The sequence below is a fragment of the Saccharicrinis aurantiacus genome, assembly GCF_001660705.2.
GTDB lineage: Bacteria > Bacteroidota > Bacteroidia > Bacteroidales > Marinilabiliaceae > Saccharicrinis > Saccharicrinis aurantiacus.
Map to the genome: position 1 here is coordinate 173,014 of NZ_LYBV02000031.1, position 115,343 is coordinate 288,356.

Sequence of the window (115,343 nt, forward strand, 5' to 3'; positions counted from 1 at the left end):
TTCTTCACCTTTTTCTGGGTTTTCTATGTAGTATAATAGCTTCTCCGTAAGGTCAGAATAGTCATCCTTTATTAATATATAATGATAGTCAGGAATTAATTGTCCCTCCATAAACCAAGTTTCAAATTTTGGTTTAGGCATTACTGCAATCGATTTTGAAGACATGATCCACTTCAAGTTTGTAGCAACATCATTTCCTTCTATTGATAATATAAATTTATAGGCTAATTGCTCCTCAATAGTTAATTTTTCAACTTTCCATTCAGTATCAATATCAGCGTCATTTGTATGCCCAATATTACAAAACGGATTATTGAAGTGCTTTTTTAGTACTTCTACCCTCTGCGGTTGGTGTGACCATATATTACCTCTCCAAATAATCTTATTTATTTTATCAAAGAATTTTTTATTGTCTTTAACATATATGAAATGCCTAACCTTATTAAGGTTTAATAAAACTGAGTTGGCATTGTTATCACTAATCGGTCTACTTTTCACAATGCTAGGAAGCTGTGGTATTTCTGTGATATCACCAAACTCATATTTTAATCTATAGCTAGGGTCAAAATAGTGAACATATTTCCACATATCTAAGTAATATGTCTCCATATTATGATCATGGATAAATTCTTTCACACTTTGAGAAGAGTTAGGCAGCTTAGTAATAGTATTTACCTTATTATAATAGTTAACCCTATTATTTATATATTCTTCATCAAATCTATTAAGCGCATTTAGGGTACGCTCTAATTCATGAGGAGCATATGATTTAGAAATCTTGATTCTTATAAAATTCTTAAAATAATACCAAGCTTTTATGTTTTTATGTCTAACGTTTTTTATGGCAGAATATTTCTTCTTTATAGTATCTACTATGGTATAAGGTGCATAACTTTTTTCTTGCAATACCAATTCTTGAAAATAACTATTTACGCTATCAACAGATTGAGATAAGGTAAAGTTATTGTTTACAAATTCTTTGGCTGCACTAGTCATTTGTTTAGCTGCCTCAGGGTTTTCAAATAATTGGTTAAGTTGTTCGTAAATTGATTTTGGATTCTTTGTTTCTATGTATAGCCCTGTTTTATTATTGGCAACAAGTTCCGCAGCTCCATTTACAGGAGTTGTTATTACAGGAACTCCATCAAGCATCGCCTCAAGCAATACATTTGGCATTCCTTCATATAATGAAGCTAATACAAATACATCTGCTTGCTTGAAGAGTGGATATATATTCTTTTGAAAACCTAACAAGAAAACATGATTCTCTAAACCGTTTGAGCGAATGATTCTTTCAAGTTTATGTTGATCTTTACCTGAACCAGCAATAAAAAACTTCCAATCTTTATTATTGATTTTAGCAAATTGAGCTGCTAAGATAAAATATGGGAATCCTTTTTGATCGTCAAGTCTTCCTGCGCTTAATATAATTTTTGTGTTTTCCGATATAGGAGTGATCTTGTTGTAATCAAAAACTGAAGTATCTTCATTTATTTTAATACCATTATAAATTACTCTAACGTAATCCTTATCCCACCAACCATAACTATCGTATATGGTTTTAAGAGATTTTGAATTGGTTAAAATACCATCTGCCAAATGACTAAATGTAACCTTGTATTTCCATTTGTTTTTGATTAGCTGAACACCTTGTCGACCGACTACCATTGGTCTGTTAAAAAGTAGTTTATTGGCTATACCAACAATTCTAATATCCCTGTTAAGGCTGCAAATTGCAATATCAGTTTTGTTGTGTCGAAAATAACTTCTAAGGGTACTAATTGCTTTTATGTCGAAATCAGTATTATAGGATATAGGCATGGTTTCTAAACCAAGTTCTTCCGCTTTTTGTTGGAGAACAGAGTTTTTCCTAACAGCTATTTTTACTTGATGTCCAATGTCAAGTAGCCCTTTTGCTGTTTGAATCATCCATTTTTCACCACCTCCCCATTTGTTTTTACCTATAGAGTTAACAAATAGAATATTTAGTCTCATGTAGTTTGTTTGTTTGATCATCTTATTATTGAGAGCTTTTGGGGTGGTATTATATCCTTAACGAATATTGTGCTCAAAATGAGCAGCAATTTCTTTTATTACTTTTTTAGGTTTGATATCTATCAAACACTTCTTTATTTCTTTAATCTTGCAGTTGGTACTACCATCTTTACTACAAGGTTTACACGTAAGTTCTATTTCAAAAACTTTCATGTTTCTTCCCGATGGGTATCCGAATGCAGAAGGGCCAATTAGTGCAATGCCATGCTTATTAAATAAATCTGCTGCATGCAAAAATCCGGTATCACCACTCAAAACATAATTTGCTTTTGAAGTTATATAAAAACTCTCGTGTAGGGTAGTTTTTCCTGTAAGGTTTAAAACCCTATTTGGGGCTACACTTCTAATGTCCTCACAAAAATGATCATCAGGACCTCCTAGTATGATGAACTTTTTATCGGAGAGTTGCGTAATTACTTCTTGCCAATATTTAACAGGCCATTTTTTTAAGTCGTGTGCAGCAGAAGGAACAAGTGTTACTGTGTTTTGAGTATAACCATTTATTAGTTTTGAGCACTTATTCTCAATTTCATCGGGAAATACCCAATTAGAATCGGGGGTTTCAAAATTATTGATATCCCATTTTCTGATGGGCGACCTAAACGATTCAAAAGCTCTAAATGGGTTGGGAAGTTTGTTGATACCAAATTTAAAAAGTAAGATTCTTTTAATTCGATGCTTGCGTCTGGTTATTAGTTTGGAAGAACTAAGGTTTAAAGGATTTAGAATAGTTTTTACGATGTTAGAGCGGATATTACTATGCGCATCGTAGATATGAGAGTAACCTTCTTTTTTTAGTTGAAAGGCAAGTTTCAGGAGTCCAAGCATTCCTAGCTCTCTGTCAAATTCCCATATTTTATCAATGCGAGGATCAATTTTTATTAACGAAGCTAAATCTTTTCGAACTACCCAATGCAATTCCGTTTTTGGGTGATGGTTTTTAAAGCCTCCTGTAACTGCCATGCATTGGATAATATCTCCAATAGAACTAAATCTGATAATTAAAATCTTTTTCACAATGATGATATTGAAAAACACAAGCCATTATCGAAAGGATAATGGCTTGCAATATAGTTGCGTTATATTTTTTACTTTTTTAATATAGCATCCATTATAATGGTTGCTTTATTGTTTCTGCACTCAAAAATGCCACTTGTGCATTCAAAAAAATGTTCTTTCCCATTTTTACCAATTACTCTGATTGTGCCTTTCTCAAGGTTTGATACTATTGGAGCATGGTTTTTAAGAACTGTAAAGCTACCATTTATTCCCGGAAGTTGAACTAATCCAACATCATTGGAATAAATAATTTTCTCGGGTGTTATAATTTCTAGATTTAAATCCATATTATTTCGCTTCAGCTAATAACTTTTCTCCTTTTGCAATAGCTTCGTCTATAGTTCCCACAAGGTTAAATGCCGCTTCTGGGTATTTATCAACTTCACCATCAATAATCATATTGAAACCTTTAATGGTATCTTCAATACTAACCAAACAACCTTTTAAACCTGTAAATTGCTCAGCAACATGGAATGGCTGCGATAAGAATCGTTGAACTCTACGTGCTCGGTGTACAATTAATTTATCTTCTTCAGATAATTCTTCCATACCTAAAATGGCAATAATATCTTGAAGTTCTTTATAGCGTTGTAAAATTTCTTTTACTCGTTGAGCCGTGTTATAATGCTTATCTCCTACAATATCAGGACTTAGAATACGTGAAGTAGAATCTAATGGATCTACTGCAGGATAAATACCAAGCTCTGAAATTTTACGACTTAAAACTGTTGTAGCATCAAGGTGAGAGAATGTTGTTGCCGGAGCTGGATCCGTTAAATCATCCGCAGGAACATAAACTGCTTGTACCGATGTAATAGAGCCATTCTTAGTTGAGGTGATACGCTCTTGCAATGCGCCCATCTCAGAAGCTAATGTTGGCTGATAACCTACGGCAGAAGGCATACGTCCTAAGAGCGCAGATACCTCAGACCCTGCTTGGGTGAAACGGAAAATATTATCAACAAATAGTAGAATATCCTTTCCAGAACCTTCACCATCTCCATCTCTAAAACTTTCTGCAATACTTAAGCCTGACAGTGCAACTCTAGCACGTGCGCCAGGGGGTTCGTTCATTTGTCCGAAAACCATGGTAACTTTTGAGTCATCTAATGCCTTTTCATCAACTTTAGAAAGATCCCAGCCACCTTGTTCCATATCTTTTTGGAATTCCTCACCGTAATCAACAATTCCAGATTCAATCATTTCTCTTAGTAGGTCATTTCCCTCGCGAGTTCTTTCACCTACACCTGCAAATACAGAAAGACCATCGTACCCTTTGGCAATGTTATTAATCAGTTCTTGAATAAGTACTGTTTTACCTACACCAGCACCTCCGAATAAACCAATTTTACCACCTTTTGAATAAGGCTCGATAAGATCGATTACTTTAATTCCAGTAAATAAAATTTCTGCTTCGGTTGATAAGTCTTCAAATTTAGGAGGATCTTTATGAATTGGGGTACCGCCCTCTTTATCAATATTACCGATCCCATCAATTGGGGTTCCGGTTACATTTAGTAAGCGTCCTTTAACTTTATCTGCTGGAGGCATTAAAATAGGTTGACCTGTTGCAACTACTTTCATACCTCTGGTTAAACCATCAGTTGCATCCATAGAAATACATCTGATTGCGCTTTCTCCAATATGTTGTTGGCACTCAATGGTAATTTTTTCACCATTGTCTCGTACTATTTCAAGTGCATCTAATATTTTAGGAAGTTCACTGTCGTTAAGTTCAAAGCTAACGTCAATAACAGGACCTACAATCTGAATTATTTTACCTTCTACTTGCTTCATATAATGTTATTATTAGCTATCCATCGATTTTTGTGATAGAATATCCGATAGATTAAGGAATAGAACCGCTTTTTGTTTAGCCGATCAAAATAGAAAAAATATTGCAAAACCTTGCAAAAAATAATAGGGTTCTAATTACTTCTGTGCATTAAATTTTTAGCAAAAGAAATTAACTCTTGCTTAGCATTATTATGGATATCTATATTGCTTAAACTATCCATTGCTTTTGAATAATACTCTTCCATTTTTTGTTTAGAAAGCTCATCTACTTTTAATTTCGTATAGAGGTTTTTAACAGCCGTTATTTTTTTATCAGCATCAAATTCTTCTGCTGAAATCCATTTGTTTAACTCTTGGGTTTCGTCTTTATCAGCTTTAGCCCATGCGCTTAATAATAGAAATGTTTTTTTGTTTGCAATAATATCTCCTCCAATTTTTTTGCCAAAGGTTTTAATATCACCAAAACAATCTAAGTAATCATCTTGCAGCTGGAAGGCTAAACCAATGTTTAATCCAAAATTATAAATATTGTTAGCATCTTCTTTTGGAGCGTTGGCTAATATTGCACCTACCTTAAGGCTTCCCGCTAATAGAATGGCTGTTTTTAAACGAATCATTTCAAGGTATTCGTTTGTAGTAACATCCCTTCTGATTTCAAAATCCATGTCGTATTGCTGGCCTTCGCAAACGCCAATGGCCAATTCGTTAAACAGTGCAAATATTTCAGGTAATACTGAATCTTCACAATCACTCAAAAACTGGTAGGCTTTAATCAGCATTGCATCTCCCGAAAGGATAGCTGTATTGGCATTCCATTTTTTATGAACCGCAGGTTGGTTGCGTCTTACATCTGCATTATCCATGATGTCATCATGTAGCAAAGTGAAATTATGAAACACTTCAAGGGCTAATGCGGGTGGCAAACTATTTTTTACATCTCCATTGAAAAGTTGAGTAGCCATTAAACACAAAATAGGTCGAATGCGCTTTCCTCCCATATCGAGAGAATATTTAATGGGCTCGTAAAGTTTAACAGGTTCTTGATCAAAAGAAATCTCCTTTAACTCTGCATTAACAAAGTTTAGTAATTCATTAATATTTAGCATTCTTAAGCGTCTTTTGTGTTCTTCTTTATTCTTAACTCTTCAAGTTCAATGTCTTCATCTTCATCATAAATATGAAGTAATGGTTCTTTGAAGGATTTTGTTGTGATGTATTTTTCTAAGGTTAAGAGGAGCGAAGGTAATAAAATTAAATTTGAGAAAAGTGCAATGAGCAATGTTACAGCAACTAAAATACCTAAAGCTACAGTTCCGCCAAACTCTGAAAAACCAAATATTCCAAAACCAAAGAATAAAATAATTGATGTATAAATCATACTTACTCCTGTTTCTTTTAATGCAAGTACAACTGCGGCTCTAATACTCCAGTTGGTTTCAGTTAGCTCTTGTCGATATTTAGCCAAATAATGGATTGTATCATCAACAGAAATTCCGAACGCAATACTAAATACTAATATTGTTGAAGGTTTTATTGGGATGCCAAAATAACCCATTAATGCCGCAGTCATGATCAGCGGAATTAAATTGGGAATTAAAGAAACAATAACCATTCGTTTTGATGAAAACATCCATGCCATAAATGAGGCTATAAGAATTACCGCGAGAAATAAACTGACAAATAAATTCTTAATTAAATATTGCGTTCCCTTAAAAAATACTACGCTGGCTCCTGTAACAGAGGTGTCAAATTTTGCACTCGGAAATATTTCTTCAATTTCTTTAATGATTTCTTTGTTGATAATCTCCATACGGTTGGTACCGATGTCTTTCATTCTAAAACTCATCCTAGCTTTCTGGCTAAGAGAATCTACAAATGTTTCTATGAGCTCGGTCCCACTTTCCTCATTTTTGGATATGTATGACAGTATGAAGTTACGTTCTTGGTTACTTTTCGGAACGCCATAGTATTTTTCGTTACCATTATAAAAACTTTGGCGCGCAAATTTTACTGCCTGAGTAAGTGAAAGTGCCTTTGAAATATCAGGATGTTGTGCCAATTTGGTTTCTAGCTTATCCATCTTCATTAATGAACTACTCTTTAATACACCTTTAGCTTTTTTTGTATCCACTACAATTTCTAAAGGCATTAAACCATCAAAGTTTTTTTCAAAGAATTTAAGATCAACATAAAGAGGATCATCATGAGGGATATCATCAAGCATATACCCCGTTGTTTTTATTTGAAATATACCAATAACCCCTAAAAACAAAACTACACCTGTAACAGAATAAACCGTAGTTCGATTATTTAAAGCGATATGAACAAACTTATTTACTATTTTATTGACAGCCGTGTTATTTAGGTGGTTAAGGTGTCTTTCTTTTGGTTCGGCTACAAAACTAAATATTATAGGAATTAGTAATAATGATAATAAAAAGACTACCAATATATTGATAGCTGCAATTATACCAAACTCAATAAGTATGCGGCTGCTGGTAAAAACAAAAGTTGCAAAACCAGATGCTGTTGTTAAATTGGTTAAGAAGGTTGCATTACCAATCTTTCGTATAACTCTTTGAAGTGCTTTTATTCTATTACCATGCTGTTTGAATTCTTGATGGTACTTGTTGAGCAGAAATACCGAATTAGGTATGCCAATCACAATAATTAGTGGAGGTATCATACCTGTTAATATGGTTATTTTAAATCCAAGAAGAGCTTGGGTCCCAAGCGCCCAAACCACCGCGATAATAACTACAAGCATTGAGTATATCACAACCTTGAATGATCGGAAGAATAAGAATATGATGAGTGCTGTAATTCCAAGAGCCATAAATATGAACATATTAAGCTCTTTCTTAATCATTTCTGCCGTAATTACCCTAATGTACGGTAACCCAGAATAGTGAATGGAAACGTCTGTTTTGTTAGTGTATTCTGTTCCAGCTTCAACAATTCTATTGATTAGTTCTACCCTAGCCTCGCTTTGAAGAATCTCAGGTTCTAGAGTTATAGCCATTAAGTAGCTGTCAGTTTCTTTGTTATGCAAAACTCCTTCGTAAAAAGGTAGATTTGTATATACTCTTTGCAGTGAGTCTAAAGTGTATTGGCTGTCAATTTCATTATTGAATATTTGAACAGTTTCAAAACGTTTTTTTTCTTTATTTTTAATTAAGTTGTAAGATTCACTAGCTGAGAAGACCGTGCTTACACCATCAATTTCTTGAAGTGACTTAGTTAGATTCTGCCAATTTTTAAAGTTGTCAAGTTCAAAAAAATCTCGGTCCTGAACGCCCAAAACCATTAAGTTACCGTCGTTGCCAAATTGGGCAGTAAATTCTTGTTGTTCAATATATGCCGGATCATCTTTTGGTAAGAGAGGTGCATATTCATATGACATTTGAACATCACCTGCTTTGAACCCCATAAACAGGGTAAGAATAAATATGAGGCTAAGAAAGAATAGTCTATTTCTTAAAATTGTGCGTGCAATAACTGTCCACATTGTATTTTTGCTCTAAAGTGTTATGTTGAGATTTGTAATCCCTTCTATTTGTATTAATTGATTTTTGTGGGCTGAATTGGCACACATGATAGTAAATGGCACAAAAGGTAATGCTTCAGTAATATATTTACTCACAAAATCAAAGTCATTTTCTTCTGTTACTATAACCCGCAAGAATAGCAGGTCTTTTTCAGATAATTCCTTTTTTTGCAAATGAGGATTTAAATTAGCCTGAAGACTCTTTATTTCTTTAATAATATTGAGGATAGTGTTTGTGGTTTGTTGTTTGAGATCTCCTTTGGGGCTTTGATGAATCGTATTTATTTGTGGAGAGGAATTATTAATTATAATACTATTTTTTATTCTCTTGAATGCAGTATTCTCATCGCCGTAGGCTAAAGCACAAATGTCAACAGATAAAATATCGTGATTTGAACCAATATTGATATTTAAGGGTAAACCATTCTTAAATTGAGCACCACCATAATAGAAATCTTTAATCTCATTAAATTCTTTAAGACTATCTTCTGACAATGCACCAATATAATTATTTTGTTTATAGAGGTGCTCAAAGGTCATTTCTTCTGCATCAAGAATCTGCTCTGCAAAATCGAGTGTTTTCTGAATGTTATATACTTTGCTTGTCTCGTTAAAAGAAATTGATCCGGAGAAAAGTTCGGTAGAATTATGATTTTCAACAACTGTGTAATGATGATCAAATAATTGTTTAAACTTTACAACTCCTTCTTTTTTGTTATGCAAAGTTGATTCAATAAGAAAAGGAATGTTTCTGTGTAAAGATATTGGGACTATGGATAACCCAGGGATTTTATCCTTAAAAAACGCTTTGCAATTCTGAAGAGCAGAATCGCTTTCTTTAAAAAAACTGTCCCTTGTTTCTGAGTTGATATAAATGGTGACTTTAATAGTGAAATAATCAGCGTTTTCTTTTTGGAGTGTATCCAAAATAGAAATTAGATTTTCGTTAAAATTATCCCCCTCCTTAGCACTATGTTGTTTTACTAATCGAATCATTCCTAAATATAAATAGAAAAGGCAAATTTATGAGTTTTATCGGTTCATTTGGCAAAACAGTGTAAAAATTATAGGTCTTCTCTTTTTTTAACAAAAAATGTTTGTAATAAGTAACCTAATTGTAACAGCTGCCGTAATACCCTTAGAAAAAACGTAGAACTAATTGTAATTGTTTATGAAAAAAATGGGTGTATTCCTATTTTTCCTTGTTCTTATTCCAAGCCTTAGTTTTGGACAAGTTGAGAAATATAAAGCTGTATTTACATTAAACTTTGTGAGATACATAGGATGGCCAGAAGCAGCTAAAGATGGGGATTTTGTGATTGGTGTGATAAAGGATAGTAGGGTAGCCAGTTGGTTAACAAAGCAGTCTGTAGGTAAGAAATTTGGTTACCAAAATGTAGTTGTTAAGGAGTTTAAATCTATTGATGAATTATCAGCCTGTCAGGTTGTGTTTGTATCTTCATCGCTTAATTATTCAAAGCATGCTGCAACTATAAAAAGTGTAATCGGAAAAAATTCACTCATTATAACAGAGGCTGAAGGGGCAACCAAGCATGGTTCTGTAATTAATTTTGTTGTTAGAGATAATAATTTAAAATTTGAAATTAGTGGTAATAATGCACAAGCTCTCGGACTAAGCATTAGCTCTAAGCTTGAGAATATGGCTGCTGCTATTAAAATGTAGTATTACTTTAATAAATTATTGTATGAAAATTAAACTTAATATAGCTCAGAAATTGATTATTGGTTTTGGGTTAATTTTAGTCGCAATACTAATTAATGGGGTTTCAACTTCTGTTACGCTAAATAATAGTAGAACATTAAGTGAGGAGATTACTAAAATATACAGCCCTTCAGAGAAGTTAATTAGTCAATATCATGATATGTTGGTTAGTTCAAAATCACTTATAAAAAGTTGGGTGTTTATTGATAGGCAGCCTGGGACTTCAGATAAGCAGTCACTTGAGGAGTTGCATTCGAAAAATTATCCTGAGTTATTAAAAAGCTTAGAGTCAATTAAATCAGAATGGAGTGTTGAGAATCAGTTGTTATTTGATTCTTTAAAATTTCAAACAGACGACTTGTTTTTAAAACAGAAATATGTCATGTCGAGCTTAAGTTCGTTTGAGTCGTATGATGATGTTATGGTGATATTTGAAGTGGAGCCAATGGTGCAGGAAGACGGAGAAATCATTATGTTGTGTGATGAATTGACCGTGAGGTTGGAAACCTTAGGGGATGAGTTTGCTACACTTAATGCTAAGGCATTAGAAGATATGGATGCTTCGTTTGGGTGGTTTAATGGTTTTGTAATCATTATGTTGATTGTGCTCGTTTTGGTATCAACTTCTATCGCATACATATTGTATAATAGTGTTGTTAAGCCTTTAAATAAGGGAGTTGCTTTTGCTCAAACTATTGGTGAAGGAGATTTAACAGCGAAGTTAGATATACAACAGGATGACGAGATTGGGCTGTTAGCTGAAGCGCTGAAGACAATGGCGACTAATCTGAAGAGTATTGTTGTTTCGATTAAAGAGAATGCGAATGATTTGGTAACAAACGGCCAAACATTAAAAGATAGTTCAGTGCAATTGTCTAAAGGATCAGCAGATCAGGCTGCTTCAGCGGAAGAGGTTTCTACATCTATTGAGGAGATGGTTGCTAATATCGATCAGAATACAGAGAATGCGGTTGAAACGGAGAAGATTACTGTAGAGACAGCTAGTGATGTTAATGTTGCCGACGGATTATCATCCAAGGCTGCTAATTCAATGCAACTCGTTTCTGAAAAGATTACGATAATTGGCGATATTGCTTTTCAAACAAATATCTTAGCTTTAAATGCAGCAGTTGAAGCTGCAAGGGCAGGAGAGCACGGAAGAGGATTTTCTGTTGTTGCTGCCGAAGTTAGAAAGTTGGCTGAAAGGAGTAAAGTTGCAGCAGATGAAATTCATAGCTTAGTAACTGACGGATTAAAGGTATCTAAAGAGGCCGGAGAAAAATCACGTTTACTTGTTCCCGATATTGAAAAGACAACACAATTAATAAAAGAAATATCAGCAGCTAGTATAGAGCAAAAAACGGGAGCTGAGCAGATAAATATGGCAATGCAACAATTGAACTTAATTACTCAAGAAAATGCTTCGTCTTCCGATGAATTAACGCAAAGCTCTGAGCAATTATCTGTTCTTGCTGATCGTCTTAAGGATGCTGTTGGCTTCTTTACAATTGATGATTCAGATGTGAAAGTTAAATCAGCAGAACCAAAATCTACGGATAGTATTATTCCTAATAAACAAGATAGAGTGCAAGAACGGGAACTTATTAAGCCATCTGCAAGTGGTGAAATAATAAATCTGGATAAGGACTTCAATCTAGATAATTACGAGAAATTTTAATCACAAACTCTATATCAATGGATGCACCATTTAAAATTGATGTTAATAAATCTGATACAGAAACCAATATTGCAGTTTCAGGGGATCTGATAATTAACCATATTGAGAAAATTAAAGAGGTATTTGATAGTTCTATTGATTTTTCTAAGAACTTAATTATAGATTTGAATGGAATTAATAGTATTGATATAACTTTTATTCAATTAATTATTTCACTGAAGAAGTCATTTCAAAGTAGTGATAACCAAATAGTGTTTAAGAATAACTTTAATGATGAGGTTAAAATATTGCTTCAAAATGCAGGTTTTAACAATTTACTTTAAACAATAGATATAAAAACAAATATAAAATTATGGGTAAAACAGTTCTTATTGTTGATGACTCTGAAAGTATTAGAGAAGTTGTAAACTTTACTTTAGAAAATGAAGGTTATGATGTCTTAGTAGGAATTGATGGAGAAGATGCTCTGCAATTTTTAGATGGAAGACATATTGATATTATCATTACCGATTTACACATGCCTAACCTTGATGGTTTAGGGTTAATACGTAAAGTTCGTGAAATAGAGACCTATAAGCATATTCCAATTCTATTCTTAACTACAGAATCTCAAGCATCAAAAAAGATGGAAGCCAAACAGGCTGGAGCAACAGGTTGGATTATTAAACCATTTGTACCTGCAAAGCTTTTAAGTGCTATTTCACGAGTGTTGAGGTAGTTTGTAAACCCTAAGAAACTCATCCTTAATTGGTCTGAGTAGTTAAGAAATGAAAATCAAGAACAAGCATGATTGATAAGTTTAGAGCTAAATTTGTAGAAGAGTCCCTCGATAATGTTCAGGACCTAGAAGAATCTCTGCTGTTATTAGAGAATGATAGGGCTGACAAAGAAATAATTGAGCGTATATTTAGGGCCATGCACTCACTGAAAGGTGGTGGCGCTATGTTTGGGTTTACAGATTTAAGTGAGTTTACTCACCATCTTGAAACTGTTTTTGATTGGGTTAGAAATGGCAAATTAGCAATCTCAGACGACCTAATTTCTCTAACTTTTGAAGCTATTGACCAAATTAAACACTACTTAAGTGTTGGTGATTTAGAGGATGAGGATGAAAAAAAACAAGCCAATGCCCTAACAAATAAGGTAAAACGCTTTGTTTCAAATCCATCAGAGCACGATGAGGTTGAGTTGACTGAGAATGTACAATCAGTTGAAGAGGAGGAGGATGGTTCTAAGTCTTACTTTATTAAATTTGTACCGCATACAGATATTCTCCGTAATGGAACAAACCCTCTTTTCTTATTAGATGATCTTCATGATCTTGGAACGGCACATGTTATCTATAACGATACCAAGGCGCCTCTATACGATGCCTTCGATCCAGTAAGTTGTTATGTTTCTTGGATTATTATTTTAAACACTGAAGAAGCAATAAATGAAATTCAAGATGTGTTCATTTTTGTTGAAGATGAATGTGATCTTGAAATAACAGAGGTTTTTGAGGGTAATATTTTAGAGCAAAAGGATTTTCAAGACTTATTAGAAAGTTGTAAGGAGTCTGGAGAGACAATAAGTTCTGAAATATTAAAAAATGTACAACCTGCAACTGCCAAAGAAGAACCCAAGGAAGCAAACAAGAAAAAGGGAGTTCAGCTCAAAGAAACCAAGATATCAAGCATTCGCGTTGCCTCAAATAAGATTGATGAACTTGTTAATTTAGTAAGTGAATTAGTTACCATACAAGCGCAGTTAAATTTATATGCAGAAAAAGATGGTCAGCCAGGGATAATTGCTTTATCTGAGAATATTCAAAAATTGACTAGGCAGTTGCGCGATAATGCCTTTGAAATTAGTTTGATACCTCTTCAAAACGATTTAATGAGATTTCAGCGTTTGGTTCGTGATTTATCAAAAGAACTGAATAAGGAGATTGACTTTATTATTGAAGGAGGAGATATTGAGTTAGATAAAAATATTATTGAGCACCTCACCGATCCTTTACTTCATATGATACGTAATTGTATCGATCATGGTATTGAAATGCCAGACGAACGTATCACCAAAGGAAAGTCACCAAAGGGAACAATTATATTTAGGGCTTATTACGAAGGAGCTAGCGTTATAATCAAAGTTATAGATGATGGTAAGGGTATAGATCCTAACTTTATTCTTAAAAAGGCGATTAGTAAAGGTTTAGTTACTGAGGATGTTGAGTTAACTAGAAAAGAGATTTTCGATTTAGTTTTTATGAGCGGCTTTTCTACACGAGAAAACGTGTCTGATCTTTCAGGGCGTGGAGTAGGAATGGACGTTGTGAAAAGAAAAATTGGAGCCATACGAGGTGAAGTTTCTATAGACTCAGAGGTTGATAAAGGAACTACAATTACACTTGAATTACCATTAACATTATCTATTATTGATGGCCTTTTAGTGGAAGTTGCCAAAAAACAATATGTTATTCCTATTTCTTCTATCGAGAAATTATACCCTCTACCAGAAGCTGATCGAAATAAAATATTTAATGAAGTAATATCTCTTGGTGAGGAGCAGTTTCCGGTTATTGATTTGCAAAAAGTGTTTAAAACACCATCAACAAATGAGAAACAGCATATTGTTCAGGTTAAATACGAGAACAAAAAGATTGGTTTAATTGTAGATGATGTTATTGGAGAGTACCAAACGGTTGTTAAGCCTTTGGGCAAGCTATTAAAAAGTCAAGAAATTATTTCTGGGGCATCAATTATGGGAGATGGATCAATCTCAATGGTAATTGATACTAATAGATTAATTCATAATAATTGGATCCAAAAATTGAATAAATAATTCGTTATGGAGGGTTTACCAACTACCAAAATATCTTTCAAATTACAAAATCAAACCTATGCTATTGATAGCTTAAAGGTTAGGAATATATTGCCATTTGAGGATAATATTACATCGGTACCAAATACTGAAACATATGTTTTAGGTGTAATTAACCTTCATGGTAATATCTTACCAGTAGTTGATATGCGTATGGTTCTAGGTATAGATGAAGAAGAAATCACTAGAGATACTTCTATTGTTATAGTTTCACCAGAAGATAAAATAGAAACCCAATTTGGGATAATGGTTGATTTGGTACATGAGGTGTTCGAGATTGAGGAAGATAAAGTTAAGCCAAGCCCTTTCACAAAAGGTATGGGTATGATTCAACATTTTGAAGGTACAATTCAACAAAAAGATCAGTTTATTCACCTAATGGATATAATGCATCTCAATAGTCAACTTGAAAGTAAAGTAATTAAGTAATGGAAGAAATAACAAACTCATATTTATCTTTCTCAGTGGGCGATCAATCCTTTGCTATTCATGTTAGTAAGGTAAACGAAATAAGGGAGTACGAAGAGCCGAGAAATATGCCTGAAGCAATCTCCTTTATGAAGGGAGTAATTGATTTTAGGGATGAAGTAATACCTGTTATTGACACGGCGGTTAAGTTTGGTATGAAGGCTTCAGAATTTACAACACAAACCTGTATTGTAATTATTGATATTACAAAAAAAGAAGAAGGTAAAGTATTTCGTTTAGGTATTATTGCTGATGCAGTATCAGATGTTTTTGAGGCCGAACAAGAGAACTTTAAAGCTATTGAGAATGATTATAGCCCTAATTACATTGAGGCAAACTATAATACCAATGACAAGCATTATTTAATATTAAATGCTGATGAAGTGTTTAGCACAAAAGATATTATCGATTTACAACAAATTATAGAACAATAAATTAATTGGTACACGAAAACAAAACATATATAAAAGAGTTGGATTGTTTTAAGGCAGAATTGTCAGAGAAGGATTTTAAAGCATTTAGCAGTTTTATTTATACTGAGTTTGGTATAAAAATGCCTGCAGTAAAGCGTATTATGCTTCAAGGTCGTTTGCTAAAACGTATCCGTTCTCTTAATATGAATTCGTATACCGAGTATAAAGATTATCTGTTTAGTGCCGAAGGTCACAAGGAAGAGATTTTTAATTTTCTGAATGTAGTCACTACCAATAAAACAGATTTTTTTAGGGAACCTGTTCACTTCGATTTTCTTAATAGTACAGTTTTACCTAATCATATAAATGGTAATCAGTCGAGAGAAGCGTTTAAAATTTGGAGTGCAGGATGTTCTAGTGGTGAGGAATTGTACACTATTTCTATGATTCTTAATGAATTTAAAAGAAGTAATGTAAGTTTCAATTACTCAATGTTAGGTACAGATATCTCAAAAAATGTATTGAGTAAAGCAGCTAGAGGAGTATACCCTTTCAATAAGGTTGATATAGTACCTCTCGATTTAAAAAGGAAGTATTTTTTAAAAAGTAAAGATAAAGAGAATCCAACAGTTAAGGTTCAGTCTGAATTACAACGTAATTTAAATCTGAAATTTTTAAATCTAATGGATTCAAGTTATTCAAATATTACAGAAAAATTCGATGTGATTTTTTGCAGAAATGTACTCATCTATTTTGATAGAGCTACACAAGAAGCGGTAATAAATAAATTAAGTATGCACCTAAAAGTGGGCGGTTTTTTCTTTATAGGACATTCTGAGTCACTAACAGGTATGGATGTACCCTTAGAGCATATTAAACCAACCATTTTTAGAAAAAAATAAAGCAGAAATAAGCCATGAGTACTAATTTAACAGACAGGCAGTTACTTAAGGAATTAAGACTGAGACTAGAAGAAGGTAAAAAAAGTCAGAAAGAAATAACAGACCTTACCCTTGATTTACAAAGTGTTTCAAAAAAGTTTAAAGACTCAGAAGCTCTTAAGAGTCATTTTATTTCTAATATTTCAAATGAGATTGTAAATCCATTTACGTCTATACTAGGATTATCAAAAGCCATACTATCCGTTGAAAAACAAGATTGGAAAAAGGTAGTATCAATGGTTGCATTAATCCACTCAGAGGCTTTTAACCTTGACTTTCAACTTAAAAATATTTTTGTAGCTGCAAAAATTGAAGCAGGAGAAATTGCTCCTAATATTGCGAAAGTTAATATTCGAAGTTTACTACAAACAGTTGTAGATTCTTTCAATATCATTTCACGTAAGATGGGAATTTCATTCGATATTCAATTTAATATTGAACATGGTTTCGGAAAGAATTTCTATTTTAAAACAGATTCTGAAAAGTTAAAGTTAATACTTAGTAACTTAATTAATAATGCATTAAAGTATAGCTATAAAGATAGCAAAGTAGTTGTTTCTGTATGGCTTGATGATGAAGATGTATTAAAAATAGGCGTACAAGATTTCGGAACTGGAATTACAGAAAAAAATCAAAAAACCATTTTCGAACGTTTCAAACGTTTGGATACTGGTATTAATTCTATTAATCGTGGTCACGGTTTAGGGTTATCCATTACTAAAGCTTTACTTGATGTTTTAAGTGGAAACATTGAGATAGATAGTAAAAAAGGGGAAGGCTCAACATTTACAATAAGTGTGCCTGAGGCTAAAAATATTGTCGATGGATTTAGTGGAGATGGTAACGATATTTTCTTCGATGATGAAGACGAGATCTTTTAAGGGATATTAGATGACTCAATATTTACAACATTTTTTATACCCTTCTTCGCTATTTGTAAGTAAGGAGCCTTATCTGGTAAAAACCATTCTGGGCTCTTGCGTAGCAATATGTCTTTGGGATTCGAGACTTCGGATAGGAGGTATTAATCATTACATGCTTCCTACTTGGAATGGTAATGATTTAGCTTCACCCAAATACGGCAATGTCGCTACAGATAAACTTATTGATCGATTGGTTTTTCATGGATCGAGAATTCAGGACCTTCAGGCCAAAATATTTGGTGGTGGTGAAATGATGGAATCCAATACAAAAACCTTAATTGGTGAAAGAAATATTAGATTAGCACGTATTATACTTGAAGAGCGTGGCATACCTATTGTTGCCTCGAGTACAGGTGGAAAACGAGGTCGTAAGATTATATTTTTCACAGATACAGGCGAAGTGAGGCATAAATTATTAGAAAAGAAAACGCTTTAAATTATATAAAACATTAATTTGTTGAGTGTTTAATAAAGTGGGTGATTTTTAACAGCATATTTTATGGATAAAATAAAAGTTTTAATAGTAGATGATTCTGCAGTAGTTCGACAAAGTTTATCATCAATATTGAGTTCCGATTCAGATATTGAGGTAATTGGTACTGCAGCGGACCCTATTATTGCCGTTAAAAAGATCATGAAAGAAGTGCCTGACGTGATTACCTTGGATATAGAGATGCCTAGGATGGATGGACTAACCTTTTTAAGAAAGATTATGTCTCAACACCCAATTCCTGTAGTGGTTATTTCTTCTCTTACCAATGAGGGAACTGAAGTTGCAATGAAAGCACTTGAATATGGTGCCGCAGAAATTATTGGTAAACCAGCTATGAATGCTGGTAAATTTATTAACGAGTCAAAAATTACAATTTGTGATGCTGTAAAGGCTGCTTCGCACGTTAAGATGTTACGAAGGAAAGCAGCACCTACCTCAACATCAAAAACGGTTTCAAAACCCCGTATAAAACCTAAAACTATTGAAGTAAGTCCTAGATATTCTGCTGATGTAATTCTCGAAAAGGGTTCTGCAGCGAATAGAATTACAAAGACAGATGATGTTATAGTTCTAGGAGCTTCAACTGGAGGTACAGAAGCCATTCGAACTTTACTAAAAAGCTTGCCTCAAAAAATGCCTGGTATTGCTATTGTTCAGCATATGCCAGAGGGTTTTACAAAGTCGTTTGCCAATAGTTTAAATAATATTTGTGAGCTTGAGGTTAAGGAGGCAGAAAATGGAGATAAATTGTATCAAGGCAGAGTCTTAATAGCCCCAGGGAATCACCACATGCTTTTAAAACGCGTTGGTAAAGAATATTTTGTTGAGGTTAAAGAGGGGCCTCTAGTAAATAGACACCGTCCATCCGTCGACGTATTATTCCGTAGTGCTTCTCGTTATGCAGGGAAAAATTGTACAGGAGTATTACTTACAGGAATGGGGAATGATGGGGCCAAAGGCTTGCTAGAGTTAAAGGAGTCTGGAGGAGAAACAATAGCTCAAGATGAACATAGTTCTATTGTATACGGGATGCCTAAAGAAGCTGCCAAGTTGGGTGCAGCAAATCATATTAAAGCATTAAAAGATATTGCCCCATTTTTAATAAAGTAATTGGTTTATTTAAAATTGGGATGTACTTTCAGCTTTCTATTTGTAAGCTAAGTATTATTAGATTTATAAAGTATTTTGATAAATAAAAGTATTAAACGTGAAGAAGCTAGACTTAACTCGCATCATTAAAAGATTTACATTAGGAGGGGTGCTACTAGGAATTATTATTCTTGTATTAGTTTACCTATTCAATTTAAACTCAGGTGTATTTCAACAATCCAATAGAACAATCGCAGATATGTTCTATTTCTTTCCAGGTATGTGGGTTGTATTTTTATTGCCATTTTTATCGGGTAGCATCGGTTATTTTTATGCAAAAGTATTTGTCAAAAATATTAGTAAGCAAAATGAATATATAGATGCTGAATCTAAGAAATCTGAAATTGTCTTAGATTTCGTGAATAACCTACGTCAAGGTAATTTGAAGAACACTGATTTACAGACGGCAAAAAAAGATAAGCTTACAAAATCATTATTGAAACTGCGCGATTACTTGGTACAAAGTAAACAAGAGCAAGAGCAAGGTAGAATAGAGGAAGAGCAACGTACTTGGGTAACCAATGGTTTAGCTCAGTTTGCTGAGATTTTGCGTCGAAATAATGATAATATTGAAGAACTGTCGTACAATATTATTTCCTATTTGGTTAATTACATGAAGATTAATCAAGGCGGTTTTTACTTACTCACAAAAAATGAAAAAGGAGAAAAAGTATTTGAACTTAGTTCATGCATTGCCTTTGATAGAAAGAAGTTTGCAGATAAAACAATTCAGTGGGAAGAGGGACTTATTGGACGTTGTGGGTTAGAGAAAGAAACAATTTACATTACCGACGTTCCAAATAATTACATAAATATTACTTCAGGCCTAGGAGAAAGTAATCCTAGCGCAATACTCCTTGTGCCACTAAAGGCAAACGATGAAATTTATGGAGTTATTGAGTTAGCATCATTTAGACCATTTGAATCTTTTGAAATTGAATTTGTTGAGCGTTCCGCAGAAAGTATTGCTTCTACTATTTCAACAGTACAAATTAATATTCAAACTACAAAGTTACTCCACGAAACTCAGATTCAAGCTGAGAAGATGGCGCAACAAGAAGAGGAATTACGTCAGAACTTAGAGGAAATGCAAGCGACACAAGAGGAATCTGATCGTCGCGAAGTTGAAATGAAAGGTATACTCGAAGCGATTGACAACTCTGCCATTAGTTGCGAGTTTGAAACGGATGGGACTTTAATTTCTGTAAATCAATTGTTTCTGCAAACTTTCAAATATTTGCCTGAGGAAGTAGAGGATCAGAATCTTAAAATTTTCTTCTTTCATGATGATGTTGAGGAATTGTCTAAAATACTAACTGATTTACGAAATGGTCATAATTTTAAAGGTCGTGTTAAACGTAGAACAAAATTAGGGGAAGAAATATTCTTATTAACAACATACACTCCTGTAGTTGATAATGCAGGTGAAATTGTTAAGATTTTAAGTCTTGAGAATGACGTAACAGAGCAAGTTTATATGGAAGAGCAAATGAAGCGCTCTAAAGATGAACTTGGCTTAATGTTAGAGCAGGCTCGCGATGAAATGAAAGAGCAGTTTAAAGAAATTGAAGCTGTAAAAGTTAGAAATGAAAAAACACTCGAAGGCGCATTAGATGCTATTGTAACTATAAACAAAGAAGGTATCCTAGAATTCTTCAATGAGGCCGCAGAAAAGTTGTGGGGCTATGAGCGCAATGATGTTTTAGGTCAGCATGTATCAATGCTTTTTGCAGATGATAAAGCTAAAAATGATGCATTTATTAATGCATACGTAACTACAGAAGCGCAAAAAGTTATTGGAGAGCGTAAAGAGGTGCCTATTAAAACTAAGTTTGGAGAAGAGGTTTACGTATTGTTTTTATTATCTGATGCACAAACTGGCGAAGACCACTCTTTTACAGCGTTTATTCAAAACGTTGAGGTGGAATTGTTTTAATATTTAAAAGAATAGTGGAGAAACTTAACTTTAAAACATACCTCGAGGAATTAAAAAAATATTCAAGATATAACTTTTGTGGATATTCAGAGAATTCGATTTATCGTAGACTTGAAAAGGTATTAACAGATAAACGAATTTCTTTAGAAGAACTACTTGATATTACTAAAAAGGATCAAAAGTTTGTTGATAACTTAGTTGACGAAATAACGGTAAACACTACAGATCTATTTAGAGATCCTGACACCTGGGTTTATCTTTATAATCATTTATATAAGAAGCTAATAAGCAAGGATACTATTAATGTATGGCATGCTGGCTGCTCAACAGGACAAGAAGTCTATTCTAGTCTAATTTTATTTAATGAATTAGGAGTACTCGATAAAGTAAATGTAATTGCCACCGATTTAAACTCTAAGGTTTTAAAAGCGGCTCAAAATGGTGAGTACAGTTACAAAATTAATAAGCTTTATAGCAAATCATATAAAGATTTATTTGATAGGATAAATCCTGATGGGAACGATTTTAGTCATTATTTTGATGTGGATATCGATAATGATCTTATAAAGGTAAAGGACTTTTTAAGAAAGGTTCCTAAGTATAAGCGTCATGATTTAGTGGAAGAAGATATCCCATTTTATCAGAAATTTGATGTGATCTTTTGTCGCAATGTGATGATTTATTTCGATGGAGATCTTCAACTTAATGTGGTCAGAAAATTCTTTGATAAAATGAATGGTGGAGCATCCTTAATTCTTGGTTCTCATGAATCTCTGCATGGCTTTTTTAAAACTCGATTTACTAAAAAGGGTTTAGTTTATACTAAAACAAATACGTTTCATTATAAATATAAATAAGATGGCTTATATACCAACTATAAATGATATTAGGGATATAACACCATTACTATCAGAAAAACTTCATTTTGATTATACCAATTATGGCTTTTCTTTTTTAAAAAGAAGGTTTACTTTCCTTTTTCAAAAACTGAGCATTAAAAAGCTATCTCAATTTATTGATGGAATTCACGATGGCAGTTTATTAGATGATATTAATTATTTATTCCCAATACCTACCACTGAATTATTCAGAGATCCTTCATTTTGGAGGATATTAAGACAAAAGATAAATAAATACCATTCAGATAAGAAACTTGTATTTTGGCTTCCTGAGCTCTCTTCAAATGAAGAGTTATTTTCTTTATTAATAATAATTCAAAGTCTGAATGTTGGAGAAGATGTGAAAATCTACCTTAATATTAATAATCCACAAAGTAAATCAGATTTACTAAGCGGATATTTAGATATTAAAAACAAAGAACTAAATAAAAGCAATTTAAAAAGGTTGGATGATAAATTGAACGAGGATGATTTTATTCTTAATACAGAAGATGAATATTCTTTAAAGTCAGAGTTGCTAAAATCACTATCTGTTTTAGACGGTAACTTTACAGAAGCACAACCACCTAAGAATTCTGTATTTATGATTTTGTTCCGAAATACAATGGTTAATTATAATCTAAGGTTACAGAAAACTGTAGAAAGCTCTTTTGTTGAATGCCTTCAACCTGATGGCTTATTGGCATTAGGTATACAAGAAAGAATAAGTCCAAACTCAAATGAATATTTTCTATTCAATGAGAATGAAAGCATATATAAAGTGATAAAATAATGACTGTATCTATAAACGATTATAAAGCCATTGTTATTGGAGGTTCAGCCGGAAGTTTTTCTGTTGTCTCTAAAATGCTTGCTAAAATTAAACCAGATTTTAAGTTGCCAATAATCATCTGTATGCATAGATTAAAACATGTGCGTTCAGGTTTGGTCGATAGTTTAAATATTAAATCAAACATCCCGGTTGTTGAACCGTTTGATAAAGATAAAATTGAACCAGGGAAGGTTTATATCGCGCCATCAAATTACCATTTATTTATTGAGTTTGATAATACATTTTCATTGTCAACAGAAGGCGTCCATAATCATAGCAGACCAGCCATTGATTATACCTTAAGTTCAGCAGCAACTTCTTTCAGAGGTAAATTAATAGGTATTATATTAACAGGAGCTAATAAGGATGGAGCCCAGGGTATGAAACAAATTCATACAAAAAATGGATATACAATTGTTCAGGATCCTAAAACTTGTGATATAGTTACAATGCCCAAAGCTACTTTAGATCTATTCACTCCAAAGGCTATAATGAGCCCTGATGAGATTACCAATTTTTTAAATAATCTTGAATAATTCATTATGAAAAGGAATCATAAACTACTTTATCTTATTGCTACGCTTGCATTCATATTTACTTTGTGTAAGTATGTTTTCACGCAATTTGAGGTTTCAGGATCATTTATAATTTTTGAAGGCTTTTCTTATGTTTTCTTCTTACTTATTATTTTTATAAGTGATCGAAGTTTATCTGAAAGTAGAAATGGTATTCTTAAACTAAATGAGAAAATTATTCAAAAAGACAAAGAATCTCAACGTAAAATTGAGGATTTAGAATCTCAATTAAAAGAATTCACAGAAGATGGTAAAGAGAAGGCAGATGATTCTAGTATTAGCTCTCTAAAAGGAGCTATTCTTAATTTAGATGATGCATCAACATTATTAAGCGAACTATCAAAGTTTTTTGAGATTGGATTAGCAATATGTTACATAAAGAAACAACCTTCTGAAGAATTTGTCGTAGAAGGACATTACGGTTTATCTGATGAAGTTGAAATTGAAAACTTTATACAAGGTGATGGCTTTAATGGCCAAGCAGTTGTTGATAAAAAGCCACTAGTGATTACAGATATTGATTCAGAATATTTTAATATTGAATCTTGTTCAGGTGCTGAAAAACCTTGCAATCTGTATTTGCTTCCTTTGGTAAAGAACGGAGAGACAATTGCCCTTTTTGAATTGGCTTCATTTGCTGATATACAAATACAGCATTATTGGGAAGAAATTAATAATGTGATAATTGAATCAAAGCTCATTAACTAGTAATTATGCTCAATAGAGAAAAAATATTGAAAATTAAGAAAAGTATTGATCTGTCCCTTATATCGGATAGCAATCTCTTTTTTCTTTGTTGCCTAGTGTTGTTGCTATTGCTAATTGTATGGGGTGGTTTTGTTAATTTTATTAACTCACCTTTCTCAATGAATGCAATTGTACAAATTCATTCTTCATTACTTGTGTGGTTTGTTGATGCCTTGGTTTTATCAATCCCATTTATTTTAATATTAGTACTAGGCTATAATAAAGAAATTAGGAAAAGGTATAGTAAAGAAAATAGCTTGTTAAAGCAGGAAATTAAGACAAATCTCGATTTTATTGATGTTATCCGAAATGGAAAAATCCAGAATTATATGGATAATAGTCAATTAAAATCCTCTCCATTATATCTTTTAGCTCGCGATTTAGATAAAACTAAAAGAAAGGAAGATGAGCAAAAATGGGTTACTGAAGGAAAAGAGCTATTAAATGATATTCTGCGAACGCACCGTAATATAGATAAGTTATCAATTGAAACCTTAAAGGGTATAATTAATTATACAGGTGCCTCATTAGGCTCGTTTTATATATTTAGAGACGGCAAACTTATTAACAATGCCACTTATGCATATAGTCGTCAACGCTTCGAGAATCAAGAAGTATCCATTGGAAAAGGACTAGTTGGTCAAGTTGCGTTTGAAAAAGCCATGGTGTATAGAACCGAAATACCAGATGACTATTTTATTATAAAGAGTGGATTAATTGGAGATCAGAAACCAAAATCTTTAATTATTCTGCCTTTAATGCAAGAAGAAGAACTTCAAGGTATTATTGAATTAGGGTTTTTAGATAATAGTTTACCAAAATATAAATTAGAATTTGCCGAAGAGTTAAGTAGTATAATTGGTAGAACTATTTATGCGCAAAAGATTAATTATAAAACTGAGCGCCTATTAGAGGAGTCACAAAAAATGACTTTAACGCTTCAGAAAAATGAAGAGACCTTAAAAGAAAATGCTAAAGAGATGATGATTGCTCAAGAAGACCTGGAGCAGTCTAATCAGTTATTAGAAAGCAAAATACAAGAGGTGGAAAATGGACAGAAACGTTTGGTTGCTTTATTAACAAATGCTTCTGAGTTTATTTCTATTTACGATGAGAATCAACGCTTGGTATTTGAAAGTCCATCTGTTAAACGTATTCTTGGTTATAGCGATGAAGATGAAGGAATATCAGGTATGGATCCTGATTTATTAACTCCTAAAGGATATAAAACAATAAATAATCTATTCAAATACCTTAAGGCTACACCAGGAGGAGAAAGTACTGCGCAGTATGCCTATCTTAGAAAGAATGGTGAAAAGTTATTTTTAGAGACGAAGGGTAAAAACTTATTACATGATCCTGCCATTCGCGGTATAATCTTTAATACACAGGATATCACAGAACGTATTAGAGCTGAGAAAGAGGAGCGCATGAAAAGTAGAATGCAATCTTTATCAGAGAACTCGCCTGATATGATTATTCGTATTAACACCACAGGAAAAGTTGTTTATGCCAATCCGGCTGTTGCTCAGTTTATTGGTTTGAGCATTGGTAAAATTGTGCGTAAGCGAATGAATGATATTGCTATTGACCCACGTTTCCTTGAGTTTGTTGAAACTGTTTTAACAAAAATAAAGGCTACTCGTCAGCAAATTATCGATGAAATTGAGATGGAAGCTGATGAAGGTACACGTGTAATGGGTATCAAAGCAATTCCAGAGCTTAATGATGAAAAAGACTTAGAATCGATCTTATTTGTGGCTCATGATATGACTGAGCTTAAAAAGATTGAGCAAGAAATAAAGGAAAAAAACAAGAAAATTTCTGATAGTATAAACTACGCACAACGTATTCAAACTTCCATATTACCAGACACTGCATTTATACAAAGGTACTTCCCACGCTCATTTATGTTTTATCGACCTAAGGATGTGGTTAGTGGTGATTTCCCTTGGTTTGCTGAGAAAGATGGTAAACAATATATTGCGGCGGTTGACTGTACAGGTCATGGAGTACCAGGGGCTCTTTTATCCTTTATTGGTTATTTCCTATTAAATAATATTGTGAATATTGATGAAGGGTTAAATGCAGCTGAAATTCTCGAAGAACTTCATCAAGGCGTGCGCCATACCTTAAAACAGAACGAAGAAGGTAACAATGGAAGAGATGGAATGGATCTTGCACTATGTAAAATAGATAAAGAAAATCGCATAATACAATTTGCAGGTGCGCATAATCCATTATATTTGCTCAGAAATGGCGAATTAATAGAATATAAAGGTAGTAGGAAAGGTATTGGAGGTAAACCTCTTTTAAAGAAGAAGGAGAAAGAGTTTGATAATCATGTAATAGAATATCAAGAAGGAGATAAATTATTTATTTTCTCAGATGGTCTTCCTGATCAATTAGGAGGAGAAAAAAGAAAGAAATATCAAACACGCCGAATAAGAGAGGCTTTAACCGAGAATGCAGATCATACTATGTCGCATTATTCGCGCCATTTTTCAGAAGAGTTTTATAGCTGGAAAGGCGAAGAGAAGCAGGTAGATGATGTATTGTTAATAGGAATTGAATTATAAATACAAAAGTATGGATATTAATAATCTGAATAGTCAGCAGGATGGTCATAGTTTTTTAGACTTTGCTTACCAGCTTTATAGAACTATGAAAACCAACGAAATTAGTTTGGTTTACGAAGGAGAAATTACGCAGGATATCACAAAGACATTCACTGCCATGACAGAGAAAAGTATGGCAAAGCACGAAGAGTCTAATGCTGTTCAGCGTAAAGTATTTAATGTTATGGTAGAGTGTTTACAAAATATTAGTAAACATGCTGATTCTATGGCTGAAGATACTGAAGAGGAGCGTAGAGGTATTGTTATGGTAAGTAGGGGTGATGATTGCTATAATATTATTACAGGTAATGTGATAAGAAATAGTAAAGTTCCTGGCCTAACTGAGAATCTTGAACAAGTAAATTCTCTTGATAAAAAAGGTTTATCAGAGTTGTTTAAAACTCAGATGAAAGAAGGTAGGTTATCTGATAAAGGTGGTGCTGGACTTGGGTTAATTGATATAGCTAAGAAAACAGGAAGCACTTTAGGTTATCAGTTTAAAGAAATAAACGATGAAGTTTCGTTCTTTATTTTAACATCAACTATTCACAGAAATAAATAAATATAAAAAATTCTATTATGGAAGTTATCAATATTCAGGGCACAGATGATACTCCTAACGTTATATTGGATAAGGACAACGGTAAGTTCGAATTCTCAGGAAGATCACTACCAGAAGATGTAAATTTATTTTACGAACCAATTCTTGAGTGGATCGATGGATATGCAGAAGCAGCGAATGATTCTACTGAAGTAAATATTAAACTAGAGTATTTTAATACTGCATCTTCAAAAATTATTTTGGATTTACTTTTAAAGTTCGAAGAAATTGTTGAAGCTGGCAACGATGTTAAAATTATTTGGCATTATCACGAAGAAGAAGAGGATATGCTAGAGGCAGGTGAAGAATATGCAGATATTGTGGATATTCCATTTGATTATATATCATACGCTGACTAAGCAAATTAAGTATAGTATCCTATGAGTGAAGAAATATTAAAGGCATTGATGCAGCTGTTTGGCTTAATAGCCAAACAAGATGACGGAGTTCAGGAAAGTGAACTTGATTTTGTTGAAACTTTTTTAAAGCAACAGCTTAGTTCTGAGGCTGTAGAGGAGTATTATGCCTTGTTTAAAAAGCACTCAAAGGATAAAAAAAGCGCATTAAAACCTGAAGGTAAAGTACAACTTACCTCAATGAAGGATTCGGTGCGTATTCTTGGTATTTGTAAAAAAATTAACAAGCAACTTAATAAAGAGCAGAAAGTTGTAGTTCTTGTTAGATTATACGAATTAATAAATACCGATCGGAAATTTACCGATCAACGTATGGCTATTATAAATACTGTAGCCGACGTATTTAAGTTTACAGCTTTAGAAAAAGAACAGATTGAGGCCTTCGTAATAAACGATGATCTTGATAAACTTGATTTTGAAGACCTTTTGGTTATTAACTCAACAGATAAGGTTGGCGTTAACCGCGAGCATATTCAATCAGGAAAGTTAAATGGAAACGTTCTTATTCTAAGAGTAAAAAGCTCTAATTTATATTTCCTTCGATATACTGGTGATCAAGATATTTTCTTGAATGGATTACTGCTAAATAGTCGTAGAATATACTTATTTCCAAAAGGTAGTTTTATTAAGTTACCTACAGGTACTCCAATTTACTATACCGATGTAGTTGGTCATTTTATGACAGATGCATCGACACCAAGAATATCTTATAAAGTAAACGATTTAGGTTTTACTTTTAAGAATGGAGGTATAGGTCTACGTGATGTAAATATCGCAGAAGAGCACGGACGTTTAGTTGGAATAATGGGCGCCAGTGGTGCGGGTAAAACAACTTTGCTCAATGTACTTTCAGGCACAGAGTCTCCTACAACGGGAACTGTTGAAATTAATGGTGTGAATATGCACACCAATAAAGACGATGTTGAAGGAGTAATTGGTCTTATCCCTCAGGATGACCTTTTAATTGAAGAGCTAACTGTTTTTGAAAATCTTTATTATAATGCAAAACTTTGTTTTAAAGATAAAGGTGAGGAAGAAATTAATCAGTTAGTCAACGATACGCTGCAAAGCCTAGGTTTATTTGAAAGAAGAAATCTAAAAGTTGGATCTCCATTAAATAAAATGATTAGTGGTGGACAGCGTAAGCGTTTAAATATTGCGCTTGAATTAATTAGAGAACCAGCTATCTTATTTGTTGATGAACCTACTTCGGGTTTATCATCACGAGATTCAGAAAATGTAATGAATTTGCTAAGAGAGTTAACCCTAAAGGGAAAGTTAATTTTCGTAGTAATTCATCAACCTTCGTCAGATATCTTTAAGATGTTTGATAAAATGTTTATCCTAGATACTGGAGGTTATCCTGTATATTATGGTAATCCAAGTGAATCGCTAATTTATTTTAAACAGTTAGACGCACAAATTAATAGCGATCAAGGTGAGTGTCCTTCTTGTGGTAATTTAAATCCTGAGTTATTATTCAATATCATTGATGCTAATGTAATTGATGAATATGGTAATTACACAAACAAACGAAAAACATCTCCTCCTGAGTGGCATAAACACTATAAACAGAATATTACAATTCCTGTTCTCGAAGAAGTAAATGATGCACCTCCTAAGTCTTTAAATATCCCTACATGGATTAAGCAATTTAGTATTTATACTTTGCGTGATTTTTGGTCAAAAGTAAGTAATAAACAATATTTGCTTCTGAACTTATTAGAAGCCCCAGTTTTAGGCTTTATTCTAGCATTTTTAATTCGATATATTGTAGATCCAGAATCGAACATATATATATTCAGAGATAATCAGAACATCCCTCCATATATATTTATGGGAATAGTGGTTGCTCTATTTTTCGGTCTCATTGTAAGTGCCGAAGAAATATTTAAGGATGCTAAAATACTGAAACGCGAAGCATTTCTAAACCTTTCTAGGTCAAGTTATCTTGTTTCAAAAATTCTTATTCTATTTACAATCTCAGCCATACAAATGGCACTGTTCGTAGCTGTAGCTAATTCCATTTTGGGCATTCAAGATATGTATTTTGAATTCTGGCTCGCATTATTTACCGTTTCCGCATTCGCTAATATATTAGGATTAATACTATCCGCATCATTTAACTCAATTGTTACCATATATATACTAATTCCATTAGTAATGATACCTCAAATGGTGTTAGGTGGTGCAATGTTTACCTTTGATAAACTTAATAGAGATATATCAAGTCCTGACAAAGTACCTTTTGTTGCTGAGTTTATGCCTTCACGATATATTTACGAGGGATTAATTGTTGACCAGTTTAAACACAATGTATACCAGAGTCAATTCTTTGAGATTGATCAAGAGCAAAGTGTAACCGATTTTAAGGTGGTTTATTATTTGCCCGAGCTAGAATTACTTTTAGATAGATGTAATAGTCATTTATTGGGGAAAGGTGAAAATGATGCCAAGCAGTTCAAAAATGATTTAGCCTTAATTCAGAACGAACTTTCTAAAGAGAATAAAAGAGTTAGTGAGATATCTTTTAATGATATTTCTGCCATTACAGTTGATAATTTTTCAGAGGACCTTTATCAATCTATTAAAAATCATTTAGCTACTTTAAAAAGCTACTATTCCGACCGATTTGTTAAAGCTAATAATCTTAAAGAAAGAAAGATTGGACTTCTAATTCAAAAGATTGGTAAAGAAAGATTTAATGGAGTTAAGGATACTTATCTTAATGAAAGTATTACTGATATTGTATGTAAAACATTTGAAACTAATAAGTTATTGCGTGATGGTGATAAGTTAATTCAGAATGTTGAGCCAATATATCAAAGGCCTGAACCCGAAGGGTTTTTCTCATTCAGAACACATTTCTTTGCTCCAAATAAACATTTTGCTGGCAAGTATTACGAAACCTTATGGTTCAATATTGTAATGGTATGGATCTGTACTTTAATATTATATGCGGTTTTATATTTTGATTTATTACGTAAGAGTTTTAAAATCATCAGTGAAATTAAAATATTAAAAAGGTAACCTTTTCTTTCTTAATCGAGTATATAACAAAACGTCTTTTATAAAAACGAAACTTATCATGTTAAAAAACTTAGTTTATTCAATAGCCCTAATTGGTGGTATCGCATTCATTTCATCATGTTCAGGTAATTCAAGTAAAGGAAACTCTGGTGATGATTTTTCTGTTTCTGATTCTGCATTAAAACAGAACGAACCTTTACAATTATCTGAGGAGATTATTGGTAATGTGATACAAAATATTTCTTCGCCAGTTGAGATGGCTTCATTAATTAAGAAATCAGGCGTTGATTTCTCACAAAAGATTTTAAATAAACCAGAGAAGGTTAAGGATTATAACACAAGTTTTAAACGTGCTTTAAACCTTGGTGTTTATAGTGCTGATCTTGGTTACATCAATACTTTTGATAAGAATACAATTGTTGTTTCTTATTTACTTTCAGTTAAAGAACTTTCTGAGGGTATTAAAGTGGGACAATTTTTCGATTTTGCAGCACTTAAGAAAATGGCTACAAATAGTAGCAATTTAGATTCATTAATGGAAGTTTCAGTAAGTAGCTTCAATAAGATGGATTCTTACTTGCGCGAACAAAAAAGAAGTAATGTAAGTTCTTTAATTGTTACGGGTGCATGGATTGAAGGTTTATACATTTCATCGCAAGTAATTGAAGAAACCAATAACGAGGATCTTATTAATAGAATAGGAGAGCAAAAGGATATTATCGATATTCTTCTGATTATTATGAATAACTACAGTGCAGATCCTAATTTTGCCGAAATGGTTACTCGTATGGAACAAATAAAGCAAGCTTATCAGGGTGTTAAAATTACAACGGAGTTTGGAGAGCCAAAAAGAATTGAAAGAAATGGAACTCTAATAATAGTTCAGGATGAGATAAGCCATGTGGAGATTGCTCCTGAAAGCTTAACTAAAATAATCAAAGAGATCAAAAGTTTAAGAGACTTTATCATTTCATAGTTAATCAATTAAAAACGTTTATATTTGTACGTTTTTCATTCTTAGATTAACATAATGATATGAAATCATTTAAACTAAAACGGACTATTAAAAAATAAAGATATGAAGAAGGTTTTAATTCTATCGATAATATTTATGGCAATTTTTACCGTATCAAGTCATGCACAATGCGATGAGGGTATGTTAAAAACAGCTTTAAAGGAGATGGGAGATGCTCAATATATGAAGGATTTTACCATTGACCTTAAAAAAGATAAAAAGGATTCGCAAACAGGCTATGTAAAGTTTAGTGTTATTTTAAACAGTAGAAGCCATTATAAATTCAATGCCGTAAATGGTATTGGTAATCCTGAAAAAGTGATTATGCAACTTTACGATGGAGATCGCATGTTGATAAGTAACTTTGAAGGTGGTAAAATGTATAATTCATTCGAATTTGTTTGCCGTAAGTCTAAAGTATATAATCTGGTTTTCTCCTTCAAGGGAGGTCAAGAAGGATGTGCTAGAGCAGTTATGAGTCTTGTGAAGCAATATTCTGAGGCGGAGATGCAATTTTAGAAATTAAGGACAGATAATATATACGAGGGCGCTAGTTATAGTGCCCTTTTTTTGTAAAAAATAATTAAAACTTAATATTAGATATTTGTTTAATTTGTTAATTAATTGTTAATTTGATGTTAAGATAATAAGAGTAATACACAGGGCTTTTATTATCATTGTTGGGAGGCTTAGTTAAATTCTTAAATTTAAAAGCCATGAGAATATTTTTTACAATTTTCGCGTTAATCAGTTTTGTTACTGTTAGTTTTGCGCAGTTGATTCAAAAAGAAGACGGATTATATTATACCAAAGATGGTGAATTATATTCCGGTACTTATGTTGAACATTACCCAAATGGGAGCATTAGATTAGAGATGAATGTTGTTGATGGGAAAAAGCAAGGTTCATCATCTTATTACTTCGAAGATAAATCGAAACAAGAAGTCCGTTTTTACGCAGATAACGAGATGGATGGTGTTTGGGAGACTTGGAATGAAGAAGGTGTAAAAGTTGGTGTTGCAAGTTACAAGAAAGGTTTAAAGCATGGTATTTGGAAGATTTATGATGAAAAGGGAACCCTTCGTTATGATATGTCTTACAAAAATGGCAAAAAATCTGGTACTTGGAAGATCTTTGGTGATGATGGTAAATTAACTGCCACAAAAAAATATTAATTTCTACAGGAGACACGAAGAGGAGATATAAATGTATCTCCTTTTTTATGCTCCAAACTTTACAAAGTATCATATATTATTTATCATACGATTAAGTCCCAAGAAACTCAATTTCAATGAACTCACAGTTAAAATTTGCACGATTATCCTACTTGCTTTAAATAATAGCTTCTGCTCTTTACTTAGAAGATAAGTGACTCTTTAATTTGCAAATAGAATGCTTGTGTTGTATTTTCGCAACAAATTAAAAATCGAACATGATGTTAGAACAATACAAAGAGCTTGTTGAACAGGCTTGGGAAAATAGAGAGCTTTTAAAAGAAGATAAAACTCAAGAAGTGATTCGCGAGTTGATGGAAATGTTAGATAAAGGTAAAATTCGTGTTGCAGAACCAAAAGGTGACGATTGGCAAGTAAACGAGTGGGTAAAGAAAGCCGTTATTCTTTATTTCCCTATTCAAAAAATGGAGACTATTGAAGCAGGTCCATTAGAGTTTCATGATAAAATGGCTTTAAAAACGGGTTATGCTGAATTAGGTATTCGTGTAGTTCCTCATGCTGTTGCGCGTTATGGTGCTTATATTTCAAGTGGTGTTGTATTAATGCCTTCGTACACTAACATTGGTGCTTATGTTGATGCTGGTACAATGGTTGATACTTGGGCTACTGTAGGTAGTTGTGCTCAAATTGGTAAAAATGTTCACCTAAGTGGTGGTGTTGGTATTGGTGGTGTTCTTGAGCCTATACAAGCTGCACCATGTATTATCGAAGATGATGCATTTATTGGTTCTCGTTGTATTGTGGTTGAAGGTTGTAGAGTTGGTAAAGAAGCTGTTTTAGGTGCTAATGTTGTATTAACAGGTTCTACTAAAATTATTGACGTTACAGGTGAAGAGCCAGTAGAATATAAAGGTTATGTTCCTCCTCGTTCTGTAGTTATCCCTGGTACTTACACTAAGAAGTTTCCAGCAGGTGATTTCCAAGTTCCGGCAGCTTTAATTATCGGACAACGTAAAGAGTCTACAGATAAAAAGACTTCGTTAAACGATGCATTACGTGATAATAATGTAGCGGTATAATTACCGTTTCTATAATAAAATAAAAGCCTGATAATTGTTTTATCAGGCTTTCTTTTTATATCGATGATCTGTTTAGTAGTTTGATAATGCTCTTCTTAAACCTTCGAAACGAGACTCATAATCAATGGCAGAAAGCCTAATGATTTGTCTGGCTTCATCAGCATCATAAGTATGGGTAATTTCACAATCAGCATCAAATCCTGGCATGTCTTTATAAGTCAGGAAATAGTGTTTTAGGCGTTTTAGTACTAATTCAGGCAAGTCGGTTATATCTTTCATATCGCCATAAAGAACATCGCCTTTAAGCACGGCAATAATTTTATCATCTGCTTGGTTGCCATCAATCATTCTAAAACCACCAATAGGAATTGCTGAGGCTAGTATATCGCCATGGGGTACTTCTTTCTCAGTAAGCACACAAATATCAAGTGGATCTCCATCTCCTTCTAAACCTTCGCGGCCAGTTTTGTTAGCACTAAATTCGCCAATGCGCGAGCCACAGTAGGTTTGAGGAATAAAGCCATATAATGCTGGTATTACGTTTGAGTATTTTTGTGGGCGATCTATTTTCAGATAGCCAGTAGCTTTATCTACCTCATATTTAATGGTATCTGTTGATACAACTTCAATAAAGCTGGTTACAATTCCTGGAGCTTCATCTCCAATATTGACCCCATGCCAAGGGTGCGATTTGTATCTTAGTCCCATTAATCGTCCAATAGGGTCCATTAGGCTGTTAGTAGTGAAATCGTCAGACATTTCTTTCTGGTTTAATAAGTTAATAAATACAAGCCTCATACTTTGGTAGATGTGCTTGTTTATTGAGAGTTGAACGTTCAAAATGAATCTGAAGCCATCACAAATATACTATTAACAATTAGTGATGCTACACATACCATTAAAGAATTAGCCCACCCATCCTGCTTTATCAAGGTTTCTATATTGTACGGCCTCTGCCATATGATTGGTTAATACCTGTTCTGAGTTTTCTAAATCGGCAATTGTTCGGGCTACTTTTAAAATCCGATCGTAGGCACGTGCCGATAAATCAAATTTTTCCATGGCCATTTTTAAAATATCCATCGCACTATTTTCTGGTTTGGCATAGGTGCGTTGTAGCTTCGAAGTCATTTGGGCATTGCAGAACACATGTGGATTATCTTTATACCTTTCGGCCTGAATTTTACGCGCTTTTATTACTCTATCTCTAATCACAGAACTCTTTTCCGAAACGGTTTCAGTTGCCAATTCTTTAAAAGGAACGGGTACTACTTCGATGTGTAAATCTATGCGATCGAGAAGAGGGCCTGATATTTTACTTAAATAGCGTTGCACCACACCAGGACTGCAAACGCAATCCTTATCGGGATGATTATAATAACCGCAAGGGCATGGGTTCATTGACGAGATGAGCATAAAACTAGCAGGATAATCGATGCTATATTTAGCGCGTGATATGGTAACTACCCTGTCTTCTAAAGGTTGGCGCATTACCTCTAATACGGTTCTCTGAAACTCGGGCAATTCATCTAAAAACAAAACTCCGTGGTGTGCTAAAGAAATTTCGCCAGGTGATGGAAAGCCACCGCCGCCCACAAGTGCTACATTTGATATGGAATGATGTGGTGCACGAAATGGTCGGTGTGTTAACAAGGAGCTGTTGTTTTGTATTTTGCCAGCTACTGAGTGTATTTTTGTGGTTTCAAGGGCTTCATCGAGCGTAAGCGGAGGAAGTATGGATGGCAGGCGTTTTGCAATCATCGACTTACCTGCCCCTGGGGGTCCAATCATTATTAAATTGTGCCCACCGGCAGCGGCAATCTCCAAAGCCCGCTTTACGGTTTCTTGCCCCTTAACATCTAAAAAGTCGAGTTCTATATCATTAAACTGTTTGTAGAATTCTGCTTCAATATCTATTATTGTTGGCTCAATAGTGCTCTCTCCGTTTAAAAGTGCAATAACCTCAAGTATATTATCCGCACCATAAACATCAAGTCCTTGTACTACGGCCGCTTCACGTGCATTTTCTTTGGGTACAATAATGCCCTTAAAACCTTCTTCTTTTGCTCTTACTGCAATGGGTAAAACGCCTTTAATGGTTTGTAAACTTCCATCTAAAGATAGTTCGCCCATCATTATAAAATCCCCTAATTTGTCGTCGTTTATTTGGCTTGATGCGGCTAAGATTCCTATGGCTAATGGTAAATCGTAGGCCGATCCTTCTTTACGAATATCGGCAGGAGCCATATTAATAACTATTTTTTTACCAGGCCATTTTAGTCCGCTTATATTAATAGCCGATTGTATGCGTTGTTCGCTTTCTTTAACTGCGTTATCGGGCAGGCCTACTAAGAAAAATTTGATTCCTTTTGAAAAATTGACTTCAATGGTAATGGTAACAGCATCGATACCAGTAAGCGCTGCACCGTAGGTTTTTACTAACATAGATTTTGGTAGTTGATTATTATGGATACCTAAAATAGTAATAATAATGTAACTACGGTATTTATACCGATGCTGTATTTAAAATAATGGATGGTTTTTTATAGAATAGGGATAATTGTGCTTTAATACTTGATTAATGCATGTTTGAAAGGGATGTTAATGAGTGATTATTGTTAAATACGGAGCGGGTGGTTTTTCATGCCCATAGGGCAGAGCTTACTTTTAGAAGTTGTTATTTTTTTTATAAATACTTGTTGAAATTGAGGATGATAGCGCATGTAATCTACACTTTGTAAGTGCTTGTTAATTAGTGATTAGTGCAATGTTGCATGCACAATATTTTGGATGGCAAAAAATATAGGACGAAAATGAAAAATGGACACGTGCATTTTTAATTTTCGTCAGGTGGATTTTTAAAAATGGACAGGAGGGTTTTTTAAAATGCACCTGATGGTTTTTAAAAGTATAAGTAATGCTTTGGTTAGATACGTATTTGTGAACTTAAAATGAGTATGCTTATTTAACAGAATACTTGTGTTGAAGAGGGTTTTTTGTTTTATGATTTTGGCTTAGGGATAGGAGCGGCATCCTTTGTGAGCCCTTTTTGGCGAAGCAAAGATATAGCGCATAGCCCGGCCTGCAAGGAAAGCCCATTATATAATGATTAATTTTAGCCTAAATATCCATTAGGTATTGGGCTGTCAGCCCAAGCCTACCTGCCGGAAGGTAGGCCCGACTTCATCCTGAAACAATTAAGAATACTCAATTCTTAATCGTCCCGATGCCTTGAAGCAAGAAATGGAACCTGCCTGCCGGCAAAGGCAGGGCAAAGAAATTCAAGGCTGCTTTACAAATAACTTTCTTATTTATTTAAAGCTTAAGTGCGGCTGGCGGATCTTCAGGCAAAGCCTTCAGCTAGCCAGTCTTACTAAAGCTTTAAATAAAACAAAAGCTTTTTGTAAAGAGGCCAGCCTGCAAGGCGCCTTAAAACAAATTACCAATAAAAAAAGCCCCGAAGCGATGTGCAACGGGGCTTTGAATTGTATTTTATTAAAGTGCTTATTCAGCAGCTTTTAATAATAAATCTAAGATGTGTGTAGCGGCTACTGATACTGATGTACCAGGACCGAAGATAGCTACAGCACCTGACTCGTAAAGATAATCGTAATCTTGCGCTGGGATAACACCACCACAGATAACCATAATATCTTCGCGACCTAACTTTTTAAGTTCAGCAATTACTTGAGGAACTAAAGTTTTGTGACCGGCAGCTAATGATGATACACCTAATACGTGCACATCGTTTTCTACAGCTTGCTTAGCAGCTTCGGCAGGAGTTTGGAATAATGGTCCCATATCCACATCGAAACCTATATCAGCGTATCCTGTAGCAACTACTTTGGCACCACGATCGTGACCGTCTTGTCCCATTTTAGCTACCATAATACGTGGCTGACGTCCTTCTTTATCAGCAAACTCTTTAGCTAAATTACAAGCTTTTTCGAATTCTTCGTCGTTTCCAGCTTCGCTAGAGTAAACTCCACTAATTGATCTAATCACGGCTTTATATCTACCTACTACGTTTTCACAAGCATCAGAAATCTCACCTAAAGAAGCGTTCTTTTGAGCAGCATCAACAGCTAAGGCTAATAAGTTACCTTCGCCTGTTTCAACCGCTTTGGTGATAGCAGCAAGAGCAGCTTGACATTCTTCTTCGTTACGCTCAGCTTTAAGCTCGTTTAAGCGATCGATTTGCGATAAACGTACTGCAGAGTTGTCAATATCTAAGATATCGATTGGATCTTCTTTCTCTAAACGATATTTGTTTGTTCCAACGATAGTTTGTGTACCGGCATCAATTTTAGCTTGTGCACGTGCAGCAGCTTCTTCGATACGCATTTTAGGTACTCCGCTTTCGATAGCTTTAGCCATACCACCTAACTCTTCAACTTCTTCGATAAGTTTCCAAGCTTTTTCCATTAGGTCGTTTGTTAACGACTCAACGTAGTATGAACCAGCCCAAGGGTCAACCGCTTTTGTAATTTGCGTTTCGTCTTGGATATAAATTTGCGTGTTACGAGCGATACGTGCTGAGAAATCGGTTGGTAATGCAATAGCCTCATCCAATGCGTTAGTGTGTAACGATTGTGTATGACCTAATGCAGATGCCATTGCCTCGATACAAGTACGACCTACGTTGTTAAACGGATCTTGCTCTGTTAACGACCATCCTGAAGTTTGAGAGTGTGTACGTAAAGCAAGTGACTTAGGGTTTTTAGGATTGAATTGTTTTACAATCTTAGCCCAAAGCATACGACCTGCACGCATTTTAGCAATCTCAGTAAAGTGGTTCATTCCGATTGCCCAGAAGAAAGATAAACGTGGTGCAAAAGCATCAATGTCCATTCCGGCGTTAACACCAGCACGTAAATATTCTAAACCATCGGCTAAAGTATATGCTAACTCAATATCGGCAGTTGCACCTGCTTCTTGCATGTGGTAACCTGAGATAGAGATTGAGTTAAACTTAGGCATTTTTTGAGATGTGTACTCAAAAATGTCGGCAATTACTTTCATTGAGAATTTTGGTGGGTAGATGTATGTGTTACGCACCATAAATTCTTTAAGAATATCATTCTGAATAGTACCAGAAAGCTCTTCTAATTTAGCCCCTTGCTCTAAACCTGCAACAATGTAGAATGCTAATACAGGAAGTACAGCTCCGTTCATTGTCATAGATACCGACATCTTGTTCAATGGAATACCATCGAAAAGAATACGCATATCTTTAATAGAGTCGATAGCCACACCTGCTTTACCAACATCACCTACAACACGCTCGTGATCTGAATCGTATCCACGGTGAGTTGCTAAATCGAATGCTACAGAAAGACCTTTTTGACCTGCGGCCAAGTTTCTTTTGTAAAATGCATTTGATTCTTCAGCTGTTGAGAAACCTGCGTACTGACGCACTGTCCAAGGACGCATAGCGTACATACCTGAGTATGGTCCGCGTAGGTATGGAGGAAGACCTGCAGCATAATTTAAATGCTCCATTCCTTCTAAGTCGGTTGCTGAGTAAACACTTTTGTATGGGATTTGCTCAGGAGTAACCATATCCTTTTTAATCCCATGTTTTTTCTCCCACTCTTTGGCTTTAACGCCACCACAAGGAGAACTTTTTTTGAAATCTATATTTTTAAAATCTGGTCTTGCCATTATTTCTATTTATTAAGAAAAAGTATCAAGTATCAAGTATCAAGTATCAAGACTTAAAACTTACTATTACTAATACTTTGACTTTAATGCATATAACATTCTTTGTATTTCTTTAATCTGAGATTCTGTATTAAATAAAACACTCTCAGAAATATAAGCTAAATCAACACACAATAACAATTGGGTCTCGAGTTCAAAACTCGAACCATATGCTATATCAAGAAATCTACAAAAATCTTTATTCGTACCTCGACCTGCTCCTTCTGCAATATTAGATGGAATTGAAACGACTGCTCGTCTCATTTGGCTAGTTAGTCCAAAGTTCTCTTCTTTCGGAAGATTATTAGTAATCTGATAAATCAGTTTTACTAGAACTCTTGCTTTTTGCCAAACTTTTAATTCTCTATAATTATGCATCGTTTACAAAGTCTTGATACTTGTGTCTTGATACTTGTGTCTTAATTAAAGTCCTAGCTCTTTACTGAATCCTTGAAGTGTTTCAAGTACGTTAGAGCGAACGTTAACAAAGTTTGTAATGCCTTGTGCTTTTAAATCGTCGGCACATTTTGGTGCACCAGCAACAACAAAGATAGCTTCGCCATTGATTGCCTTAAATGCAGCAGGAGCAGCATCAACATACTCGTCGTCAGAAGAACAAAGAACAATAATATCAGCTTTAGCAGCTTTGGCAGCTTCAACACCCGCTTCAACAGTATCAAAACCATTGTTGTCGATTGTTTTGTAACCTGCACACTCAAAGAAGTTAGCTGAGAACTGAGAACGAGCTAAACGCATATTTAGGTTACCGTAAGTAAGCATAAATACAGTTGGTGTTTTTTCAGCTCTTTCAGTTGTTAAACGAAGTGCTTCAAACTCTTCAGCACCACGGAATTTAACGATAGGCTCAATAACAGTATCGCCAGAACAACATTTAGTTGTACATGAAGAAACGTTTCCTGCTACTTCAGCAACAGTTTCGTTTCCGTTAGGGAACTGGTTAGTACCTAATAAATTCTCGCGACGTGTAGCAATTGCTTTTTTGCGCTTATCAGCAACTTCGGCAACTTTTGCTTGAACAAAACCTTCTTTTAAAGCAGCAGTGTATCCGCCTTTTTCTTCAACCTCAACAAATAAAGCCCAAGCTTCTTTTGCGATGTTATCAGTAAGGTTCTCGATGTAATATGAACCTGCAGAAGGGTCAACTACTTTATCGAAATGAGATTCCTCTTTCAACAATAATTGTTGGTTACGAGCAATTCTTTCAGAGAATACATCAGAATCTTTATAAATAGTATCAAATGGTTGAACAGTTAACGAATCTGCACCACCTAAAGTAGCCGACATCGCTTCTGTTTGTGTACGCAACATATTTACATATGGATCGTAAATAGTTTTGTTCCATTGTGAAGTTTCACAGTGAATAGCCATTTTTGTTGGCTCTAAACCTGCAGGCTTGTATGATTTTACGATAGTTGCCCATAACATACGTGCAGCACGTAATTTTGCAATCTCCATAAAGTAGTTACCACCAACACCAAAGTTAAATTTCATTGATGAAGCAGCATCGTTTACAGAAACACCTCTTTCAGTAAGTTGCGCTAAATACTCGCTACCCATTGAAAGTGCAAATGCTAATTCTTGTACAATTGAAGAACCTGCATTGTTGAAAAGTTTACCGTTAACAGCAATTGTTTTAAAGTTTGGTAAGTTTTTACCTGCCTCAACAACTTCTTTAGCGTGATCGAACATTTCGTCGAACGACTTGCAAGATTTACCTGATGTAGTTAAACATCCGATAGTATCAAAGTTTACTGAACCTTTAACTTTAGATAAGTCGCGGTTTGTTTTCTTAAGGTAAGCAACAACAGCTTCTAAAAGCTTTTTGCTACCATGCTTAGTAGAAAAGTTGATTTCAACATCATCAGAAATAATGTTGGCTAATACTGAACTAATCTCAGCATTAAAATCTTCAACTTTATCACAGAATGTGAATCCTAATGAAGTAATACCTTTTGTTAAAACATCTAATGCCTTTTTGTTTGCAGCAACGGCATTAACAGCTTTGATGTCCTGACGAACATACCAGTTGTTTGTTTTTTTAGTTCCTCTGATATAAGGAAATTCTCCTGGAAGACTATCAAGGTATTTTACCTCTTCTAAATCTTCAGAACGATAAAAAGGACGAACGTTAAAGCCTTCGTTTGTTCTCCAAACAAGCTTTCTTTCGAAGTCAGCCCCTTTTAAATCCGCTGTAATTTTATCCATCCACTGTTGTGTGGTAACTGGAGCAAAATCACTCAATAACGGTTTTTTAGTTTTATCTGCCATAATATAACTGTATAACTGTTTGTTTTTTCAGAGCGCAAAATTAAACCTTTTGATTGATTTTAAGAAGTAATTACCCTGAATATTACCTGTTATGTAGCATGATAATCAGATTAATAACTCATATTAAAGAAATATTTCTCCATTTGTAGGCTGTAAATGTATGGTTTGTAGGTTACTATGTTCAGCTACTAAAAAGTTATACAATTTGACCAATGACCAATATTTGTAAATTGGATAGGATAAAAAATGGTATCTTAATGCCTCAGACTCTTTTACAAATCGCCTTAAACCTTATAAATCTTGTATATGGATAATCAGAAATCATATGAAGAGCTTGAGTTGGAATTGCTTGCAATAAAAAATGAACTGGCAGAGGTTAAAGCGAACTGCTGCAAAGCAACTGAGGTTGAAAGATTATTAGATGAAAGGATTAAGTATTTAACTATGCTTGAGAATGTTACTGATGTTATAGGCATTATTGACATTAATGGAATTACAAAGTTTAAGAGTCATAACGTTGAAAATTTATTTGGATGGAGTAGTGACGAATTAATGAATCAGCCTGCAGTCAACAATATTCATCCAGATGATAGGGAGGGTTTAATTTCTGCGTTTCAGAGTATCATATCAGGTAACCTAAATCAGTTTACTACAGAGTTTAGATATCACAAAAAAGATGGGAAGTATACTTGGGTTGAATTTAGTGCTGTTAATAATATAAATACACCTAATATTAATGGCATATTAGTTAACTATCATGACATTTCAGATAGGATAAAAGCGAAAGAGGATTTGCTCGAGAGTGAAGCCCGTTACAGAATGTTATTTACGAATATGGATGATAGTTCGAGTTTATATGAAGTGGTAACCGATGATAATGGGGAGCCAATTGATTATAAGTTTATTGCGGTTAATCCAGCATTTGAAGCGTCTGTTGGCTATACCGATGATTATCTAAAGGGTAAGACTCTTTTAGGTGAGTTTCCGGCAACCGAACAAGTGTGGCTTGATACGTTTAAGAAAGTTTATAAAACGGGTAAAGCTCAAAGGATTGAAAGTTATACCGATGTTTTAGATATGTACTTCGATATAATCGCTTTTATTCCGCAAGAAGGACTATTATCTATGATAGGAGTAGATATTACAGAACGTAAGAAAAACGAAATTAGTGAATTGGAGAATAAGCGTTTACTCAAAGAGCAGAACGAAGAGTATTTGTCCATTAATGAAGAGTTAAGCGAACGTAATGAAGAGTTCGCTATATTGAATGATCAGTATAAAATTCAAAATGAGGCTTTATATAAGGCAATGGAGAAAGCCAAGGAAAGTGATTTGCTTAAGTCTACCTTTCTACAAATTATGTCTCATGAGATTAGAACACCAATGAATGCTATATATGGCTTTGCAGAACTACTTTCAGAAGTCGATTCTGATATGGACATGATAAAAGACTATAGTAGCATCATTAAAAATAGTAGTGAGCAATTGCTTTCGGTTGTAAATAATGTTTTAACCATTTCATCTCTTGAAACAAAGCAAGAAGAGGTGGTTTTATCTAAGGTTAATTTAAGTACTCTATTAGAGGAACAAGTTGCAATTTTTAAGATGGATACCAAGCTAAGTATTTCACATCAGAATAGTTTAAATGGTAGTGATGTTGAGTTAAATACAGATAGAACAAAACTCACACAGATCATATCAAATTTACTTTCAAATGCTATTAAATTTAGCGAGGAAGGGGAAATAAAAATGGCATGTTGTTTAGAAGGTGACTTTGTTAAGTTTAGTGTCTGCGATTGTGGTATAGGAATTCATGAAGAAGAACAAGCTTTTATTTTTGAGCAATTTAGGCAGGCTAATCATAATATACAAAAGAAGTATGGCGGTACTGGTTTAGGGTTAACTATCTCAAAAGCATTTATTGAGCTATTGGGAGGACGAATTTGGTTTGAATCGGAAGAAGGCAAAGGAACTCAATTCTTTTTCACTCTTCCGCGATCATTATAACCTCATCTTATTTCTGAATAAAAAAGACTCCTGATAACAACATTATTATACCAATAATGCGTTTAGTACTAATGGGTTGAATGGCAATACCAAAAAAGCCAAAATGATCAATTACCGATGCTGCAATTAATTGCCCTACAATTGAAGCTGCTAATACTGTGGTAACTCCAATTCTTGGAATAAAAAATATAGTTGACGAAACAAATATAGCACCCAATATACCTCCAATAAACAAATAAGAAGGGGCGGTTTTAATATGATCAAAATCAGGAATCTGTGTTTTAAAAATCAAGTTAAGACCAATTAAGCATACAGAGCCAACTAAGAAATTTACTAAGGCACCTTGTAATGGATGTTTTAAGAATGTGGTGAGATGTGTATTTATGCTTCCCTGAATAGCCAATAAACATCCAATAACTACAACAATAAATGTGAATATAAATTTCATAACGAATTAATTAATCACAAATATAAGCAATAGTATTTTTGAATACTGATTATATAGAAGCTTTGCTACCCACATAATTTGCTTGAGGTTTTGTACTTAGTTAATTGTGCTTTACACTAGCTTAACACAATATTTAAACTTTACAAAAGCTTAGTATCTAATTCATGTATAGTTGTTTGTAGTACGATAGTTTTGCTTTAATAATTGTAAGTGCATATGAAGCAGAAAAACGATTTAAAGCAACTTGATGCTGTTGTGATATCCGATACTCACTTGGGTACCCGAAGCGCAAAGGCGAAGGAGCTGTTAAACTATCTCAAATCGATTAAAACAGAAGTGCTAGTTCTTAATGGTGATATTATTGATATCTGGCAATTTAGTAAGTCTTACTTTCCTAAAACACAGCTTAAAGTAGTAAGGCAAATTATTAAAATGATGGAGGCTGGCACTCAAGTTCATTATGTAATTGGCAACCATGATGAAGCTTTAAGAAGGTTTGTAGGGGTTAAAATGGGCAACCTATCAATTGTTAATAAGGTGGTTCTTAAAATAAATGGAGCTAAAACATGGATATTTCACGGAGATGCATTTGATGTAGTAATGCATCACTCGGCATGGCTAGCAAAATTAGGAGCTACAGGGTATGCATTACTTACAATCATAAACAAGGTTGTAAATAGTTTTCTTTCACTTTTTGGTCAGCGAAGAATTTCTTTATCAAAGGATATTAAAGAGTTGGTGAAAAGTAAGCGTAACGATGTTACTTCTCGTTTTGAGAAGACGGTGGCTGGCTTAGCTATAAAAAAGCGCTATAAATATGCTATTTGCGGACATATTCATTGGCCTGCTAAAAAAAGAATTAGTAATCAACACGGAAGTGTGATGTATTTAAATTCAGGCGACTGGGTTGAAAACATGACGGCCCTTGAGTTTGAAAATAATGATTGGCATTTAGTTTATTATAATGATTCGGCTCCATTTAATTATCATGAAGATGATAAGGTAGATGAAGTATCTGATTTATTAACCAGGTCAGATAAGGCTTTATTTAAAACGATGTTTCGAGATATTTTAAGTGAATCTTAACCATTTATTATGAAAATCTTATACGCGATACAAGGAACAGGCAATGGTCATATAGCCAGAGCTATGGAAGTTATACCTGTGTTAAAGAAGTTTGGTAAAGTTGATTTATTACTTAGCGGAAATCAATGTGATATTGATTTGCCATGGAAGGTAAAATATCGTTATCACGGGGCAAGTTTCGTTTTTGGTAAAAAAGGAGGAGTTGACCTTAAATCAACCATGAAGAATATAAATGCAGTTAATTTTATTGCTGAGGTTCTAAAAATCCCCGTGCGTGAGTACGATTTGGTTTTAAATGATTTTGAACCAGTTGTGGCTTGGGCATGTAAACTTAAAGGGAAGGAGTGTATTGGAATATCGCACCAGTCTGCTGTTTTGCATCATAAAGCACCTCAACCTAAGGTTAAAAGTTTACTAGGAAAAAACATCCTGAAATATTATGCACCAACGCATAAGAGTTATGGGTTTCATTTTAAGGAGCTAGGAAATGGTTTCTTTACTCCTGTAATAAGAAGAGATATTAGATTTTCCACCCCTTCTGTTGAGAATCATTATACAGTATATCTTCCGGCGTATTCTGATGAGGCCATATTGGACTTCTTAACTCAATTTCCGCAAGATCAATGGCAAGTTTTCTCTAAACATAATAAGCGTGCATTTAGCTATAAGAATGTATACATTCAACCGGTTGATAAAATGGGTTTTGCTAAAAGTATGCTTTCATCTAAAGGTGTTTTGTGCAATGCAGGATTCGAAACTCCTGCAGAGGCTCTCTATTTAAAAAAGAAGCTTTGTGTTTTACCAATGTCAGGACAGTACGAGCAACAGTGTAACGCTGCCATGCTTGAATCGATGGGAATACCCACTTTTAAAACATTAAAAGAAGTAGATATTGATGTTTTTAATAACTGGCTTTTAAATGAAAAGCCTGTGGAAGTTAATTATCAGAATGATACAAATTGGATTATATCTGCTATAGTTAAGGAATACGCTCAAATACAAGAAGAAGCTGTGTTTGCAATTTAAAATTGAGATTATGCATAACAAATGCATAATCTCAGAATAATCTTATAATACTTCGTCAATTTTTTCTGTTGGTCGGGCTACAACTGCTTTATCTCCATTAATTACAATAGGTCGTTCTATTAGTTTAGGATTCTCTGCCATGGCATGAACAAGTTCTTCATTAGTAAGATCCTTGCCTTTAATTTCCTTTTTATAGAAATCTTCACCTGTTCGCATTAAATCTTTAGGCTCCATATTCAACTTTTTAAGCAGTTGATTAATTTCTTCTGCATTTAGTTGCACATCAAGGTACTTTACAACCATTGGTGTGATTCCTTTTTCCTCAAGGTATTGCAGGCCTAAACGGCTTTTAGAACAGCGTGGATTATGTAATATTGTTATCATCTTATTTTAGTTATTTATAGGATTATTTACCACCAAATTCCATTAAATAGGCTTTGGTAAATATGTCGATGTCACCATCTAATACCGCCTGAACATTTGAAGTTTCGGCACCTGTGCGAACATCTTTAACCATTTTATAAGGTTGCAATACGTATGATCTAATTTGCGAACCCCATTCTATTTTTTTCTTTTCACTTTCAACTTTATTTTGCTCTTCCATACGTTTACGTAATTCAAGTTCGTATAGCTGAGACTTTAAAAGGCGCATGGCATTTTCTTTGTTACCAAGCTGTGAACGCGATTCGGTATTTTCAATAATAATACCCGTTGGAGCATGGCGTAAACGAACACCGGTTTCAACTTTATTCACATTCTGGCCACCTGCACCACCACTACGGAAAGTTTCCCAAGAAATTTCCGCAGGACTTACTTCTATTTCAATTGTATCATCAATTAATGGAGATATAAAAACAGATGTAAACGAAGTCATACGCTTATTGGCCGCATTAAATGGCGATAAACGAACTAGGCGATGTACGCCATTTTCGCTTTTTAAATAACCATATGCAAAGTCGCCTTCAAATTGAAGCGTTACAGTTTTGATACCTGCATCATCACCAGCTTGATAGTTTACTTCTTTAACCTTGTATTTATTTCTCTCGCCCCAGCGAATATACATACGCATTAGCATCTCTGCCCAATCCTGACTTTCGGTTCCACCAGCACCAGCATTAATTTTTAATACGGCACCAAACTTATCCTCATCTCGGCGGAGCATATTCTTAAGTTCTAGGGCTTCCACGTCAATTAATAATTCGGCATACAGCTCTTCTACATCCTCTTGTGTAGCATCGCCTTCTTTCATAAATTCGAAGAGAACCTCAAGGTCTTCAATTTTAGCCACAATAGCTTCATACTCGTCTACCCAAGCTTTTATGCCTCTGAGTTTACGCATATGTATCTCAGCAGCCTTGGCATCATCCCAAAAGTCGGGAGCTTGTGAGCGTTGTTCTTCCTCTTCAACTTCTATCTTTTTCTTATCAATGTCAAAGATACCTCCTTAACGCCAGCTGGCGCTCCGCTAAATCTTTTAGCTGTTCAATAGTTGTCATGAAATATAAATTTTATCGCAAATTTAATGTTTTGATAAAGATAGTGCCTGAATAAGTTAGTTTTTCTTATTCTAATTTTTACTTGTCGTAATTCCGTTGCAGTATTTCGATAAAAACTTAGTGGCTTTGTAATGTCCTAACTCTTCAGCTTTAACCCAATCGGCGCAACACTGTTCTTTCATGCCCAAATTATAGTATGCAATTCCTCTATTAAATAGTGCATAAATATCATCACCATCGATACCAAGGGCTATGTCATAATCCGCAATGGCCCCTAAGTAGTTTTCAATTTGCATTTTTAAGGTGCCTCTTATGGAGTATATTCCGGGTAAATAGGGGTCGAGTAAAATGGCCTTATTAATGTCCTTCAAGGCCCTGTCGTAAAAATCGAAATGTTGAAAAGTAAACCGGCCACGCTCGTAATATCCATTCGCATACATTGGTGCTGCTGCAATTGCTTTATTAAAACAGTTTTCTGCAGTTTGTTTGTCGTTATGTAATCGCATAGCAAGTAAACCGAATTCAATTAATGCAGGGGCATAATTCTCATGCTTTTCAATACACGCAATATAGTTGATAAAGGCTTCTTTTAAGTTATTGTTATGCCTATTGTATTCGGCATTAAAGAAATCTGTTAAAAATGTATTGGTGTTGGTACGTTTAAGCTTTTCTAAATCTAAATTTCTACCATGTTTGTTATTGTACTGCCTTCGTGATTCTGCTCTAAGCATTAAGGCTTTTCCATTAAGAGAATCTAGTTTTAGTACTCGTGAGAAATCTTTAGCAGATTCAATCCACTCTTTTTGCATAAAGTTAATAAGTGCCGAATTCATATAAACAGCCATCTGTGAGGTGGTTTGATATTGCCTAACCGGTAAATCACTGTTGTTTTTCCGCCACAAACTATCGTTTAAAATGTGGGTGCTGTAGAATAGGGTGTTGGCCTTTTTGTTATGCTTTGTAGAAATACCTATCAAATCACCTCTACTATTTATTACTGGAGCACCGCTTGATTTGTGGGTGATATTTGAAGAGGTTTCTACTAAGCGATCGATATAAGGAGCCTGGAAAACTTTAGTTACTTGACCAAAACTTAGTCCATTGTCAGCATCATTCGGATGGCACATCACTAGGGTTTCTGATTGATATGCATTTGTGTTCAGAGAAGGAACAATATAATCAAAGCTTTTATTCTGAGAGTGAATTACCTTGATGAGGCATAAGTCTGCCATTGCATGTGTTGATATTACTTTATCTACACTGTAGGTTTTATTATTTCTGAGGGTTATAACGCCGGAGTCATTTGTTATGAATATGTGAGCAGGAACAATTGCTATTCCGCTAGGATTTATAAAGAAACCTGTTGCCGTATCGTTTCTTGAGTTGGTTTCTCCATAGGTAATAATTGTAAATACCGCCTTTTCATACTTGTTAATTGTTTTGTACATTTTCTGAGCACTTGTAATATTACAAATAAACAGAAGAATAAGTATGATTTTATAAATCGACATTTTAATAGAATAGGGATGAAATTTCTACTAAAATAAAAATTTTTAGAGACGATAATTCCTGTAGGCGAGAAGTTTTTTATATACACATCTATTTTAATGATGAGTTGATATAAATATTAGGGCATAAAAAAAGCTCCAACTCAAAGAGTTGAAGCTTTATAGGGTGAAAGACCGGTTTCGAACCGGCGACCTCTGGAACCACAAACCAGCGCTCTAACCAACTGAGCTACAATCACCATTCTTGCTAAAAGCGATGCAAAGATAACACTAAAAGAATTACATTTGCAAATCATTATCTAAAAAAAAACAAAGTATTTTTCACTGAAGAATATAAGTTTCAGAATTACAGATAAATATATTTGTGTTTTTTATTTCATAAAATGAGTTTGAATTAAAAAAAGTAGAGAAAAATGTTTTTTCTGGTATTGTTATTTGTAGAAACAATAACTTTATTGGCGAGAAATAAGAATAGAAGAGATGAAGTTTTTTATGGAAGATACTACCTCTGCAGAGGTGGATAATATAATGGCCTTGCTTAAAAGCTATATGGATGGAGAGATTTCGCAACAGATGCGAAAAAGTGGGCTCGATTATAAATTGAACTTTGGTGTTAGTATGCATTGGTTGCGTAAAATTGCGGCCAAGTATAAAAACAAGCAAAATCTAGCCGAACGCTTATGGCATAGGGAAGCTCGTGAAACAATGATTTTGGCTACTATGATTGCTGATGTCTCACTGTTGAAATCAGAAAAGATAGAAGAATGGTTTACTATGGTTAAAACCAATGAGTTGGCAGAGCAATTTGGTGTTAATTTGTTGAGTAGAGCAGACAATTATAAATCGCTTAGTCAAGAATTCATTCACAGTGATGATGTATATAAACAAGCGGCTGGCTGGTGCTCTTTATCTATATTTCTTAAAAATAGTGAATTAGAAAACGTGGCATCATTAGTTAATGATGCGTTTATCAATATAAATCAGGATTCTGTATTTCTGCAACGAACCAAGGGTAGATTTCTTAGGGCAGCCTGTCGACATTCAAAAGATTTGCTCGATTCAATAGAAGCACAATTAAACTTGGTTAAGGACGATAAGAAACTAGCTTTTCTGGTTCAAGAACTACGTGCAGAAATTGATTTTATGCGCGAAAGTTAAAAGTAGATTTAAGGTATATGATACACGAAGATCACTTTGTGAAGTATGGAAAGCATGTAGTGGGAAGTGATAAATGTATTGAAACACCATTTGGTACAAAAAAACTACTTTATGCTGATTGGGTTGCGAGTGGTAGATTATACCATCCCATTGAAGATGCAATAGTTAATAAAGTGGGGCCATTAGTTGCCAACACGCATTCAGAATCAAGCTACACAGGAGAAACTATATCTGGGGTTTACAAAAGTTCTCGGAGAATTATTAAAAAGCATGTTAATGCTACTGATGATGATATAATAATAACCTCGGGTAGTGGAATGACTGAGGTTGTAAATAAGCTACAGCGCATATTAGGTTTGCGAATTCCAGAACAGGCTTTAAAGTACATCTCAATTAAACCCGAAGAACGTCCGGTTGTATTTGTAACTCACATGGAGCATCATTCTAACCATACCTCGTGGCTTGAAACAATTGCTGATGTTGTTGTAATTAAACCCAATAAAGATTTATTAGTAGATGTTAATTCTCTAAAATTAGAACTCAAAAAATATGAAAATAGGAAGGTTAAGATAGGTTCATTTTCTGCATGCTCTAATGTCACAGGTATTGAAGTACCCTATCATGAGCTTTCAAAAATAATGCATCAACATGGAGGTTTGTGTTTTGTGGATTTTGCCGCCTCAGCACCTTACGTAGAAATTGATATGCACCCATGTGATTCAGAGATGTATTTAGATGCCCTATTTTTCTCACCGCATAAATTTATTGGAGGACCAGGTAGTTGTGGCGTTCTGATTTTCAATAAATCAATATATAATAATGTGGCTCCTGATACCTCTGGGGGAGGCACTGTTAACTGGACCAATAGGTGGGGGAAGTATCATTACGTTGAGGATATTGAAACTAAGGAGGATGCTGGGACTCCAGGTTTTTTGCAGTCCATAAAGGCGGCAATGGCCATCAGGCTAAAGGAAGAAATGAACGTGGTTAAAATGGCCGAACGAGAGTCCGAAATGGTATCCTTAGTTTTAAATGAGTTACGAAAAGTTGAAAACATTACCATTTTAGCGAACAATGTTGAGGAACGTTTAGGTATTATTTCTTTTTATATTGAGGATGCACATTTTAATTTAGTGGTTCGCCTATTAAGCGATTATTACGGTATTCAAGTGCGTGGAGGATGTTCGTGCGCAGGAACATATGGACATTATTTATTGCATGTTGATTCTCAAACTTCACATAAAATTACTTCTAAAATAGATAGAGGAGATTTCTCAGAAAAACCAGGTTGGGTTCGTATATCCTTGCATCCAGTTATGAGTGAGCAAGATATTAATCTTATTATAGAAGCTGTTCGTTATGTTGCTGCCAACTGGAAAGCGCTCCAAGAGTCGTACGAATATATTCCTGAAAAGAATGAATATGAGTATAAATTTGAACAATTATTAATTTCTAAAGAATACGAATCGTGGTTTTCTGTAATATAATTAACAAAGTATTTTGTTATTTGATTTCTTGATTATTTGCAAACTCATAAAAACATTTATTTTTGTAGTACATCCTTATTGCACTCTTATAAATGAATTATCGAAGCAATTATGAGAATACTTGAAGTAATAGATAAAAACCATGTTAAGCTTTTTAATAATCTTGTTGAAAAGATTTATAAAGATGACGAGAACTATGTTCGTCCTTTAGATATTGTAGTTAATGAAGTTTTTACGCCCGAAAAAAATCCATTTTACAAACACGGCTCAGCTACTCGTTTTATAGCGTTAGATAATAATGGGCAAGTAGTGGGTAGGGTAGCTGCTTTTATTAATGAAAAGAAGGCTTTTGGTTATGAACAGCCAACCGGAGGAATGGGATTTTTTGAGTGTATAAAAAATCAAGAGGTAGCATTTTTATTATTTGATGCAGCTAAAGAATGGCTTATTCAGCATAATATGAAAGCGATGGACGGCCCCATAAACTTCGGCGAGAACGATAATTTTTGGGGCTTGTTAATCGAGGGCTTTTCTCAAGCTTCTTTTGGGATGCAATATAATCCGCCATATTATCAAGCATTTTTTGAAGCCTACGGTTTTAAAACTTACTTTGAACAAATTACCAATAAGCTTGACTTAACAAAGCCTTTTCCGGAGCGTTTCTGGAAGATTGCAGGGTGGGTTGTTAAGAAAGAGGGCTATAGTTTTAAACACTTCAGGCTTAAAAATCGCGATAAATTTTTGTCTGATTTTGAAACTATTTATAATGATGCATGGCAGTTTCATGAAAATTTTGTGCCCATCAGCAAACAGGTTCTAAATGACACTATTGATAAAGCAAAATCCTTTTTAGAAGAAGATATAATTTGGTTTGCCTATCATGGCAATAAGCCTATCGGTTTATTGGTTCTTTTTCCTGATATCAATCAAATTACCAAACACTTTAATGGTAAGATGAACCTCCTCAATAAGCTTCGTTTTTTATGGATGAAGAAGCGTAATGTGATGAGCAGGGCTCGAGTGGTAATACTTGGGATTATTCCAAAATTTCAGAAATCAGGCATTGAGTCGGGTTTGTTTTGGCATTTAAAAGGCGCTGTTGAGAAGAAACCAAACCTAACGGAGCTCGAAATATCGTGGGTTGGAGATTTTAATCCTAAAATGCGTGTGTTACAAGATTCAATGGGCGCCGACTTTTCAAAAAAGCACATTACTTACAGATATATTTTTGGTGAGGATAAGGAAAGTAATAATAGGGCAAGCACTATCCCTCGAGATACAAAAAGCTGATGTTTACATAATAGGCATAACTACCAAAACAATTGATGAGAAGTGAGTTGGGGGTTGAAAAATGAATTTATTAACATCTATTTGTTTGTTGTTCTAATATTAAAATGTACTTTTGCAGTCCGAATTAGGAAATTTGAATTTAAATGAGATGTTTACTAGCTTAATAATAAGCACGGAAGTCATCTCGCAAACGTAAAATTATAAAGATATGAAAAAGGGAATCCATCCTGATAACTATCGTTTAGTTGCATTTAAAGATATGTCTAATGAAGAAGTATTCATTACACGTTCAACTGCAAACACTAAAGATACTATCGAAATTGACGGTATTGAGTATCCATTAATGAAGCTTGAAATTTCAAACACATCTCACCCATTCTTTACTGGTAAGATGAAGCTTGTTGATACAGCAGGACGTATTGATAAGTTTAAAAACAAATATCAAAAGCACATTGATGCAAAGAAAAAATAAGCATTTTTGCTTAGACATAAGAAAAGCTCTGAATATTCAGAGCTTTTTTTGTATCCACTATTCTCGTTTTCTTTAGTGGGCTTGTAACTTTGTATAAGCAATTATTAATGCGCCACTATTTGATTTCCCTAATAGTTTTAGAACAAAGTTATCTTCTGTAATTCCATTATTTAGGCCGTCGAACTCTACCTTCAGATTCTTTCCTTTATTACTAAATTTAGTCACCTTACAGCCCCTACCGTAATCAACTTCTTCTGCAGATCCAATTCTAAGAGAATTAATGTCAATATCAGTTTGTGCATTAAAGTCATTTTCACTGTGAATAATTACTTCTATTTTTTTAGTATCTCTAGTTATTCGTTTTTTATTCAGAACACTAACTCGTTTGTGCACAGTTAATGGTATTATAATGTTTTTAGAGTTGTGCTTATCTCCTGCTAAATCATCCGCTTTCGGTACATCAATAACTGCTAAAGATAGGTGTGTAGCTCTACCGTATTCATCTGTTAAAACATGCGGACGTTCTAATTTATACCAATGTGTTTGAGTTCCATTTTCATAGCATGTATTATTTGGTGTATAAGCTGTTCCCGGATTAAATTTCCAATTAATTCCATCGGGAGAGCGCAGATAAATACATCTGTAATCCCAAAAGGCATTAATCATCATATGATATTGTACATCATCTTTCCATAATACCGGATCTTCGTAGTTTGAGTTTCTATATTTCTCAGGAATAATTTTATTTCCTTGAATAGGGCTCGTAAGTATTTTATATGGGCCAAGAGGGTTGGTATTCTCACTCATCATCATGGCACCACCTTTTGTTACAAATAGAAATTTTCCATCGTGCATTTGCACGCCCGAAAGATTTCTCTCGAATCGATAAAAACGTTCGGGTTTTTCAAGTTCGGTATTTTTATCAATTTTCATTATTCCAAGCTCTTCCCATGGACCACTCATTTTATCCGATTTAAATAAGCGCGGCTCCCAGTTAATTAATGAGTAAAGCATATAAGTACCATCGTTTAATATAATAATATCAGGGTTATGACCTAATCCATTATAGCAAGGGTAGGCTAGGTCTCGTTCAACTTTATAAGGGCCTGTTGGCTTGTCAGCTACTGCATACGCTATAGTAGAACGTGGCCACTCCCAATGACCTTTAGTTGCATTTGCTGGCCAACGCGTAACACACATATGGTATTTTTCATCGCTATCTTTTACAGGTCGTCCACCCCAATAGCTCCAATCAGGATCTTCAATTCCATTATCAACATCACGAGGTAATACTCCATCCGCTCCCCAAGTATCTGATTGCAATTGTTTATGAATTGGCATTGGAAGAATTAGATCGCTAAAAGATGCGCCCTTAACCATTTTAACTTTGGCTTTTAATATTTCAGATGGTTTACTTTTATTACCACTATAATCATGCGCATAAACTATGTAAGTATTCTCAATATCTTTTTGAGGCGTAAAATCGAGGTAGTGTGTTTTAGAAATCTTATGCGCAATTTCATGTAAATTCTTTCCATCACTATCACCTCTGTATAACGAGTAATATTTTACATCATTACTACTACTTTTATCCCAACTAATTTTAATCTCAGAGTCGTAAATATCTGCCTGAAGATGAGTGGGCGGTAGGGGAGGAATATCATCGATCTTGGTAATGTTGACAATATCCGAGGCAATTGATCTTTGTCCGTCTTCTCTTGTAACCAGATATTTATAATTAATACCTGTAATGAAGGTTGTATCTAAGTATGAAGTTTCTGATGATTCCCCAATCTTTTTGTATTCACCTTTTAAGTTTGATTGTCGATAAATATAGAATATAGATTGTTTAGTAGCTAAATTATCGTTCCACTGTAGTTGGTTGCCTTCAGTAATATTATTAATAGTGAGTGAGGGGCCTTTAAATTTATGATTTAGCACACTTAGATTTACATAGTGCAAAAATATTTTAATCTCATCTTCAGAGTAGAATGTAGCTTTTACCTTCGGAAAACCAGCTTTAACGTCTTCTTCAGTTAAAATATAGAATCCTTTAAAATGCTCTACAATTTTATCAGATCCTTTTAACTTTGCTTTATCTGCAACTATGTGTTCAATATCTCCGAATACTATGCTTAGGCTAATGCTTCCGTTACTAATATATTCTAAGTCGGCTCCAAAACTCCATTTTAAGGTGTCGCCAATTTGTGGATTCTGGTAGTCGGGGTTTGAATCAAGTACAATTGATTCGGCTATGCCAACATCGTTAATGCTATACATTGTGCCCATATGTAATCCCATTTTATACTCGCCAAGGCCTTCTACATTATATGTTTTCCAGAAAGGAGATTGTTTAGATTGTCGCCAATTACCGCGTATTAGTTCAAAATTGCCATCGTTAATATTTTCATGAGGTGAGTTTTCTCCTAAAAGTACAATTTGTCCTTTTATGGGATTTAAACTAATAAGTAAAAATATTACAAGTAATGGTGTTGAAGATTTTAAAAAGGTGTTTAGCATGATTCAATTTTAATTGGATGATGCACTAAATTACCAATTGTATATGTTATTTGTGGAGGAAAATTGTGTGTATTAGAGGGGCTTAAGATGCAATATGAATCATCAGGATTAAATTAACCCATATTTTAATCATATTATTAAACTTTAGCTAATCGCGATTGTAAATCTTGAAGCCCTTATTCAATATAAAAACAAGAGCAGTAGAATTTACACGAATAAAAAAAGCACTGCTAAATAAATAACAGTGCTTAATATAATAAGTAAAGAAATAATATTTCTTAGATGGCTTTCGCTAACCAGTCACCAACTTCTGATGTTTTGTAAGCTTTTTCGCCTTCGTTAACAATATCTTCAGTTGCAACACCTTCTTCTAATGACTTATTAACAGCGGCACGAACAGCTGCTGCTTCTTCTAATAAATCTAAAGACTCTAACAACATTGCAGCAGAAAGTACTGTAGCGATAGGATTTGCAATATCTTTACCTGCAGCTTGTGGATAAGAACCATGAATAGGTTCAAATACAGAAGTATGAACACCAACTGATGCTGAAGGTAATAAACCTAATGATCCTGTAATAACAGAAGCCTCATCAGAAATAATGTCACCAAACATGTTTTCAGTTACCATTACATCGAATTTTTTAGGCCATTGAACCAATTGCATTGCTGCGTTATCAACAAACATGTAGTCTACTTCGATGTTCTTATAATCGGCTTCCATAGCTTGCGCTACTTGTCTCCAAAGACGAGATGTAGCCAATACATTAGCTTTATCAATTACCGTTAAGCGCTTGTCTCTTTTCTCAGCATAAGAAAATGCTAATTTAAGGATGCGCTCAATTTCTTCTGTAGTATAAGTACAAGTATCAAAGGCTTTCTTTCCATCTTCTGAACGACCTTTCTCGCCAAAATAAATACCTCCAGTTAACTCACGTACAACAACCATATCAGCACCTTCAACGATATCTAAACGTAATGGTGATTTATCTAATAAAGATGGGAAAGTAGTTACTGGACGAATGTTTGCGTATAAACCTAATTTTTTACGCATTGCTAATAAACCTTGTTCAGGACGTACTTTTGCTGATGGATCATTATCGAATTTTGGGTCGCCAATAGCACCAAAAAGAACAGCATCAGAGTTCATACAAACTTCGTGAGTAGCCGCAGGATAAGGATCGCCTTCTTCATCAATTGCACATGCACCAACAATAGCAGGTGTGTAAACAATCTCGTGGTTATACTTTGTTGCAACAGCATCAAGCACTTTTTGCGCTTGTTCTACGATTTCCGGACCAATTCCGTCTCCGGCTAAAACACCAATATTCAATTTCATAATACGCTTATTAGTATCAAGATTTAAGTATCAAGTATCAAGATTTAAGCATCATACCTAATACATCATCATGACCATGTTATTTTCGTTAGTTTTATTTTCTTTAAAAGTATCTATCAAAAGTCTTATGTCTTGATACTTGATACTTGTGTCTTATTTTTCTAATTCCTCTTTCCAATTGCCTTTGCGGGTTAAAGTACCTTCTTCAATTACGTTGAGTACTTTAATGGTTGCCTCAATGGCTGATTGGGTTTGATCGGCAGCTAAGCCGCGTGATTTTATTTCAAGTCCATCGTAATCCCAAGTAATAACCGTCTCCACAAGAGCATCGGTTTTACCACCTGGAGGGATGGTTACAATATAATCTTTTAGGGTTGGATGCTTCTTACCAAGCTTAGTATATATACGCCACAATGCTTTCATAAAGGCATCGTATTGTCCATCTCCAACAGCTGTTTCATCATGTCGCTCGCCTTTAATATTCATACTAATGGAAGCCAATGGACGTAAATCGTGAGCTAAAGATAAATTGTAATTTCTGATGCAAATGTCTTCGTTCGATTTAGAACTTTTAAGCACATCTGCTATAATAAATGGAAGATCCTCAATGGTAACCGTTTCTTTTTTATCACCTAATTGAATCACACGTTGGGTTACCTTTTTCATATCCTCAACGTCGAGTTCAATTCCAAGTTCTTCTAAATTCTTTTTAATGTTGGCTTTACCTGATGTTTTACCGAGCGCATATTTTCTATTACGTCCGAAACGTTCAGGCATTAAGTTGTTAAAATACAAATTGTCTTTACTGTCACCATCGGCATGTACGCCGCTACATTGTGTAAATACATTGTATCCTGTTATAGGTTGGTTTTCTGGTATACGTAATCCTGAGAATCCCTCTACTACCTTACTTACAGTAATAATATTAGATTCATCTAGGTTGTTGGGTAACTTAAGATGATCGTTCAATAGACCAATAACACTGGCTAGTGGTGCATTTCCGGCTCGTTCTCCAAGTCCATTAACGGTTGTATGAATTCCCTTAATCCCGGTTTTTAATGCAGAGAATGCATTTGCAACAGCCATATCATAATCATTATGTGAATGAAAATCGAAATGAGTATTAGGGAATCGTGTGACCATTTGTGTACAGAACTCAAATGTTTGATCGGGATTTAAAACACCAAGAGTATCAGGCAACATAATTCGTTGCACATTCATTTTACTGATGGCCTCAGTTATTTGATACACATATTCAGGAGAAGTTAACATTCCGTTACTCCAATCCTCAAGGTATACATTAACTTTTATACCCATTGTATCGGCTGTATCAACCACCTTGGCAATATCAGCAATATGTTGTTCAGGTGTTTTTTTAAGTTGGCTTTGAACGTGTTTTAATGATCCCTTGGTTAGGAGGTTGATCACCTTCGCACCTGCATCTTTTATCCATTGTAATGAGATACCACCATCAACAAAACCAAGTACTTCAATTTTATCGATGAAACCATGTTTATTAGCCCAATTGGTAATTTTTTGTACTGCTGAAAATTCGCCATCAGAAACACGAGCCGAAGCTACTTCTAAGCGGTCTACTTTTACCTCATCGAGCAACATAGTTGCCATTGCTAGCTTTTCGCCAACATTAAAAGACACTCCTGTGGTTTGTTCTCCATCACGAAGTGTTGTATCCATTACTTCAATCTTCATATTCTAAATTTTAGATAAGAGATTATGGGAAAAAAGACTGATTAGTTACATATGAATATGTGAACAATCAGTCTTTTTCTTTATTTCAATTTGTCTAATTAAGCTCTATTTTGCTCATAAGATTCAATTTCATCTTTTACGCTCATCAGGTAATCGATGTCATCAAAACCATTTAATAAACAACCTTTTTTGTAACTATTAATATCAAAAGATTCTGACTTACCAGTTGCTTTATTAGTAATAGTTTGTGTTTCAAGGTTTACCTCAATTGTATTATCAGCACCAGCTGCAAATAACTCAGCTAAGAATGCTTCTGATACAATAACAGGTAAAACACCATTGTTTAATGAATTGTTTCGGAAAATATCAGCAAAAAAACTAGATACTACTACTTTGAATCCGTAACCATCAACAGCCCAAGCAGCGTGCTCGCGGCTAGAACCTGATCCAAAGTTTTTTCCTGCAACTAAAATAGATCCTGTATACTCAGGTTTATTTAATACGAAATCGGCTTTTGGAGAACCATCTTTATTGTATCTCCAATCGGCAAATAAATTATCGCCAAAACCATCTTTAGTAGTTGCTTTTAAGAAACGAGCCGGGATAATCTGATCCGTATCTACGTTCTCAATTGGAAGAGGTACGTAAGTTGACTCTAATGTTATAAATTTATTTATAGGCATTTTCTTGAATTTTTAAGGTTATAAAGTACGAGGATCAGTAATTACACCTGTTACAGCACATGCAGCAGCAGTCAAAGGACCAGCTAATAACGTTCGTGAACCAGGACCTTGACGACCTTCGAAGTTACGGTTACTAGTTGCTACAGAATATTTACCTGCAGGTACTTTATCATCATTCATTGCTAAACAAGCTGAACATCCAGGCTGACGTAATTCGAAGCCTGCTTCTTCAAGAATATCTTTTAAACCTTCAGCAATCGCCTGATCTTCTACTTGGTGAGATCCAGGAACAATCCAAGCTGTTACACCTTCTGCTTTTTTCTTGCCTTTTACAGCATTAGCAAAAACGCGTAAATCTTCGATACGACCATTGGTACAAGAGCCAACAAAAATCCAATCGACAGGCTTGCCTAACATTTTCTCGCCAGGAGCATAGCCCATATAGTCAAGAGACTTTAAATATGTTTTTTGTGATGCTTCTTCAACCGTATCAAGCGTAGGAATGCTTTGAGTGATACCAACTCCCATACCTGGGTTAGTACCGTAAGTAATCATTGGTTCAATATCAGCAGCATCAAAATTGTAAACTTTATCAAACTCAGCATCAGCATCAGTTACCAAAGCTTTCCATTTTTCAACAGCAGCATCCCAATCAGCACCTTTAGGTGCATACTCACGACCTTTTACGTACTCAATAGTTTTCTCATCAGGAGCGATAAGGCCACCACGTGCACCCATTTCGATACTCATGTTACAAACAGTCATACGGCCTTCCATTGATAAGTTACGGATTGCAGAACCCGAGAACTCAACAAAATAACCTGTACCACCACCTGTAGTAAGTTTAGAAATAACATATAATACTAGGTCTTTTGCAGAAACACCCTCTTCCAATTTACCATCAATGTTAATCTTCATCGTTTTTGGACGCGGTTGCATGATACATTGCGTAGAAAGTACCATTTCTACCTCTGAAGTACCAATACCAAAAGCAATACTACCAAAGGCACCGTGAGTAGACGTATGGCTATCACCACAAACAATTGTCATACCTGGTTGTGTGATACCATTCTCTGGTCCAACAACGTGTACTACACCATTTTTAGGATGACCTAAACCGAATAGTGTTACATTGTTATCTTCACAGTTTTTAGTTAATGTGTCCACCTGAAATCTAGAAACCTCATCAGCAATAGGAAGATGTTGGTTAATAGTTGGAATGTTGTGATCAGGAGTAGCAAATGTATTTTGCGGTCTGAATACTTTAATTCCACGAGCTTTTAAGCCGGCGAATGCCTGTGGACTAGTCACCTCATGTACTAAGTGACGGTCGATATACAATACTGAAGGTCCATCCTCGATGGTCTTCACTTCGTGCATATCCCAAATCTTGTCGAAAAGCGTTTTCCCTGCCAATTTACTAAGTATTTATAAGTTATTAATTATTCGTTAGGAGATACAAGTATCAAGTATCAAGACATAAGACTGATTTACAATCTTATATCTTGATGCTTTTATCTTGATACTTGATACTCATTTATTATGCAAACTTCGAAAGCGCATCTAAATATGCCCAAACAGAAGCGGTTAAAGTATCCACGTTAGCACCAAACCCATGGTATGTTCTACCATCGTGAGATAACTGAACATGCACTTTACCAATATCATCAGATCCGCGTGTTACAGCTTGTACCAAGTATTCTTCAAGCACTACATCGAATGGTATCATTTTCTTGATAGCAGTAAATGATGCATCAACTGGGCCATCTCCTGTAGCAGTTTCTGTAATTGTTTTACCATTATATATTAAGGTAACCGTAGCAGAAGGAATACAAGATTTACCACATATAACCTGGAAATTCTCCAATTTGATAACACGCTCTTCTTTCTTCTCGTGGCCAACTAAAACTTCTAAGTCATCATCACCAATATCTTTTTTAGAATCAGCTAATACTAAGAAGTTTTTATATACTTGGTCTAATTTTTCTTGATCTAAATCGTAACCTAATACATGTAATCTGTGTTTTAATGCTGCACGACCACTACGAGCTGTTAAAACAATACTTGATTCTTCGATACCAACATCAGCTGGATCAATAATTTCGTAAGTCTCACGATTTTTCAAAACACCATCTTGGTGAATACCTGATGAGTGAGCAAAAGCATTTCGTCCTACAATTGCTTTATTCGCCTGAACAGGCATACGCATTAAAGTAGAAACTAATTTACTTGTTTTTATAATTTCTTTAGGATTGATACCTACTTCAAAATCTAAATCTTGATGACATTTAATGGCCATTACCACTTCCTCTAAAGCTGTATTACCGGCTCTCTCGCCCAATCCGTTTAAGGTAACCTCAACTTGACGCGCACCATTAACTACACCAGCCAATGTATTTGCTGTAGCCATTCCTAAATCGTTATGACAGTGTGTGGCGATAATTGCTTTATCAATGTTAGGTACGTTATTTACCAAATAGGCGATTTTAGACCCATACTCATGGGGTAAACAATATCCGGTTGTATCAGGTATGTTTACTACATCAGCACCAGCTGCAACCACTGCCTCAATCACTCTAGCTAAGAATTCGTTCTCACTTCTTCCAGCATCTTCAGCATAAAACTCTACCTCATCCGCACGTTCTTTTGCATACTTAACAGCAGCAACAGCACGTTCTATAATCTCATCAGGATTGGAGTTTAATTTTTGATAAATATGGTATGGAGAAGTTCCGATACCCGTATGGATACGACCTCTTTTTGCATATTTTAATGCATCGCCAGCTACCTCAATATCTTTTTTAACTGCACGAGTTAAAGCACATATTGTTGGGTATGTTACTGCTTTAGAAACAGCAACAACAGAATTAAAATCTCCTGGACTTGAAATAGGGAATCCTGCTTCAATGATATCCACACCCAATTTCTCGAGTTGCTTGGCTACTTCTATCTTCTCAATAGTATTTAACTGACAACCTGGGACTTGCTCCCCATCTCTTAATGTGGTATCAAAAATATGTACTTTATTACTACTCATAACCTTAAAATAAATATTTGTTGAAGTATATACCAATGTTACATTGAACCTAGTGCTATTATTTAATTCTTTTAAGCGTATGCTTCGTTAAAAAAATATCGCCATAGCGAATGCTATGTTTCAACTTTTTGCCTTACCTAAACTTAAAATATCTAAAATAATATAACACTACTTTCAAAATAAAATAGGTATCATAAACCTCTAATTCCCTTTACTTAAAATGTTTCTATTCCTCTAATTTTGTTCTCTGCTCTAAGTTTAAGCAGATACTCTTCAAGGAGTTCTGTTCGTAACTTAGTGATGGCAATTCTGCCTGAGCGTACAAATTGGAGTACTTTATATTTATCGAGCCTAACAAAGAGTTCTTGTGTTTCTGCTTTGTGGCCAGTTTTTTCAATTACCGTATATTCAGGAGTAATCTCCATAATACGAGCTCCGTATTTTCTTACAATATCCTCAATTTCGTTACCTGAGAGAAGTGCTTCTGTTGGTACTTTATATAGCGCCATCTCTTGATGAATAATTTCATCAGTGGTAAATACAAATACCTTGAGTACATCAATTTTCTTCTCTATTTGAGTTTTAAGTTTATCAATTTGCTCACGTGTAGTGAAAACAACAATGGTAAACTTATGGATTCCCTCAAGAGATGATTCCGAAGTATTCAGACTTTCAATATTGATACTTCTGCGTGTAAAAGCAGTGGTGACCTGATTGAGGAGCCCAACATGGTTTTCAGAAAATATGGTTATAGTGAATTCTTGCTGCATTTTTTTTCTTTTTTAAAAGACTGAACTAAAATACTACTCTAATCTAATATCTGAAACTGAACTTCCTGATGGAACCATCGGAAATACGTTACCTTCTTTTTCTACTCTAACTTCAAGTAAGAACGATTCTTTACTTTTAGCCATTCTTTCAACCGCGGCATCTAAATCTTTACGTTCAGTTACCAATTCGCTTTCGATACCAAAACCTTTGGTAATCATTTGGAAATCTGGATTGCAAAGTTCAGTTGAAGCATATCTTCTATCAAAGAACAATTCTTGCCACTGACGAACCATACCTAAAAAGTTATTATTTAAAATAACAATCTTTACAGCTGCTTTGGTTTGAAAAATAGTTCCTAATTCTTGTATTGTCATTTGGAAACCACCGTCACCGATAAAAACACAAACTTCGCGTTCTGGTACACCTAATTTAGCACCTAATGCTGCTGGCAAACCAAATCCCATTGTACCTAATCCACCTGATGTTACAATACTTTTTGATTGCTTAAATTTAAAGTATCGAGAGGCCATCATTTGGTGCTGACCAACATCGGTTACAACAACTGCATCATGATCAAAAGCTTCAGAAATTTTATTAACAACCTCGCCCATGTTCATTCCTCCTTGTTTTGGGAATACCTCGGCATCAATTACTTTTTCGATTTCTAAATCATCACACTTTTTAAACTCTGCAAGCCAATTGGTGTGTGTGGTTGGCTTAACAACTTTTGTAAGCTGTGGTAAAGTATCTTTTACACTTCCCATTACAGCCACATCAGCTTTTATAATTTTATTTACCTCAGCAGGATCTATTTCAAGATGAATAACTTTGGCATTATTGGCATATTTGGTAGCATCTCCGGTTACCCTATCGTCGAAACGCATTCCGATAGCAATGATAACATCACATTCGTTGGTTTTAACATTAGGGCCATAGTTACCATGCATGCCTAGCATGCCAACGTTTAATTCGTAATCGGATGGCATTGCAGATAGACCTAATAATGTCCACGCTGCAGGGATACCCGTTTTATCAAGAAACGTTTTTAACTCACTTTCTGCCTCACCAAGAATAACACCTTGACCAACTAAAGCCATGGGTTTTTTAGCGTTATTAATTATCTCGGCAGCTTCTACTATTGTTTCTGGCTTCGTCATTGGAACCGGAGTATAGCTACGAACTAGAGTTTCTTTCTTATAATTAAAAGAAGTCAATTCAAATTGAGCATCTTTTGTAATATCAATTACCACAGGGCCTGGTCGGCCAGATGAAGCTATATAAAATGCTTTAGCAATGGCTGCCGGTATATCAGCGGCTTTTTTAACTAATAAATTCCATTTAGTTATGGGCTGAGTAATACCGATTACATCAATCTCCTGAAAGGCATCTGTACCTAAAAGGGGTGAGGCAACTTGTCCGGTAATAACCACGAGGGGTGTTGAATCTATCATTGCATCAGCAATACCGGTTACCGTATTTGTGGCTCCTGGCCCCGAAGTTGCAAAGCAGACACCGACTTTCCCAGTTACTCTAGCATATCCTTGTGCCGCATGAACAGCTCCTTGTTCATGGCGTGTGAGTACATGATGTAATTTATCTTGGTAATCGTAAAGTGCATCATAAACTGGCATGATGGCACCTCCAGGATAACCAAATATTAAATCCACATCCTCACAAAGTAATGAGCGAAGCAATGCTTCTGAACCGGAAATTTTTTCCTCCCCTTTTGTGTTGTAATCCATGAGTATTGGCTTTGTGGCTTTCTCCTACTCAGATTGTATTTGCCATCTGATATACTTAAAAACCTATTTTGCTTTTTTATTAATCAATTAATCTTACAGCTCCTTTATCGGCTGAACTTACTAAACTAGCATATGCTTTTAATGCTTTTGATACATTTCTTTCGCGCGGTTGAGAAGGCATAAATGCATCTTTACCTTTTGCGAGTTCTGCTTGCTTACGTTTTTCTAATTCCTCATCAGAAACCATTACGTTTATTGATCTTTCAGGAATGTTAATTTCAATTACATCACCAGTTTGTACCAGACCAATATTCCCACCAGCTGCCGCTTCGGGAGAAACATGACCGATTGATAAACCTGATGTACCACCTGAAAAACGACCATCGGTAATTAATGCACATTTTTCGCCAAGGTGACGTGATTTAATATATGATGTTGGGTAAAGCATTTCTTGCATTCCTGGTCCACCTTTAGGGCCTTCGTAGGTAATAATTACCACTTCGCCAGCAACAACCTCTCCTGATAAGATGCCATCACATGCTGCATCTTGAGACTCATAAACACGGGCGTTCCCTGTGAATTTAAATATTGATTCATCAACACCTGCAGTTTTTACTACACAGCCATCTTGGGCAATATTTCCCTTAAGAACAGCCAAACCACCATCTTTGTTGTAAGCACCTTCAATACTTCTGATACAACCTCTTTTTCTATCTAAATCTAGGCGGGCATACATTGTTTTTTGTGAGCCCATAACTAGGTTTCTGATACCTGCTGGTGCACTAGAATATATTTCTTTAGCCTCTTCAGATGCACTTTCTAAAGTTACGTCGTATTTGGCAATGGCTTGTTTTAAAGTTAATCCATCAGCTCTACTAACGGTATTATCTAATAAACCGCCGCGATCTAATTCGGCAAGAATGGCTAAAATACCACCGGCACGATTTACATCTTCAATATGATAATGAGAATTTGGTGCTACCTTAGATAATACAGGCGTGTTGCGTGATATTTGATCAATATCATCCATCGTAAATTCAACCCCTGCTTCGTGAGCTATGGCTAAGATATGTAATACTGTGTTTGTTGAACCTCCCATGGCTACATCTAAAGTCATTGCATTTTTAAATGCATTAAATGTACCTATTGAGCGAGGTAATACAGAGTCGTCACCATCTCTATAATATTTATATGTATTTTCAACAATTTGAGCAGCTGCTTTTTCGAACAATGCTTTTCTGTTGGCATGTGTTGCTACAATCGTTCCATTACCTGGCAATGCTAATCCAATTGCTTCGTTTAAGCAGTTCATTGAGTTTGCTGTAAACATACCAGAACAAGAACCACAAGTAGGACAAGCGTTTTCTTCAACCGCCTGTACTTCTGCATCAGAAACTGAATCGTCAGCAGCCATAACCATAGCATCTACTAAATCTAATGCTTTATCGCCAACTTTACCGGCTTCCATTGGACCACCTGATACAAATACAGCAGGGATATTTAATCGCATTGCTGCCATTAACATTCCGGGTGTAATTTTATCGCAGTTACTGATGCAAACCATAGCATCTACTTTATGTGCATTACACATATATTCAACGCTATCAGCAATAACATCACGAGATGGTAAAGAATATAACATACCATCATGTCCCATAGCAATACCATCATCTACAGCAATGGTGTTAAACTCTGCAGCAAAACATCCTTGGGCTTCGATCATTCGTTTTACGTCCTGACCAATTTCGTGTAAGTGAACATGACCTGGTACAAATTGTGTAAACGAATTAACAATGGCAATCATTGGTTTGCCGAATTGTTCTTCCTTAACTCCGTTTGCTCTCCAAAGGCTTCTGGCTCCAGCCATTCTTCTACCTTCGGTTGTTGTTGCACTTCTTAATCTATTCTTCATTGCTATAAATATCTAATGTCAAGACTACTAAATTGGGTACTTATGTCACGTTTAGGCATAAAAAAAGCCTCTCTCAACTATGTGAGAAAGGCTTATATAAAATCCTATAATGTTAAATTTTACACACCACTCTCACTTCTACTTGGTAATGACCAAGAGATTAATAATGCTGAGAATGAGTGAAAAATTATTATTCATAATCGTTTTGCTTTTTTATTGTTGACTAAAAATCAACGATTACAAATGTAGAACTTTTTTCGTACCATCAAAAAAAATGATTCAAAAAAATACATATAAAGTGTCACTTTTGTATAAATATACAATGTATAACTACATATTGTAATTGCTCCTTGTTAAAGCAAAGGTGTAATTGAATATTCAAATGAATAATTGTTCGCTAATCCATAGGGGTTGAGGGCTTATGAATAAACAATAGTGATAAATATCACATGATATTTATTAGTAGTAAGGACTCAATAACTAATGGAAAAATATTCACAAAATCTTAATCAGCAAAAATATCCTATTGGATATATAGGTTGCACTCTCATATTTAAAATTTGAAGGTCTTCTTTAAGACTAAATTTGATGAGAATATAGGTTTGTTATGAATAAAAACCCTGTTTCAGAATAACTAAAACAGGGTTGATATTTTTAATTGTATCTTAAGTTACTATACAATGGCTTTCATTGCACCCATTGCACCTCTTAACTCAGCACCAATAATTTCTACATCGTGGAAACGGATGGCTTCGTTAATTTCAACTAATTCCATATTGCTTACAGAAGCATCTTTTCCTTCGTTGAAGTTTTTACCGATAATATCAGTTTCAACTTTCTTCATGAAATCAACCAATAAAGGCTTACAAGCGTGATCGAATAGGTAACATCCGTACTCAGCAGTATCAGAAATTACATTGTTCATCTCGTATAATTTTTTACGAGCGATAGTGTTTGCAATTAGTGGAGTTTCGTGTAATGACTCGTAGTAAGCGCTCTCTTCTTTAATACCAGCATCAGTCATTGCTTCAAATGCTAATTCAACACCTGATTTTACAAAAGCAACTAATAAAGTAGCATTATCGAAATATTCTTGCTCAGAGATTTCAACATCGCCAGCAGGAGTTTTCTCAAATTCTGTTTCGCCAGTTTCAGCTCTCCAAGTTAATAGGTTTTTATCATTGTTAGCCCAATCAGCCATCATCGTAGAAGAAAATTCTCCGCTCATGATATCATCCATATGCTTTTGGAATAATGGGCGCATGATATCTTTTAATTCTTCTGATAATTTGAAAGCTTCAACTTTAGCAGGGTTTGAAAGGCGATCCATCATGTTAGTGATACCACCAATTTTTAATGCTTCAGTAATTACTTCCCATCCGTATTGGATTAATTTAGAAGCGTACCCTTTATCGATTCCTTTTTCAACCATCTTGTTAAAGGAAAGAATAGAACCAGTTTGTAATAAACCACAAAGGATAGTTTGCTCACCCATAAGGTCAGACTTAACTTCAGCTACAAAAGATGAATGTAATACACCAGCTCTGTGACCACCCGTACCTACAGCATAAGCTTTTGCGATTTCTAATCCGTCGCCATTAGGATCGTTTTCTGGGTGAACAGCAATTAATGTTGGAACACCAAATCCACGTTTGTACTCTTCGCGAACCTCAGAACCTGGAGACTTAGGAGCAACCATTACAACAGTTAAATCCTCGCGCACTTGCATGCCTTCTTCAACAATGTTGAAACCGTGTGAATAAGAAAGTGTAGCACCTTTTTTCATTAATGGCATAACCTCAGTAACAACATTGGTGTGTTGTTTGTCTGGAGTTAAGTTAATAACCATATCAGCGGTAGGAATCATTTCTTCATAAGTTCCTACTTTGAAGTTATTTTCAGTGGCATTTTTATACGATTGACGTTGCTCTTTAATTGCAGCAGGGCGAAGTGTATAAGAAACATCAAGACCAGAATCTCTCATGTTTAATCCTTGGTTTAGTCCTTGTGCACCACAACCAACAACAACAATCTTTTTTCCTTTTAATTTATCAACACCATCAGCAAATTCTGAGATATCCATAAATTCACAAACCCCTAATTGGTTTAACTGCTCGCGCAACGGTAAAGTATTAAAATAATTAGCCATCTTTTATATTTTATAATGTGATTAACTTAAAAATAAACAATTGATTTATAATTAAATGAGGAGAGTATTAAACTCTGCCATGCAATGTACAAATCATGATGTTACAAATCAACATATAAAAAATGAAGCTGAATACAGACAAAAGAGGATAATTTAGGTACTTTTCGTGGATTGTATATTCTTTGTATGAATATGCATTCAGGAATCAGAGTACGAAGTCCTAAATTTATGAGGCGTGATACCTGTGTTCTTTTTAAAAAACTTTGTAAAATAAGACTGATCTGTAAAATTTAATTGGTCAGCTATTTGTGTGACTGTTAGGTTTGTATGTATTAGGAGTCGTTTTATTTCTAGGATTTGTTTTGATTGTAGTATGTCGTTAGAAGTTCTACCTGTGAGTTGTCTAATGGTTTGCGTAAGATGATTAGAAGTAATGTTTAGCTTCTCAGCATATTGATTTACGCTTAAATTATTTTGGTAATTTTCCTCAACTAACTGAAAAAAACGTTTTACCAATAAATGACCTTTACCTGTACTTAGTTCGTACTCATCACTTTTGTAAAGTGACGCACAGTAATTTAATATGGTATCAAGTAAAGATCTTAATAACTCCATATTAGGGGAGTCGGATTTTGTTGTAACTACAATGGCTTGTGTAAATAATTGAATTAGAAATCTAGCATCATTCTCATCTGAGAAAATCAAAGGTGGATTATCTTGATTGATGGTGAAAAAGAATGGAAATTCTAATAAGCGATTATTGTTATTCTTATTTATAAGATAGAATTCGGAGGTAAAAATAAATATGTAACCTTCAATATCCGATGAAAACTCAATTTTATGTGCCTGCCCAGGCGACATAAAAAATACTGTGTTGGGCTCAATTTTATATTTGCTACTATCGATAACATGAAAGCCTGATCCTTTGGTAAGAAATAATACTTCAAAAAAGTCGTGGCGATGTGGGTAGCTAACTTTAAAGTGGCGGTTTGCATCAAATACCTCAACCTGAAATTGACGGCTTAAGTGTTTAGCGTTGCTAAATGAATTTAAACTATATGTTGGGATATTTTGAGCCACAAAGCAGTTTTTAATTTGTTAATTGCTATCGCAAAAATAAGACTTCAGAATGATAACAACAATGATATTAAAACACTTTACTTTTTAGGTAGTTCAATTATAAACTCAGTTCCTTCTCCAATTTTGGTATTAACTTTTATTTGGCCATGTAGTTTATCTGTGAGCTTTTTAATTATAGAGAGTCCTAAGCCATTTGAACTTTCACCATTGGTTGGTCTTGCTGAAAGTTTTTGGAAAAGTTTAAACATCAGTTTTTGGTCTTCTTCAGTAATCCCAGGCCCTTCATCTTTTATTTAGATAAAACTACTATATCTGTTAATTATGTTCTGGGCTATAAATGTATCCAATATTTATTAGTAATGATTCAAATAATAATTTTTAGTTATTTAATTTACTAGTATTGTGATTATGGTTATGTTTGTACTGTTAACTAAATCTATATGATATGAAAAGTGTACCTAAACATGTTGGCATCATCATGGACGGAAATGGCAGGTGGGCCGAGCAGAGAGGAAAACAAAGATGGCAGGGACATATTGCAGGAGCAGAGAATATTGATAATATATTATATCATGCAATAAGTTTGGGGGTTGAAACATTAACTGTCTATGCATTATCATTAGATAATATAGAAAAACGATTTGATGAGGAGAAACAACATTTGTTTAGACTATTTTATTCCAAATTAGGTTATGCCAAAAAGAAGTTAAATAAGGAACATATTCGTTTGAGATTTTTAGGTGATTTAACTAAATTACCTATTCATATTCAGGAAAGGGCTGATGACGTAACTCTCGCAACTTCAGAAAATAATAAAGGTACTTTAGCAATTGCTATGGCTTATGGGGGACAAAATGAGATAAAACGTGCCGTAGAAAAAGCCTATGCAAATTCCTCAGATGATTTTACTAAATATCTTGATTCAATAGATTTTCCACCTCTGGATCTTATAATTAGAACAGGTGTTCAAGATCCTACTATAACACGACTTTCTGATTTTATGCTTTGGCAGTCTGCGTACGCAGAGATTTATTCGACACCTGTATATTGGCCAGATTTTGATTGTGAAGAATTTAATATTGCAATTCATAAGTTCAAAGAAAGTGAACGTAAATTTGGAGCTGTTTTAGCTCAGAGAAAAGATTGGGGTGGATTTTAGTAAATAATAACAAACTAATTTAATATGTCAGAATTAAAAAAAGTAGTATATCTTTTACTTACGTTATTTAGCTTTGCTTTATTGCCATGGTTAGGTTCTTTAATTTATTATAATGGTGAGTTTCCTGAAACTTTTTTTAGATATCCTCCAATAGAAGCTTCGACACCTGACCCGTTGAATTGGACAATTTTTTGTTTAATTACCGTGGTCTTTATTATCCCGTCGTTACTACTTTATATGTATCCAAAAATGTTTGGGTTTAAGAAGTTAGTTATACCACGTAATAAATTTAAAAAGAGAAAACTGCCTGTCTGGTTTTGGATTGGATTAGTACTTTGGGGAATTACAGTAGGCTTGCAATGGACTCATTCTTCAGTTCTTTTATGGTGGCTCCATTGGTCTGATATTCCATTATTTTGGGGAGCAATTTTGATGATTGATGGATGGGTTTTTATAAGGAATAATGGAAAATCTTTGGTTAGTAGGCATATTCATGAGTTGATAGGTATAGGTTTGGCTTCAATTCCAGGTTGGATGATTTATGAATTCATCAATTTTTTTGTTGAAAACTACTGGTATTATCCCTATGCACGAATTATGAGCTCTCAAGAGATTCTTATGTACGCTATAATCACCTCATCAGGATTAATGCCTTTAGCATTTGAATGGTACTGTTTATTTAAAACAATACCTAGTTTGTCTACTCGGTTCTCAAATGGCCCTAAGGTGGTTATTTCTTCAAAGATTATAACTATACTAATTATTCTTAGTTTTGCATCGATGCTTATTACTGGCTTGCTACCTAAATATATGTTTGTAACTATCTGGGTTTCTTTACCAATTACTTTAGCTGCAATATTAGATAAATTAGGAATTTGGAGTCCAGTAAAAGAGATCTCAAAGGGTAATTGGAGTCCTGTACTTTTATTCGCGCTAACTTATTTATTAGAAGGATTTATTCTAGAATTGCAGAACTATTTAAGTATTTCAAGAGATGGAGTTTCATTCATCGAATCACCTTTATATTGGAAATATGCTATCCCATTTGTAGATGTCTTTCATATTTCTGAGATGCCATTGTTAGGGTATGCTGGTTATCTACCTTTTGGAGTATTTTGTTGGTTGTGGTGGATAGTTTTTGCTCGTATAATGAACATTAAAACTGTTTTTAATTCAGAGGATCCATTGGCTATTTATGAATAGTAATATATTAGTCAGCTAATCTGTCATAAAGAAAGGATAGCTGACTAATAATTTCTGTCGAATTCTATTCTTCTCCCTCAATTTGTGATTTCATCCAGGCAATTACCATTTTAATTTCTCCATAGCTATAATTACTGCCTAGTGCTTCTTTTATTGGGTTAAGCGCAAAATCATCCAACTTATGTATTTCCTTTTCTATGGGTGCTATTTTTTCAGGAGCAACAAAATCTTTTACATCTAAATCTCCTGTTTGTACATATTTAGCTAGGTGACCTTCAATTGTCATGGTCACAAAAGAACGTTCTTTGGCAATTTCCTCTACGGTTTTGCCCGACTTGTATAAATCGTAAGATATTTGATGAGTTGGAATCTTTGGTGTTTTAGGATCTTTTTTCTCTTTTGCAGTACGAGTTTTCTTTTTGGATTCAACAATTTCTCGTGTTTCGCTAAATTCAGGATTTTTAATAGAATCCTTGCTTACATCAGTACCCTCTAGTGTGGCGTCAATAAGAGCCTTAACTTTATAAATACGTTGTAACTGACCGTAATATAGGTTTGATATATCAACCAACTCGGTTTGATAAGCTTTTACACCTTTGGCTTTTGTAAGTTCACCCATTTTAGTTCTTACCTGGTCGTGAAGATTCTTGACTAAAGGCTCAAAGTAAGCAATTGATTTTTCTATGCGCTCATTAAGTATGGATAGGTACCCATCTTCTTTACTATTAGTTATTTTATAAATCTGTGCTCTAAAAGAATCGGCTACATCTTTAATGCCTTGCGAAGCGTTAACCAAATTTGAAGCCCATTCTTTGTGTTGTTGTTTTACCGATCTATTTTTATCCTTATTGTAACTACTTAGGTGATTACGAAGTTCCTGCATTAAGCTGTTGAAATCGTAGGCAAACAATGCATAACTTTGTAAGTATAAATTGGATGCTTCTTTTAATGCGGGCATCAATTCTTCTTTCTGTTTCTTGAGTTTGCTAAATTCCTTCAAGCTATTATCAATAGGGATTCCTTGCGAAGGTAATTTTGAAGTAAGAATTAAGCCTTTAATATCGCGCAAGCGAGATAGTGCTACGTAAATCTGACCAGGAGCAAAAGCATTACCAACATCTATTATAGCTTTATCAAAAGTTAAGCCTTGGCTTTTGTGAACCGTAATTGCCCAGGCTAATTTAAGAGGATATTGCGTAAAAGTGCCGGCGACAGACTCCTCAACTTCGTTACTATTTTTATTAAGTACATATTTTTTGTTTTCCCAAGTATAGGGCTCAACAGTGGCCGATTCAGAACCATCGGTAAAGCTGACGGTTATTTCATTTTCTAAGAAAGATTCTACATGTCCAATTTTTCCATTAAAATAGAGCTGATCGCCCGAATAGTCGTTTTTAATAAACATTACCTGAGCACCTACTTTTAGTTTGAGGTTTTCTTCTGCGGGATAGTTATAATCCTTAAAATCATCGGTTACAGTTGCTCTGAAAGTTTGTTCTGGCTGTTCAATTTTAGCCAAAGTTGTTGAGTTTTTTTCGTCGGCAATTCTATTGTGCGTTGTTAATAGAATTACGCCATCATCAGAGGTTTGCTGATAGTTGGGTTTATAAAATTGATTAAGTAATTCAATATCGTTGTTCGTAATTATATTATCGCGCAGGTTATTTAATAGATTTATAAATTGCGCATCAGATTGGCGATAAATTTTATCCAATTCGATGTATAATAATGGAGCTTGCTGCAAAACCTGAGCATTAAAGAAATGAACCCCTTTGTAATATATAGATAAATGCCTCCATTCTTCATCTTTTATAACTGGAGGAAGTTGCAATAAATCGCCAATAAATAAAACCTGAACTCCACCAAATGCGATGTTTCTTTCTCTTCGAACGGTTCTTAACAATAAATCAATAGCATCTAATAAATCGGCACGAAGCATACTCACTTCATCAATAACTAGAAGTTCCATTTTTTGTAATACACTTCTTTTATTCTTGTGCATATGAAATCCCTTCAATAGAGTTCGAGGACTATTAATAGCAACAGAATTTAAAGGGATAGAATTCAACCCTTCATTATCTGGAATAAAAGCGCCAAAGGGCATCTGAAACAAAGAATGCAAAGTAACTCCACCCGCATTAATAGCAGCAATGCCAGTGGGTGCAGCAATCACTATATTTTTATGTGTTGTTTTGGCAATATTACGAAGAAAGGTAGTTTTACCAGTTCCCGCCTTTCCTGTTAAGAAAATATGCTGATTGGTGGTATTAATGAATTGTGAAAGAATGTCGGTTAAGCTTGCTGTATTTTGATTCATAAATTGATTTTATTATTGCACTGCAAATTAATGAATTGATTCGTTTTTTAAAACGAAGAAATATAAGTACTCAAATTTACTTCCCTATCTAAGTTCATTTTTTTTCTCAGTCTGTAGCGTGCCTTATTCACACTATTGATTGATATTCCTAATAGGTGCGCCATTTCTTTACCTGAGAAGTTAAGTTTGATAAGAGCACATATTTTTAGATCGGCAGGACTCAATTCGGGAAAACTGGTGTTTATATTCTCATAAAATCCTTCGTTAACGGCCATAAACCTACTATTAAAGTCATCCCAAAGTGTTTTACTTTGCTGCGAAATTGATTTTAAAAGACCATCGATTTCATTATTGGATGCTATGTTTTTTAGATGCATAGATAATTGATCAACCAGCTCATCTTTTTCAATCAGTTTTAAAGTAGAAGCTGTTAACTCTTTATTCTTTTGCTCAAGCTGGAGTTTGGCTTCCTTTTCTTTTTCTTCTATTTCAATAAAAGCACGTTTTTGTTTTTTTATTTTATGCTTGGTATAGATAAAGATTATGAACAGTAGAATAAAGAGAACTAAAGAATAGAGAATAACATTTATGCGCAACATTTTTTTTTCATGCTCTGCAATTAAAAGATTCTGTATTGCAATTTCTTTATCTTTTTGTTGGATGCTCTCTTGATACTTGTCGCGTGTGGTTAAGAAATCAGCATTACTTATGGTTCGGGTGCTAAAGTGCTTTTCGTTTATTTCAGAGGCTTTACGTAAGCGTTCACATGCTTGCCTATACCGTCCTACTTTGTATTCGAGCCATCCATACCTTTCAAGAATCGAAGCCTTATGGCTCATGTATCTCTTATTATTTTCAAGCGATAAATATGCTTTAGAGTAGTGTTGTAAGGCCTTCGTGTAGTCCTTTATTCCCTCATAAGCTTCGGCCAAATGTGCATAAATAACTAATAAGTAGCCTTTTGTATTTTTCGGATCCTTAAGGTCCTCAATTTTCTCAAATTGTTTTGCCGAAGCAATTAAAACAGGGATGGCTTCGTTATATTTCTTTTGCTTTAACAGAATTATCCCCTTTTCGGAATCGATGTAAGGCGTTTCTTTATTCCCGAGAGCATAACAAGAATCAAGATAAGTAAGAGCCATATTATAGTGCTCAAATTTTCTATGCGCTAAAGCGAGGTTAAAATATCTTGATCGCAACTGTGGAGTATTACCATTTGTTTTTTTTAGATTCTTCGATAATTCAACTGATTTATTTAGATACTTTATGGCATCATCTTTTTGGTAGAACAAATAGTTCAGAATACCATATTTATTATAAGCCTCTGATAATAAAAAAGTATCCTTAAACTGTTCCGCCAAAAAAAGCGCCTGACCCCCATAATCAAATGCAGAACTATATTTTTCGTTTACACGATAGATATCACTTAATGTAAGAATAGCTTCTAACAACTTGGTAGTATCCGAATCTGACGTAGCTGTATTGTGTATTAATTTAAGGAGTATAATAGCCGAATCAGGATTAGAAACAGAGGTAATACTTAAATTCTGCATATCATCATACGATAAATTTTTAGTATCGTCTTTGTCTACTGCTAAAGCAGAATAATAAAATAGACTAAAGAATAATACTGGTAAAATAAGTTTCATAAAATACATATATACAATTAATTAGTAATTTTCGTACAAGATGAGGGCTGTCCTTGTGTCTCATTAAAAATCTTCAATGTCTCATTTTTGTCCTAGTGCAAAAATAGAAATTAAGACTTTCGATTCATAAAATTGCAATAGCTAATAAGAACTCAAATTGATAAAAATGCAAAACAAAAAATTATCATTAAAATTAAGTCTAGTTACTCTTTTAATAAGTTTCAGTTTTTTGTGTTCAGCGCAAAAAGCAAATCTAGAAAATTTTAATAATGGATGGTTTTTTACGGAGTCAGATTCTGTGAACTATTCATTAACTACCTACAGCCCCAAACATTGGCAAAAGCTCGATTTACCTCATGATTGGAGTATTGCTTATGATTTTTCAAAAGAACTAGAAGGTTGTACAGCCTATTTGCCAGGGGGAATTGGTTGGTATAGTAAGATTTTTAATACCCCAATTAATAATGATCAGAAATGCTATATCATTTTTGATGGTGTTTATAACAATGCCGAATTTTGGTTAAACGGGATGCGTATTGGCGATCACCCTTATGGTTATGCCCCAATTTATTATGATTTAACAGATTTGCTAGCTCCCGAAGGACAAGAAAATCGAATTTCTGTTCGTGTTGATCACAGTAGGTATGCCGATTCTAGATGGTATACTGGGTCTGGTATATACCGAAATGTACAGTTGTTAACTGTTGATAAGTTGCATATTCCTGTTTGGGGAACATTTATTACCACTCCAAAAGTAAGCGATGAACTTGCGGTGGCTAATTTAAAAATAGAGATAGCCAATGATTATAGCATTAAAGAAGAAGCTCTTCTAATAACTGATATTTACGATCCGAAGGGCCAAAAAGTAAGTACGGTTGAGACTCCTGTTTCAGTAAATGCGAATGATAAAGTGACTTTTGAGCAAAATTTCGATATTAAAAATCCGCAGTTATGGGGCATTCAAACGCCTAACTTATATATGGCTAAATCTCGAATTCTGCTAAATAACAGAGTTCTTGAAACTCGAAATACTACTTTCGGAATACGTACTTTCCATTTTGATAAGGACAAGGGATTTTTCTTAAATGGAGAAAATATGAAGATTAAAGGAGTGTGCTTACACCACGATGCCGGAATTGTTGGTACAGCTGTGCCGAAGGATGTTTGGCGCCGAAGACTTCAATTATTGAAAGATGGAGGATGTAATGCAATTAGGAGTGCACATAACCCAGCCTCAGACGAGTTTTTAGATCTATGTGATGAAATGGGGTTTTTGGTGCAAAATGAATTTTACGATGAGTGGGATTTGCCTAAGGATAAGCGATTCAATATGCAAGATAAGGTTGTAGATTATATAACTCGTGGCCATTCTGAGCACTTTCAATTGTGGGCTGAAACGGATTTAAAAAATGTGATGTTAGCGAGTCGTAATCACCCTAGTATTTTTCAGTGGAGTATTGGTAATGAAATTGAATGGACTTATGCTGGTAACAGAGGAGCAACAGGTATTTTTAAAGAAGAAGATAAGGACAATAAAATGGATTGGACCAATTGGCGCACCGAAATACCCCCACACTCGCCGGAGCAAGTGCGCGAATACTGGAAGAACTTTCCTGAGCAAACATTTAATATGGGTACAACCGCAGCTAAATTAGCAAAGTGGACACGCGAATTAGATACAACACGTCCGGTTACCGCCAATTGTATTTTACCTACTTCTAGTTTTGAAACAGGATATACCGATGTGTTAGATATTGTAGGTTTTAGTTATAAGCCTCATAAATATGATTATTTCAAAAAAACGTATCCCGATAAGGTAATGATGGGAACAGAAAATGTACCTCGTTATTATGAATGGAAAGCAGTGAAGGATAGAGATTTTATTTCAGGATTATTTCTATGGACTGGAGTAGATTACATGGGCGAACGCAGAGTAAAGCATTGGCCTGACAAGGTAACACCGCAGGGACCACTTGATATTGCTGGTTTTCCTCGCGGATCTTATTACATGTTTAAAGCCTTATGGCGCGATGATATTCCGGTAATTAGCATGTATTCGCAAACGCAGAAGAAATCGGTTTATAAAGTTGCGGAGAATGGTAAGGTTGTAGAAAAGAAAAAAGGATATTGGAAATTGGCTCCTAGAGAGTGGCAAAATGTAAATCCTCATTGGAATTATAATGATGGAGAAGTTACAATTGTTGAAGTTTATTCAAATTGTCCTGAAGTTGAGTTGTTCCAGAATGGTAAGTCATTAGGAAAACAGTATCTGAAAGATCAGGATGATTATACATACAAATGGGCAGTTAATTATAAGGATGGCAAAATTGTAGCCAAGGGAACAAAAGACGGTAAAAGAGTATCTACTTCTCTTGAGACTGTTGGCGAACCAGCGGCCATTCGATTAACTCCTGATCGAAAATCAATCCTTGCCAATAATACCGATGTTGTTCATGTAGTTGCTCAACTTATTGATAAAAAAGGTAGGGAAGTTAAAAATGTGGATACAGAAATTACTTTTGAAATTAATGGTGAGCATCGATTTTTAGGGACAGACTGTGGAAATACTAAGAAACTAGCTAGTTTTAAAGGTATGACAGTACCCACCGAATTTGGAAGATGTTTATTAATGCTACAAGCCACCAATATACCCTCAACTATTAAAGTTTCAGCTAAAGCAAAATCTGGTTTGGCACAGAATAAAATGCTAGAAGTAATTGTTAAGGAATAAAATTATGTATTAAGCTGAGTTCTTCAATTTTAATCGATCTCAGCTTACTAAGTTAGATAGAGAGAATTGATAATTATTTATTTTTATAAGTGACATATAGATTGTTCGAGAATTATTTACTTTTGTGGCCTTAAATAACGCAATGTCAAAAGAAAGTATCCGAACATATCTATATGTTTTAATAGCAATGGTTTGTTGGGCGTTCTCGTTTGTATGGTCAAAAGTTGCATACGAGTCCTTTAATCCAATTAGCACCATTTTTTTTCGTCTTATAATAAGCGCTTTTGTGCTAATTGCCTTTTTAAAAGTAAGTAAAAGGTGGGTTCCTATTCAGCGTAAGCATTATAAGGTATTTGTAACCCTAGCTTTTTTCGAACCATTCCTGTATTTTATGGGCGAGAGCTTTGGTCTGAAGTTGGTATCGAGCACATTGGCAGCCGTTATTATTTCAACAATTCCATTAATTACTCCAATATTTGGGTGGCTTTTGTATAAAGAAAGAATCTCTCCTTTAACTATTGGCGGCTTAATTATTTCATTTTTCGGAGTTGGGATAATGATTTTTGAGAATGGCTTTGAGCTAGCAGCCTCATTGGTTGGAATACTACTGATGTTTCTGGCCGTTTTTTCTACTATAGGTTATGCGGTTACCTTAAAGAAATTGGCTAACGTTTACCCTCCAGTTACTATAATTGCATGTCAGAGTTTTATCGGAATTTTTATGTTTTTGCCGCTTTTTTTGATTCTCGATGTAAAAACGTTGTTCGAAGCTAGTATATCTTCCTCTTCCGTTTTAGCCATTGTGCAGTTAGCTATTTTTGCCTCTTCAATTGCGTTTATCTTTTTTACTAAGGCTATCAAAAAACTGGGTGTTACAAAAACAAATATGTTTATAAATCTGATACCTGTTTTTACAGCATTTTTTGCTTGGCTAATCCGAGGAGATGTTATTGATATGCAAAAGATAATTGGGATTACCATTGTAATATGCGGACTATTTATTTCTCAAATTAAATTTACAAAAAGTGAAGCTTGATTTAGAACGATATAAAGAAATGAGCCTGAATAAGGCCAAGGAAAATAAAGCATTCTTAACTCGATTGAGAAAAAAAAAGCCAAAGGATTTGGATGCTGTTACTCATGATGCGCATGTTGATGCCTTTGAGAAAATTGATTGTCTTGAGTGTGCCAATTGTTGCAAATCAATAAGTCCAATAATTATAGATAGAGATATTGATAAAATAGCCCGTCACCTCAAAATGAAAAGACCAGAGGTTATGGATCAGTACTTTATTCAGGATGAGGATAATGATTATGTATTTAAGGAAACACCGTGCCCATTTTTAATGCCAGATAATTATTGCATGATTTACGAGGCTCGTCCGCGCGCTTGTAAAGAATATCCCCATACGGATAGAAAAAGGTTTTATCAGATTTTAAATCTTACTTATAAAAACACTTTTGTATGTCCGGCTGTTAACGAAGTTGTTGAAACATTAAAGGATACGTATTCGTAGTGTAAATTTGTGTATTTATGCACTAAATTTAATATTAGTGCGTTCTAGTTTTTGGGAAGTATATGAAGAAATCCATAATAGTCATATTAATAGCATGTTGTTCTCTTGTAATTAGAGCTCAAAAAGGCGGCAGTAGTACGTACGATTTCTTAAATCTTACTAGCTCAGCTAAAGTAGGTGCTTTAGGCGGAAATAATATCTCATTAAAGGATAGTACTGATTTAAATATGGCTTACCATAATCCTGCATTATTGCATGCTTCAATGGATAATAGTTTGGTGTTTAATTTTGTGCCTTACGTTGGAGATACACAATATGGCTATGTAGGTTTTGGTAAGGAGTTTAAGAATGTGGGTACCTTTAGTATCGGCATTATGAATATGAATTATGGCGAGTTTGATAGAGCCGATGATGTTGGAAATATATTAGGTACATTCTCGGCTGCAGAGTATAGTTTTAACATTGCATATTCCCGACAGTTTTCTCCAAACTTTTCTATGGGTATGGCTATAAAGCCCATCTACTCAAAAATGGATACCTATCAATCGTTCGGAATAGCTACTGATTTTGGAATCGCTTATTTTAAAGCAGAATCAGGTTTTTCTTTTGGTGCAACTATTAAAAACCTAGGCTCGCAGATTACATCATATGACGATACATACGAAGAATTACCCACTGACTTTCAAATTGGTATTTCAAAAAAGTTGAAGCATGCTCCATTTCGTTTTTCAATAACAGCTCAAAATTTATTGGTTTGGGATACAGATATTGAAAATGAGGATGACAACTATGTAAGTGACGACATTAGTTTTGGCGATAATCTATTACGACATATGGTATTTGGGGTAGAGTTTTTACCTACAAAAAATTTTCATGTTGACTTTGGATATAATCATAAACGAAGAAAAGAATTGGGTTACTCTGAAAAAATGTCGACAGCAGGCTTTTCATGGGGCTTTGGGTTCAAGGCTTATAAATTTCATGTAGCATATGGTTCTGCTCGATATCATTTAGGAGGCACATCAAACCATTTCTCCATCTCAACAAACTTATCTAGTTTTTAGTTGTTAAAATTATTTCAAATTATTAGAATGTTACGATTGCTAAAAAAGCGTAGTTAAAAAAAACATTTTAACTATATTTGTTTTTAATGGATTATAGTACAGTATTTATCTTGTGGTTATAATCTCGTCATATATCTAAGCATACTAAATGAATAATAAGAAAATTAAACTTAATATACTAGGTTTATCATATAGTCAAACGCAGTCTGGTGCCTATGCATTAGTTTTAGCAGAGGAAGAAGGCGAAAGAAGAATTCCTATTATTATAGGTGGTGTAGAAGCACAATCTATTGCAATTAAGTTAGAAGGACTTGAACCTCCACGCCCTTTAACACACGATTTATTTTTAAATTTTTCCAAAGCTTTTAAAGTAGAAATTACTGAGGTGATAATTTATAAGCTTGAGGAAGGTATTTTTTACTCAGAATTGGTTTGTATTAAGGATGGAGAAGAAATACGTATTGATTCACGTACATCAGATGCTGTTGCACTTTCTTTAAGATTTAATTGTCCTATTTATACTTTTGATTCAATTATTGAAACAGCAGGTATAGTTTTGGAAGAAAGTAAAGAATCTGGTACGAAAGTTGATGTGTCAGAAAGCGCGAGTTCTACTTCAAATGATAAATATGGTAATCAATCTGTAGATGAATTGAAAAAATCATTGCAAGAAGCCATTGCCAAAGAAGATTACGAGAAGGCATCTGAAATTAGCGCCGAAATTAAGAAGCGCGAAGAGTAATTGCTAAAGTGATCATTTATATCTTATATTAATTTTCTATTTGTAAAATTAGTATTCGAAGAGGTCTACAAAATATCTTATAAATTAATTTGGATGAAGAAACTCCTATTTTCAATGGTTGGATTATTCTTATTATCCAGACATAAGCAGTAATATGATTTTAAATGAGCCCAATGGGTTTTCTATTCATTCGCTATATCGCGGACTAATTGGTATGTTTGTACTAATCGCTATTTCTTATCTTTTTAGCGAAAATAAAAAAGCAATAGCATGGAAATCTGTTTTAGTTGGATTGCTAATTCAGGTTGTACTTGCAATTTCAATACTCAATATAGAGTTTGTTCAAGATTTCTTCGAGTTTGTGAGTAAGGGATTCGTAAAGATTTTAAATTTCACAGAAGCAGGAAGTGCCTTTTTGTTTAAAAGCTTTTCATCAGGCGAAATAGAATCGCCATTAATGAATTTTGCCTTTATTATTTTACCAACAATAATTTTCTTTTCTGCTTTAACTAGTGTCCTCTTTTACTTCGGAATTATTCAAAAAGTAGTTTATGTATTAGCTTGGCTGATGTCTAAGTTTATGAAATTATCTGGTGCAGAAAGCTTATCTGTGGCAGGAAATATATTCTTAGGTCAAACAGAATCTCCTTTGATGATTAAGAACTATCTTGATAAAATGAACCGCTCCGAAATAATGCTTGTGATGGCAGGAGGAATGGCAACTTTAGCAGGTGGAGTATTGGCGGTTTACATTAAAATATTGGGAGGTGGAGATCCTGCTCAAGAGTTGATGTATGCAAAACATCTTTTAACCGCTTCTATAATGGCTGCACCTGGAGTAATTGTAATATCTAAGATACTTGTACCACAGACTGAGCCGATTAAAAATGAAGTTGAAGTAAGTAAAGAAAAGGTTGGCAAAAATGTTTTGGATGCTATAAGTAACGGAACTGGCGAAGGGCTTAGGTTAGCTGTAAATGTTGGTGCAATGCTTTTGGTATTTATTTCCTTCATTGCCTTTGCAAATTATATGTTTTTGAAAATGGGCAGTTTTACTGGCTTAAATGCAATAATTGCTGATAGTACAGGTGGCCAATATACAGAACTAAGTTTGCAATATATATTAGGTCAATTATTTTCACCTATAATTTGGCTATTGGGCGTATGCTCTGAAGATATTAGTTTGGTAGGAAGAGTTTTGGGTGAGAAAATTATTATGACTGAGTTTTTAGGCTATGTAAGTTTAAGTGAGCTCAAAGAAGCTGGAGCTTTCTTTGAGGCCAAATCAATTTATATGGCTACATATATTCTTTGCGGGTTTGCCAATTTTGCTTCAATCGGTATTCAAATTGGAGGAATAGGTGCATTAGCACCCGGTAAAAGAATTTTACTAACTCAGCTTGGTATGCGTGCTCTATTAGCTGGCACACTTGCTTCGTTATTATCTGCAACAATAGTTGGTATTATTATAGGTTAATCTTTGATTGTTGATCATACAATAGTTTTATTATTAGTGTAACTTATCCGAAAGGGTAGGCGTCCTACAATTAGAAATAAAACTATTTGATATGAATAAGATTAAATTAAATGCTGTAATTATTAGCCTGTTTTTGATACAGGCCTGCCTGCCAATTAATGCCCAAAAGGTTGTTATAGATCAAATTGAGAAAGATTTTAATAATATCTCATCCGTTGTTGTAAAAGGATCTTTTTGTAAAGTTGATGTGCTAGGCCAAGGCGGAAGTACCGTATTCCTAAGAGGAGAACTAAAGAGTAATAAAAACCGTGATGATATAAAGTTCAAGTATAAAGAGAGTGGCTCTACACTTGAAATCTGGCTTGAAAGACCTAAATCAGTAAGAGGTTCATTTAATGGTTTAATAGAATTAAAAGTACCTAAAAACACTAATGTAACAGTAGATAATTCATCAGGAAGTGTTAATGTTTCAAACATTGGTCAGAGTACAGTAGAATTATCAGCTAGCTCTGGAAGTGTGAAGGCGGATAATATAGATAGTAACCTGAAGTGCACAGCTAGCTCAGGTAGTTTAAAAATATCCAATATATCGGGTAATGTAGTTGGTAAATCGTCATCAGGAAGTCAAAGTTTCATTAAGATAGGAGGGACTTTAAATACAACTTGTTCATCTGGTTCAATCAGAATTGATGATGTAAATGGTCAAACAGTTAGTACTTGTTCATCAGGAAGCCAGTATATTAAGAATGTAAATAATGGTCTTAAAGCAAAAGCTTCATCGGGCTCAATCCATATTGAAAACGTGTTAGGCGATGTTACAGCAGGAGTGAGTTCTGGTAGCATAAAGATGTCTAATGTAACTGGTGCTTTAAATATTAATTCGTCAAGTGGTTCTCAATCAGGATCTTCTATTTCTTTAACAGGGAATTCATCTTTCCATTCTTCGTCAGGAAGTATAAAAATGCAATTAAATAATCCGGTTAGTGAGCTGTCATTCAATTTATCAGCATCTTCGGGTTCGTTAAATGCTAAAGGTATAAGTTCACGTAAGAAATTGGTTTCTGAAAATGGACCAATACAAATAAAAGGTGTGAGTAGTTCAGGAAGTCAGAGCTATAATTAAAATATTATTTATGATTTGTAAACTGTCAATTGCTTTTATGTGATTGGCAGTTTTTTTGTATATTCAAATGCTCGAATGGCAACACAAGCAATTTATTAACTAAATAAAAATAGTAAATGAGCGCATTCGATTATTCAATAACTTACCATATTAATAGTGATTTAAGTGATGATTCGCCTAAAAAATACATCAATTGTATTGAGGCACAAATTTATGTAAACTCCTTATCAGGAACAACGTTGCAAGTCGGGCGTGTTTTTCTTAAAATAATTCTGCTAACGCAAGCGAGGAAGAATAGATATTATTTTCAGAATATATTTAATGCATATTCGTCTACAAAGAATTTAGCCAGTAATGTTCTTTGCATTCCGCTTGATGATTTTGATGCACCCTTAACTATAAATTGCTCCTCGTCTGATTTTAAAACTGATATTTGTTTAATTGAAAGTATTGAGCTTCTGCCAAGTTTTAGAGGCAAGGGCTTAGGCAAAACTATTATTGGTGATATCATTCACCGTTTTGGCCCCATGTGTTCAGCGTTCTTTGTGCAGGCAGTTCCTTTTCAGTTAAAAGTAATGCGGATATTGGTTGATGAAATGGATGATTTTACAAAGCAAATGCAATACAACGATGCACAATTTGATGAAGAAAGTGCACAGTTTAAGTTGTACGCTTTTTTTCAAAAATCAGGTTTCGATTTATTAAACGATGGTTATTTTGTGCGCGAAAATCATCCAATTATTGAAATATAGGGCGCAAATTATGCTGAGCTTCATGCAATTATGAAATAAAATTTTGGTGGTAATAAAATAAATATCTACTTTTGCACTCCAATGTTCTTGAGGGGCAAGATAAAGTGGTTGATAATGAGTATTTAAGCCCGCCTCCAGGATGTAATTTTAAAAGTTTAATTGTATGTACGCGATCGTAGAAATTGCAGGACAACAGTTTAAGGTTGAAAAAGACCGCAAAATTTTTGTACACCGTTTAGCTCATGAAGAAGGAGCTGCTGTAGAGTTTGACAAAGTAATGCTTATTGACAACGAAGGTAATGTTCAAGTTGGTGCCCCAGTTGTAGAAGGAGCTAAAGTAACTGCAAAGGTACTTGCACATGTTAAAGGTGATAAAGTAATCGTTTTCAAAAAGAAAAGAAGAAAAGGTTATAAAAAGAAAAACGGTCACCGTCAACAGTTTTCTCAAATTCAGATTGAAGACATTTTAGTTGGATAATTAAAAAATTAGAATAAGATGGCACATAAAAAAGGAGTCGGTAGTTCGAAGAATGGACGTGAGTCAGAAAGTAAGCGTCTTGGTGTAAAGATTTTTGGTGGTCAATCTGCTAAAGCTGGAAACATCATTATTCGTCAGAGAGGAACACAACATCACCCAGGTGAAGGTGTAGGTATGGGAAAAGACCACACTATCTTTGCTTTAGTTGATGGAACTGTTACTTTCCGCAAAAAAAGAAACAATAAATCTTACGTTTCAGTTGAGCCTTTAGCTGCTGAATAGTAAAAAGATTTAGAAAGATTTTAAGAGTCTCTTGTTTTTGTTACTTTCGTAGCAAATTCAGGAGACTTTTTTTATACAGACATTTTTGTTTGTATCTTGCTGAGAGATAAAGAAATAATTAATAACAAAATTGATTTATAACCATCAGTTATTAAGGTACATAAATCGGTTTATAGAATATCATCTATAATGCTTACGCTAAAATTCATTCAAGAAAACAAGGAAACGGTTATTGAGCGTTTAAAGGTAAAACGTTTCGATGCTGCCGCAGTGGTAGAAAACATTATTGAGTTAGATAATAATCGAAAATCTACTCAATCAGAAGTTGATCAGCAACAGTCGGAGATGAACTCCTTGTCGAAAGAAATAGGAATGCTTTTTAAGCAAGGAAAGGCCGAAGAGGCTAATGTTGCTAAAAGTAAAACGGCTGAGCTTAAAGAAAATATTAAATCGTTAAATACTAAGTTAAACGAAATCAATACTCAGTTAGATGCTGAGCTTGTTAAATTGCCTAATATTCCACATCCAACAGTTCCAGAGGGAAATAGCGATGAGGACAATCAGGTTGAGAAAACATGTGATGCAAATATTCCTGAATTAGGAGAAGGCAAATTGCCGCATTGGGAATTGATTAAGAAGTACGATATTATCGATTTTGAGTTGGGTACTAAAATTGCTGGAGCAGGATTTCCTGTGTACAAAGGTAAAGGTGCTCGTTTGCAGCGTGCTTTAATCAACTTCTTTTTGGATGAAGGACAAAAAGCCGGATATAATGAGGTGTTACCTCCTATCCTAGTAAATGAAGCTTCTGGTTTTGGTACAGGTCAGTTACCAGATAAAGAGGGGATGATGTATCATGCAACCGCAGATAATTTATACCTTATTCCTACGGCAGAAGTTCCGGTAACCAATATTTATCGTGATGAGGTTGTAAAAGAAGAAGATCTTCCTTTGAAAACTATGGCTTATACGCCTTGTTTCCGCCGTGAAGCTGGTTCTTGGGGAGCTCACGTACGTGGCTTAAATCGTTTACATCAGTTTGATAAAGTTGAGATTGTGCAAATTTCACATCCTGATAAGTCTTATGAGGCTTTGGATGGAATGGTTGCACATGTTGAGAACTTAGTAAATAAATTGGGTTTACCTTATCGTTTATTACGTTTGTGTGGTGGAGATATTAGTTTCACATCTGCTTTAACATTCGATTTTGAGGTGTTCTCGGCAGCTCAGGAGCGTTGGTTAGAAGTGAGTTCAGTTTCTAACTTCGAGAACTACCAAGCTAATAGATTAAAGTGTCGTTACAAGGGTAAGGATATGAAAAAGCCTGAGCTAGCACATACATTAAATGGTAGTGCTTTGGCTGTACCGCGTATTTTAGCGGCTATTCTTGAGAATAACCAAACAGCTGATGGTATTAAAATACCGGAGGTTTTAGTGCCTTATACAGGCTTTGATATGATTAATTAGCCCCATTTTGGGTATATAAAATAAGATAGAAGGAACTTTTTAGGGTTCCTTTTATTATCAATTTAAGTTTATGTTTGTATTCAATACTACATTTGTTGTAACAGTTGCTGCGTTCGAAAAGTGGCACGCATGGCAAAAGGGCACTTATATGCCATTGCTTAAAAATTTATTGCCAGGTGCTGAGGTCAAAACCTTCGAGGTACTTAGTGCTGATCAACAAGAAGGGCGTACATTGTCTGTTCAATGGCGAGTTGCAACTCCAACTGATTTGGAAGTTTTAAATAAGCAATCACCTGTTGTATTAGGGCAAATGGCATCAGAATTCGGCTCCGATGCTCTTTTCTTTAGTTCTATATTAAAAGAAATTTAATTGCGTAAAGAGCGCATTATATTAGGTATTGACCCAGGAACTACTGTTATGGGTTACGGCATTCTAAAGATTGTTGATAATAAACCTTCTGTTGTATCCATGGGGGTTGTTGAGCTTAAGAAGTACGATAATCACTATATAAAACTGAAGAAGATTTTTGATACAGTGGTTCGTTTGTGTGATACTTATCTACCTGATGAATTAGCTATTGAGGCTCCTTTTTTTGGTAAAAATGTTCAATCCATGCTTAAGCTGGGCAGGGCACAAGGAGTAGCCATGGCAGCTGCTTTATCTCGTGATTTACCAGTTTTTGAATATGCTCCACTAAAAATTAAGATGGCCATTACTGGTAATGGTCGATCGAGTAAGGAGCAGGTGGCAAACTTTCTGAATAAATATCTGAAAATAGAATCAGAACCAAAGTATTTGGATGCTACTGATGGTTTAGCTGCTGCACTTTGTCATTACTTCCAAAATCAGTCACTTAAGCCAGAAAAGAAGGTGAATAGTTGGAAAGAGTTTATGAGTAAAAATCCAACGAGGGTTAAGAAATAAATTTATTCCAATATATAGAAATAACAAAAGGAGCCCTAGAGCTCCTTTTTGTATTTTATGTGGTTTAACTAATAGATAGTTAAAGTTGTTCCTTTATTTTATTAGCTGTTGCCTCAAATTCTTCAGGCGAGAATTTAAGTTTAGGATTAGAAAAATTAACCGTACCCTCACTTTGCAGAGGAATTAAATGAATGTGAGCATGCGGTACTTCTAATCCAAGTACTACCATCCCAACGCGTTGCGAAGGAATTGCTTTGTCAATAGCTAAAGCAACTTTTTTTGCGAATACAGTTAAACCCTTTAATAGATTATCTTCTAAATCGAATATATAATCTGTTTCTTGTTTCGGAATCACCAAGGTGTGTCCTTCATGAAGTGGATTAATATCTAAAAATGCAAAAAAATGATCATCCTCAGCAATTTTATAGCTTGGGATTTCACCTTCAACTATTTTTGAAAAAATGGTAGCCATAGTGCCTTGTTTTTAAAGTGAAATATCAACAACTTCAAAAGTCATTATTCCTGATGGAACCTTAATTTCAGCCTGCTCTCCTACTTTTTTACCCAATAAACCTTTTGCTATTGGTGTAGAAATAGAGATTTTACCTTCCTTAAGATTAGCTTCGCTTTCTGGTACTAAAGTATAAGTCATAGTGGCGTTATTCTTAAGGTTTTTAAGTTTTACCTTATTTAATAACTGCACTGTTGATGTATCAATTTTAGATTCGTCAAGTACACGCGAGTTTGCTAATATATTTTTCATTTTAGAAATTTTCATTTCTAATAAACCTTGTGCTTCTTTTGCTGCATCGTATTCGGCATTCTCTGATAAATCTCCTTTATCTCTGGCTTCAGCTATTTGACGAGAAATACTAGGACGCTCAACTGATTCTAATTGCTTCAACTCTGCTTTTAGCTTTTTTAATCCCTCCTCAGTGATATAGCTAATATTCGACATATTTATTCCTCCTATTATTGTTATTTGTTTGTAAACTTGATTGATATAAAAAAATAAAAGAATCCCGGTCTCCCGAAACTCTTTGTTGCAAATATATAAATTCTGAGATGAATTTAAAAATATCGCTTAGTATTCGGGGCGTTTCAGTATTTCTGAGTAGATTATTGCTTGGCGCGCACTAAACCAATTTTCCTCAGTTTCGTCTTCAACTTTGATTGGCTTTTGTTGTTTGGTTTTATTGGCTGCCTTTGCTTTGGTATCTAATGTTGATATTCTATCTAATTGCCTTTTCTTTTCTTCAATAGTAATTTCCCTAGGTTTTGGTTCCGGTTTCTTGAATAATTCAGGATCTGGTTCGAAATTCTCCACAGGAGTGGGCTCTGTTCGTGGCTCATCAAATAACTTTTTGAACTCCGGTAGTAAATCATCAAGAACGCTCCCCGAATCTGGCTCTGCCGAAGGAGTTGGTGAGTTGGTTTTCTTGCGCTGATTATTTTTCTTAATCATACTAAAAACAGCAGCTAAAACTGCGAAAACCAAATATAATATTGTTCCTAAATCATCCATAAATTACTATTCCGTTTTAAAACGAGCAATAAAGTTAAAAATTATCTGTTGATAACGTATATGTTTTGTTTTTTTTTAGATTTTTGTAGGCGCATCAATAAAGCAATATCACAAATGATACAACAAATTAAATTACCACTTTTTATATTACTCTTATTTACTACTTTAAGCGGATGTGTTAAAGATAGTGAGGACATTATACCTAATGTTCCATTTCATGCCGAAGTATTGAATTTTGAAACTGATCCTAATTACAACCAACAAAATCCTCAGATTATTAGACGTGATAGAAATGGGTTCTCAATAGGGCATTATGGAGTTGTTGTATATAAAGTTGGCGCCGGAATTGTTTATGCCTTTGATTTGATGTGTCCTTACGAAAAATCTGGTACTAGTTTGGTGCAAAAGCAAGATGATGATAATTATAAGTGTCCTACGTGTGGATCAACGTATTCTGTAATGACTCAATATGGTTCATTACTAGAAGGGCCATCAAAATTTGCATTAAAGCCTTATAGAGCAGAAATGGATGGTAATCATTTAATTATTGCCAACTAAGCACCTCGAATAGCTTTTAAGAAATCTTCTACAGTCCAAGTAGCACCTTCTGCTATTACTTGGGCTTTATTGTAGTATAGCTCTCGTTCTTCTAACTTTTCGATAATAAACTGAAGTAATTCTTCTCCGGATTTGCCTTCTATTAAAGGGCGTTTATTTTTCGAAGTCATTAACCTATCAAATACCACCTGAGGAGTTAAATGTAAGTAAATACTTAGGCCTGTTTGATTCATTAATTCCATATTATCGAAAAAACATGGTGTGCCACCTCCTGCACCAATAATTATATTTTCAATGTCACTTACTTCTTTTAAACAGATAGATTCTATTTTACGGAAATGAGTTTCTCCATCTTCTTCAAATATCTGAGGAATCGTTTTATGGTATTTATTTTCGATATAATGGTCAAGGTCGATAAAGTTCCAATTCATTGCCTCTGCAATCCATCTACCCATAGTAGATTTACCACTTCCCATATATCCTATTAAATAAACTCTTTGTGTCATTGCTCTATTGGTTGTTGTGTTTATTTAGCTTCTTTAATTCATCGAGTACATCAGATACTTTACCTTCAAGTTGATCTATCTTTAACTCAAGCTCATCGTTGTTATCACTAACCATAGAATCAACAAATATTGAATTCACTAACGACAAGCCAAATATACCACCTGTTAATACGATAAAGATAAAATATAAGTAGGTAAAGAAAGCTTTAACTTCTGAGAAATTCTCGGTGATATCTTCAGGAATCTCAAACCATCCCTCAACGGTAAATATTTTAAATATTGAATAGAGCGATATTATTGGATCTTTAAAATAAGGCGATCCACTTTGATGAAAAATATAGAATGATAAAATTCCGATGATAAAAATGTAGATAACAAAACCTATTAAAACAAAAACAGAAGCTTTTAAAGCACGCTGAATGCCTTGTACTAGGTTATTAACATCAGGTATAAATTTGAAAAACCGAAACGCCTTAAAAACCCGCAGTATTCTGAATACTAATAGGAAACTAAAATCAACAAAGCTTAAATTAAATGCGAAAGTAATAAGTGCAGGTACTGAAAGAAGCACTAAAACAAAGTCGAACCTGTTCCAATTAGATTTAAAGTAATTGGTAAAACCATATTCACGAACCTTTATTAATAACTCAATAATAAAAAGAACTGTAATGGAATTATCAACAAGGCCATATATAAAATTTTCTTCGTTTACGGGTAGATAACCACCAATAACTAGAACTACCGAATTGATTAGGATTAGAGATAATATAAACTTATCATTTAAAAACAGCTTTTTTCCCATCTCCTATAGTAATCAATTCGGTAAGTATAATTTATTGTTGTTCGAATAAATTCATTTGATCTTCGTCATCTTCTTGTGTTGGTTTTTCTGGCTCAGGCTCTACTTCCTTTTGTCTTATAGGCTCTAGCTCGTTAATTTTGGATACCTGATAAGTTGATAATCGCTTACCACGAGCTTTAAAGCTTTTTACGCCAATAAATTCGTCTACTTCAACAATTACATTTTCACGTTCCTTATCGTCACCTCCAAATTTTACTTCTAAGCGAGGGTAATCTACCTCAGTAATTCTAACTAGGTACGATTTAGCATGCTCTCCTATAAAACTCTGTTTTTTATTAGAAGCTTCGAGTTGGAATCGCTTGATGTAAAAGTATTTTTGGTCGCCATCGTAGAATGCAACAGACCAAACCTTACCGGGATTAAACTTCTCAATAATATGAATATCGTCTTCGTAATGATTGGTTAAATCAAAACTAGTATGGTAAAATTCGCCTGATTTTGTGATTACTAAAATAGAATCATCTGCATGGAATTCGCCCAAATAATCACCTCTGCTATCAGAGTTTAATCGAAGTACATCTTTATCGAACCAAATTTTTCTTCCACCTAAAGTGGATACACCTTTTTTACGAAGCGCCACTTTCTGAACTTCATATTTTGAAAGAATGTTACCCATGGCACCTCTTCCTTTAATGGCAAGTTCAGCCATATCGTAGTCAAAAACTAAGTTTCTTACTCTAGCCTTAGGGCGAAGAATTACTTTAAGTACTTCGGCCTCTCCATTTGGGTTGGCGCTAAAGTATAATACATCAGAACCAACAGTTCCTTTAGTTACATTATACTCCTTATCGCGCGTTATACCTGTTACCGCAAAACGTTTTACGTAAGTTGTACCTTTTTTACCATCGCGATAAGCTACGTTGTAAATGGTACGTGTATCTGATTTTTTGAATACTGCGAGGTGCATAATTCCCTTACCAACAAAAGCTTTATCAGATACTTTAGTGATTAGGTAGCGACCATCTTTGTAAAACAAAATAATATCGTCAATATCAGAACAATCGCAAACAAATTCATCTTTACGTAGCGATGTTCCCATGAAACCTTCATCGCGATTGATGAATAACTTCTCGTTTTTAACAACTACTTTGCTAGCTTCAATATTTTCAAAACTTCGGATTTCAGTCATTCTAGGATGATCTTTTCCGAAGGTTTTTTTAATATGCTTGTAGTAAGCTATGGTATAAGGGATGATGTTTTCAAGGTGGTTTTTCACTTCAACCATCTCATCATCTAAACCTTTGATATAATCGTTAGCTTTATCAGAGTTGAACTTTAATATTCTACCCATTTTAATTTCAAATAGGGCCGTTAAGTCATCTCTGTTAATTTCTCTTCTGAATTTTGGTTTCCAAGGCTCAAAGCATTTGTCTAAGAAGTCAATAGCTTCATCTTTACTCTCAGAATTTTCGTAGCCAGCTTCTTTATACATGCGCTCTTCAATGAAAATCTTTTCCAATGAAGATTTGTGCCAAGCCTCTTCTAACTCTGACAATCTTATTTCTAACTCACGCGTTAGAAGCTCAACTGTATGGTCGGTATTTTGTCTTAGAACTGAAGAAACGCCCACAAATTTAGGTTTGTTATCTTCAATTAAACAACAGTTTGGCGATATAGATATTTCGCAATCGGTAAACGCATAAAGCGCATCTATCGTTTTATCTGTTGATACATTATTTGGAAGATGAATCAATATCTCAACTTTATCAGAGGTATTGTCATCTATCTTTTTAATCTTAATTTTTCCCTTATCGTTGGCCTTGATGATAGATTCTATAAGGCTAGAGGTATTCTTCCCGAAAGGAATATCGCAAATATTTAAGGTTTTGTTGTCTTCCTTAATAATCTTTGCACGTACTTTAACGGCACCACCTCTTGCTCCATCGTTGTAACGAGATACATCAATCATCCCGCCAGTAGCGAAATCAGGAAAGATCTCGAAAGGCTTGTCCTGAAGGTAGGCTATACTTGCATCAATTAGCTCATTAAAGTTGTGAGGTAATATTTTTGAGGCTAAACCAACGGCAATACCTTCAACACCTTGAGTTAATAATAATGGGAATTTTACTGGAAGAGTGATAGGCTCTTTATTTCTACCATCGTAACTTAATTTCCAATTGGTAGTTTTCGGATTGAAGACCACCTCTTGTGCAAATTTTGTTAATCGGGCCTCAATATATCGAGGTGCAGCAGCTCCATCTCCCGTGGCAACATTACCCCAGTTACCTTGGGTATCAATTAATAAATCTTTTTGTCCGAGTTGTACCAAAGCATCACCAATTGAAGCATCTCCGTGAGGGTGAAACTGCATGGTAAACCCAATAATATTGGCCACTTTATTATACCTGCCATCATCCATTCGGCGCATGGCGTGAAGAATACGGCGTTGTACGGGTTTTAAACCATCGTTAATGTGCGGTACGGCTCTTTCGAGGATTACATACGAAGCATAATCTAAAAACCACTCTTGATACATTCCGCCAAGGTGCGTTATTTTAGTATCACTAGTAGCTAGTTCGTTTTGTTCACTGGCTTCGTTGTTACCTTCGTTATTTATATTCTCTAATTCTTCGTTATTCGGTGTTGTGTGTTCGTCGCTCATGCTTACAAATGCATTTTTAAGGATTGTGTGATCTAGGCAATGTCTTCCTCAACTACGAGGTTATCGATAATAAAGTTTTGGCGGTCGGGAGTATTTTTACCCATATAGAATGTGAGTAGATCTTTAATGCTATCCCCTTTTCGTAAGCGCACTTGCTCAAGTCTAATATCTTTACCAATAAAGTTCTTAAACTCATCAGGACTAATTTCACCCAAACCTTTAAATCGAGTTATCTCAGGACTTGCACCAACTTTTTTCATAGCTGAAATACGTTCTTCTTCTGAATAGCAATAAAAGGTTTTCTTTTTATTACGAACCCTAAATAAAGGAGTTTGTAAAATGTAAACATGACCTTGTTTTACCAATTCGGGGAAGAATTGTAGGAAGAAGGTTAATAGCAATAACCTGATGTGCATTCCATCCACATCGGCATCGGTACTTATAATTACATGATTGTAACGAAGCGTATCTAAGCCTTCTTCGATATTCAGTGCAGCTTGCAATAGGTTAAATTCTTCGTTTTCGTAGACTACCTTACGTGTTAAACCAAATGAATTTAATGGCTTACCGCGTAAACTAAATACGGCTTGTGTTTTAACATCGCGAGCTTTTGTAATGGAACCACTGGCCGAATCTCCCTCGGTTATAAATATTGATGAGTCGAGATTTCCTTCTTTCTGTGTGCTATAGTGAATTTTACAATCGCGTAATTTTTTATTGTGTAGGCTAACCTTTTTAGCTCTTTCACGTGCCAGCTTTTGGATGCCTGATATTGCTTTACGCTCTTTCTCCGACTCCAGTATCTTTTTCATTAAAAGATCGGCCGTTGTTGTATTTCTATGTAGGTAATTATCGAGTTCTGTTTTTACAAAATCTACAACATAATTACGAACAGAAGGACCATTAGGTCCCATATCCTTAGAACCTAATTTAGTTTTTGTTTGAGATTCAAAAACAGGCTCTTCAATTTTTATACTGATGGCTGCAATAACTCCTGTTCTGATATCAGAAACATCGAAGTTTTTATTGTAAAATTCTCTTATGGTTTTAACCAAAGCCTCGCGGTAAGCAATTTGGTGTGTTCCACCTTGTGTGGTATGTTGTCCGTTTACAAAGGTGTAATACTCCTCGCCATATTGATTACTATGTGTCATGGCCACCTCAAAATCTTCACCTTTAAGGTGGATGATAGGGTAGATACCTGGTGAAGTCATGTTTTCATTTAATAAATCGACTAAACCATTTTTCGATTTAAAAACATTGCCATTAAAATGTAAGGCCAAGCCTGTGTTTAAATAAGTGTAGTTACGTAATAAAGGCTCTATATACTCTTCGCGATAGTTGTAACTTCCGAATATTGTGGTATCTGGTTTAAATGATACGAATGTACCATTTTCTTCGCTTGTTGGTTCAATATCAAATTCTTCAATTATATTACCACCACTGAATACTACTTTCTTGCATTCTCCTTCACGATAGGCTATAACTGTAAATATTGTAGAAAGTGCATTTACCGCTTTAATACCAACACCATTAAGACCAACAGATTTTTTAAAAACCTTAGAATCGTATTTGGCTCCAGTATTCATTTTTGAGGCTACATCAATAACCTTACCTAGTGGAATACCTCTACCATAATCTCGGATTACAACTTCTCCTTCAGCTACAGTAACTTCAATTTTTTTTCCAAAGCCCATCATATATTCATCGATGGAGTTATCCATTACTTCTTTTAGTAATACATAAATACCATCATCGGGGTAGGAACCATCGCCAAGTTTACCAATGTACATTCCTGGTCTTCGTCGGATGTGTTCTTTCCAATCGAGCGTTCTAATCGCATCTTCAGAATATTGTTGAGACATATTAAAGTACTTTTGCTAATTGAGTTTGAGGAACATTTATCCGAAGTGATGGATAAAAATTCCCCCAAATATAGTAAAAGGGGCGAATGATTGGTAATTCTTTTTTCAACATGTAGTGTTAGGTACTTCTGAAAGCCTTAATTTTTCAGGGATTCAAGCTATGTTAACAAGTTGTTTTGTTGTACCAATATTATTAAGTTTTCTGAGCAAAACACTCTGCTGTTATACATAATTTGGAGCTCTAAAATGGCCTAATTGTGTTCTTAATTAATATAACAACGTGCTTGAGATGCATAATGGCTTACTAGAGTAGCATATTGACCTATAAAAGGCTTATAATGGGGTGTGAGAGTATCATAATGAGCTGCTGAATACACATAATGTGGTGTAAAACCCGCATGTTGTCATGAAAAAGAGTCATACTGTCATGAAAAAGTAATTTTATCTTGTGTTTTACTAAAAAGATGGAGCGTATAAAAACAACAAAAGGATGCTAAATTAATAACATCCTTTTGATATTTTAAGTTATGCCTTAGGGCATTTTGTACATGTATGCATTGATATTCATGCCGGCTCCTACAGAAGTCATCATAACATTGTCGCCGCTCTTTAACTCTTGTCCTTCAATTTCACCTCTACAAATAAGATCAAATAAAGTTGGAACAGTTGCTACTGATGAATTACCAAGTGATTTAATAGTCATAGGCATAATGCTATGGTCGATATTGCGCTCGCCATACAAACGATAAATACGCTTAAGAATGGCTTCGTCCATTTTAGCATTAGCTTGATGTATAAGCACTTTGTTTACATCAGTTAATGTCATATTGTTAGCATCTAAACACTCTTTTGCAAGCTGTGGAACAGTTGTAAGTGCATAGTTGTATAAACGACGACCAAACATTTTTAGGTATAGATGATCGCTCTTCAACTCAGGATTGTAAGATTCGTTCATCTGTAAAAGGTCAATGTGTTCTTCTGTGTCTGTTCTGGTTACGTGCTTAAGAATTCCAACAGGTTCTTCGCTTTCAACTGCTTCAAGTAATGCAGCTCCTGCTCCATCAGCAAATATCATTGAATCTCTATCGTGTGGATCCATCATGCGTGTAAGTGTATCGGCTCCTATTACTAGGGCGCTTTGTGCATCGCCCGATTTAATGTAATAGTTAGCCTGTACCATTGCTTGAGTCCAACCTGGGCAACCAAAAGTGATATCATATGCGACACACTTTGGGTTTTTTATCCCCAATTTTTTCTTTACCCTTGAAGCTAATGTGGGTAATATATCAGGAAATTGACTTCCGTGTTTAACATCGCCAAGATTATGAGCAACTATGATATAATCTAGTTTTTCCCTATCGAAGTTTGCACTTTCAATGGCTTTTTCACCAGCAAAGGCAGCAATATCAGAAGTAACGTGGTTTTTATCCGCTACTCTGCGTTCAGCAATATCAGTAATTTGCTCAAACTTTTCTACAATCTCTTGTCCGGGTGTTTCAATTTTACTACCATCCTCGTTAAGGAACTCTTGGTTTGTAAAATCCATGTTTTTTACCACTACAGGTGGGATATATGACCCCGTTCCGGTGGCAACAGCATAAATTTTCATTGTCAACTTTTTCGATTTTACTAAAAAGATATGGCTCTTGCTAGAAAGCGATATCTGTATTTTATATAATAATATAGAAACTGGATTTAGGTAGTATCTATTTTATTGTTGTTTGTAATATTTTAATTCAAATGTTTTTCCATCCCACTCTCCATAGGTGAAGTATTTAACCCAATCGCCCAGGTAAATAAATCTACTATTTTGGTTAAAGGCTTGGTCGAGCGCTAAATGACGATGCCCAAAAATAAAAAAGTCATAATGTTCCTTTTTCAATATTTCGTTGGCGTAAAGCATTAACCATTCTTTGTCTTCACCTAAAAAGTCGAAACTTGCGGCTTCTTCATTCTGAGTTCTACTATGTGTAGACCATCGTTTTGCAAAACCTATGGCAAAGTTAGGATGTAATCGTGCAAAAAGCCACTGGCAAAAAGGATTAACAAACATTTTTTTTAAAATGTTGTAAGTTTTGTCGTAAGGCCCTAATCCATCGCCATGTGCTAAGTAAAACTTTTTGTCTCCAAAGGTTTTTACTAAAGGCTCTCGGTGCACAATAACCCCTGTTTCTGATGGGAGGTAATCATAAACCCAAATATCATGGTTGCCAGTAAAGAAATGAACCGGAATACCCGAGTCAGTTAATTCACATATTTTTGCAAGAACTCTTACAAAACCTCGTGGAGCAACATGTTTGTACTCGTGCCAGAAATCAAATATATCACCCAGTAAATATAGCTCTTCTACATCGTGCTTAATGGAATCGAGCCACTCTACAAATCTTTTCTCGTGTGCTTTAGGATCCTTTATTGATGGCGCTCCTAAATGTACATCTGATGCAAAATATATTTTCTTCCCTTCTTTAACTTCAGTCATATTCCCTCTACTTGCAAATCAGATATTGTAACGCTTATTTTAGTAATTCGTTCAGCTTCTCATCTAAAATTCTACCAAATAAGTCTTTTCCAATAATTTCTTGGTCTTTGCTTATTAAATAGTTTGCTGGTAAGCGTTGAATATTATAGGTGCGAGCAGGGCGCGATGCAGTGTATTGTAAATCACTAACGTTTATCCAAGGTAAAGCATCTTTTTCAATGGCTTCTTCCCACAATATTTTACTTCTATCAAGTGAAACTTGATAAACCACAAAACCTTTGGATTTATACTTATCGTATATCTTTTTTAAACGTAGATTCTCTTTTCTTGATTCTGCATCCCATGAGGCCCAAAATGATACCAATACCATTTTCCCTTTAAGGTCAGACAGACGGTGTTCTTTTCCATCCAGATCCTTCTCGTTAATGTCTGGTATGTTTTGTGGGGCTTCGTTAAATAGTTTTGCTTGCGTAGCGGCTGCCCTTTGCTCCTTTTTAATGGTTAAAACAAAATTGGTAAGTTGTTTTACTCTTGGCGACTCAGGATATAATAAACCTAAGCTTGTTGCAACTGCTGAAAATATATTTTGATCCTTTTTGTCATAAGGATTTAATATTAATGAGGTTTCATTTAAGCGTTGAAATATAGCGTAGTAACTTGCAAAAGAACGAGGATTAGTCATTACAAAATCATAAATAAACTGTTTTTGCTGTGTTACTAGTTTCTCAATATCTTCAATAAGCGCTTTTCTTTTCTCTACATCATCTTTATCAGTAGCATTATATACGTTTGATAAGCTATCTAAACCACTAGTAGTTAAATCTAACTTTCGGTTTAAGGTTTTTACATACGATGATCCCATTGAATTTTTAACCGAGTAATCGCTCACAAATGAATCCATTTCAGCCTCAATACCGATGTTCTCAGTTGTATCTCCTAATAAAGTAATGAAATTTTTGTCGTCTAACTTTAACAAAAAGAATGATGGATATTCAAGTCGAGGAAGTGAGAACTTAAATTGTCCTTTTTTATTTATCTCAATAGAATCTACTGTTGATGTTCCATCAAGGTTTAATTCCTCTAGGTAAATTGTTTTATTAGCGGCATCAGTTATTTTTCCTTCTATCACGAAGGTGTTATTGTTTGAGCACGAGAATAAAAATAGGATAGAAGAGAATATTATAGTGGCTTTAAGAAAATTCATCATATTTTTTAGTGTGTTATTTTGTCGGATTCTAATTTTTCAAAATTTGTCAAATATATTAATATTTTTTCAAGTGCTTCTATATAAAAGTTATTGAACTTGCTTGTTTAGGTATTCTTTTACCGTGATGTTTAGTTCAGTTCCCCATTTATCGCATAAAATGATGATTCCTTTATCAGTTACTAAAAAATTCTGAGGTAGTGATCGTACTCCCATATTTCTTAATTCGTTCGCCTTTGTTCCATTTTGATTTATTAAATGGTAGTATGGAATATTGAGTTTTTTCACTTCATTATTCCATGCTTCCTTATCTGTGTTGTAAGCTATCATTAATGTTTTTAAGCCAGAGTATCCATAGGTTCGCATTAAGGTTCTAATCTCTTCAAGTTTATTAATGCTGGCACTATTTTTATAATCCCAAAGTACAATGTGAATTAGCTTCCCATTTATATCATTAATATCAAATGGGTCATCCCAATATGTTTGGGCTTTTATTTTTGGATATTTTGCTCCTGCACTATAACGTTCTTTTGCTTGTTTAAGTGCATATATTTGCAAAATATCTTTATCGTATTTATCGAAAATGGGTTTTAAATACGGAACGCTGATTAGTTCTTCTGCATTTTCAAAAAATAGTAATAAATCATCTTCTAAAGTGTATAAAGATATATTTCCATGTTTTTGTTGCAGTGCCCAATATTTAGTGATTAAAGAATTAGAGTTATCTAATATTTTCTCCGTTTTCGATCGATAAACTTTTATTACGCTGTCTTTTTTATTCTCGATTCTCTTTAAAATGGAGTCATTTTGGATTTTTCCAACTTGATTGTGTAGTTCTTTGGTAACTAAATCGATATCTTCAGCGAATAGTTTTTCATTATATTCGATACTCCATAATTCGTTGTGAAGTGACGAATTAATACTGGTTACAGTTTTAGCAACGTCTTCAGTATTGAATCGAAGCTCAATATAATCGCTTGGTTCTAGAAATAAATTGATATGATTTGCAGAATCTACTTGTAAAAAGTAAAAGCCAGGATCTTTTATCAAACCTTTTTCAATGCTAAAAGTTCCATCAATTGCAATTTGAAAAGAATCAATTAATTCAGGTTTAATCGTATTATTATAAAGTTTAATAATTCTATTCTGATGATTCTGTACAATCCCATGTAAAAGTGGTGTTTCGGTAGTAACTACCTCGTTACACGAAATAACAGTAAACGATACAATGATGAATAAAATGAATTGATGCCACTTGGTTTGCATAACTATTAACCTATTTGCAAAGTTGTTTAATGATTGATGTATGTTGAGGTGCGATCTTAATAAGAGCATCTTCAGAAGCCATTTCAAAATCGCTAAAATCAAAGCCCGGAGCTACTGCACAACTTACTAGGCTGTATCCGAAACTCCCTTTTATTGTTGCCGCAAACCAAAGGTTGGGTTCTACCGTGAATTGTAATACCCCATTTTCGGAATCAGATACCTCTACTGCAGTATAATTTGCCTTTGAGTTAATTGTATGGATTATTATAGGCTGCCCCTGATGGAAATACCAAACTTCGGGAGACTTAATTTTATGAAAGCCTGAAAATTGATTTCCTTCTAATAAATAATAGATTGACGTTAGCGCATTTCTGGCTCCATTAAACGCTGTTGGTAATCCTTCTTGCTTAAGTAGCATATCAGATCTATAGGTTTCGCAAAACCATCCACCTTCAGGGTGAGCTTTAAGATCGAGATTATTAATAATCTGCTCTGTTCTGCAACCAATATATGTTGAAGGAACATCTATCGGATTATCATCAACATATTTTTGAAGTATAGCTTGTGCTTCTGCTAATTTTTCTTCCCAATGTTTTATTGAGTTCTCACCAATAATATCTGTAACACATTTAATTCCTATAAAAGGTAGTTTGTGCGATTTACAGACTCTTGCAACAGCAAACGATTCCATATCAAAAACATCGCCAGTGCCATCTGCTTCGGTTAAAAATGCATCACCAGTATTGCAAGTACTATCAAACTTCCAATTGTCAAATAATCCAATCGTATCTAGCTCAGCACTAAAGTCTTCTTTGCAAGGAACGCCAAAAGCTTGTAGTTTTTCCATATCTCTATCCACAAATGTTTTGCACAAATGAACGGAGCCTATCTTATATTGAAGCGTACCAGCGGTACCTATGTTTAAAACTAAATCGGGTTTATAGCAAGCTATCGCTTTTTCAACTGCAATGGCTGCCGAAACTTTGCCAACGCCTGTAATACAATAATTGAAACTACAATTAGGCATGTTTACGCTAACTCTTTCCTCTTTTACTGCGTAAACAATTAGAATATTTAACATATACTTGTTTTATTTGCTATTTAGGTGGTAAAAGTAAGTAATAATCTTTTAATGATTAAGCTATACCCCATTATCTTGAATTAACTTTTAATTAATAGTATTTAAATCAATAAAACCATTAATATGAATTTATTAGCAGTGCTAAATATTATCATTCTTAATATAGTTGTGCTTTTGGCATTGAGTTACTTCTGGAGTCATTGGACTTACAAGTTATTTAAGCCGTGGCAATGGCTTGAGGATGTAAAGAATAAGGTTGTAAATAAAAAAGTAATTAAATTAGAACGAAGCTTTAAGGATAAGAATAGGTTTTATTCTTTTTGGTTTCAGCTACGCCAAATTGAACAAAACAATATTATTGGTTCTTTAGCAGAAGTAGGCGTTTTTAAGGGAGAAACAGCAAAGCTGATGCATAATATTTTTCCTGATAGAAAATTGTATCTATTTGATAGTTTTTCTGGGTTTCCAAAGCAAGTTATAAAAGAAGATTGTGATGGTACCATTCGTCCACAAACGGTTAACTTCTCTAACACAAGTAAAGAGAAAGTACTTACTTATATTAATGGAAATGAAAATATTATAGTTAAAGAAGGAATCTTTCCGGATACCGCAGTTGACTTAGATGATGAATCTTATGCCTTTGTACATCTTGATGCTGATTTGTTCCAATCCACTTATGATGGATTTAAATATTTTTATCCAAAACTAGTGGCTGGAGGAATGATTTTGGTGCATGATTACAATCATAATTGGGAAGGTGTGAAGAAAGCCGTAGATTTATTTGAAAAAGAAGTGCCTGAGCAATTTATTGCTTTAAATGATATGTATGGATCAATGATTTTGGTAAAAAATAAAACCTAGAGTATGAAAAAAAGGATATGCCTAATTGTTGCTATTTTTCTGATTGTTACTTATTCGAGAGCACAGGATACCACACATTATACAACGAAACCAAAAGTGGGTTTGGTTTTAAGTGGAGGTGGAGCTAAAGGGATTGCTCATATAGGTGTTCTTAAGGTTCTTGAAGAGGTTGGAATTAAACCTGATTATATCACAGGAACCAGTATGGGAAGTATAATGGGTGGTTTATATTCAATTGGATATAGCGCTTATGAACTCGACTCTTTAGTAAGGGTTATTGATTGGAATCAGATGCTTTCAGATAAAATACCACTTAGTATGGTAGTTCCTGTGGAGAAGCACGATTATAATAGATTCTTACTTACCTTTCCACTTGAATTAACAGGACCGAAGCTACCTGATGGACTAATAAGCGGGCAAGGTATAGCGGAAGAAATGAATCATTTAACCTGGCGTGTCGCTCATTTAGATAGTTTTGATGATTATCCTATACCATTTCGCTGTGTTTCATCAGATCTCATATCGGGTAAACCACATGTTTTTGATTCTGGTAGTCTGTCAACAGCCATGAGAGCGAGTATGGCAATACCCTCTGTTTTTTCTCCGGTTCGAATCGATTCGATGCTTTTGGTTGACGGGGGCGTATTAGACAACTTGCCTGTTGGTGTTTGTAAAGATCTAGGTGCCGATATCATTATTTCAGTAAATGTTGGTTTCGAAGATAAACCGAAGGCCGAAGATTTTAGAACTATTACTGATATTATGATGGGAGCCGCCATGATTAGTAGTAGTCAAGAGGTGGATAGATCCTTGGCTGAAACAGATATACTGATTACCCCATCCTTAACCGGATATACTGCCGGTAGTTTTACTTCAGGTCCGGAGATTATCGACCTTGGAGAGCAAGGGGCAAGAAGAATGATTGATGAGCTTAAAGAATTAGCAGTTTATTTAAATCAGTTTCCTGAAACAGATGCGAGTGCAGATGTGCAGTCAAATAAGAAAGTTGAAAAATTATACATATCTAAAATTAAGCTTGATAGTTTACAAACCTTAGACAAGAAGTTTGTTTATGGTAAATTTGGGCTCGAAGAAGATAGAAGCTACTCTAAAAAAGAAATAAATGAAGGCTTGCACCGCTTGATTGGAACTCGATACATCGATAATGTTGATTATTCAATAGCACCGCTAGATTCGGGATATGCCTTAACCTTAAAACCTGCTGAGTCAAACAGGTCAAAGCTTAGTGTTGGAATCCATTACGATAATAACCATAAGGCAGGCGCTACAGTAAGTGCTTCTTTTCGTAATTTATTATTGCAAGGATCTCACTTTAAAACTACGGTTGATATTTCGGAATATCCTAGGTTAGCCACTGATTTTTATGATTACATAGGAGTAAAGCAACAATATGGTATCTACGGAAAACTAAGATGGGAAAACACTAAAGTTCCTGTTTATTATGAAAATGGTACCGAAATTGGCAACTTCGTTAATACTTTCTTTGATGCGAGAGCAGGAATGTTTTTGTCTCCTGGAACAAGTGGTATTCTAAGCGTAGGTGGTTTTTATAGAACAAACTTAGTGCATTTTGGAAAAGGATTACTGGATATTATTTCTGCTGATTTGGATAAGGTAGGGAATCGTTGGTGGGGGTTAAATTTAAGTTATAATAAAAATACTTTGGACAAACAGTTTATGCCTAATAGAGGATCTTACCTGAACGTAAATGTAGATATGCCTCTCGATTTTGCAGAAGTTTATAAAGGACCCGATTCGCTGAAACACGAGGTGGCTGAAATATATTATGTCCCTTATAATCATTATGTAAAAGCTTCTCTTGAATATAAACGCCATCTGCCTTTGAGTAAAAAGTTTAACTGGATTGTTGGTGGCTCAGCAGGTTGGTCATCAGCATCCTTACCGTTTTCAGATTTATCTTATGTAGGGGGTATAAGGTCTATAACACGTACTAATGATGTGAGCTTTTACGGCTTAATGCCTCGCGAATTAATGACGAGTCAATATTTAATATTGTCTTCTGATATTCGCTATAATGTTTTGCCTAGTTTATATATTCACGGTGTAGTAAATATGCTCGATTCCTATAACGAACCTCATATTAGTTTATATTCGGATGCAGGTTCGTTGGAAGGAAAAGTATTTTTATGGGGTGGTGGTCTTAAAGTAAGTTACGAGTCTATTTTGGGTCCCATTGAAGTAGGGTATGGTATAAGTACGCTCCATAATGCCGCACGATGGTACGTTGCAGCAGGATTCCCTTTTTAAGTAACTAGTTAATTTTATCGTTTAGTGTTTGTTTTGCTAAAGGATACTATCTTTGAAATGAGTAATTAATAATATATGAAGAAGCAAATTGTTTTTTTTACAGGTGCAGGAATGAGTGCTGAGAGTGGTTTGGCTACCTTTAGGGATATGGGTGGTTTATGGGAGCAATACGAAATAACTGATGTAGCAACGCCTGAAGCCTGGAGTAGAGACCAGCAATTGGTTCTCGATTTTTACAATCAGCGCCGTAAGCAGTTACTCGAATGTGAGCCTAACAATGGTCATCGCCTGATTGCTTCTTTAGAAACAGATTATGATGTGAAGATTGTAACTCAGAATGTAGACGACTTGCATGAGCGAGCCGGAAGTACGGATGTGTTGCACCTGCATGGCGAGTTAATGAAAGTGAGAAGTACTAAAGACGAAAGCTTGGTAAAACAACTGGATGGTTGGGAATTGAAACAAGGAGATTTGTGCGAAAAAGGGAGTCAACTTCGACCGCATATTGTCTGGTTTGGTGAGGCAGTACCAGAAATGGATAATGCCATTCCTATTGTTCAAAGTGCCGATATATTTGTTGTTATTGGCACATCCTTAAATGTATATCCTGCAGCTGGATTGGTTGATTTAGTAAAACCAGGGGCTAAAATATTTGTAATCGATCCTAATTCACCTACCGTAAATAAATCTGTAACTAATATATCCGAAATTACCTCAAAAGGGATGGAAGAACTTTTGAAGTATTTATAAGTTAAAATCAAATCTATGAAAAAAATTATATGTGTTGTCCTAGTAATTGTTTGTATAAGTTTTGCGAAATCAAACGCACAAGATTTTAGAGCCGGAATACTTGGAGGTGCCGTATTTAGTCAGATAGACGGGGATAATTATGCAGGTTTTAATAAGCCTGGTTTCGCATTAGGAATGTATGCTGCACGACAAATAAATACGCACTGGTTGGCTCAGTTCGAAATACTTTACACCCAAAAGGGGGCTAAAAATGATCCAAACACTGCTTCTCTAGGCACTTCAACAGAAATTTATAAAGCATCACTTGATTATATTGAAATACCATTGTTTGCCCGTTATTATCTAAATAAATTTTCTTTTGATGCCGGTGTTAGTTATGGTGTTCTAGTACGTTCAAAAGAAGAAGATCAATATGGAGAGATTGACGCAAACCCTTTTGAAGATCATGAATGGGCCACTCTCATTGGGGTGAATTATCAGATAAACTCTCGTTTATACGCAAGTGTGAGATGGGCTTATTCAATAACCCGTATAAGAAAAGCTTATGAGGGCGAGTACGATTGGCAGCCACATCCAATTTGGGGTAATAAATTTGGTCAGTATAACCACAATGTTTCTGTTATGCTACACTATCAGTTTGAGAAGTTGTTTGCATCTAATTAGTTATTTATTTAGAAGAATAGGCCAAGGTAAGGATACTAACCTTTATGTCATCAGTGTTAGCAAGCGCATTATAGCATGCTTCAATTGTTGCACCTGTGGTTAATACATCATCTATTAATAGTATGTGTTTGCCTTTTAATTTATGTTTATCGTTTATAGAGAACATCTCTTTAGATGATAAGTAGCGGCTAAACCTATTTTTTCGTGTTTGCGACTCTGTATTATGCGCTTTAACTAGTGTGGTATTGTCAATGGGTAAATTGGTTTTTTCCTGTATTCCCTTTGCAATCCATTCGCTTTGGTTGTATCCGCGTTTAAAAAGTTTTTTAGGGTGTAAGGGAACGGGTATCAAAATATCAATTCCTTTTAACGAATGTGTTTCTTCTAATTCATCGGCAAATATATGCGCCAGTTCTTTCCCTAGCTCCTTTTCTCCTTTGTATTTGAGTGTATGTAACATTTGTTGTGTACTATTCTCCTTAGCGTAAAATAAGAAGCAATGCACATGTTCAATATCAATTCTACCCCATAACGATTGCTCAGCAGGGTTTGTTTTTACCATGTTAAAATAAGTGCGAGGTAACTTCTTATTACACTTGCCACATATGTAATTTTCGTGTTTATACAGTGAGTTGCTGCATAATTCGCAATTGTTTGGAAAGAATAGTTCAAAGAAACTTATTAAGAATTTCATTATGGGTTAAGGCTTTGTGTTGAAAATACTAAACATTTTTGTAAAGAACAATTGCTTATAACAAGATGCAATTCTGTGCTTTAATAGGAATTTTTTAAAAGTTCGTTTAATGTTTCTTCGAATAAAAACTGGTCGAGACTTGTAGTTGCTTCAATCGTAAAACTCATTTTTTTTCATTTTTGAGATATTGATTTACGATTTAACTTATTTGTAAACTGGTTTTAACACACAGTTTACATTAGTGTTATATGTTTGTAGTGTTAATAATCTACAAAACAATACTAAAATGAAATCAAGTTTAATAATAACATTATTCGCAGCTGTATTAGTTCTTTCATCATTTAAAGGAGAAAAGAATGTTGACGCTGCCCCTGTTGCTGCCAATACTATCTCAGGTTCAATAATGGATAAGGAAACTGGAGAATTTCTTGCAGGAGTTGAAGTTGAACTTGAAGGTACTTCAAAGAAAGTATATACTGACTTTGATGGAAACTATTCTTTTTCAAATGTAAAAGATGGTGTATACAAAGTAAAAGCGCATTTAATTTCATATAAAGAAGAGTCTTTAACGAAAGTTGAGGTTGCTAATGCAAGTTCAAAAAAGATGGACATTAAATTAGATCAAGCTCACTAGAAGCTGATAAAATATATTAAAAATCCCCTGTATGATAGATTCATACAGGGGATTTTTCGTTTGAAGTAAATACTTAGATGCTAATTAAGGTGAACATTGGGAGCAAACCTCTGATATAAAATCATTGTATTGTGCAAAGTAAAATAGAAACCGTGTAATATTATTTATACACTGGGCTTATTTTGATTTTATCTTTTTGTAAAAATATTTACCATATGAATCACTAACTGGAATGATGTTGTTTTTTATAGTGATTCTATTTCGTTCAATCTTTTCAATTTTATTAATTGAAACCAGAAATGAATTATGCACTCTACAGAAATTATCAGAAGGAAGAATTTTCGCTAACTCTTTAAAGTTTTGTAAAGTCATAATGCTTTTATTCTCAGTTACTATTTTACGATAATCTCCCATTCCCTCAATGTACAAGATACAAGACGTATTAATTCCCTCTAATCTGTATTCCGTTTTTATGAATATTTTCGAGCCTACCTTAGTCGTTTTCTGTTTTTCAAGTTCATGTTGAACTTTATTAAAAGCTTTAATAAATCGATTAAATGTTATTGGTTTTAAGAGATAGTCGCATACTTGCAATTCATAACCTTTTAAAGCATAGTTTTCATAGGCTGTTGTGATTATTACTTTTGAATTTATTGAAGTAGATTCAAGTAGTTGAATGCCACTCAACTCTTTCATTTCAATATCTAAGAATATTAAATCTATAGAATTTGAGTTTATAAAACCTATAGCATTAATACCTGAACTGAATGTGTTAATAAGATTCAACTCAGGTATTTTCTGAATGAAAATTCTTAGTTTTTCAATAGCCAATGGTTCATCTTCTATTATAATGCAATCAATCATCAATTTAAATTAATTTGAAGTTTAATAGAATATTCATTGTTCTCTTCCGTAATTTTCAATTCGTGCTTACCTGGGAAAAGTAATCTTAGTCTTTTTCTGGAAATCATTAAGCCCACACCCTTAGTGTCTTTATTATCTGGTTTTTCCATTACTGTATTTGTACACTCGAATACTAGCTTCCCCCTATCCTCTGAAATTGCTATTTGAAGTTTCTGACCTTCTTTATTTAAGTTGCTGTGTTTAAATCCATTTTCAACAAATGGAAAGAAAAGCATGGGAGGAATTAATACATTATTTGATATATGACTTGTAAAACTTATACATTCAGGATTTATTAATCGAATAGTCTCTAGGTCAATGTATTTGTTCAGGTTGCTAATTTCTTTGTTTATCGAAACCAATTCATCTTCGGTTTCATATACAACATAGCGTAACAAATCTGAAAGTTTTGAAAGAAACGCTGATGCTTGTTCAGGATTTGTCAATATAAGTGAATCGATATTGTTGATTGAGTTAAATAACAAGTGTGGATTTAACTTCGATTTTAAAGTACTTAGTTCACTCTGAAGGTTCTTGTGCTCCAAGTCTTTCTTTGATTCTTTACTTGAAACTGAATCAAAGATATTTTTGCATAAGACTCCTAAGATACTTGCTAAGAAAGCTAAAGTACTACAGGTAAACCATCCTCCAATTACCTGTGATGGATAAGTAAAGATTTCGCGTTTATATATAATGGAAGCAGGAATGGCATGAATAACAAAATATGATACAGGTTCAATAATTAAAATAGTTAAGGATGCAAGTAATAAAAAATTCTTCCTTTTATCTTTTCTCCAGTATTTTGGAATCAAATAAGAATAGAAAATATAGAAGCTTGAAAATAAAACTGCCAAAAGAGAAAAAGACCATAATGTAATATCTCCTAAAGTAGTGACAAAGCCTTCGGGAGGAGCAAGATATCTACGAAAACCGAAAATATATACAAATGATATTATCAACATCCACACAGGACTGTTAACTAGAAAGAAAAGCATTTTTTTGTTCATGATTTGAAATTTTAATTGTTTAACATGAAGCAAAAATCATCTGAAATTTCTTTATTTTCAAAACTAATCTGTACATGGAAGAAGTATATCTGTATATTGGTTAATTATGTCCTTTGTCTAATTTTTTAGCTTGTGTATAGTTACCATCTCAATATAAGATCTTTCGAATTTAAAGAAGTAAGCGTTTTTAATTCGTTTATTACAAGCTTTGCTATACCATCTAACAAAAGTATTACTTGTTTTTTTAGTGTCTGTGTGCAACACCTAATCTAAGCAACAAAGCCCAGCTAAATAGCCGGGCTTTGTAATATATCTTCAATTAAGAATTACTTCTTTAACAACTCAACCACTTGGTTGAATACGTTTTCGCCAGTAAATCCGAATTTCTCATCTAATACAGTGTAAGGAGCACTATAACCAAAGTGGTCTAATCCCCAAACAGCGCCATTCTCACCTACCAAACCTTCAAGGTTAACAGGTAAACCAGCAGTCATACCAAAACGAGGTACACCCACAGGTAATACTTCTGCTTGGTAAGCTTTATCTTGGTTACGGAACACACCTTCAGAGATAGCAGAAACAACTTGTACGTTTAAACCTTTTTCAGCTCTTAACTTAGCAGCACCATCAACTAAAGTAGCAACCTCAGAACCGCTAGCTACTAACACAACATCTGCATTTTCAGCTTTCTCAACAATATAAGCTCCTTTTTTAGCTTGTAAAGCTGTTTCGTAGTTGCTGTTTGGTAAGTTCTTAATGTTCTGACGAGATAAGATTAAAGCTGTTGGTGTTTTGGTATTTTTCAATGCCATTTCCCAAGCAACAGTTGTTTCTTCAACATCAGCCGGACGTAATACTAAAGTAGAATTCTCACCTTTGTGATTTTTTACTTTTTCCATCAAACGAATTTGAGCTTCTTGCTCAATTGGCTGATGTGTAGGACCATCTTCACCAACGCGGAATGCATCGTGAGTCCATACATATTTTACTGGTAACTCTTGTAAAGCAGCAATACGGATTGCAGGCTTCATGTAGTCAGAGAATACAAAGAATGTACCTACAACTGGAATAACACCACCGTGTAATGCCATACCATTAGCAATTGAAGCCATAGTAAGCTCGGCAACACCCGATTGTAAGAATTGACCAGAGAAATCTCCTTTTTTGAATGATGAAGTCTTTTTAAGGAAACCGTCTGTTTTATCAGAGTTTGCTAAATCGGCAGAAGAAACAATCATGTTTTCAACTTGCTCAGCAAATGCACCTAATACAGTTGCTGAAGCAGCACGAGTAGCAGCACCTGCTTTTTGCTCAATAGCAGAAAAATCTAATTCAGGAGCCTCATCAGAGAAGAATTTAGCAAACTTAGCAGCTAAAGCTGGATTTGCTTTTTCCCATTCTGCTTGCTCTGCTTTTTTAGCAGCAGCATATTCTGCTTTTTTAGCTTGCGCTGATGCGTACATTTCTGCAACATCATCAAAAATAGCGAAAGGATTGGTAGCGTCGCCACCTAGGTTTTTCACTGTGCTATCAAAACAAGCACCAGCAGCAGATAATGGCTGACCGTGTGTAGAAACCATCTTTTCGAATGATGATCCATCAGCAGCAACAGCACCTTTACCCATAATTGTTTTACCAATAATAAGGAATGGTTTTTCGGTTTCAGCTTTGGCAGCATCCATAGCTTTGCGGATTTCGTCGGCATTGTTACCATCAATAGTCATTACTGACCATCCCCAAGCTTCGTATTTTTTAGCAGTATCTTCAGTAGTTACTTCTTCAGTCGTTGTTGATAACTGAATATCGTTAGAATCGTAAAACATTACTAGGTTATTTAAACCTAAGAAACCTGCAATACGACCAGCACCTTGTGAAATCTCTTCTTGGATACCACCATCAGAAATGAAAGTATAAATATCGTGAGACATCCACTCGCCAAAACGCTCTTTCAAGAATTTTTCAGCAATAGCAGCACCAACAGCCATAGTATGTCCTTGTCCTAGTGGACCAGAAGTGTTCTCAACACCTCTTGCAAAATCAACCTCAGGGTGACCTGGTGTAGGACTTCCCCACTGACGGAAATTAGCTACCTCTTCAAGGCTATAAGTTCCTGTTAATGCTAATTGTGCATATAACATTGGAGACATGTGACCTGGATCAAGGAAGAAACGATCTCTGTTTACCCAATTTCTATCGCTTGGATCATAGTTAAGGTACTCAGAATAAAGAATGTTGATAAAATCGGCTCCGCCCATTGCACCCCCTGGGTGACCTGATTTTGCTTTTTCAACCATTGCTGCAGATAATAGTCTAATGTTGTCTGCTGCTCTGTTAACTGTAACGTTACTCATCTTTCTAATTAAATTTTTGTTTTTAAAATTTTCCACTCTTGGCAGTTTACCCCTATGATCCTTCATGAAAAACGCTGCAAAGATAAGTTTAAAGTATTTAAACACACAACTTGAGGTGAGAATATTGAGTTGTTTTTAGTAAATAATAGTTGGCAAATTAGTAATTGTACAGATTGGTTTATTTACAGGATTAAATATGTTAAGCTATATTGGATTTACCCCCTGTATGTCACTAAAGATATTTAACACAAATTTAGTGCATTATGGTTAATTAGTCTCTTTCCACTTTTGTTTAAAGCTATTTAACAAATAAATATAATGATAGTTGAAACTTATACAAGGTGATAGCGTATACAATGGTTCGTAATCTAAAATTAATCTCACATTTTTTTTAAAATGAAAAAACAAGTAACATTTATACTTCAATCAAAAGGAGGTGTAGGAAAATCAGCTTTAGTATATTTATTAGCTAATAAGTTATCGGATGAGTTTTATCAGACTTTATTTATAGATATGGATAATGAGACCAATACTTCTATGAGGCAAGTAAAGTTTGCACCAACTCAGACTTTTAATTTAATTGACCCAAACTCAAGAAGCATTGACAGGGCCTTACTAGAGCGTTTCTTTGAAAGTTTATTGAGTGAGCAAAAATACGATAAGTACGTATGTGATTTTGGAGCAACAACATCGGAGCAGTTTGGGATATACGCTTCAGAGGAAGAGGGTAAACAGATTTTAGAGGTGCTGCCAGAAATGAATATCCATTTACATATTGTTTGTGTTGTTGCTGGTAGAAATGCTTTTAAGGCGTCGATAGATTATTGTGAAATACTTTTTAAGAATGTGGGTAGTAGAGCAAAGAAATCAATAGTGTTAAATCATAAGTTTCCATTTTCTGAGGATCAATTAAGCTCAATTAACCAATTTGCTGACACTGAAAATGCTGAGGTTATCGACTTTGATATGATATCAGGTCATATGACTAGTCCAACGGAGGAACTGCATGAATTAATGGAAAAAGGAGAGCCACTTATTAAAGCCGGTAGATTTACTCAAATTAGAGTAAAAACAAATATGGATAAGCTTGCGCTTACTGTATAGGGTTTATACATAATACTTATAGAAGAAAGCTTTTCCATTTTTGGTTAAGCTTTTTTTTTGTTTTATACGCCATAACTCTATGCGCAACTTAATTGGTAGAGATTTTGATTTTACCTTTAATAGATAGTTTCGCTTTCAACGCTATTTTTTATTATTGAGGCTTCCGTTTTGGTAAATAAATATAAGAATAGAAGGTTTTGACAGTAATTCATAAGTCACTGATAGTTTTAAATAAGTACTAACTACAATTTGTGCCACATATTTGCAGTGTAGAATATGAGAGAGTACTTATTGAGTTTATGAAGTCTGCAGTATTAGGATTTGTTAATAAG

100 protein-coding genes and 1 tRNA gene (1 of these 101 running past the window's edge) are annotated in these 115,343 nt (G+C 34.5%); 54 read left to right on the forward strand and 47 right to left on the reverse strand.

The features are described 5' to 3' along the window. The 7 genes from A8B35_RS23040 to A8B35_RS14750 form a co-directional block, all read right to left on the reverse strand. Nucleotides 1-1,995: the 5' portion of a glycosyl transferase family 90 gene (locus A8B35_RS23040; RefSeq protein ID WP_171973219.1), read on the reverse strand. 111 nt of this gene lie to the left of the window's left edge; only the first 1,995 of its 2,106 coding nucleotides appear in the window; it begins with the start codon at nt 1,993-1,995; the stop codon falls past the left edge of the window. A gap of 57 nt (nt 1,996-2,052) precedes the next feature. After that, nucleotides 2,053-3,072: a glycosyltransferase family 9 protein gene (locus tag A8B35_RS14725; protein ID WP_075603312.1), complete on the reverse strand. Its 1,020-nt coding sequence runs from the start codon at nt 3,070-3,072 to the stop codon at nt 2,053-2,055. A 71-nt stretch (nt 3,073-3,143) separates the two neighbouring features. After that, the gene (gene atpC, locus A8B35_RS14730) at nt 3,144-3,401 is read right to left on the reverse strand and encodes an ATP synthase F1 subunit epsilon (protein ID WP_075603313.1); all 258 of its coding nucleotides are present in this window, start codon (nt 3,399-3,401) and stop codon (nt 3,144-3,146) included. A gap of 1 nt (nt 3,402) precedes the next feature. Next, nucleotides 3,403-4,911 carry a F0F1 ATP synthase subunit beta gene (atpD, locus tag A8B35_RS14735; protein WP_075603314.1) on the reverse strand — a complete coding sequence of 503 codons (1,509 nt, stop codon included), beginning with the start codon at nt 4,909-4,911 and terminating at the stop codon, nt 3,403-3,405. A 131-nt stretch (nt 4,912-5,042) separates the two neighbouring features. Beyond that, entirely contained in the window at nt 5,043-6,017 is a 975-nt protein-coding gene (locus A8B35_RS14740) for a polyprenyl synthetase family protein (protein WP_075603315.1), read from the reverse strand. Between the two features lie 2 nt (nt 6,018-6,019). Next, nucleotides 6,020-8,341 (reverse strand): efflux RND transporter permease subunit, encoded by a 2,322-nt coding sequence (locus tag A8B35_RS14745; protein WP_245820795.1) that lies wholly within the window; start codon nt 8,339-8,341, stop codon nt 6,020-6,022. Between the two features lie 90 nt (nt 8,342-8,431). Then, entirely contained in the window at nt 8,432-9,454 is a 1,023-nt protein-coding gene (locus A8B35_RS14750) for a RidA family protein (RefSeq protein WP_075603317.1), read from the reverse strand. A gap of 175 nt (nt 9,455-9,629) precedes the next feature. On the opposite strand from A8B35_RS14750, the gene A8B35_RS14755 reads away from it, so the two are divergent. The 24 genes from A8B35_RS14755 to A8B35_RS14870 all read left to right on the forward strand — a co-directional run bounded on the left by A8B35_RS14755 (nt 9,630) and on the right by A8B35_RS14870 (nt 34,010). Further along, nucleotides 9,630-10,142: a YfiR family protein gene (locus A8B35_RS14755; RefSeq protein WP_075603318.1), complete on the forward strand. Its 513-nt coding sequence runs from the start codon at nt 9,630-9,632 to the stop codon at nt 10,140-10,142. A gap of 22 nt (nt 10,143-10,164) precedes the next feature. Continuing rightward, nucleotides 10,165-11,859, forward strand: coding sequence for a methyl-accepting chemotaxis protein (locus A8B35_RS14760; RefSeq protein WP_075603319.1), 1,695 nt, complete (start codon nt 10,165-10,167; stop codon nt 11,857-11,859). Between the two features lie 17 nt (nt 11,860-11,876). Next, entirely contained in the window at nt 11,877-12,182 is a 306-nt protein-coding gene (locus tag A8B35_RS14765; RefSeq protein ID WP_075603320.1) for an STAS domain-containing protein, read from the forward strand. Nucleotides 12,183-12,211: 29 nt separating this feature from the next. Beyond that, nucleotides 12,212-12,577: a response regulator gene (locus tag A8B35_RS14770; protein ID WP_075603321.1), complete on the forward strand. Its 366-nt coding sequence runs from the start codon at nt 12,212-12,214 to the stop codon at nt 12,575-12,577. A 68-nt stretch (nt 12,578-12,645) separates the two neighbouring features. Then, a complete protein-coding gene (locus A8B35_RS14775; protein WP_083634470.1) occupies nt 12,646-14,682 on the forward strand; it encodes a chemotaxis protein CheA in 2,037 nt (678 codons plus the stop codon). Nucleotides 14,683-14,688: 6 nt separating this feature from the next. Further along, nucleotides 14,689-15,150 carry a chemotaxis protein CheW gene (locus A8B35_RS14780; RefSeq protein ID WP_075603322.1) on the forward strand — a complete coding sequence of 154 codons (462 nt, stop codon included), beginning with the start codon at nt 14,689-14,691 and terminating at the stop codon, nt 15,148-15,150. Further along, nucleotides 15,150-15,623 carry a chemotaxis protein CheW gene (locus A8B35_RS14785; protein WP_075603323.1) on the forward strand — a complete coding sequence of 158 codons (474 nt, stop codon included), beginning with the start codon at nt 15,150-15,152 and terminating at the stop codon, nt 15,621-15,623. Before A8B35_RS14780 ends, A8B35_RS14785 begins: the two co-directional genes overlap by 1 nt. A gap of 5 nt (nt 15,624-15,628) precedes the next feature. Continuing rightward, the gene (locus A8B35_RS14790) at nt 15,629-16,504 is read left to right on the forward strand and encodes a CheR family methyltransferase (RefSeq protein ID WP_075603324.1); all 876 of its coding nucleotides are present in this window, start codon (nt 15,629-15,631) and stop codon (nt 16,502-16,504) included. A 14-nt stretch (nt 16,505-16,518) separates the two neighbouring features. Continuing rightward, a complete protein-coding gene (locus A8B35_RS14795; RefSeq protein ID WP_075603325.1) occupies nt 16,519-17,424 on the forward strand; it encodes a sensor histidine kinase in 906 nt (301 codons plus the stop codon). Nucleotides 17,425-17,434: 10 nt separating this feature from the next. Continuing rightward, nucleotides 17,435-17,902, forward strand: coding sequence for a chemotaxis protein CheD (locus A8B35_RS14800; RefSeq protein WP_075603326.1), 468 nt, complete (start codon nt 17,435-17,437; stop codon nt 17,900-17,902). A gap of 63 nt (nt 17,903-17,965) precedes the next feature. Continuing rightward, nucleotides 17,966-19,069 (forward strand): protein-glutamate methylesterase/protein-glutamine glutaminase, encoded by a 1,104-nt coding sequence (locus A8B35_RS14805; RefSeq protein WP_075603327.1) that lies wholly within the window; start codon nt 17,966-17,968, stop codon nt 19,067-19,069. A 97-nt stretch (nt 19,070-19,166) separates the two neighbouring features. Continuing rightward, nucleotides 19,167-21,044, forward strand: coding sequence for a PAS domain S-box protein (locus A8B35_RS14810; protein WP_075603328.1), 1,878 nt, complete (start codon nt 19,167-19,169; stop codon nt 21,042-21,044). Between the two features lie 14 nt (nt 21,045-21,058). Continuing rightward, entirely contained in the window at nt 21,059-21,901 is an 843-nt protein-coding gene (locus A8B35_RS14815; RefSeq protein ID WP_083634471.1) for a CheR family methyltransferase, read from the forward strand. A gap of 1 nt (nt 21,902) precedes the next feature. Next, nucleotides 21,903-22,715: a CheR family methyltransferase gene (locus A8B35_RS14820; RefSeq protein WP_075603330.1), complete on the forward strand. Its 813-nt coding sequence runs from the start codon at nt 21,903-21,905 to the stop codon at nt 22,713-22,715. Next, nucleotides 22,715-23,290: a chemotaxis protein CheB gene (locus A8B35_RS14825; protein ID WP_075603331.1), complete on the forward strand. Its 576-nt coding sequence runs from the start codon at nt 22,715-22,717 to the stop codon at nt 23,288-23,290. Before A8B35_RS14820 ends, A8B35_RS14825 begins: the two co-directional genes overlap by 1 nt. Nucleotides 23,291-23,296: 6 nt before the next feature. After that, complete coding sequence (locus A8B35_RS14830; protein ID WP_075603332.1) at nt 23,297-24,037, forward strand: GAF domain-containing protein; 741 nt, start codon at nt 23,297-23,299, stop codon at nt 24,035-24,037. Between the two features lie 158 nt (nt 24,038-24,195). Beyond that, on the forward strand, nt 24,196-26,655 hold the full coding sequence (locus A8B35_RS14835; protein WP_245820796.1) for a PAS domain S-box protein: 2,460 nt from the start codon (nt 24,196-24,198) through the stop codon (nt 26,653-26,655). Between the two features lie 10 nt (nt 26,656-26,665). Beyond that, nucleotides 26,666-27,256, forward strand: coding sequence for a SiaB family protein kinase (locus tag A8B35_RS14840; RefSeq protein ID WP_245820797.1), 591 nt, complete (start codon nt 26,666-26,668; stop codon nt 27,254-27,256). 17 nt (nt 27,257-27,273) lie between these two features. Then, nucleotides 27,274-27,654 (forward strand): DUF1987 domain-containing protein, encoded by a 381-nt coding sequence (locus A8B35_RS14845; RefSeq protein ID WP_075603334.1) that lies wholly within the window; start codon nt 27,274-27,276, stop codon nt 27,652-27,654. Between the two features lie 21 nt (nt 27,655-27,675). Next, entirely contained in the window at nt 27,676-30,741 is a 3,066-nt protein-coding gene (locus tag A8B35_RS14850) for an ATP-binding cassette domain-containing protein (RefSeq protein WP_075603335.1), read from the forward strand. A 58-nt stretch (nt 30,742-30,799) separates the two neighbouring features. After that, entirely contained in the window at nt 30,800-31,717 is a 918-nt protein-coding gene (locus A8B35_RS14855) for a hypothetical protein (protein ID WP_075603336.1), read from the forward strand. Between the two features lie 102 nt (nt 31,718-31,819). Beyond that, nucleotides 31,820-32,275, forward strand: a complete 456-nt coding sequence (locus A8B35_RS14860) for a hypothetical protein (protein ID WP_075603337.1) — start codon at nt 31,820-31,822, stop codon at nt 32,273-32,275. 197 nt (nt 32,276-32,472) lie between these two features. Then, entirely contained in the window at nt 32,473-32,931 is a 459-nt protein-coding gene (locus tag A8B35_RS14865) for a toxin-antitoxin system YwqK family antitoxin (protein ID WP_075603338.1), read from the forward strand. Between the two features lie 260 nt (nt 32,932-33,191). Then, nucleotides 33,192-34,010, forward strand: a complete 819-nt coding sequence (locus A8B35_RS14870; RefSeq protein ID WP_075603339.1) for a 2,3,4,5-tetrahydropyridine-2,6-dicarboxylate N-succinyltransferase — start codon at nt 33,192-33,194, stop codon at nt 34,008-34,010. Nucleotides 34,011-34,082: 72 nt separating this feature from the next. Here the strand turns inward: A8B35_RS14870 and A8B35_RS14875 are convergent, their stop codons facing one another. Beyond that, the gene (locus A8B35_RS14875) at nt 34,083-34,808 is read right to left on the reverse strand and encodes an inorganic pyrophosphatase (RefSeq protein ID WP_245820798.1); all 726 of its coding nucleotides are present in this window, start codon (nt 34,806-34,808) and stop codon (nt 34,083-34,085) included. Nucleotides 34,809-34,916: 108 nt separating this feature from the next. Beyond that, nucleotides 34,917-36,455 (reverse strand): YifB family Mg chelatase-like AAA ATPase, encoded by a 1,539-nt coding sequence (locus tag A8B35_RS14880; RefSeq protein ID WP_075603340.1) that lies wholly within the window; start codon nt 36,453-36,455, stop codon nt 34,917-34,919. A 786-nt stretch (nt 36,456-37,241) separates the two neighbouring features. Here A8B35_RS14880 and A8B35_RS14885 point away from each other — a divergent pair. Beyond that, nucleotides 37,242-37,532, forward strand: coding sequence for a hypothetical protein (locus A8B35_RS14885; RefSeq protein WP_139314907.1), 291 nt, complete (start codon nt 37,242-37,244; stop codon nt 37,530-37,532). On the opposite strand, the gene scpA is transcribed toward A8B35_RS14885, so the two are convergent. The 3 genes from scpA to mutA form a co-directional block, all read right to left on the reverse strand. Next, nucleotides 37,515-39,674 carry a methylmalonyl-CoA mutase gene (gene scpA, locus A8B35_RS14890; protein ID WP_075603342.1) on the reverse strand — a complete coding sequence of 720 codons (2,160 nt, stop codon included), beginning with the start codon at nt 39,672-39,674 and terminating at the stop codon, nt 37,515-37,517. The two genes, A8B35_RS14885 and scpA, sit on opposite strands and share 18 nt — an antisense overlap. Before the next feature lie 69 nt (nt 39,675-39,743). Beyond that, nucleotides 39,744-40,091 carry a four helix bundle protein gene (locus A8B35_RS14895; protein ID WP_075603343.1) on the reverse strand — a complete coding sequence of 116 codons (348 nt, stop codon included), beginning with the start codon at nt 40,089-40,091 and terminating at the stop codon, nt 39,744-39,746. A gap of 45 nt (nt 40,092-40,136) precedes the next feature. Next, entirely contained in the window at nt 40,137-42,002 is a 1,866-nt protein-coding gene (gene mutA, locus A8B35_RS14900) for a methylmalonyl-CoA mutase small subunit (RefSeq protein WP_075603344.1), read from the reverse strand. Between the two features lie 306 nt (nt 42,003-42,308). On the opposite strand from mutA, the gene A8B35_RS14905 reads away from it, so the two are divergent. Beyond that, nucleotides 42,309-44,009: a sensor histidine kinase gene (locus tag A8B35_RS14905; RefSeq protein ID WP_075603345.1), complete on the forward strand. Its 1,701-nt coding sequence runs from the start codon at nt 42,309-42,311 to the stop codon at nt 44,007-44,009. A 7-nt stretch (nt 44,010-44,016) separates the two neighbouring features. Here A8B35_RS14905 and A8B35_RS14910 read toward each other — a convergent pair whose 3' ends face one another. Continuing rightward, on the reverse strand, nt 44,017-44,457 hold the full coding sequence (locus A8B35_RS14910; protein WP_075603346.1) for a DMT family transporter: 441 nt from the start codon (nt 44,455-44,457) through the stop codon (nt 44,017-44,019). 216 nt (nt 44,458-44,673) lie between these two features. Here A8B35_RS14910 and A8B35_RS14915 point away from each other — a divergent pair, with 216 nt between their 5' ends. Continuing rightward, on the forward strand, nt 44,674-45,543 hold the full coding sequence (locus A8B35_RS14915; RefSeq protein WP_075603347.1) for a UDP-2,3-diacylglucosamine diphosphatase: 870 nt from the start codon (nt 44,674-44,676) through the stop codon (nt 45,541-45,543). 9 nt (nt 45,544-45,552) lie between these two features. Continuing rightward, a complete protein-coding gene (locus A8B35_RS14920; RefSeq protein ID WP_075603348.1) occupies nt 45,553-46,569 on the forward strand; it encodes a glycosyltransferase family protein in 1,017 nt (338 codons plus the stop codon). A 42-nt stretch (nt 46,570-46,611) separates the two neighbouring features. Here A8B35_RS14920 and arsC read toward each other — a convergent pair whose 3' ends face one another. From arsC to A8B35_RS14940, 4 genes are all read right to left on the reverse strand, one after another. Continuing rightward, entirely contained in the window at nt 46,612-46,953 is a 342-nt protein-coding gene (gene arsC, locus A8B35_RS14925; protein WP_075603349.1) for an arsenate reductase (glutaredoxin), read from the reverse strand. Between the two features lie 22 nt (nt 46,954-46,975). After that, a protein-coding gene (prfB, locus tag A8B35_RS14930) for a peptide chain release factor 2 (protein WP_139314908.1) occupies nt 46,976-48,065 on the reverse strand; the annotation gives its coding sequence in 2 pieces (ribosomal slippage) (nt 46,976-48,001 and nt 48,003-48,065; 1,089 coding nt in all). Nucleotides 48,066-48,136: 71 nt separating this feature from the next. After that, a complete protein-coding gene (locus A8B35_RS14935) occupies nt 48,137-49,576 on the reverse strand; it encodes a tetratricopeptide repeat-containing S1 family peptidase (RefSeq protein WP_083634473.1) in 1,440 nt (479 codons plus the stop codon). A 161-nt stretch (nt 49,577-49,737) separates the two neighbouring features. Then, nucleotides 49,738-49,813: transfer RNA gene (locus tag A8B35_RS14940), tRNA-His, on the reverse strand. Nucleotides 49,814-50,053: 240 nt separating this feature from the next. Between A8B35_RS14940 and A8B35_RS14945 the strand changes: the two genes are divergently transcribed. The 4 genes from A8B35_RS14945 (at nt 50,054) to A8B35_RS14960 (ending at nt 53,980) form a co-directional block, all read left to right on the forward strand. Then, nucleotides 50,054-50,731, forward strand: coding sequence for a DNA alkylation repair protein (locus tag A8B35_RS14945; RefSeq protein WP_075603352.1), 678 nt, complete (start codon nt 50,054-50,056; stop codon nt 50,729-50,731). A gap of 17 nt (nt 50,732-50,748) precedes the next feature. After that, a complete protein-coding gene (locus A8B35_RS14950) occupies nt 50,749-52,218 on the forward strand; it encodes an aminotransferase class V-fold PLP-dependent enzyme (RefSeq protein WP_075603353.1) in 1,470 nt (489 codons plus the stop codon). A gap of 111 nt (nt 52,219-52,329) precedes the next feature. Continuing rightward, nucleotides 52,330-53,508, forward strand: coding sequence for an N-acetyltransferase (locus A8B35_RS14955; protein WP_075603354.1), 1,179 nt, complete (start codon nt 52,330-52,332; stop codon nt 53,506-53,508). A 208-nt stretch (nt 53,509-53,716) separates the two neighbouring features. Then, complete coding sequence (locus tag A8B35_RS14960) at nt 53,717-53,980, forward strand: type B 50S ribosomal protein L31 (protein WP_075603355.1); 264 nt, start codon at nt 53,717-53,719, stop codon at nt 53,978-53,980. Between the two features lie 72 nt (nt 53,981-54,052). Here the strand turns inward: A8B35_RS14960 and A8B35_RS14965 are convergent, their stop codons facing one another. From A8B35_RS14965 to A8B35_RS15020, 12 genes are all read right to left on the reverse strand, one after another. After that, nucleotides 54,053-56,500, reverse strand: a complete 2,448-nt coding sequence (locus tag A8B35_RS14965) for a hypothetical protein (RefSeq protein WP_075603356.1) — start codon at nt 56,498-56,500, stop codon at nt 54,053-54,055. Between the two features lie 278 nt (nt 56,501-56,778). Further along, the gene (leuB, locus tag A8B35_RS14970) at nt 56,779-57,837 is read right to left on the reverse strand and encodes a 3-isopropylmalate dehydrogenase (protein WP_075603357.1); all 1,059 of its coding nucleotides are present in this window, start codon (nt 57,835-57,837) and stop codon (nt 56,779-56,781) included. Nucleotides 57,838-57,990: 153 nt separating this feature from the next. Continuing rightward, a complete protein-coding gene (locus A8B35_RS14975) occupies nt 57,991-59,547 on the reverse strand; it encodes an alpha-isopropylmalate synthase regulatory domain-containing protein (protein WP_075603358.1) in 1,557 nt (518 codons plus the stop codon). 98 nt (nt 59,548-59,645) lie between these two features. Then, nucleotides 59,646-60,230, reverse strand: coding sequence for a 3-isopropylmalate dehydratase small subunit (gene leuD / locus A8B35_RS14980; protein ID WP_075603359.1), 585 nt, complete (start codon nt 60,228-60,230; stop codon nt 59,646-59,648). A gap of 18 nt (nt 60,231-60,248) precedes the next feature. Next, nucleotides 60,249-61,646, reverse strand: coding sequence for a 3-isopropylmalate dehydratase large subunit (gene leuC, locus A8B35_RS14985; RefSeq protein ID WP_075603360.1), 1,398 nt, complete (start codon nt 61,644-61,646; stop codon nt 60,249-60,251). Nucleotides 61,647-61,770: 124 nt separating this feature from the next. Further along, nucleotides 61,771-63,267, reverse strand: coding sequence for a 2-isopropylmalate synthase (locus tag A8B35_RS14990; protein WP_075603361.1), 1,497 nt, complete (start codon nt 63,265-63,267; stop codon nt 61,771-61,773). Nucleotides 63,268-63,482: 215 nt separating this feature from the next. Continuing rightward, nucleotides 63,483-64,037 (reverse strand): acetolactate synthase small subunit, encoded by a 555-nt coding sequence (ilvN, locus tag A8B35_RS14995; RefSeq protein ID WP_075603362.1) that lies wholly within the window; start codon nt 64,035-64,037, stop codon nt 63,483-63,485. A gap of 33 nt (nt 64,038-64,070) precedes the next feature. After that, nucleotides 64,071-65,780, reverse strand: coding sequence for a biosynthetic-type acetolactate synthase large subunit (gene ilvB / locus A8B35_RS15000; RefSeq protein ID WP_075603363.1), 1,710 nt, complete (start codon nt 65,778-65,780; stop codon nt 64,071-64,073). A 79-nt stretch (nt 65,781-65,859) separates the two neighbouring features. Then, nucleotides 65,860-67,692 (reverse strand): dihydroxy-acid dehydratase, encoded by a 1,833-nt coding sequence (gene ilvD, locus A8B35_RS15005; RefSeq protein WP_075603364.1) that lies wholly within the window; start codon nt 67,690-67,692, stop codon nt 65,860-65,862. A gap of 673 nt (nt 67,693-68,365) precedes the next feature. Next, entirely contained in the window at nt 68,366-69,841 is a 1,476-nt protein-coding gene (gene ilvC, locus A8B35_RS15010) for a ketol-acid reductoisomerase (RefSeq protein ID WP_075603365.1), read from the reverse strand. A 198-nt stretch (nt 69,842-70,039) separates the two neighbouring features. Further along, nucleotides 70,040-70,921 carry an AraC family transcriptional regulator gene (locus A8B35_RS15015; protein WP_083634474.1) on the reverse strand — a complete coding sequence of 294 codons (882 nt, stop codon included), beginning with the start codon at nt 70,919-70,921 and terminating at the stop codon, nt 70,040-70,042. Nucleotides 70,922-70,998: 77 nt separating this feature from the next. Continuing rightward, nucleotides 70,999-71,214 (reverse strand): sensor histidine kinase, encoded by a 216-nt coding sequence (locus A8B35_RS15020; RefSeq protein WP_262506938.1) that lies wholly within the window; start codon nt 71,212-71,214, stop codon nt 70,999-71,001. A 152-nt stretch (nt 71,215-71,366) separates the two neighbouring features. On the opposite strand from A8B35_RS15020, the gene uppS reads away from it, so the two are divergent. Next, nucleotides 71,367-72,080 carry a polyprenyl diphosphate synthase gene (gene uppS / locus A8B35_RS15025; RefSeq protein ID WP_075603367.1) on the forward strand — a complete coding sequence of 238 codons (714 nt, stop codon included), beginning with the start codon at nt 71,367-71,369 and terminating at the stop codon, nt 72,078-72,080. Between the two features lie 24 nt (nt 72,081-72,104). Then, a complete protein-coding gene (locus tag A8B35_RS15030; protein ID WP_075603368.1) occupies nt 72,105-73,283 on the forward strand; it encodes a hypothetical protein in 1,179 nt (392 codons plus the stop codon). Nucleotides 73,284-73,347: 64 nt separating this feature from the next. Here the strand turns inward: A8B35_RS15030 and A8B35_RS15035 are convergent, their stop codons facing one another. Further along, nucleotides 73,348-75,600 carry a helix-turn-helix domain-containing protein gene (locus tag A8B35_RS15035; RefSeq protein WP_075603369.1) on the reverse strand — a complete coding sequence of 751 codons (2,253 nt, stop codon included), beginning with the start codon at nt 75,598-75,600 and terminating at the stop codon, nt 73,348-73,350. Nucleotides 75,601-75,647: 47 nt separating this feature from the next. Further along, nucleotides 75,648-77,249, reverse strand: a complete 1,602-nt coding sequence (locus tag A8B35_RS15040) for a tetratricopeptide repeat protein (RefSeq protein WP_139314909.1) — start codon at nt 77,247-77,249, stop codon at nt 75,648-75,650. A gap of 166 nt (nt 77,250-77,415) precedes the next feature. Between A8B35_RS15040 and A8B35_RS15045 the strand changes: the two genes are divergently transcribed. The 13 genes from A8B35_RS15045 (at nt 77,416) to ruvC (ending at nt 89,807) form a co-directional block, all read left to right on the forward strand. Then, nucleotides 77,416-79,980, forward strand: coding sequence for a glycoside hydrolase family 2 TIM barrel-domain containing protein (locus A8B35_RS15045; protein WP_075603371.1), 2,565 nt, complete (start codon nt 77,416-77,418; stop codon nt 79,978-79,980). Nucleotides 79,981-80,122: 142 nt separating this feature from the next. Further along, the gene (locus A8B35_RS15050) at nt 80,123-81,016 is read left to right on the forward strand and encodes a DMT family transporter (protein ID WP_075603372.1); all 894 of its coding nucleotides are present in this window, start codon (nt 80,123-80,125) and stop codon (nt 81,014-81,016) included. Then, nucleotides 81,006-81,497, forward strand: a complete 492-nt coding sequence (locus tag A8B35_RS15055; RefSeq protein WP_245820799.1) for a YkgJ family cysteine cluster protein — start codon at nt 81,006-81,008, stop codon at nt 81,495-81,497. Before A8B35_RS15050 ends, A8B35_RS15055 begins: the two co-directional genes overlap by 11 nt. A 62-nt stretch (nt 81,498-81,559) precedes the next feature. Further along, nucleotides 81,560-82,561, forward strand: coding sequence for a type IX secretion system protein PorQ (gene porQ / locus A8B35_RS15060; RefSeq protein ID WP_075603373.1), 1,002 nt, complete (start codon nt 81,560-81,562; stop codon nt 82,559-82,561). A gap of 148 nt (nt 82,562-82,709) precedes the next feature. Beyond that, entirely contained in the window at nt 82,710-83,303 is a 594-nt protein-coding gene (locus A8B35_RS15065) for a bifunctional nuclease family protein (RefSeq protein WP_075603374.1), read from the forward strand. A 154-nt stretch (nt 83,304-83,457) separates the two neighbouring features. Continuing rightward, nucleotides 83,458-84,780 carry a NupC/NupG family nucleoside CNT transporter gene (locus A8B35_RS15070; RefSeq protein WP_139314910.1) on the forward strand — a complete coding sequence of 441 codons (1,323 nt, stop codon included), beginning with the start codon at nt 83,458-83,460 and terminating at the stop codon, nt 84,778-84,780. Nucleotides 84,781-84,871: 91 nt separating this feature from the next. Then, on the forward strand, nt 84,872-85,903 hold the full coding sequence (locus A8B35_RS15075; RefSeq protein ID WP_075603375.1) for a DUF4097 family beta strand repeat-containing protein: 1,032 nt from the start codon (nt 84,872-84,874) through the stop codon (nt 85,901-85,903). A gap of 116 nt (nt 85,904-86,019) precedes the next feature. Further along, complete coding sequence (locus A8B35_RS15080; protein ID WP_075603376.1) at nt 86,020-86,655, forward strand: hypothetical protein; 636 nt, start codon at nt 86,020-86,022, stop codon at nt 86,653-86,655. 163 nt (nt 86,656-86,818) lie between these two features. Further along, complete coding sequence (gene rplU, locus A8B35_RS15085; protein WP_075603377.1) at nt 86,819-87,133, forward strand: 50S ribosomal protein L21; 315 nt, start codon at nt 86,819-86,821, stop codon at nt 87,131-87,133. Between the two features lie 18 nt (nt 87,134-87,151). Then, nucleotides 87,152-87,415 carry a 50S ribosomal protein L27 gene (gene rpmA, locus A8B35_RS15090; RefSeq protein ID WP_075603378.1) on the forward strand — a complete coding sequence of 88 codons (264 nt, stop codon included), beginning with the start codon at nt 87,152-87,154 and terminating at the stop codon, nt 87,413-87,415. A gap of 189 nt (nt 87,416-87,604) precedes the next feature. Then, nucleotides 87,605-88,882, forward strand: coding sequence for a serine--tRNA ligase (gene serS, locus A8B35_RS15095; RefSeq protein ID WP_075603379.1), 1,278 nt, complete (start codon nt 87,605-87,607; stop codon nt 88,880-88,882). 70 nt (nt 88,883-88,952) lie between these two features. Then, entirely contained in the window at nt 88,953-89,252 is a 300-nt protein-coding gene (locus A8B35_RS15100) for a DUF4286 family protein (RefSeq protein ID WP_075603380.1), read from the forward strand. Further along, on the forward strand, nt 89,253-89,807 hold the full coding sequence (gene ruvC / locus A8B35_RS15105; protein WP_075603381.1) for a crossover junction endodeoxyribonuclease RuvC: 555 nt from the start codon (nt 89,253-89,255) through the stop codon (nt 89,805-89,807). Nucleotides 89,808-89,886: 79 nt separating this feature from the next. On the opposite strand, the gene A8B35_RS15110 is transcribed toward ruvC, so the two are convergent. The 3 genes from A8B35_RS15110 to A8B35_RS15120 form a co-directional block, all read right to left on the reverse strand. Further along, entirely contained in the window at nt 89,887-90,279 is a 393-nt protein-coding gene (locus A8B35_RS15110) for an HIT family protein (RefSeq protein ID WP_075603382.1), read from the reverse strand. A 12-nt stretch (nt 90,280-90,291) separates the two neighbouring features. Next, complete coding sequence (gene greA, locus A8B35_RS15115; protein ID WP_075603383.1) at nt 90,292-90,765, reverse strand: transcription elongation factor GreA; 474 nt, start codon at nt 90,763-90,765, stop codon at nt 90,292-90,294. Nucleotides 90,766-90,891: 126 nt separating this feature from the next. Continuing rightward, the gene (locus tag A8B35_RS15120; protein ID WP_075603384.1) at nt 90,892-91,332 is read right to left on the reverse strand and encodes a hypothetical protein; all 441 of its coding nucleotides are present in this window, start codon (nt 91,330-91,332) and stop codon (nt 90,892-90,894) included. 114 nt (nt 91,333-91,446) lie between these two features. Here A8B35_RS15120 and A8B35_RS15125 point away from each other — a divergent pair, with 114 nt between their 5' ends. Next, the gene (locus A8B35_RS15125) at nt 91,447-91,890 is read left to right on the forward strand and encodes a Rieske (2Fe-2S) protein (protein ID WP_171973221.1); all 444 of its coding nucleotides are present in this window, start codon (nt 91,447-91,449) and stop codon (nt 91,888-91,890) included. Here A8B35_RS15125 and A8B35_RS15130 read toward each other — a convergent pair. From A8B35_RS15130 to A8B35_RS23605, 9 genes are all read right to left on the reverse strand, one after another. Further along, nucleotides 91,887-92,396, reverse strand: coding sequence for a shikimate kinase (locus A8B35_RS15130; protein ID WP_075603386.1), 510 nt, complete (start codon nt 92,394-92,396; stop codon nt 91,887-91,889). The two genes, A8B35_RS15125 and A8B35_RS15130, sit on opposite strands and share 4 nt — an antisense overlap. A gap of 4 nt (nt 92,397-92,400) precedes the next feature. Further along, complete coding sequence (locus tag A8B35_RS15135) at nt 92,401-93,198, reverse strand: ion transporter (protein ID WP_075603387.1); 798 nt, start codon at nt 93,196-93,198, stop codon at nt 92,401-92,403. A 31-nt stretch (nt 93,199-93,229) separates the two neighbouring features. Next, complete coding sequence (locus tag A8B35_RS15140) at nt 93,230-95,860, reverse strand: DNA gyrase/topoisomerase IV subunit A (protein WP_075603388.1); 2,631 nt, start codon at nt 95,858-95,860, stop codon at nt 93,230-93,232. A gap of 32 nt (nt 95,861-95,892) precedes the next feature. Continuing rightward, nucleotides 95,893-97,725, reverse strand: coding sequence for a DNA topoisomerase IV subunit B (locus tag A8B35_RS15145; protein ID WP_075603389.1), 1,833 nt, complete (start codon nt 97,723-97,725; stop codon nt 95,893-95,895). A 532-nt stretch (nt 97,726-98,257) separates the two neighbouring features. Beyond that, nucleotides 98,258-99,334: a 3-oxoacyl-ACP synthase III family protein gene (locus tag A8B35_RS15150; RefSeq protein ID WP_075603390.1), complete on the reverse strand. Its 1,077-nt coding sequence runs from the start codon at nt 99,332-99,334 to the stop codon at nt 98,258-98,260. Nucleotides 99,335-99,436: 102 nt separating this feature from the next. Next, on the reverse strand, nt 99,437-100,204 hold the full coding sequence (locus tag A8B35_RS15155; protein ID WP_075603391.1) for a UDP-2,3-diacylglucosamine diphosphatase: 768 nt from the start codon (nt 100,202-100,204) through the stop codon (nt 99,437-99,439). 34 nt (nt 100,205-100,238) lie between these two features. Beyond that, entirely contained in the window at nt 100,239-101,411 is a 1,173-nt protein-coding gene (locus A8B35_RS15160; RefSeq protein WP_075603392.1) for a TlpA disulfide reductase family protein, read from the reverse strand. A gap of 87 nt (nt 101,412-101,498) precedes the next feature. Continuing rightward, entirely contained in the window at nt 101,499-102,674 is a 1,176-nt protein-coding gene (locus A8B35_RS15165; protein WP_075603393.1) for a TlpA family protein disulfide reductase, read from the reverse strand. Nucleotides 102,675-102,684: 10 nt separating this feature from the next. Then, the gene (locus tag A8B35_RS23605; RefSeq protein ID WP_075603394.1) at nt 102,685-103,755 is read right to left on the reverse strand and encodes a cupin domain-containing protein; all 1,071 of its coding nucleotides are present in this window, start codon (nt 103,753-103,755) and stop codon (nt 102,685-102,687) included. Between the two features lie 123 nt (nt 103,756-103,878). On the opposite strand from A8B35_RS23605, the gene A8B35_RS15175 reads away from it, so the two are divergent. From A8B35_RS15175 to A8B35_RS15190, 4 genes are all read left to right on the forward strand, one after another. Further along, the gene (locus A8B35_RS15175; RefSeq protein ID WP_075603395.1) at nt 103,879-104,616 is read left to right on the forward strand and encodes a TylF/MycF/NovP-related O-methyltransferase; all 738 of its coding nucleotides are present in this window, start codon (nt 103,879-103,881) and stop codon (nt 104,614-104,616) included. Nucleotides 104,617-104,619: 3 nt separating this feature from the next. After that, nucleotides 104,620-106,905: a patatin-like phospholipase family protein gene (locus tag A8B35_RS15180; RefSeq protein ID WP_075603396.1), complete on the forward strand. Its 2,286-nt coding sequence runs from the start codon at nt 104,620-104,622 to the stop codon at nt 106,903-106,905. A gap of 75 nt (nt 106,906-106,980) precedes the next feature. Then, on the forward strand, nt 106,981-107,655 hold the full coding sequence (locus A8B35_RS15185; protein WP_075603397.1) for an SIR2 family NAD-dependent protein deacylase: 675 nt from the start codon (nt 106,981-106,983) through the stop codon (nt 107,653-107,655). Nucleotides 107,656-107,670: 15 nt separating this feature from the next. Next, a complete protein-coding gene (locus A8B35_RS15190; RefSeq protein ID WP_075603398.1) occupies nt 107,671-108,318 on the forward strand; it encodes a porin family protein in 648 nt (215 codons plus the stop codon). 4 nt (nt 108,319-108,322) lie between these two features. Here A8B35_RS15190 and A8B35_RS15195 read toward each other — a convergent pair whose 3' ends face one another. Further along, the gene (locus tag A8B35_RS15195; protein ID WP_075603399.1) at nt 108,323-109,012 is read right to left on the reverse strand and encodes a ComF family protein; all 690 of its coding nucleotides are present in this window, start codon (nt 109,010-109,012) and stop codon (nt 108,323-108,325) included. Between the two features lie 286 nt (nt 109,013-109,298). On the opposite strand from A8B35_RS15195, the gene A8B35_RS15200 reads away from it, so the two are divergent. Further along, nucleotides 109,299-109,646, forward strand: a complete 348-nt coding sequence (locus tag A8B35_RS15200) for a carboxypeptidase-like regulatory domain-containing protein (RefSeq protein ID WP_075603400.1) — start codon at nt 109,299-109,301, stop codon at nt 109,644-109,646. 177 nt (nt 109,647-109,823) lie between these two features. Here A8B35_RS15200 and A8B35_RS15205 read toward each other — a convergent pair whose 3' ends face one another. The 3 genes from A8B35_RS15205 to A8B35_RS15215 all read right to left on the reverse strand — a co-directional run bounded on the left by A8B35_RS15205 (nt 109,824) and on the right by A8B35_RS15215 (nt 113,907). After that, nucleotides 109,824-110,510 carry a LytR/AlgR family response regulator transcription factor gene (locus A8B35_RS15205; RefSeq protein ID WP_075603401.1) on the reverse strand — a complete coding sequence of 229 codons (687 nt, stop codon included), beginning with the start codon at nt 110,508-110,510 and terminating at the stop codon, nt 109,824-109,826. Next, nucleotides 110,510-111,556: a sensor histidine kinase gene (locus A8B35_RS15210; protein ID WP_075603402.1), complete on the reverse strand. Its 1,047-nt coding sequence runs from the start codon at nt 111,554-111,556 to the stop codon at nt 110,510-110,512. Before A8B35_RS15210 ends, A8B35_RS15205 begins: the two co-directional genes overlap by 1 nt. Before the next feature lie 326 nt (nt 111,557-111,882). Further along, the gene (locus tag A8B35_RS15215) at nt 111,883-113,907 is read right to left on the reverse strand and encodes a transketolase family protein (protein WP_075603443.1); all 2,025 of its coding nucleotides are present in this window, start codon (nt 113,905-113,907) and stop codon (nt 111,883-111,885) included. A gap of 396 nt (nt 113,908-114,303) precedes the next feature. Between A8B35_RS15215 and A8B35_RS15220 the strand changes: the two genes are divergently transcribed. Beyond that, nucleotides 114,304-115,011, forward strand: coding sequence for a nucleotide-binding protein (locus A8B35_RS15220; RefSeq protein ID WP_075603403.1), 708 nt, complete (start codon nt 114,304-114,306; stop codon nt 115,009-115,011). The last annotated feature ends 332 nt before the right edge of the window (nt 115,012-115,343 follow it).

What these genes read in the sequence shown, in the direction of transcription:
- atpC (WP_075603313.1), bottom strand. Translation starts at nt 3,401, where the DNA reads ATGGATTTAAATCTAGAAATTATAACACCCGAGAAAATTATTTATTCC.
- atpD (WP_075603314.1), bottom strand. Translation starts at nt 4,911, where the DNA reads ATGAAGCAAGTAGAAGGTAAAATAATTCAGATTGTAGGTCCTGTTATT.
- A8B35_RS14740 (WP_075603315.1), bottom strand. Translation starts at nt 6,017, where the DNA reads ATGCTAAATATTAATGAATTACTAAACTTTGTTAATGCAGAGTTAAAG.
- A8B35_RS14745 (WP_245820795.1), bottom strand. Translation starts at nt 8,341, where the DNA reads ATGGGGTTCAAAGCAGGTGATGTTCAAATGTCATATGAATATGCACCT.
- A8B35_RS14750 (WP_075603317.1), bottom strand. Translation starts at nt 9,454, where the DNA reads ATGATTCGATTAGTAAAACAACATAGTGCTAAGGAGGGGGATAATTTT.
- A8B35_RS14755 (WP_075603318.1), top strand. Translation starts at nt 9,630, where the DNA reads ATGAAAAAAATGGGTGTATTCCTATTTTTCCTTGTTCTTATTCCAAGC.
- A8B35_RS14760 (WP_075603319.1), top strand. Translation starts at nt 10,165, where the DNA reads ATGAAAATTAAACTTAATATAGCTCAGAAATTGATTATTGGTTTTGGG.
- A8B35_RS14765 (WP_075603320.1), top strand. Translation starts at nt 11,877, where the DNA reads ATGGATGCACCATTTAAAATTGATGTTAATAAATCTGATACAGAAACC.
- A8B35_RS14770 (WP_075603321.1), top strand. Translation starts at nt 12,212, where the DNA reads ATGGGTAAAACAGTTCTTATTGTTGATGACTCTGAAAGTATTAGAGAA.
- A8B35_RS14775 (WP_083634470.1), top strand. Translation starts at nt 12,646, where the DNA reads ATGATTGATAAGTTTAGAGCTAAATTTGTAGAAGAGTCCCTCGATAAT.
- A8B35_RS14780 (WP_075603322.1), top strand. Translation starts at nt 14,689, where the DNA reads ATGGAGGGTTTACCAACTACCAAAATATCTTTCAAATTACAAAATCAA.
- A8B35_RS14785 (WP_075603323.1), top strand. Translation starts at nt 15,150, where the DNA reads ATGGAAGAAATAACAAACTCATATTTATCTTTCTCAGTGGGCGATCAA.
- A8B35_RS14795 (WP_075603325.1), top strand. Translation starts at nt 16,519, where the DNA reads ATGAGTACTAATTTAACAGACAGGCAGTTACTTAAGGAATTAAGACTG.
- A8B35_RS14800 (WP_075603326.1), top strand. Translation starts at nt 17,435, where the DNA reads ATGACTCAATATTTACAACATTTTTTATACCCTTCTTCGCTATTTGTA.
- A8B35_RS14805 (WP_075603327.1), top strand. Translation starts at nt 17,966, where the DNA reads ATGGATAAAATAAAAGTTTTAATAGTAGATGATTCTGCAGTAGTTCGA.
- A8B35_RS14820 (WP_075603330.1), top strand. Translation starts at nt 21,903, where the DNA reads ATGGCTTATATACCAACTATAAATGATATTAGGGATATAACACCATTA.
- A8B35_RS14825 (WP_075603331.1), top strand. Translation starts at nt 22,715, where the DNA reads ATGACTGTATCTATAAACGATTATAAAGCCATTGTTATTGGAGGTTCA.
- A8B35_RS14830 (WP_075603332.1), top strand. Translation starts at nt 23,297, where the DNA reads ATGAAAAGGAATCATAAACTACTTTATCTTATTGCTACGCTTGCATTC.
- A8B35_RS14835 (WP_245820796.1), top strand. Translation starts at nt 24,196, where the DNA reads ATGAATGCAATTGTACAAATTCATTCTTCATTACTTGTGTGGTTTGTT.
- A8B35_RS14840 (WP_245820797.1), top strand. Translation starts at nt 26,666, where the DNA reads ATGGATATTAATAATCTGAATAGTCAGCAGGATGGTCATAGTTTTTTA.
- A8B35_RS14845 (WP_075603334.1), top strand. Translation starts at nt 27,274, where the DNA reads ATGGAAGTTATCAATATTCAGGGCACAGATGATACTCCTAACGTTATA.
- A8B35_RS14850 (WP_075603335.1), top strand. Translation starts at nt 27,676, where the DNA reads ATGAGTGAAGAAATATTAAAGGCATTGATGCAGCTGTTTGGCTTAATA.
- A8B35_RS14855 (WP_075603336.1), top strand. Translation starts at nt 30,800, where the DNA reads ATGTTAAAAAACTTAGTTTATTCAATAGCCCTAATTGGTGGTATCGCA.
- A8B35_RS14860 (WP_075603337.1), top strand. Translation starts at nt 31,820, where the DNA reads ATGAAGAAGGTTTTAATTCTATCGATAATATTTATGGCAATTTTTACC.
- A8B35_RS14865 (WP_075603338.1), top strand. Translation starts at nt 32,473, where the DNA reads ATGAGAATATTTTTTACAATTTTCGCGTTAATCAGTTTTGTTACTGTT.
- A8B35_RS14870 (WP_075603339.1), top strand. Translation starts at nt 33,192, where the DNA reads ATGTTAGAACAATACAAAGAGCTTGTTGAACAGGCTTGGGAAAATAGA.
- A8B35_RS14875 (WP_245820798.1), bottom strand. Translation starts at nt 34,808, where the DNA reads ATGAGGCTTGTATTTATTAACTTATTAAACCAGAAAGAAATGTCTGAC.
- A8B35_RS14880 (WP_075603340.1), bottom strand. Translation starts at nt 36,455, where the DNA reads ATGTTAGTAAAAACCTACGGTGCAGCGCTTACTGGTATCGATGCTGTT.
- scpA (WP_075603342.1), bottom strand. Translation starts at nt 39,674, where the DNA reads ATGGCAAGACCAGATTTTAAAAATATAGATTTCAAAAAAAGTTCTCCT.
- A8B35_RS14895 (WP_075603343.1), bottom strand. Translation starts at nt 40,091, where the DNA reads ATGCATAATTATAGAGAATTAAAAGTTTGGCAAAAAGCAAGAGTTCTA.
- mutA (WP_075603344.1), bottom strand. Translation starts at nt 42,002, where the DNA reads ATGGCAGATAAAACTAAAAAACCGTTATTGAGTGATTTTGCTCCAGTT.
- A8B35_RS14905 (WP_075603345.1), top strand. Translation starts at nt 42,309, where the DNA reads ATGGATAATCAGAAATCATATGAAGAGCTTGAGTTGGAATTGCTTGCA.
- A8B35_RS14910 (WP_075603346.1), bottom strand. Translation starts at nt 44,457, where the DNA reads ATGAAATTTATATTCACATTTATTGTTGTAGTTATTGGATGTTTATTG.
- A8B35_RS14915 (WP_075603347.1), top strand. Translation starts at nt 44,674, where the DNA reads ATGAAGCAGAAAAACGATTTAAAGCAACTTGATGCTGTTGTGATATCC.
- A8B35_RS14920 (WP_075603348.1), top strand. Translation starts at nt 45,553, where the DNA reads ATGAAAATCTTATACGCGATACAAGGAACAGGCAATGGTCATATAGCC.
- arsC (WP_075603349.1), bottom strand. Translation starts at nt 46,953, where the DNA reads ATGATAACAATATTACATAATCCACGCTGTTCTAAAAGCCGTTTAGGC.
- A8B35_RS14935 (WP_083634473.1), bottom strand. Translation starts at nt 49,576, where the DNA reads ATGTCGATTTATAAAATCATACTTATTCTTCTGTTTATTTGTAATATT.
- A8B35_RS14945 (WP_075603352.1), top strand. Translation starts at nt 50,054, where the DNA reads ATGAAGTTTTTTATGGAAGATACTACCTCTGCAGAGGTGGATAATATA.
- A8B35_RS14950 (WP_075603353.1), top strand. Translation starts at nt 50,749, where the DNA reads ATGATACACGAAGATCACTTTGTGAAGTATGGAAAGCATGTAGTGGGA.
- A8B35_RS14955 (WP_075603354.1), top strand. Translation starts at nt 52,330, where the DNA reads ATGAGAATACTTGAAGTAATAGATAAAAACCATGTTAAGCTTTTTAAT.
- A8B35_RS14960 (WP_075603355.1), top strand. Translation starts at nt 53,717, where the DNA reads ATGAAAAAGGGAATCCATCCTGATAACTATCGTTTAGTTGCATTTAAA.
- A8B35_RS14965 (WP_075603356.1), bottom strand. Translation starts at nt 56,500, where the DNA reads ATGCTAAACACCTTTTTAAAATCTTCAACACCATTACTTGTAATATTT.
- leuB (WP_075603357.1), bottom strand. Translation starts at nt 57,837, where the DNA reads ATGAAATTGAATATTGGTGTTTTAGCCGGAGACGGAATTGGTCCGGAA.
- A8B35_RS14975 (WP_075603358.1), bottom strand. Translation starts at nt 59,547, where the DNA reads ATGAAGATTGAAGTAATGGATACAACACTTCGTGATGGAGAACAAACC.
- leuD (WP_075603359.1), bottom strand. Translation starts at nt 60,230, where the DNA reads ATGCCTATAAATAAATTTATAACATTAGAGTCAACTTACGTACCTCTT.
- A8B35_RS14990 (WP_075603361.1), bottom strand. Translation starts at nt 63,267, where the DNA reads ATGAGTAGTAATAAAGTACATATTTTTGATACCACATTAAGAGATGGG.
- ilvN (WP_075603362.1), bottom strand. Translation starts at nt 64,037, where the DNA reads ATGCAGCAAGAATTCACTATAACCATATTTTCTGAAAACCATGTTGGG.
- ilvB (WP_075603363.1), bottom strand. Translation starts at nt 65,780, where the DNA reads ATGGATTACAACACAAAAGGGGAGGAAAAAATTTCCGGTTCAGAAGCA.
- ilvD (WP_075603364.1), bottom strand. Translation starts at nt 67,692, where the DNA reads ATGAAGAATAGATTAAGAAGTGCAACAACAACCGAAGGTAGAAGAATG.
- ilvC (WP_075603365.1), bottom strand. Translation starts at nt 69,841, where the DNA reads ATGGCTAATTATTTTAATACTTTACCGTTGCGCGAGCAGTTAAACCAA.
- uppS (WP_075603367.1), top strand. Translation starts at nt 71,367, where the DNA reads ATGAAAAGTGTACCTAAACATGTTGGCATCATCATGGACGGAAATGGC.
- A8B35_RS15030 (WP_075603368.1), top strand. Translation starts at nt 72,105, where the DNA reads ATGTCAGAATTAAAAAAAGTAGTATATCTTTTACTTACGTTATTTAGC.
- A8B35_RS15035 (WP_075603369.1), bottom strand. Translation starts at nt 75,600, where the DNA reads ATGAATCAAAATACAGCAAGCTTAACCGACATTCTTTCACAATTCATT.
- A8B35_RS15040 (WP_139314909.1), bottom strand. Translation starts at nt 77,249, where the DNA reads ATGAAACTTATTTTACCAGTATTATTCTTTAGTCTATTTTATTATTCT.
- A8B35_RS15045 (WP_075603371.1), top strand. Translation starts at nt 77,416, where the DNA reads ATGCAAAACAAAAAATTATCATTAAAATTAAGTCTAGTTACTCTTTTA.
- A8B35_RS15050 (WP_075603372.1), top strand. Translation starts at nt 80,123, where the DNA reads ATGTCAAAAGAAAGTATCCGAACATATCTATATGTTTTAATAGCAATG.
- porQ (WP_075603373.1), top strand. Translation starts at nt 81,560, where the DNA reads ATGAAGAAATCCATAATAGTCATATTAATAGCATGTTGTTCTCTTGTA.
- A8B35_RS15065 (WP_075603374.1), top strand. Translation starts at nt 82,710, where the DNA reads ATGAATAATAAGAAAATTAAACTTAATATACTAGGTTTATCATATAGT.
- A8B35_RS15070 (WP_139314910.1), top strand. Translation starts at nt 83,458, where the DNA reads ATGATTTTAAATGAGCCCAATGGGTTTTCTATTCATTCGCTATATCGC.
- A8B35_RS15075 (WP_075603375.1), top strand. Translation starts at nt 84,872, where the DNA reads ATGAATAAGATTAAATTAAATGCTGTAATTATTAGCCTGTTTTTGATA.
- A8B35_RS15080 (WP_075603376.1), top strand. Translation starts at nt 86,020, where the DNA reads ATGAGCGCATTCGATTATTCAATAACTTACCATATTAATAGTGATTTA.
- rplU (WP_075603377.1), top strand. Translation starts at nt 86,819, where the DNA reads ATGTACGCGATCGTAGAAATTGCAGGACAACAGTTTAAGGTTGAAAAA.
- rpmA (WP_075603378.1), top strand. Translation starts at nt 87,152, where the DNA reads ATGGCACATAAAAAAGGAGTCGGTAGTTCGAAGAATGGACGTGAGTCA.
- serS (WP_075603379.1), top strand. Translation starts at nt 87,605, where the DNA reads ATGCTTACGCTAAAATTCATTCAAGAAAACAAGGAAACGGTTATTGAG.
- A8B35_RS15100 (WP_075603380.1), top strand. Translation starts at nt 88,953, where the DNA reads ATGTTTGTATTCAATACTACATTTGTTGTAACAGTTGCTGCGTTCGAA.
- A8B35_RS15110 (WP_075603382.1), bottom strand. Translation starts at nt 90,279, where the DNA reads ATGGCTACCATTTTTTCAAAAATAGTTGAAGGTGAAATCCCAAGCTAT.
- greA (WP_075603383.1), bottom strand. Translation starts at nt 90,765, where the DNA reads ATGTCGAATATTAGCTATATCACTGAGGAGGGATTAAAAAAGCTAAAA.
- A8B35_RS15120 (WP_075603384.1), bottom strand. Translation starts at nt 91,332, where the DNA reads ATGGATGATTTAGGAACAATATTATATTTGGTTTTCGCAGTTTTAGCT.
- A8B35_RS15125 (WP_171973221.1), top strand. Translation starts at nt 91,447, where the DNA reads ATGATACAACAAATTAAATTACCACTTTTTATATTACTCTTATTTACT.
- A8B35_RS15130 (WP_075603386.1), bottom strand. Translation starts at nt 92,396, where the DNA reads ATGACACAAAGAGTTTATTTAATAGGATATATGGGAAGTGGTAAATCT.
- A8B35_RS15135 (WP_075603387.1), bottom strand. Translation starts at nt 93,198, where the DNA reads ATGGGAAAAAAGCTGTTTTTAAATGATAAGTTTATATTATCTCTAATC.
- A8B35_RS15140 (WP_075603388.1), bottom strand. Translation starts at nt 95,860, where the DNA reads ATGAGCGACGAACACACAACACCGAATAACGAAGAATTAGAGAATATA.
- A8B35_RS15145 (WP_075603389.1), bottom strand. Translation starts at nt 97,725, where the DNA reads ATGTCTCAACAATATTCTGAAGATGCGATTAGAACGCTCGATTGGAAA.
- A8B35_RS15150 (WP_075603390.1), bottom strand. Translation starts at nt 99,334, where the DNA reads ATGAAAATTTATGCTGTTGCCACCGGAACGGGGTCATATATCCCACCT.
- A8B35_RS15155 (WP_075603391.1), bottom strand. Translation starts at nt 100,204, where the DNA reads ATGACTGAAGTTAAAGAAGGGAAGAAAATATATTTTGCATCAGATGTA.
- A8B35_RS15160 (WP_075603392.1), bottom strand. Translation starts at nt 101,411, where the DNA reads ATGATGAATTTTCTTAAAGCCACTATAATATTCTCTTCTATCCTATTT.
- A8B35_RS15165 (WP_075603393.1), bottom strand. Translation starts at nt 102,674, where the DNA reads ATGCAAACCAAGTGGCATCAATTCATTTTATTCATCATTGTATCGTTT.
- A8B35_RS23605 (WP_075603394.1), bottom strand. Translation starts at nt 103,755, where the DNA reads ATGTTAAATATTCTAATTGTTTACGCAGTAAAAGAGGAAAGAGTTAGC.
- A8B35_RS15175 (WP_075603395.1), top strand. Translation starts at nt 103,879, where the DNA reads ATGAATTTATTAGCAGTGCTAAATATTATCATTCTTAATATAGTTGTG.
- A8B35_RS15180 (WP_075603396.1), top strand. Translation starts at nt 104,620, where the DNA reads ATGAAAAAAAGGATATGCCTAATTGTTGCTATTTTTCTGATTGTTACT.
- A8B35_RS15185 (WP_075603397.1), top strand. Translation starts at nt 106,981, where the DNA reads ATGAAGAAGCAAATTGTTTTTTTTACAGGTGCAGGAATGAGTGCTGAG.
- A8B35_RS15190 (WP_075603398.1), top strand. Translation starts at nt 107,671, where the DNA reads ATGAAAAAAATTATATGTGTTGTCCTAGTAATTGTTTGTATAAGTTTT.
- A8B35_RS15195 (WP_075603399.1), bottom strand. Translation starts at nt 109,012, where the DNA reads ATGAAATTCTTAATAAGTTTCTTTGAACTATTCTTTCCAAACAATTGC.
- A8B35_RS15200 (WP_075603400.1), top strand. Translation starts at nt 109,299, where the DNA reads ATGAAATCAAGTTTAATAATAACATTATTCGCAGCTGTATTAGTTCTT.
- A8B35_RS15205 (WP_075603401.1), bottom strand. Translation starts at nt 110,510, where the DNA reads ATGATTGATTGCATTATAATAGAAGATGAACCATTGGCTATTGAAAAA.
- A8B35_RS15210 (WP_075603402.1), bottom strand. Translation starts at nt 111,556, where the DNA reads ATGAACAAAAAAATGCTTTTCTTTCTAGTTAACAGTCCTGTGTGGATG.
- A8B35_RS15215 (WP_075603443.1), bottom strand. Translation starts at nt 113,907, where the DNA reads ATGAGTAACGTTACAGTTAACAGAGCAGCAGACAACATTAGACTATTA.
- A8B35_RS15220 (WP_075603403.1), top strand. Translation starts at nt 114,304, where the DNA reads ATGAAAAAACAAGTAACATTTATACTTCAATCAAAAGGAGGTGTAGGA.